Origin of the sequence: Vibrio sp. K4 (assembly GCF_051122595.1) — a bacterium.
Classification (GTDB): Bacteria; Pseudomonadota; Gammaproteobacteria; order Enterobacterales; family Vibrionaceae; genus Vibrio; species Vibrio owensii.
The window spans coordinates 2,132,922-2,248,264 of the sequence record NZ_CP178577.1 but is presented as its reverse complement, the minus strand read 5'-3'; the positions used below and the strand labels follow the sequence as shown (position 1 = coordinate 2,248,264).

Sequence of the window (115,343 nt, the reverse complement as noted above, 5' to 3'; positions counted from 1 at the left end):
CGGTAAGACGGTTGCTCTTGTTGGCCGTTCAGGTTCGGGTAAGAGTACCATTGCGAACTTATTCAACCGTTTCTACGATGTAAGCAGCGGTTCGATTACGCTTGATGGCCACGATATTCGCGATTACGAGCTGAAAAACTTACGCGAGCAGTTCGCGCTTGTTTCGCAAAACGTGCATTTGTTTAATGACACGATTGCAAACAACATTGCTTACGCAACAGAAGATCAATACACACGTGAAGACATAGAACGTGCCGCTAAACTTGCTCACGTCACTGAGTTCGTCAGCAAAATGGAAGACGGCCTTGATACGATGATTGGTGAGAATGGTGCGAGTTTATCTGGCGGTCAACGTCAACGTGTCGCCATTGCTCGTGCACTTCTTCGCGATGCCCCTGTTTTGGTCCTTGATGAAGCGACATCAGCTCTGGATACGGAATCTGAGCGTGCTATTCAATCGGCACTGGATGAACTGCAAAAAGATAAGACGGTACTAGTGATCGCTCACCGACTATCGACTATCGAGAATGCAGATGAAATTCTAGTGGTAGATGAAGGCTCTATCGTCGAACGTGGTAACCACGCTGAGCTGATTGCCAAGAAAGATGGCGCATACGCTCAACTTCATCGAATCCAGTTTGGTGCCTAAGAACTGTGGTTGAAAAAATCTGGTTCGAAAACCATCCTCTCAAATACCTGCTGTGGCCGCTTTTGTGGCCACTGAGTTTGTTGTTTGGTGCGATCAGTAAATCTAAGCGTCAACAATATCAATCAGGTAAAAAACAAGCTTACAAAGCGCCAGTGCCTGTAGTTGTGGTGGGTAATATCACGGCTGGGGGAAATGGTAAAACACCAGTTGTTGTGTGGCTGGTGGAGCAATTGCAACAGCTTGGTTTTAAACCGGGAGTGGTATCTCGAGGCTATGGTGCGAAAGCGCCGCACTATCCGCTTGTTTTGGATGACAATACACCGGCGAAACACTGTGGTGACGAGCCGAAGCTGATTTATCGCCGTACTGACGCGCCCGTCGCTGTAGATCCGGTTCGTGCCAATGCGGTGAAAGCATTGCTTGAAACTGGCGTTGACATCATTATTACTGACGATGGCCTCCAGCATTACGCTCTAGAGCGAGATATCGAGTTCGTTATCGTTGATGGTAATCGCCGCTTTGGCAATGAAAGCCTTATTCCACTTGGCCCGCTACGTGAAGGGGTAGAGCGTCTTGCTGAAGTCGACTTTATCATCACTAATGGTGGTCAAGCTCAGCAAGGCGAAATGCCAATGTCTTTAGCGCCATCAAAGGCGATAAACCTGAAGACAAAACAACAAATCGAGGTCAGTGAATTACGTGATCTCGTTGCGTTTGCGGGGATTGGGCATCCACCACGATTTTTTAATACACTTAACGCAATGAATGCGGATGTCAAAGTGACGAAAGGCTTTGCCGATCATCAAGACTTTGATCAGCAAGAATTACAAGCATTGGCTCAACAAGGAGCGAATGTGATTATGACAGAAAAGGATGCCGTCAAATGCGACAGTTATGCGCAAGACAATTGGTGGTATCTACCCGTTTCTGCTCAGTTTGAATCAAACGATGCAGAGCGAATTTTAAATCGAATTAAAGAGGTTAAAGCGACTTATGGATCACCGTCTGCTTGAGATTGTAGCTTGCCCTGTGTGCAAAGGTAAGCTGACGTACGACAAAGATAATCAAGAGTTGATCTGCAAACTGGATCGCCTTGCTTACCCAATCAAAGAGGGTATTCCTGTTCTGCTTGAGCCAGAAGCACGAACAATGAGCATGGACGAGGGACGCTAATGTCTTTTACGGTTGTCATTCCTGCGCGTTACGCGTCAAGCCGCTTACCGGGTAAACCGTTGGCAGACATTGGTGGTAAACCAATGATCCAATGGGTTTATGAGCAAGCTTTACAAGCGGGCGCTGAAGATGTGATTATCGCAACTGACGATGAGCGCGTATCGGCGGCGGCAGAGCAGTTTGGTGGCAAGGTCTGTATGACCTCGCCAAACCACGAATCTGGCACTGAGCGACTAGCAGAAGTGGTAGAAAAAATGGCAATCCCTGCAGACCACATCGTGGTGAACGTTCAGGGTGATGAACCATTGATTCCGCCGTCTATTATTCGCCAAGTCGCTGACAACCTAGCAGGTTGCGATGCGCCAATGGCAACACTTGCGGTTGAGATTGAATCGGAAGAGGAAGTCTTTAACCCGAATGCGGTGAAAGTGGTCGCGGACGAGCGTGGTTATGCCATGTACTTTAGTCGTGCAACGATTCCTTGGGATCGTGACAACTTTGCCAAGCAAGACAAAACCGTCGCGAATCCATTGATGCGTCACATCGGCATCTACGCTTACCGTGCTGGCTTCATCAATACTTATGTGAATTGGCAGCCAAGCGCACTTGAGCAAATCGAGTGTCTAGAGCAACTTCGTGTGCTTTGGTATGGTGAAAAAATTCATGTTGAAGTGGCAAAAGAAGCGCCAGCAGCAGGTGTGGATACACCAGAAGATTTAGAAGCAGTACGAGCCATTGTCGCTAGCCAAGCACAATAAGTGAGTATTGATTTTAGAATTAGAAAGGCTCCTCATTGAGGAGCCTTTTTGTATCTACGATAGCTCGGACGCTGTATCGGTTAGATATTGGTGTCGTACTGATTACGTTTCGGACAGGTTGAGAGAATTTCTCTGTGTCCGGTGTCTTTCACTTCTTCAAGAATCACATCAAAGCCCCATAGGCGGTAAACGTGTTTCAAGACTTCTTCATAACTGTTATCCAAAGGGATGCGATTATGAGGAACATACTGAAGCGTTAACGAACGATCGCCTCGCACATCCACGTTAAAGACTTGAATGTTCGGCTCTAGATTTGCCAAGTTATATTGCGCTGCTAAAGTTTCACGAATACGTCGGTAACCCATCTCATCATGAATCGCAGCTACTTCGACGAAGTTCTTACGATCATCATCGTTGATGGCAAACAACTTGAAATCACGCATTAGCTTCGGTGACAAGTATTGGCTAATAAAGCTCTCGTCTTTGAAGTTATGCATGGCAAAGTGAACCGCATCTAGCCAGTCTGTTCCTGCTAACTCAGGGAACCACTCTTTATCCTCATCGGTTGGCTCTTCACAGATACGTTTGATATCGCGGAACATCGCAAAGCCAAGCGCATACGGGTTAATGCCGCTAAAGTAAGGGCTGTTGTAAGGTGGTTGTGCAACCACGCTTGTGTGGCTGTGAAGAAACTCGAGAATGAATTTCTCAGACACTAACCCTTCATCGTAAAGGTGATTAAGGATGGTGTAGTGCCAGAAGGTTGCCCAGCCTTCGTTCATGACTTGAGTTTGCTTCTGTGGATAGAAGTATTGGCTTACCTTACGCACTATACGCACAATCTCGCGCTGCCATGGCTCAAGCAGAGGAGCATGTTTTTCAAAGAAGTAGAGCAGGTTCTCTTGTGGTTCGCTCGGGAAGCGCACTTTGATGTCTTCTTCTTTGGTTTTCGATTGTGGAACGGTTCGCCAAAGCTCATTTACTTGCGATTGCAGATAAGCTTCACGTTCTTCCTGACGGGCTTTCTCCTCATTGATGGAAATCTTCTCAGGGCGCTTGTAACGGTCCACGCCGAAGTTCATTAAAGCATGGCAAGAGTCGAGTAGTTGTTCGACTTCATGTACGCCATAACGCTCCTCACACTCAGCAATGTAGTTCTTCGCAAACAAGAGGTAGTCAATGATCGAGCTGGCGTCGGTCCAAGTTTGGAACAGATAATTGCCCTTGAAGAACGAGTTATGTCCATAACAGGCGTGAGCAATAACCAGCGCTTGCATGGTGATGGTGTTCTCTTCCATCAGGTAAGCGATACATGGGTTTGAGTTGATCACGATTTCGTAAGCCAAGCCCATTTGACCATGCTTATAGTTTTGCTCCGTTTGGATGAACTTTTTACCAAATGACCAGTGGTTGTAGTTGATGGGCATACCGATGCTTGAGTATGCATCCATCATTTGTTCTGAGGTAATGACCTCAATTTGGTTAGGGTAGGTGTCGAGACGATAATGCTCCGCCACACGCTTGATTTCTTTGTGGTAACGCTCCAGCAATTCAAATGTCCAATCTGGACCATCTGGAAGCATATTTTCTCTGCGCTTCTTCGAGGCTTCCCCCGAAAGGTTTGTCGTTGCGGTATTCATCGCTAGCCTCCTTACGCCGTTTCTTTTTGGAATAGTTCACGGAAGACTGGGAAGATATCCTCCACGGAGCGGATGTTTTTCATGGCGAAGTTTGGAAACGATTCGCTAAGTTTCTCATACTCGTGCCACAGTGTTTGATGTGAGCGACGCGTGATCTCAATGTATGAATAGTACTGGCAGTTAGGCAGTAGTTTATTGACGAGTAGCTCACGACAGCGAGGCGAGTCGTCAGCCCAGTTGTCACCATCGGATGCCTGTGCTGCGTAGATGTTCCATTGACCCACAGGGTAGCGGTCTTGGACGATTTCGTTCATCAACTTCAGCGCGCTCGAAACAATCGTGCCGCCCGTTTCTTGCGAATAGAAGAACTCATGTTCATCCACTTCTTTCGCTTGGGTATGGTGACGAATAAAGACCACTTCCACATTCTCGTAGGTACGCGTTAAGAACAGATAAAGCAGTACATAGAAGCGTTTTGCGATGTCTTTGGTGGCTTGGTCCATAGAACCAGATACATCCATCAGACAAAACATAACCGCTTGGCTTGAAGGCACTGGGCGCTTCTCATAGTTCTTGAAACGTAAGTCGAAAGTATCAATAAAGGGTACGCTTTCAATTTTCTTGCGTAGCTCTTCTATTTCCTTCTTGAGACGATTTTCTTCGAGCTGTTGAGCGGGCTCGATGTTTTTGATGCGAGTAAGTTCGTCCTCTAACTCGTTTAGAAGACGCTTCTTACCTGCTGTCATTGCGGTGCGTCGTGCCAAAGATTGCTGTAGCGAACGAACGACAGCAATGTTGGATGGAATACCCGCTGTTTGATAACCCGCACGGTGGGTTTTCCATTCTGTGATTTTGGCAATTTGGTTCTTCTCAAGATTCGGTAGCTCTAAATCTTCAAACAAGATATCGAGGTACTCATCTTTTGAAATTTGGAAAACGAACTCATCTTGGCCTTCACCGTCAGGGCTCGCATTGCCCTCACCAGCACCGCCACCTTGGCCGCCACCTTTCGGGCGTTCGATCTTATCACCAGTGATAAATTGGTCGTTGCCAGGGTGCACGCGGTCACGCACGCCCCCTTTACCCTGATGAAACATAGGTTCGTTGATGTCTTTGTGCGGTATAGCGACGTCTTCGCCCGTTTCCGTGTTCGTGATCGAGCGTCGATTCACTGCGTCAGCTACCGACTCTTTAATCTGCTCTTTATGGCGTTTCAAGAAGCGCTGTCGATTAACAGCGCTCTTGTTTTTGCCATTGAGCCTTCGGTCTATAAATTGCGCCATGAAATAGCCCTCTTCATGTTTCACAAGCGACCTAACTCAAACTGGTTAGGATGACTTACGTACTCGTAGGTACCACTCAGAAAGTAGGCGAACCTGTTTCTCGGTATAGCCTTTTTCCATCATGCGAGCGACAAAGTCGTCGTGTTTCTTCTGATCTTCAGAAGAGGTTTTCGCATTGAACGAGATAACCGGAAGTAGCTCTTCGGTATTGGAGAACATTTTCTTCTCGATTACCGTGCGCAGTTTTTCGTAGCTGGTCCAAACAGGGTTTTGACCATTGTTATTGGCTTTCGCACGAAGCACAAAGTTGACGATTTCGTTTCGGAAATCTTTCGGGTTAGAGATGCCTGCTGTTTTCTCGATCTTCTCTAGCTCAGCGTTGAGAGAAGCGCGGTCGAACAGTTGGCCTGTTTCTGGGTCACGATACTCTTGGTCTTGAATCCAGAAGTCTGCATATGTGACGTAGCGGTCGAAGATGTTTTGACCGTATTCAGAGTAGGACTCTAGGTACGCAGTCTGAACTTCTTTACCAATGAACTCGACGTAGCGAGGCACTAGGTAACCTTTCAAGAACTCAAGGTATTTTTCTGCCACTTCAGAAGGGAACTGTTCACGTTCCACTTGCTGTTCAATCACATAGAACAGGTGAACTGGGTTTGCAGCCACTTCGGTTTGGTCGAAGTTGAATACGCGAGACAGGATCTTGAACGCAAAACGTGTTGATAGGCCGTTCATGCCTTCATCAACGCCAGCGTAATCACGGTACTCTTGGTAACTCTTCGCTTTCGGATCGGTGTCTTTCAGGGTTTCACCGTCATACACTCGCATCTTCGAGAAAATGGACGAGTTTTCAGGCTCTTTGAGTCGTGAAAGAATACTGAATTGAGCCAGAGTTTCGAGTGTGCTTGGTGAACAAGGCGCTTTAGACAACTCACTGTTTTCAAGCAGTTTCTGGTAAATCTTCACTTCTTCCGATACGCGCAAACAGTATGGGACTTTCACGATGTATACACGGTCCAAGAACGCTTCGTTGTTCTTGTTGTTACGGAAGGTTTGCCACTCGGATTCGTTCGAGTGAGCCAAAATCATACCGTCGAATGGAATCGCCGATAGACCTTCAGTACCGTTAAAGTTACCTTCTTGAGTTGCCGTTAAGAGTGGGTGTAGCACCTTGATTGGCGCTTTAAACATCTCAACGAATTCCATCAAGCCTTGGTTCGCTTTACACAGTGCACCAGAGTAGCTATACGCGTCTGGGTCGTCTTGTGAGAAATGTTCAAGTTGGCGGATATCGACTTTACCAACGAGCGATGAAATATCTTGGTTGTTTTCATCACCTGGTTCAGTTTTCGCAATACCGACTTGATCTAAGATAGATGGACGAACTTTCAGCACTTTAAATTTGGTAATATCACCACCGAATTCGTGCAGACGCTTCGCAGCCCAAGGTGACATGATCGAGCGTAGGTAACGATGCTCAATACCGTACTCTTTCTTCAAGATCTCGCCATCTTCTGTCGGATTGAATAGACAGAATGGATGGTCGTTTACTGGGCTTCGTTCACCGTTTGCGCTCAATACATAAACGGGCATTTTTTCCATCAATGCTTTTAGCTTCTCGGCAAGCGATGATTTACCACCACCCACGGGGCCGAGTAAGTACAGAATTTGTTTGCGCTCTTCCAAACCTTGCGCAGCATGCTTGAGATAAGAAACAATCTGTTCGATCGCATCTTCCATACCATAGAAGTCTTTGAAGGTTTCATATCGTGAGATAACTCGGTTTGAGAAGATGCGGCTCAATCTTGGGTCTTGAGCAGTATCAATGACTTCCGGCTCTCCGATAGCCATCAGTAGTCGTTCTGCCGCGTTGGCATAAGCGCTTTTGTCATCCTTACACAGGGCCAAAAACTCCTGTAACGACATCTCTTCATCTTTTGCAGCTTCATATCTTGATTGATAGTGGTCGAAAATACTCATGTCGCTTTCCCCTTTAACTAGTCAGTCTACCGACGAACGTTGACGCAGGCTTATCCATCCTTGATATGCCCTTCGTTGTATGAACTTATACGTCCTGTTATCTCGTTTGGTTTGTACTGAATGCAAGCTAGACAACACCAAAGACTTTGCTTTATGGACATTTTTTCACTGCAACGGAGAACGATGGATAGGTACCTTTCAATCACTCCCTTTCTCATTCTAAGCCTAGTCGGGGATTTCCAATTTTGCTTAACAATTATGAATTTATTGCAAAAGTGACATTTGAATCACTGTTTGAAGAGAGAAAAATTTGTGCTGTGAATAGGAGGTTGAGAAATCAGATATTTGGCTTTGAATCACGGGAATGAGTGATTCGTACGTAAGCAAGGGGAAAGATAGGCAAAAGTGCGTTGGTAGGAATGAGGTTAATTGTGACAGGGCAAAAGAAAAAAGGAGAGCCTTTGCTCTCCTTTTCAAATACTTGCTGTGTTATGCACTAAAGATTTGCGCTAACTCGTTCGCACATAGATGGTACTGACGAGGGCAGTTGCGCCACGTTTTTAGCATGCGACGGTATTTCTCTAGCGTTGGCATTTGGCTGTTGAAGTGGTGGTCTGCTTTATCAAATTGAGGGTAAAGACCTTCTGAATCCACTAGGAAGCGCACGTAATGCACTTGCTGTGCTTCTGTTGCGATGTCGAAGCCAAGGAACTGAAGGCGACGCTGATCCACTTTGCTACGCTCTTCATCATCCAGCATTTTGTTGGACTCTTGCATCGCATGGTACATCTCCATGATGTCGATAATTTCACGACATTCTGTTTCAGTGATGCAGCCAAAATCTTTGTTCAACTCGCGCATTTGCAGCTCGTAACCACGTTCTACAATGGTTTGTAGACGCTTGTATTTTGCCGAGTTGCTAGGGTCAAGTTGAGACATTAGGTTGTACTGGTTTGATAGAATCAAACGTTGAGCGTTTGACATTTCCATGATGACCTCACTAAATAATCTAATACATTTTTAATGTGCTTAGGTTAACGTTTCGGACGAAGGTGAAACATGATCTCAACACATATTTAATATGAAAAATGGCAAGAATTGTCGAATTTAGCCAGTTTACAAACACCGTGTTAATGGGTGATGACAGCTTATTTATGGTAGTGATTGTATATATAGTCTCGGTCTGAAAATACTCGCAACCATTCTGGTTTGAATACGGTCAATACGGCTAGAGACATCCCATTGAGTAGGCCTTCAGGGAAGGCGAGTAGCGGAACGAAAACAAAGTAATTGTGTTGGATAGTTTGCCAGTCGTAGTGACCCACAGAAAGATGATAAAACGAGTTGATGAGTAAATGCAGGCTGCCGGTGAGTGCTCCATTGAAGAACCCTGCTACAAAAATGAAAACAAAAATGTTACGTGGAAGGTAACGGTAGCTGAGCAAAAAAATTAGGTAGCTGATGAGTATTGGCACTAGTGCTGAAAGCAACCATGCTGAAGGTAGCATCGACAGTGGAATACCATGCAGCAAATGGTTGACGAGCATAGCTGGGATACTAAGTAGAAACGCGATTCGCCAGCCATACATCATGGTCAGTGTTGTTAACGCAAGAAAGTGAATCTGAAGGCCATCTTTCACACCAGCCTGTGCAGACCATAAAATACACAGCAGGAAGAGTGTGGCGAAGACCAAGTGTTGGAAAGGTTTCTCTTGTGTCATCTTAGGCCACACGACTTTGCGCCAATCTGGCAAGCAATAAGCGATAAACACCCAACCAACGATGATGATCGAGACAAAATTAAACCAATCCATGTGTACTATCCCAACTCTGATTCCTGCGAGTTTACTTCTTGTTTACTACCTTGATATACGTCCGATACGGCTTTAACAGGGCATCGAAAGCGATAGTTTGTTTGGTGTATTAGGCAACGTATAGACAAAAAAATACCAGCGAGCTGCTGGTATCTTCAGAATATTCAATAGCCTAGCGAGGCTTAGTATTTCACATTTGAGTGGTATTGAGAAAGGATCGATTGGATTTCGTCCATGGTCTCTTTTGACGGAGGGTTAACGCCATCAAGCGGGTACTCAAGACCCAGCGCTTCCCATTTGTGTGCACCAAGTTTGTGGTAAGGAAGAAGCTCTACCTTCTCGATGTTGTCCATATCTTTGATGAACTCACCAAGCATGTGTGCAGCTTCTGGTTCATCAGTGTAACCAGGTACTACCACGTAACGAATCCAAGTCTTTTGACCAATCTTATGCAGGTAACGAGCAAAGTCTAAAACACGACGGTTAGACACACCAATGAAGTCTTGGTGGATTTCGTCTTTCATGTGTTTTAAGTCAAGCATGACTAGGTCAGTCGCATCCAACACTTCATCGATCACGTCAGTGTGTTTACGGATGTAGCCATTGGTGTCTAGGCAAGTGTGAATGCCTTCCGCTTGAGCAGCGCGGAAGAAGTCACGAACGAACTCAGGTTGAAGCATCGCTTCGCCGCCAGAACAGGTTACACCACCGCCAGATGCATTCATGAAGTGACGGTAAGTTTTTGCTTCTGCAATAATCTCTTCAACCGTAACTTCTTTGCCATCATGCGTGTCCCACGTATCGCGGTTATGGCAATACTTACAACGCATTAGGCAACCTTGCAAGAAGACGATAAAACGGATACCAGGTCCGTCTACGGTACCACATGACTCAAATGAGTGAATACGACCAGTTGTTGACATCTTTTGCTCTCATTTTTTAATAAATTCTGACCGTTATTTTATTACAAATTGCAGGGTTAAAACAGTCTAAGAGGGCTTTCGTTGGTGAGATAGTGAGCAAAGAAAGCGGCGAATGAAAACTCACACGCCGCATAGGGGCATTTAATTAGAAGAAGGCGAAGAAAGAAAGAGAGCCAGTGCCGTAAACATCGGTTTGTGCTTCTTTATAGTCCGGTGTTTTTACCGTGAAGGTTAAGCTTGCGCCATAATTTTGGTTGTACCAAGTCGCGCCAGCAACCGCACTTGCTTGCCAGTTTTGTAGCGTCACATCGTATTGGTCTGATGGTTCAGGAAGACCAGATCGATCGCCTTCGATAGTTATGTCGTTAAAGCGGTAGCGGCCTTCGAATCCGGTAAACAAGAACCAACTCGAAGTGCTTTTAGCCAGCATACTCGCGTGGAATGGACTCTCGACGCTGATGTTTGCCGCGCCAATACTGTTTGCTAAGTTGGTACCCCAACGGAACATCACGCCTTGTGAAACGTCACTACGGAAGTTACCTGCGTTGATGTCGTTTACGTTGGTGATTTCCCACTGTGTACTTTCGCCTTCGCTGCGCATCAGTTTGTTGAATGCACGGTAACCTACGCTGAATGCGATCTCATCATCAATTTGGTAGTCCCAGCCTTGGGGGTCGGTTGAACCCGTAATGCTATGAACTAATTCCTGTGCTTTTTCTGACAGCGAGCTCTCACCAGTCGCACCGATGGTGAAGTTGTAACGTACTGCTTGGTCAGGCGTCAGTGAGATATAGTTGATTTCGGTATGAAGGTAGCCGGCATAAGGGCGGTCGTTAACAAGAGGGTAGTCGGCTTCAATGTCACTAGGTGTGTACATCTTGTGGCCCAGTACCAACTCAATTTTATCTACGTTGCTTTGGCCGTTGCCGTTTAAGGTAAACCATTTCCACTCGGAGTCTTCACGCAATTTGTCGGTTGCGTAAGAAAGGAAAATACCGTTGGTGTAATCTTGGTCTACGCCGAAGATGCCATCGTTATCTAAAGTGAAAGAGACTGTGGATTTTGTGGTTGCAAGTGCCGCTGGAGACACCAAGGCAAGGACGATTAATTTACTAAGTTTCATATATGATGTTTGCAAGCTTTTTGCGCATCATACGGAAGATCGAGAACAAAATCTTAGGCAATGTCACAACTTTAGTTCAAGACACAAAAAAAGGCCGACGCTTTACAGCATCGGCCTCTGTTCTATCACTCAAAGTGCTAATTCAATCAGTCTTATAGAGACTCAGTGAATGTACGTGCGATTACGTCAGCTTGTTGCTCTGCAGTTAGAGAGTTGAAGCGTACAGCGTAACCAGATACACGGATTGTTAGCTGAGGGTATTTCTCTGGGTGCTTAACAGCGTCTTCTAGAGTTTCGCGGTTAAGAACGTTCACGTTTAGGTGTTGACCACCTTCAACGCCAGCTTCGTGGTGGAAGTAACCATCCATTAGGCCAGCAAGGTTAGCACGTTGTGAACCTTCATCTTTACCTAGAGCGTTAGGTACGATAGAGAACGTGTAAGAGATACCATCTTTAGCGTGAGCAAACGGTAGTTTACCTACAGACGTTAGAGATGCTACAGCACCTTTTTCGTCACGGCCGTGCATTGGGTTAGCACCTGGTGCGAAAGGAGCACCTGCGCGACGACCGTCAGGCGTGTTACCAGTCTTCTTACCGTATACCACGTTTGAAGTGATAGTTAGGATAGACTGAGTAGGGATTGCGTCACGGTAAGTCTTAAGCTGACGAATCTTGTTCATGAATACTTCAACAAGTTCACAAGCGATGTCATCTACGCGAGCATCGTTGTTACCAAATTTAGGGTAGTCGCCTTCGATTTCGAAGTCGATTGCTACGCCATCTTCGTCACGAACTGGTTTAACTTTCGCGAATTTGATTGCAGATAGTGAGTCAGCTGCAACAGATAGACCAGCGATACCACAAGCCATAGTACGACGAACGTCACGGTCATGTAGAGCCATTAGTGCAGCTTCGTAGCTGTACTTGTCGTGCATGAAGTGGATGCTGTTTAGTGCAGTCACGTACTGCTTAGCTAGCCAATCCATGAAGTGGTCTAGTTTGCCCCATACATCGTCGAAGTCTAGAACTTCGTCAGTGATCTTAGGCATTTGAGGACCAACTTGGATCTTCAGTTTCTCATCCACACCGCCGTTGATAACGTATAGAAGAGTCTTAGCTAGGTTAGCGCGAGCGCCGAAGAACTGCATGTGTTTACCAATGATCATTGGAGATACACAACATGCGATTGCGTAGTCATCAGACTCGAAGTCTGGACGCATTAGGTCATCGTTCTCGTACTGGATTGATGAAGTATCGATAGATACTTTCGCACAGAACTTCTTGAAGCCTTCAGGTAGTTGCTCAGACCAAAGAACAGTGATGTTTGGCTCTGGAGAAGGACCCATTGTGTATAGAGAGTTTAGGAAACGGAAGTTTGAACGCGTAACTAGCGTACGACCGTCAAGGCCCATACCACCCATAGACTCTGTTGCCCAGATTGGGTCGCCAGAGAATAGATCATCGTACTCAGGAGTACGTAGGAAACGAACCATACGTAGTTTCATTACGAAGTGGTCGATCATTTCCTGTGCGTCAACTTCAGTGATCTTACCTTCAGCGATATCACGCTCGATGTAGATATCTAGGAAAGTAGAAGTACGACCTAGAGACATAGCTGCGCCGTTTTGAGATTTAACAGCTGCTAGGTAACCGAAGTAAGTCCACTGGATAGCTTCTTGCGCAGTTTCAGCTGGACGAGAGATGTCACAGCCGTATTTCGCAGCCATAACTTTCATTTGACCAAGTGCACGGTGCTGCTCAGCGATCTCTTCGCGAAGCTGCATAGTCATCTGTAGATCTTCACCGTTCTCAAAACGCTCTTGTAGAGACTTGAATTGAGCTAGCTTGTCTTGCATTAGACGGTCGATACCGTATAGAGCAACACGACGGTAGTCACCGATGATACGACCACGGCCGTAAGCATCTGGAAGACCAGTTAGAACGCCTGATTTACGACATGCTAGGATATCTGGAGTGTAGATATCGAATACGCCAGCGTTGTGCGTTTTACGGTATTCTGTGAAGATTTTCTTAACTTGTGGATCAAGCTCGCGATCGTAAGCTTTGCAAGAACCTTCAACCATACGGATACCACCGTTAGGGATGATTGCACGCTTAAGAGGAGCTTCAGTTTGTAGACCTACGATAGTTTCTAGGTCTTTTTCGATGTAGCCTGCATCGTGAGCAGTGATGGTAGAGATAACTGAAGTATCGAAATCAACAGGAGCGTGAGTCGCGTTCTCTTGTTTGATACCTTCCATTACCTTAGCCCAAAGCTTGTTAGTCGCTTCAGTACCTTCAGAAACTAGGAAAGATTCGTCGCCTTCGTACGGAGTGTAGTTCTTCTGAATGAAATCACGAACGTTTACTTCGTTTTGCCAGTCGCCTGCAGCAAAACCTTCCCAAGCTTTAGCAAATTGCTCTGCCATGACATACCTACCTTTGTAGTAGAAAAAAATACGTACTGGTTCGCCGTTGAGCCAGCTATCTCCACTTTCAAATGGAGAACAGTACACTCTTAATGAATAACAATATTTATAGTCTTAAATAAGAAAGTTTGGTTCATAAAACTATAAATATTGTCACTGCTAACAATGTGGGTTCTTCCCAACCACAATTCAAGGCTACACTAAAAAAATTTTGCAAACCTTAAACTAAATCAATAAATACTAAAAAAACTCAATAAAAATTGGGTAGCGACAAGCGCTACCCACACAATTTTTGAACGAATGTCATTATAGCCAAGCTTTAATGCCATATTGTCCTTCTAGCATACCTACTGCAAGCATAGCGACTAAACAGATAACAAGTACACCTACAGGGATCACAATCTTGTCTACAAATGATAGGCGAGATGCACGCTCTTTATCACCAATTAGACCGTTGTTGTCTAGAAGCATCGTTAGTGCCCAAGCTAGAACTGGGTTAACAACTGCTGAACCAAAGATACAGATACCTGCTGCTTGAGAATCTTTCGAGTCTTTCACCATTTGCATACCCGCTTCAAGTAGAGGTAGAGATACACCTACAAGAAGAGCAACACGCATTACTGGTGGCCATACTGCGATATCCATTGGGAAACCAAGGATTGCGATGATCATTACTAGAAGACCAAGAAGGATAGCACCACCAGGGATAGGGCGTTTCGCGATCGCCGCTGGGATCATGTAAGTACCCCAAGATGAAGTGATGTTACCACCACCCACTGCTGTACCAACCATCTGACGGATAGAACACATAGTCATTGTGTCATCCACGTCCATTAGTACTTTTTCAGTCTTTCTAGGGTAGTTCAGTTCTTGGAAGATACGGTGACCTAGGAAGTCAGGAGACCACATCGCTACTGCTAGGATTGCAAACGGTAGTGATGCGATGAAGTGTTCCATGTTAGGAAGACCTAGCATCCAACCTTCTTCTGTGCTGCCCCACCAGTAAACTGGGTTTAGGTTAGGAAGACCTGTTTCAGTTACGAATTTAATATCGAAACCTGCACCTAGTACAAGCGCGATTGCAAGGCCTGTGAAAGCACATACTGGAATTGCTAGCCAACGCTTGTTCACTTTTGCAAGGAACGCGTATAGCGCGATAGTCACTGCAAGTACGATAAGACCAACGTAACCCATGCTGCCCGCTTCAACAGTAGAAGATTGTAGACCAACCGCCCATTCTTGAATCGAAGTAATTTGGCTCATGGTACCTGTTAAGCCCAAGAAGATAAGCAAGCCGCCGGCTGTACCTTCTGAGGTGAGGTTCACCAGTTTGGAGCCGCCTTTCAAGGCACTTAGTAGAAGACCGAATACACCGATTAGAATTGCCAATGCAAGAGGGTGGGCACCAGCTAGAGCGATGGTACCAATAAGAGGGATCATTGGACCGTGGTTACCTGCAAGGTTGGCTTTAGGGTTAACAAAACCAGAAGCAAGTACACAGAAAAGGAGTGCAGGGATAAGCATTTCTACACGAGCAACTTCGATAGCAAAATCTTTGCCTAAGTTAACGTGGTCCCATGCAGCAGTAAGACCTTCAGCCCAAGACATCATTACCGCAGAGTACATTGCGATAATACCGATAGTACCAGCAAGTGCTGGAACAAGGTCTTCAAGCTCAAAGCGGAAGTCACGACCTGGTAAGTTCAAACCATAGCGACGTGGCTTCATGATTTGTAGTTCGTGGTCTAGGTAGTCTGAACGGCTTGCGAACTCAGATGATGGACGGTGAAGCTCGCGGTAGCTTTTAGTCTCGATATCCGAATCAGAGTGCGCTTTATTCACTGCGTCTGACATAGATTCCTCATATATTTAAAAGTTATGAATTCTAAATTGAATTGTGTTTTTCCGCTTCCTGCGGCACTTCCTATGCTAGCTATTATTAGATTTTGTTGCACGAACAACTCGTGCCTAAGCATAGCTAATAACTTGTTGTGTTGAGGCACAAAAAATTCCTCATCATTGGGGCGGAGTCTAGCAAGATAGCCCTTTGGGGTGATTGATTTAGATCACTTTAAGAATAGATGTGAAAGAAAACTACAGAAAGTGTCTGGCATGCGAACAACATGGTTATTTCGTGTGTAATTCGATTACACAAGTTGCATAAAATTAGACTTTGTTTTGCAGAAATAGTGCTCAATAATATTTATTGATGTCATTCATAGGTTGTATAAAAAGCTGGCTTCATTCTTGCTTAGTACCGAGCAGAGACGATTTTTTGGCTAATCATTGCCGCTCAGTTTAGGAAGAAGACATGAAACAGCTTAAAGTACTGCCGCTAGTGGCAATTATTTCGGGATTAATGGTCGGTTGTGGCGGCGGCGGCGGCGGCGGTGGCGGTGCATCAAAAACAACCTTCACTATTGATTTTGCGATTCCGGCGACCTTATCTGAGAGTGATGCTAAAGCGCAAAACTGTACAGTTTATGATCGAGATACAGATTCGAATGGTGACGCTACCGTTCTAACATACAGCCAAGCATCGAAAGCTCAGGTTACTAATAACGTTATTGGTTACTACTCTGATGCTGACGGCAAAATGGTTGGTGACATAATTAAACCAACCAGTGATAACTTTAAGTTTGTTTTAGAGGACATTCCTGAAGACGGTTACATCACCATCCAAGCACTGGAATTCAATGGTAGAGAAGTGCGTGTAAACTCATTCTCTCGTGAGTTTTTGGAAGATAAACAATTACGTAATGCGACCTTTGCTCTAAACCGTGAATCATTGAATAAGTGTTTTACTGGCGGCAACTTGTCGGATAAAACGTTCAAAAACCTTTCATATCGTAACGCAGTGTCAGGTGGCGGCGATTATCATTTCGTATCGCAAAAGGAGGTTCTAGAGTCTCCTAACAGTGACATGACTTCAGATGAAGAGCTATTGGGTTTCAATGGCGAGCCAACCGTTTTATTCCAATATGAAATCGGCTTAGATAACAAATCACTGTACCAATATGGAATCGGTTCTTGGGGTACTGGCGATATTGATCTAGTCACGACTGATGTTGTCTCAAACATTTACTCATCATCAAACTACAAGTTTGACTCTCTAAATGTTGGTTTTGTAGCTAATGACTATTTATATGATGCCGTCGAGTTGAGTAATTCCGTTGATGAATATCGTCGACCAAGTGAAGCCAACAAAGAAGAGTGGGTTTACTTAGCGGTTGATGAGAATGCGACTAACGGATGGGATTCATTGCTAACTGGCACTATTGACTCTAGTTGGGATATTGATGTTGATCCAAGTGCTTACTTAAATATCAACAACTTGCAAAACTCAAAACCTAGCGTTATATCTCAGAGCGGGCGTGAGTCTGTGATTGATATTAATATGGGTTTCACTAGCACTACAGAAGGTTTTGTTCGCACTGCGTACTTTGCCGCTTCTGGTGATTACAAAGTAACGCACCGTATCTTCACTAAAAGCAATAGTGATTATGTAGTGGTACCTGAACTTGACTACTACAACTTCCCATCTTCAGCAGTAAATGGCTTGAAAGTATCTGAAACGGATAATTTTAACCGCTCTGCGATCATTCTTAATGACGAGAGCGACATTGACTCAGAAGTGTTTATGAGTTTCTTCTCTAACGGCGAAGCTTCTGAACCTGAATTGGAAGCCGATCTTGATGGTATTCTAACTTCTGAAAAAGATGGAATGGAAAGTGAAGTGACGCTACGCACTTCGAACTCTCTTGTTGTAACGCGTTTTAATTAACAGTCGACAAAGCAAGAGTTAATTAACAGTTTTGTATCTTATTTAGCCCCTCTCTTGAGGGGCTTTTTTATGTCAATTATTCAACAATAAAAGAATATAACGCTAAATATTGCATATTCATTTGATTGTTGTATCTATCTATTCGAGTTATTTAGGTTAATAATTTGTTGCAACTTCTCTGGGGTGGTGATAGTTTGTTCCAATTCAAAGAGGGCGGAGTCCCTTATTGCAGTGATTAAAACACAGGGAGTAAGGCGCAATGAATGACGTACCAGCGCTAGATATCAAAGACCTGCACAAAACATTTGGACAGAATGAAGTTCTTAAAGGCATTTCACTTGCCGCTCATAAAGGAGATGTTATCTCCATCATTGGCTCTTCCGGTTCTGGTAAGAGTACCTTCCTGAGATGTATTAACCTTCTTGAAACCCCAACTGCCGGTGAAATTTGGGTAAACGGCGAGCTTATCCAAATGAAAAATAACCGAGCAGGGGAGTCCGTTCCTGCCAACGAAAAACAAGTACAGCGTATTCGCTCTCGTTTAGCCATGGTATTTCAAGGCTTTAACCTTTGGTCACATCTAACCGTTCTAGAAAACGTGATTGAAGCACCGGTTCATGTTCTTGGCGTGCCGAAAGCACAAGCGATTGAAAACGCAGAGATGCTTTTGAAAAAAGTTGGACTATATGAACGCAAAGATTACTACCCAGGGCACCTTTCTGGTGGTCAGCAGCAACGTGCCGCTATTGCTCGTGCGCTTGCAGTAGACCCTGAAGTGATGTTGTTCGATGAGCCAACCTCCGCACTCGATCCTGAGCTAGTTGGTGAAGTGTTGGGGGTAATGCGAGACTTGGCAGATGAAGGCCGAACCATGTTGGTTGTGACTCATGAAATGGCTTTTGCGCGTGACGTATCTAACCATGTGATGTTTTTGCATCAAGGCTTAGTGGAAGAACAGGGAGATCCAGCTAAGCTATTTACAAACCCAGATTCGGAACGATTACAGCAATTTATCTCATCAATCTACTAATATTTCTTGGGTGGCAGTCTTTTGCCACCTATTAAGCACAACAATCAAAACCAAATAAAAGCAATCACAGGAGTATGGAAATGAAAAAGTGGTTATTAGCAGCAACGCTTGCTGCGACGGCAGTGTCTGGTATGGCTCAAGCGAAAGAATGGAAAACCGTTCGCTTTGGTATTGAGGGCGCTTACCCTCCGTTTAGCTGGACAGAAACCGATGGCTCAATCAAAGGCTTTGACGTAGACATGGCAAATGCACTTTGTGAAGAGATGCAAGTTAAGTGTCAGATCGTTGCTCAGGATTGGGATGGCATCATTCCTTCTCTACTTGCCCGTAAATACGATGCGATCATTGCGGCAATGTCGATCACTGAAGAACGTAAAAAGAAAGTCGACTTCACTGGTAAGTACGCTCAAATTCCAAACAAATTCATCGCTAAGAAAGGCGCAGGTTTAGATTTTGATAATCTTAAAGATGTGAAAGTTGGTGTTCAACGTGCGACGACACACGACAAGTACTTGACGGATAACTACGGTGACGATGTCGAAATCGTTCGCTACGGTTCATTCGACGAAGCGTACCTAGATCTTGCTAACGGTCGTATCGCTGCTGTATTGGGTGATGCGTCGGCACTAGAAGAAGGCGTACTCAACAAAGCCGGCGGTGAAGCGTATGAGTTTGTTGGTCCTTCTTTAACTGACCCTAAATGGTTTGGTGAAGGTATGGGGATTGCCGTTCGTAAACAAGATAAAGATTTGACGAAGAAGCTAGACGCAGCGATTAACGCGCTACGTGAAAAAGGTGTTTACCAAGAAATTGCTGGTAAATACTTCAACTACGATGTTTACGGCGACTAAGCCGTAGCTAAGCGACCGTTAGCTTGTTCCTAGAAGTCGCTAACGGTCGATTTTTGAGTTTTAGGGATTAGGAACTCACCTATGCTGGATCTACAAGGATATGAAGCCTCGATTTTAAAAGGGGCGCTAGTAACCATCGAAGTCGCCGTACTTTCTCTGATTTTAGCCGTTGTTCTTGGCATGCTTGGCGCCTTGGCAAAGCTTGCTCCTTACAAGTGGGCGAGAGCAATCGCGACGTTATACACCACCATCATTCGCGGTATCCCAGATTTGGTTCTGATGATGTTGATCTTCTTTGGTGGTCAAATTCTATTAAACAACAGCCTTTACTCTATCAATGAGACGCTCAATGAATGGTTTACCTCAAGTAACCCTGATCACGAGTGGGCGTCTTACTTGCCAGATTACATTGATGTCAGCCCGTTTATTGCCGGTGTATTGACCATTGGCTTTATCTTTGGCGCTTATATGGCGGAGACATTCCGCGGAGCAATCATGGCGGTAGACAAAGGCGAGTTGGAGGCGGCAAAAGCTTATGGCATGAGCCCCGTAATGTCTTTTCGAAGAATCCTCTTACCACAAATGATTCGTCATGCCTTACCCGGCTTTGGTAACAACTGGTTAGTGTTGCTCAAGACGACGGCTTTAGTTTCCATCATCGGTTTGGAAGACATGGTTCGTATGAGCTCATTAGCAGCAGGTACAACCAAAATGCCGTTCACCTTCTATATGGCCGTCGCGATCATCTTTTTGTTCTTTACCAGCGTTTCGACCGGTTTGCTTAAGCTGGTGGAACGTAAATTCAGTATTCACGCGAGGTAAGCCATGGATTTTTCATTGATAATTGAAAGTTTCCCGGTCTACCTAGATGGGCTTTGGACAACAGTATGGCTTGTCGCATTAGCGCTTGTGATTGGTCTATGTGTATCAATTCCATTAGCTATCGCACGTAACAGCACGAATTACGCGTTAAGTTTGCCGTCATGGGCGTTTATTTACTTTTTCCGTGGGACGCCGCTGTTGGTGCAGCTTTATCTCATTTACTACGGTATGGACCAATTCTTCCCAGTTAAAGACACACTTTGGGAACATGCTTGGTTCTGTGCCTTGGTGGCTTTCGTTCTTAATACTTCGGCTTACACGGCGGAAATCATTCGTGGTGCGATCAATGGTTTGCCAAAGGGCGAAGTAGAAGCCGCAAAAGCATACGGCATGAGCAAGTTTATGACTTACCGTCGTATCATCTTGCCAAGTGCGCTTCGCAGAGCGTTACCTGCTTATTCGAACGAAGTCATCTTTATGCTTCACGGCAGTGCGGTTGCAGGTATCATCACCATCATGGACCTAACTGGTGCCGCACGATTGGTGAACTCAAGATACTACGCTCCGTTTGAGTCCTTCTTGACGGCAGGCCTGTTCTATATGGCGTTGACATTTATTATTCTTTGGTGCTTTAAAATTGCCGAGAAACGTTTCTTGGCGTATCTAAGACCATTGAGCTAGTACATGCCTATTGTTCGGATACGTAAAAGAAAGAGCGCCAATTGGCGCTCTTTTTAGGTAGATGAAGGGCGAGTGAGTTTACCTATACAAATTGGAAATCACCGTCAAAGGCTGCGTCGGTATAAATGACGACTTCTTTACCACCTTTGGTAAAGGTGTAGGCTGTTAATACATCTGAGCCTGATAGGCCTAAGGAATCAATCATGCCTTGGTCTAGCTTGTAATCTGATGACGCCATAAGGTCCGCCACCGTCATAGTAACACCATCATCGGGATCGCCTTGAGTATCGCTTTCTAGGCTCCAACCATTGCTTTCATCGAGCTTGATATCTTCTACACCAAGTGCAAAGAATTCTGATTGGCCATCGTCTTTACTCTTGGTGTTATCGCTCGCTCCACCTTGGTGGTAGGCTTTGCCTAGAGTTAGGGTTACAGAGTCACTATCACTATTGGTACCAATGACAGCTTCAATGCCTTTAATATTGTCTCCGCCTTTAGACATGTCGATATCGATAGGGCCATCTTTATCGTTGGCGACAAGAACGTCGAATCCTTTACCTCCTCGGATTAACGTATCGTCCGCGTCGTAAGCAATAGTATCGTTGCCTTTGCCACCACGAACTTCGTCAGCACCACTACCGCCAATGATCACGTCATCGCCTTTGCCGCCTTTAAGCACATCGACACCGGCACCACCATCTAGCCAGTCGTCACCTCGGCCACCTTTCAGTAGTTCCGGTTCCGCAACTGTCGTGACATTATGCTCAACATCATTAAAGTCGTTATCATTACCTGATAAGTCAGTATTGTCGTTCCATTGGAACAAGGATGTTCCTTCACCGTTCGGAGATACTTGCGCATGAATCGGTAGACCCAGTTCGAACGCTACTTCATTAAGAGTCTGTAGATTTAGATCGAAGTCAGTTAGTTCGACAACGCCATCAACAATACCTTTATCTGCACCGTCTGGAACAATGAAGAAGCCCAGCTTACAGGCTTCGCCGCCCATCATTTCTTTTGAAATAGAAGTCGATGAGCTTTCGACGTTCTTAACGTCAGACCACAAGATGCCTACATTTACTACATCCCCATTGGAATCTGCAGTATAGAACCCAAGAGAATTGTTGAATCCAGCGTCTGATCCTATGAGTTCGACATCAAAAGTGCCATTAAACTCGCTGATGTCATACATGCCGTTTTCTGGCGTAGGCAAGGTTTCTAGGTTATCACCACCAAGTAGAACATCATCACCGCGTCCACCGTGTAGCTTATCTGTACCATCACCAGTGAGACCAACCGCTTCTACCGATGTAACGAAGAAATCACTCGCGTCCTGCCCATTGCCTTTGTCAAATTCAGGTCCAACAGCAGAAAACTGAATTTCATCAAAAGCTTTGAAGCCCGTGTCTTCAGGTGTTATTTCTAAGTAGCCGCTGTGGTTGTTGCCATCTTTCAAATCAGCAGCCGTGAAGTCTCCTTCAGCGACAAGAATACCTTCTCGGTAAGCTGCCCAATGACCAGTTTCATCAACGCCATCATTACCTTCATCGAGGTAGAGATTCGAAATGCCCACTTTGGCTGCCATCGTATGTTCTTCTAGACATACAGACAGAATCTCTGAGCCTATTGTGTCTGGTCCAGAACCGTCACTGTCGATGTACGAGTAGCCGATCTGTGAGTTAACACCGCTTTCCGAGTTGCCTTTTACACCGTATCCGGTTTCACCGTTCGCTGCTCCTTTGGTGACAAGCATGCCCTCTGAGCCATCAGGATTGTAAGCTGTCGCGTTATCAAGACCCAAACCGTCACCCTCTGGTGCCTCAGCGGAGTCTAAATCTAACTCAAACTCACCAGACTGCTCATTGAAAGAAAGGGCATCAAAATTGTCACCAATGAGTACGTCTGCGCCTTTGTTACCTCGGATTAAGTCATCACCGGGTTTCGAGCTTTCATCGATATTGTCTCCGTCTCTAGGAGTGCCATCACCAATCAATACATCGTTAGCTTGGTATTGGTGAAGAGCGACATTATCGAGTAGGGAACCAAGAGAATCTTCGTTACCATCGGCCATAAATGAAATGGTATGTTCGCCAGCGCCTAGATCTAGATCTAGATTGACCGTTTCCCAGCCATAGTTGTTGTATGTTCCGACAACTTCGCCATCAATGAGAACCTTCAGACCGTTTGTGTCTGCATTAGAGGTGCGGTTGGTGTGATCAAATGAGAGTTTGAATGTGCCTGCGGTATCAACCGTGAAGGTTTGACTGACGGTTGAGTTGGTTACGGTATTATCGCCATCTTTATGAGAATCAAGCTCTAATACGTTTTCTCTTGCTGGATCTTTGTTAGACCCATAGCCGCCATTGTTTTGGATTTCGATTAAACCTTCGGTTGCTTCCCATCCACCATAACTAGAGTAGGTTTGCCAGCCGCCATGATCGACGACAGGAGTATCGCCTACGCTATCATCAAAATCACCATTTGATAATAAGTTGTTATCATCCGTTTTAGCTCGACGATCACCATAAATAATGTCGTTGTTACCACCGCCTTCGACATAGTCGTTACCAGAGCCAGCAACAATGATGTCATCGACACACCCCACATGCTCTACATCCTTATCACGAGCTAAGTCGATGTTGGGATTTACGCCAGCTTCGTCTTTTGCATCAATACTGTGGTTCCATGATTCGATAACATCGTTACCGTCTCCGGATTTAATCGCTTCAGATCCTCGGCCTCCGGCAATAAAATCATCACCATCACCTGTCTTAACGATATCGTCACCTTTACCAGCGCGAACTTCTAGATCCGCGCCTGAATTGTCTTCAAGGTGATTATCCACATCCCTTGACACTCCATCTTGAGTTGGCCCGTCTAATAGATTGCCAACTTTTGCATTGGTGTCTGTTACAGAAACTTCTTCCGCCATTGCTTTGTCCTCATATATCGCAAGATACATAGAGGCAGCTCAGCCATCTCAATACCATTTGAGATCTGTAGCTTTCCGTCCCCACCTCGCAGTGGGTTTGGCTTTATCATCCTTTTGTTTATCAGTTAATTAGCCAGTAACGTCGAGGGATTATGATTTTTTGAATAAGTCTTACATCTCTCGCATCGCTTTATATGAAGCGACGGCGAGAGGGTTGAGCAAATAGTCCAACGGGGTTTGATCTTCTATTAGGATCATGACCTCTGCGGGCATTCCGGGGTACAAAGAGATCGACTCTCCGAGTTGATTTAACATGTCGGCATCGAGTGACACTCGCGCTAGATAAGCGGACGAACCTGTTGCTTGATCGCTAATCCGGTCGGCAGAAACGTGAATCAGCTTACCCTCAATTGGCGGTGTTTTCCGAAAACTAAAGGCGGTAAGGCGTACTTGTGTTGCCTGACCAATATGAAGGACTTCGATATCTTCTGGTTTTACAAGTGCCTCCACAATGAGCTCATCTTCTTGTGGCACGATTTCCATTAATGTGTCGCCAGGGGCGATAATCGCATGCTCACCCACAACATTCAGCCCAACAACAACACCACCTTGGGGCGCTCTGATCTCGACACGTTCTAAGACATCACTCGCATTCACCATCGCTTCTCGAGTCTCGTTTAGTTTACGTTCAAGTTCTTGAACTTCTTCACCGAGTGTTTTCGCGTAGTTAAAATCTGCGTTTGCTAGCTCCATTTTTGCCTCGGCAACAAAGCCTTTGGCTCGACCTATCTGAGCGCTAAGATCAGCAATTTGGCCTTCTAATTGAGAATGTTCGCGTTGTAAATCTAAGTACCGAGACTTAGATGTGTTGCCCGATGTCAGCAGCTTTTTGTGCATGGCAACTTGTTCAGAAAGATAACGAATACTCTCTTTTCCTGCTTGGTAGCGTTTTTGTAAACCCACCATATCGAGGCGAGCTTGCTCTATCTTCTCAATTAAAATATTGCTCTCACCAACGCGCAGTGAGCGTCGTTTTTCATATAAAGCTTGTTGTGTGCGAATGATAGATTGAATATCGGCAGAATCACTTCGAGAAAGCAAACGGCTATCGAATTGAATTTCAGGATGATCGGCAAGTTCCGATTGCAAGCGATTCAGACGTGCCAAATCGCTTTGCCATTGTGCTCTCAGTCGGTTGAGGTTCGCCTGAGCCTGAGTGGCACTTAACGTTATGAGCAAATCATCTTTGGTTACCCAATCCCCATCTTTGACGTGCACTTGCTCAATAATCCCGCCTTCTAAGTGTTGGACTGGTTTTCGCTTGGATTCCACAATCACCACACCGGGCGCAATAGCGGCCGAGCTAAGCGGCGAGAGACTGGCCCAGGCCATAAATCCACCCACCATGATAAATAGAACCAACATCGAGAAGAGAACCACAGGTTTGGTAGTGAAAGAGAGCTTACGTCCATCTTCGAATTCAATGCCGGAGCGTTGTAATGTCGTTTTACTCATTCGAAGCCTCCGACTTTGGTTGTGTTCGAGAACGTTCATCCATCATGGATCGTAAAACTTTGCTTGCTTCACCCGCTTTGGTGATTTGCCCTTGGTTGAGTTCGACTACCCAATCGACATGGCGTAGTAGGTGAGGTTGGTGCGTAATCATGACGACGGATGTGCCTTCTTCGCGGCAAGAAGCCAATAATGAGGTGAGGTATTCTTCTCCCTCTTTGTCCATGTGCGAGTTGGGCTCGTCTAAGACCAGCAACTTGGGTTTGAAACAAATAGCTCTTGCCAGAGCGAGTTTTTGTGCTTGCCCGCCAGATAGCTGGTGGCCGCCATCTCCGATGATGGTCTCGTAACTATTTGGTAATTGAAGAATGGTTTCATGGACACCAGCGCGCATGGCTGCTCTGATGATTTGCGAGTCGGTTACTTCAATATCGAAGTGAGCGATATTCTCTTTAACGGAGCCTTGTAAGAACTGGATGTTTTGCGGCAGGTAACCGACCGTGTGTTTGAACTGGTCTCGATCCCAGTGGGTAACGTCTAAACCATCAATGCACACTTTGCCCGAGGTTGGTTTATGTATGCCAGTAACGAGTTTACATAAGCTGGTTTTTCCTGAACCACTGGCCCCAATGATTGCAACACGATTTCCTGCCTCTAACCTGAGTTTAAGCTGTTTAAGAACAGGTTCACCTTTGTGGTGCTCTGGCGACCAAACCACTTGATCAAAACGAAGCTCTCCTGAAACTTCAGGTAACGTGATTCGTTCAGGCTCTGTTTGACTTTTGTTGACGACTTGCTTAATGCGATCGGCTGCAGCTAGTCCTGTTTTCCAGCCTTGAAATCCGGCGGTCAGTTGTTCAATCGGCTGAAGCGCGCGAGCCATTAGAATCGAGCCTGCGATCATGCCACCTGCACTCATTGCGTTCTCGATAACCAGAAAAGCCCCCGTGCCCATAATGCCAATTTGCAGGGTCATGCGAACGAGTTTTGCCAGCGAAGTTAGGTTGATAGATGCTAAGTCAATTTTGTTTCTGAACCAAAGTTTCTCAGCTAGTACCGATTGAAACTTATCAAACGTTCCTTTGTAAGATTGTTGAGAAAGCAGGGTTTCTTGTTTGTTGAACAACTCATCGACTTTTCTGTTTGTGGCTATTTGAGTCGCATAAGTCGCTTCAAAAGATGTCTTCTTGGCATAGAAGGAAACCAGCGCAACAAACAGCACGCAAATCACAGCAATCAAGCCGACTAGCCCAATGATAGGGTGGAGCATGAACATGACGAGTAAAAAGAGCGGAGTCCAAGGAAGGTCGAAGGCAACGAAAAAGCTCGGAGAGGTGAGGAGTGAGCGGATCTCGTTAATATCATTAAAAACATATCGAGCTTTTGCTTCCGACCTCGTCCCACAAATCTGATAGAGCCACTGTGAACTTTCTGATTCGAACTGAAGTGCTTTTCGTTGGGTGTACTTTTGTCGCAAAGTGTCGAGTAAGGCCTGTGAGATGAGTAAGAAAAGCGCGATTGCGGTGAGTAGGAACAGCGTGTCTGTACTTCTGCTCGATAACACGCGGTCGAAGAGTTGGAGGCTGTATATTGGAACCACTAACATTAGCGCATTAATCGCCGCGCTGACTAATGTCATGGGGCCTAATGCTTTAAATGTAAAAGGTGACAAGCTGTTCCAACTATTTTGAACCATACTTCCCTCTCTCCATGAACTAAAGAAGTAGTAATCAGTATAGAAAGTGAAAGCTTAAGAAGTGCCTCAAAAGTGAGACGTGGAGGGAAAGCGAGGTTTCGTTTTTGAGAGAGGAAGAGTAGAGCTAATCGCTGAATAAATGTGCTGCGATTAGCTCTTGTCATTATCTATTTGAAAGTAGACCAAATAGGGGCGTGATCCGACGGTTTTTCGATCCCACGTAGTTCGTAATCAATGTCGGATTCGATACATTTCTTTGCTAACGATGGCGTTGCTAAAATCACATCAATACGAAGGCCACGGTTGTCATCGAAGCCGCGAGAGCGGTAATCAAACCACGAGAAACGGTCGTCGACTTCTGGGTGCAAGTTACGGAAAGTATCTTCGAAACCCCAATCTAGAAGGGTTTGCAACCATTCGCGCTCTTCTGGTTGGAATGAACACTTGCCTGTTTTTAACCAACGTTTACGGTTTGGTTCACCAATGCCGATATCTGCGTCAATTGGACTGATGTTAATGTCGCCCATGACAATCAATTGTTCATCGTTAGAGTGGTGATCGTTCAGATAAGTCATCAAATCTTTGTAGAACTGACGTTTGTATGGGTACTTGGTTTCGTGAGCAATGTTGTCACCTTGAGGGAAGTAACCATTTAGAACCGTTACCTTCTCTCCGTTCTCATCTTCAAACGTCGCCATGATCATGCGCTTTTGATGCTCTTCATTGTCGGTTGGGAAACCTTTTTGAACGCTGATTGGCTCTTGTTTACATAGCATAGCCACGCCGTAGTGCGCTTTCTGGCCGTGAAAGTAAACTTTGTAACCCATCGCTTCGACATCTTCGATTGGAAAAGCTTCGTCGTGTACTTTGATTTCTTGAAGGCCAATAACGTCTGGTTGGTGCTTGTCGATAAGCGCTTGTAGTTGATGCAGACGCGCACGAAGTCCATTGATGTTAAAGCTAATTACTTTCATTTTTTATCCTTCTGAGAGGGCGTGTTTGAGCATGATGTTACCATCGCAAAGGCGAGCTGAAAACGGTTCTCATGTAATCAAATTGAGTTTAAAGAATTGTTAAATATGTAATTGCTATTGTGCCTGCGTATGGTTTAATGAGTCTCAAAAATGAGTTTGCTTGAATAAGGATGTTGTATGCGAACCCTATCTGTGCAGTGGAAAATCACGTTACTTTCCGGGCTTTGCCTGCTTGTTACTTCTTTATCTTTAATTGGCTTTTCAGTTTACAACGCGCTCAGCAACCAAAAATTGTTGCAACAAGAGAGCAGTGCGTCTGTTGTGGAAAAGTCGGAACAACTTTTACAAACCCGTGCGCTATTAAATGCGACGGAAGTGTCTGAGTACCTCAACGAAGCGACATATAGAGCCGAAATGTTGGCTGCGAACGCGTTATTCTTCAAATCTAACTCAGAGGAGAATTTTGGTGCGAGTGAAGATCTTCGGTCTGCTTTGAATGAAATGATTCGACAAGCAGTTTTGCGTTTTGATGCGATACAAGCTGCGTACTTGGTTTTTAATCCGGACATGCTAGATAGTGAAGACTCAAACTACAAAAGTGCCGACTATGTGGGTTCTAATGAAGCGGGTCGATTCGCAACTTATTGGTCAAAGGCAAACAACGGCGAAAATGTACTCGCCAAAACTCTCAGTGAGAAAGTGCTGAATCAGAATGAGAACGCTGAACGTTTTTATTGTCCTATCTCTTCTGGTCAAACGTGTATTGCTTCACCTCGATTGAACAGCAATGACACTGGCAGTTTCCTCACGACTTCCATTTCTATTCCTTTAATTGTGGAAGGCGTTCCTATCGGCTTCTTAGGGATCGAACTTCGTTTGGATCAGTTGGCGAAGATTGCGCTCAATTCTGACCAAAGTTTGTTTGCAGGAGCCGGAAGCGTATCAATGATCAGCCTTGATGGCACGTTACTCGCGTCGGATGATTCAGCGAATACCATTGGTCAACCTTTTGTCAGTTCAAACCTGTCCAACGATAAGCTAACCGATTTCTTGTTTGGAGGAGAGGCGGCATTAGAGTGGAACGCTTCAGGTGAGTGGATGACGGTTTTCTCTCCTATTCAGGTTGCCAACCAGACTTGGGGGGTGATCTTTGAAATGCCGCGTTCGGCCGTATTGTCTGATGCAGACACGCTAGATGCCTTGATCACGACGAACATGGAAGAGGGCATCATCATCGAGGTTAGTGTCGGTGTTGTTCTAGTGCTAATTGGGTTAGCCACGACAGCGTTATTGGCAAAAACCATTGTAAGGCCAATTCGAGAGGTCGTACTTCGCTTGGAAGACATTGCAACGGGAGAAGGGGATCTAACCCAACGTTTGGATGTGAAATCACAGGATGAAATTGGCCAGTTATCAAACGCATTTAACCAATTTTTAGCGCGATTACAGAGCACCATAAAAGAAGTGGTGGACATGTCACGACAAATGGCGGACAAAACCGAACATGCGAAGCTGGTGGTTGCGGCGACAAGAAGCAGTAGTGATGCACAATTCAAAGAAGTTGATCTCGTTGCCACTGCCGCTGAAGAGATGACGCAAACCGCAGCGCTGGTGGTGCAAAATGCGGAGGTCGCGGTGAATGCAGCTTCAGCAGCGAGCAAATCAGCCGAGAGAGGGCAGCAAGTGATTCAAGCGTCTGAGCAACAAATGCAAGCGCTTCTTTCTACTATGATGAAAGCCGTTCCTGTGGTTGAAGAGTTGGCAAATAACAATGCGAGCATTACAGAAATTCTGACAGTCATTGAGGGCATCTCTGAGCAAACTAATTTATTAGCGCTTAATGCTGCTATCGAAGCCGCAAGAGCAGGTGAGCAAGGTCGTGGTTTTGCCGTGGTTGCGGATGAGGTTCGAAATTTAGCAAGTCGTACTCAAAGCTCTGTAGGGGAAATTCGAGATGTGATCGCTAGTGTCCAAACGGGCACTCAGGCGGTAGTGGGAGCTATTACAGAGGGTAACCAAAAAGCACAATCTTCAGCTGAACAAGTCAATATGGCTGTAGCAGAGTTGCAAAGTATTTTTGAGTCTATCGCTGCGATCAATGACATGAACAGTCAGATCGTCAGAGCGGCCGAAGAGCAACAATCGGTATCAAATGAAGTGAATCAAAGCGTGGCGAATATCCGAGACCTTAGCAGCGAGATCCTCAATCAGGCTCAAACATCAGAGAGCGCGGGTTCAGAGATGGAATCGTTATCTGACCAACAACAGGCGTTGATGGCGCAGTTCAAAGTCTAATGACTTTTGAGCCACTCTTGTCCGCGTAATATAAAGGGGAGCATTAATGCTCCCCTTTATTGTGTTTAAGTGTTTGTTTCCCGATAGCGCTTTATTCAGCTTTGAGCTTATTTTCCAGATCGCTTTGCACAATCTTAATCGCTTTCAACGCGGTTTCTGGATCGATCTCATTGGTTTCTAGTAAGTAAATCAAATCCACAGCAAGTTTGATCTCTGCTGGTGCGTCATCTAAAGGAGAGTTTTGCTGTTCTGACATTACTGGTTCTTTTCCCTATGAGTAATTTGGTTTTCCAACTTCAGCAAAGCGGCTTCACAACGTTCTAGTCGTTGTTCTGTTGCCAACAGTACTTTTTGTGCTTCTGCGCGCGTAAAGCTCGGAGCCATCTCGACCGCTTTTTGCTTCTCTAATACCATTTCACGTAGGCGGCGCGCCCATTCTTGGTGCTGCGCTAACTCTTGATACATTACGTTGATCGGCTTTCTAAAGTGGCTGCTGTGCTTGATTTCACCCTTACGAATCTTCGTAGTGGATATCTCACGTTGAATTGCTGTGATTTGTGCCACTAGCCTTTCAGTTAAATACTCTGCACGTAAAGCGGTAAGTTTGTCTTCGTTTTGCTCACGTATGATTGCATCAAGTGTGGCTTTAGCTTCTTTTACACATGGCGTCAGTAAACGTGAGCGACAGTGAAATAAACGTTCATCAAATAGGTGGACATGGTGTTCACCACGTTGACGATCAAGCATCGCGGCTTGTTTCGACATCTGCTCTAAGTTTTCAGAAAGTTGCTTAATGTTCATGTTAATCCCGCAAACCACGCATCATAAGCAAGCTTAATTGCTAGCACGCTCACGACCGTTACAAACACTGGGCGAATAAATTTAGAGCCAAATCGAATCGCAGAATGGGCACCGACAAAGGCTCCTGCCATTAAACAAACCCCCATGGTTAAGCCTAGCACCCAGTTGATATGACCTAAAACAGCAAAAGTGATAAGAGAAGTGAAGTTGCTGGTGAAGTTCATGGCTTTGGCTAAGCCCGACGCCAATAAGATGTTGAGTCGATAAAGAGCCATCGAGCTTACTGTCCAAAACGCCCCTGTCCCAGGGCCAGCCAGTCCATCATAGAAGCCGATGGTGAAACCTTGCATGTATTGCTTTTTGTTTAGCATTGGGCAGGGTTCAGGAGTAGGGCTCTGATGCGTTGACTGAGGCGTTTTGTGGAACACTGTGTACATTGCAGCAGCAAGAATAATCAGAGGTAATACTTTTTCTAACCACTGTGTGCTGATGGCATCGACAAACAATGTTCCTAGTGTTGCGCCAATTAGGGTTGCAACAAATGCTCTCCCCCAACATTGAGGTTTAAATAGGCGCTTTTTGTAGTAGGTAAATGCCGCAGTAGAAGAAGCAAAAGAGGCAGCAAGTTTGTTTGTGCCCAATGCAATATGCGGTGGAAGCCCTAACGACAACAGTGCAGGCACGGTTAGCATGCCCCCGCCACCGGCAACGGCATCAATGAATCCAGCAACAAAAGCGACTAGCGCCAACACCAACAGCATGGTTGGCTCAATCATTTCCATAAATAGTTATTCTTCTAATATTCGATCTTGCGTTTAAACGGAGGAAGCGAATCAATTAATGATTGCCCGTAGCGTTTTGTTACCAAACGTCTATCAAGGATGGTCACTCTACCAGAATCCCGCTCTTTGCGCAGTAAACGACCGACACTTTGGATGAGCTTTTTACTCGCATCTGGCACGGTAATCTGCATAAACGGATTGCCACCTTTTTTCTCAATGTACTCTGAATGCGCTTGCTCTACTGGAGAGGTTGGCACACCAAATGGAATCTTGGTGATGACAAGGTTTTCTAGCAGCTCTCCTGGCAAATCAAGGCCTTCAGAGAAACTTCCTGTACCAAAAAGAACGCTGGTTTTTTGTTGATCTACGAGCTTTTTATGTTTTTTTAGAATTTCTGCACGTGAACTTTCGCCTTGTACCTGCAGTGCCCAGCCTCGTTTGATGAAATCTGAGCTTAATGCATCCGCCACTTGGTTCATTTGCCAATAAGAGGAGAATAATACCAAGTTCGCTTTGTTGTCTTCTAAATACTTAGGCAAAATTTCAATAAGATATTCGGTAAACTGCGGCGCTTGGGGTTCGTACTTCATTGCTGGGATTAAAAGCTCTGCTTGATTCTGATAGTCAAACGGAGAAGCCAAAGCCAAAAATTGAGTGCCGGACTCCGGTTTTGCATCGACCCCAACTTGGTGGCAGAAGTAGGTGAACGAGTTTAGCGCGCGCATCGTCGCTGAAACTAACACTGCTCCAATGCATCGGCTCCAGATTTGTTGGTCGAGTTGCCATCCAATTTCTAGCGGTGAAACACTAACAATGTAATCGCCTTCTCGATCTGGGTGTTTCTCTAACCATCGAGCTAAAGGTGCACCTTTGTCACGAGTAGGCTCTGCCATTAGGTTCCATACTTGCGCTAGGTTTTCCAAGCGCTGAATGTAAAAGCCTAATTCAGCTAAAGCAGGCTCCGCTAATCTTGACGATAATTCACCATCTTTAACGCGTTCAGCAATCAAATCGGCGATCTTAGCCACACTTTGATTCGCTTTCTTACTCAGTTGTTTTAGATCTTTAGACTGGTTTTCTAACCAAGTTGGCAGCTCGCCATGTTCAAAACGATAAACGTTCTCTTCAAACTGCGCAGGGTCAAACTGTTTAGTTAATTGGTTTAACGCAGGTATCAGTTCCTGTACCGACTCTTGTAGATCATTACGGAATCGGCCAACACGTTTTTCATCGGTTAATGAAGAAAACTTAGTGATGGATTGGTTGAGCTTTTCTAGCCATGCCGCAGCCCCTTTCAAGCTTGCTGAAGCAGAAGCATGGTCTCGCGCAACATGAGGCAGGTGATGAGCTTCATCAAATACGTAAATCGTGTTTTCAGGTTCTGGGAGAATGACTCCGCCACCTAAATCGGCATCCGCCATAACCAATGAGTGATTTGCAATGATGACATCATTTTTATCTAGCTCTGCACGGGCTTTTTGGAAAGGGCAGTTGCGGTGAGCGGGCAAGCTATTGTTACAGCTGTGCTTATCGCTGACTATCAATTGCCAAATGTGGTCATCGATCGGTTTTGGCCATGAATCTCTGTCTCCATCCCATTTACCTTGAGCAAGAGAGCGGTACATGGTTTCCAGAAGCTCGATGTCTTTCTTCTTTGGTTTAGTCTCGAACATGGCGAGTTGGCCACCATCAACGCCGCTCGCTGTTGCAAGTTTCTCTGCGCAGCAGTAGCGCTGACGACCTTTCGCCAGAATAAAAGAGAACTCTCGATCCGTAATTCGGCGGAAAAGAGGGAGGTCTTTATTCACTAACTGTTCTTGCAATGCCACGGTGGCTGTTGAAATCACCACTTTGCGATTGTTGTAAACCGCCACAGGAATCGCGGCCATCAGATAAGAAAGTGATTTACCGATGCCAGTACCTGCTTCGGCAACCAGCATACGATTTGATTTGTGGTATTGCCCGCATAGCGTTTTAGCGATCTCGGCGACGAGGTAGTTTTGTGCTCGTCTCGGAACAAAGTTATCCAGTTGAGCTTGCAAGTTTTGATAACTGGTTCGAATCGATTTTTGGATGTTACTGGTTAGCATACGGGCCTCAAATGCGTTGGTGGCGCATAGTAGCACACATCACTGGTTCTACAGTAGTTCACAAAACGGAATGCTTTTGTGCGGAATGTAGATCTTGTTCACAAAAAAATATTGAACCTAAACTAAATGAAAATAATTTCATTAGGTGAAAAATATAAAACTTCAAAAATACCACCTGAGTAGTTTTTTGTTCTAATCAACTTCTATTTTAATCAATTGAATGGTGTTTTCTATTTGTTATTAATGAATCACTAAATTACGAAAAATCAAGTTGCTAGTTTAGAACTTCATCGAATAATTTAAATATAAAATCTCAAGTGTATGTATTTTAAGGTTATTTTTATTTTTTGATGTTGTGGTTTAGAAAATTTGACAGGCAGAATAATCTTTTGCACTCTAGTGCCCAGATTTTGTAGACCAATCATTGTTACGTTTCGATAACAAGCGGTTTCAAAAATATAAAAAAAGGGAATCGGACAAGGATATCCCGAACTAAGAAAAGGCAGTGGATTAATTATGAAAAAGACTCTATTAGCACTAGCAGTTGCTGCAACAGCAACTACTGTGAATGCAGCTGAAGTATTCAAATCTGACGAAGGTTCTGTAGATTTCTACGGTCAGCTACGTCCAACTCTTCTATTCCTAGACAGCACAGACCACACTGCAGAGCTAAACACTAGCTCTTCTCGTATGGGTGTAAACGGTGTTTACGTTGTAAACGATAGCCTAAAAGTTCTAGGTGAAGTTGAAATCGGTGTAGCTCTAGGTGATAACTACGGCGCTGGTGCTGATTCAAGTGAGCGTACTGACGACACTGTGTTCGTTCGTCGCCACATCTTCGGTTTCGACATGGGCGAAATGGGTACTATCCGCTTCGGTAAAGAAGGTACTTTCGCTGATGACGTTTACGGCGCTGACTACTCATACTTCTTCGGTGGTTCTGCACTTCTTTACGGACACGAGTGGAACAACGATTCTCAAATTAAATACGCATTCGAAAACGATGCTTTCTGGCTAAAAGCGGGTTACGCTCTAGGCGAGAAAGACAAGAACGAAGAAGTTCGTGAAGTATTCGTAGGTAAGTCTTTCGGTGACCTATCTATGCACGCTGGTATCCTTTCTTCTGTAAACAAAATTGCAGTAAACAAGGTTGCTCACGACTCAGAAAACCTATCTTTCGAAGTAACTGGTGAATACGCTCTAGGTGAGCACACTCTAGGTGCAACATACTACTACAACGAAGACGAGAACAAGATCTCAGACGAGACTGTTGATTCTCACGGTATCTCTCTAGCAGGTATGTTTGCAGTAGCTCCTAAGACAACTCTTTACTCTGGTTACGAGCTAGTAATGTCTTCTTCTGACCAAGCTGGTACTGTAGACGGTGATGATTCACGTTTCTACGCTGGTGTTGAGTACAAGTTCTCTAAATGGGCTCGCGTATTCGTTGAAGGCGCATACGTATTTGAAGAAACTTCAACTGACAACGTGAAGACAGACAGCAAAACTGACTTCGGTGTTGGTGCACGTTTCTACTGGTAATCAAAACCCAGTTTGATATTGTAAGACCCAGCTCTATGCTGGGTCTTTTACTATTGGAGATAAGGATTTAATTTCTATGCAGTTATCATTAAAAGTGGCAATCACACTTTCTGTTCTAGCCAGTACAAACTTATATGCTGCAACGACCTTGGTGGTTCCTGAAGACGTAAAACTACTTGCGGTAAATATGGAGAAGCCAAAGTTGGAGGGTGGTTTGTTTTCGGATGAGAAAACAATAGAGATTCCTGACGGTACAAACCAAATTGTCTTCAAATACCAACCAGAATTTGAAATTGGCGATGATATCAAAGGGGTTTATGGCGACGCTATTATTGCTAAGTTCGATGTGAAGAATGAAGAACTAAAATTCGAGCTGCCAGAATTCAAAACTTACCGCCAAGCACAAACAAACATTTCCCCTCTAGAGTGGCAATTGCTTGACTCTAAAGGTCAGCCTATCGATCTTGTTGAAGACGTTCTTGAATCCGATGGCGTTCAAATTGGTCGTAACTACGCGCAGGAAGCTCGTAACTATAATATTGCTGGTGGGGTAGCTGGAGTTGCTGTGACAGTTGTGACAGTAAACCAACACAGCCAAGCGCTTACTGGCGTCGAGCCTAAAGTAGTTGCTACAACTGACGCACAGTCATCAACAGCACAAGACAGCCAAATGGTTGATCTACTTAAGACGATGTACCAAAAAGCGACACCACAAGAAAAAGAAACCTTTAAGAAGTGGGTTGCTCAACAATAATCGTTATTAGTGACGACAAAAACTAAAAAAGCAGGCCCAGACCTGCTTTTTATATTTTTTGAGGTGAGCATCTTTTGATGTTTAAAACGAGAGTTTGATATCTCGCCACTCTCCGGGCTTTAAATCGTCAAGCACAATACCGCCCATCGAGTAGCGAACCAAACGCAGTGTTGGGAAGCCGATGTGTGCGGTCATGCGTCGTACCTGACGGTTTCTTCCCTCTATAATAGTGATTGCCAACCAAGTTGTTGGAATGTTAGCTCGAAAGCGAACTGGTGGGGTTCTATCCCAGATCTCTGGCTCTGGCATTACTTCGACTTTTGCAGGTAATGTCATGCCATCTTTCAACTCAACGCCTTTACGTAGCTTCTCTAAGTCTTCTTTAGTCGGAGCACCGTCAACCTGTACCCAGTAAGTCTTCGGTGACTTTGATTGGGGCTGCGTTAACTTTGCCTGCAAGATGCCATCATTTGTTAGCACCATTAAACCTTCGCTGTCTCTATCTAATCGACCTGCTGCGTATACGTCTTTTACTGGGATGTAGTCAGCAAGCGTTTTACGGCCATCGCCATCGGTAAATTGGCTTAACGTGTCATAAGGCTTATTAAAAATGATCACTTTACGATCTTCTGGAGCAATACGAGGCTTAGTTGGCTTTGAAGATCGAGTAGGGCGACTAGGTCGATTTTTCGCTTGGCCATTTGAATGGTTTGGCTTACCGGAGCGTTTAAAATGGCTTGGTTTTGATTGGCTACTACGGCGACCTTTTTCATGACCCGTTCGAGATGACATGTTAACTACCTTGCAAAAATGTAAATGAACTGTGTTTGAAAGTTTTATGTTTTCTTCTAATCGGCTATCATTTGCGCGCCTAAAACTAACAAAAGCGCACAGAATAATAGACTATTTCGTGTTATTTGTTTAATGATATAGCCAAGTTGCTTTTAGTGCGGTGTTTTTGCAAAAGAATCACATGAAAGCAAACTTGGCACAAAGTGCACTCATGGATAGAGAGTCTAAGAGCTCCAAACTATAAAAAAGAGTGCAAACCGCATGTCGCGTTGGTGAGGAGGAATGCACTACTAACGTTAAGCAATGCGTAAATTCAACGAACTCAGTTGCTGAGTTGTTCAGCTTAGTTGAGTAAAAAATAGGGAAATTTCATGCCTACAGAAAAACCTACAATTATCTACACCATCACTGATGAAGCCCCGGCGTTAGCAACCTATTCATTACTACCAATCATTCAATCGTTTACTGCATCGTCTGGCATTAATGTAGATACACGTGATATTTCGTTAGCGGGTCGAATCATCGCTAACTTCCCAGAGCATTTAAAAGAAGAGCAGCGTATCGGTGACGCGCTAACAGAGTTAGGTGAATTGGCTAAGACGCCTGAAGCGAACATCATCAAGCTTCCGAATATTTCAGCGTCAATCCCGCAGCTAAAAGCAGCAATCAAAGAGCTACAAGCAAAAGGTTACGAGCTACCAAACTACCCAGAAGAGCCAAGCACTTACGAAGAAGATGCGATCAAAGCGACTTACGACAAAATCAAAGGCAGTGCGGTTAACCCAGTTCTGCGTGAAGGTAACTCAGACCGTCGTGCTCCACTTTCAGTGAAGAATTACGCGAAGAAAAATCCACACTCGATGGGCGCGTGGTCGGCAGATTCTCAATCTCATGTTTCAAGCATGGCCGACAATGATTTCTTCGGTAGTGAAAAATCGACAACCGTGTCTGGTGCAACCGAGGTTAAAATCGAATTTGCTGCTGCAGATGGTTCAGTGAAAGAGCTTAAAGCGGCATTCCCTCTACAAGATAAAGAAGTGATCGATTGTTCAGTAATGAACAAGAAGGCGCTAGTTGAGTTCTTCGAGCAAGAAATTGCAGAAGCAAAGCAACAAGACGTACTGCTTTCTCTGCATATGAAAGCGACCATGATGAAGGTATCGGATCCAGTTATCTTCGGTCACGCCGTTAAGGTTTACTACAAAGACGTGTTTGCGAAATACGGTAAGCTGTTTGAAGAGCTAGGCGTTGACGTAAACAACGGTATCGGTGATGTATATGCGAAGATTGAAGCGCTACCTGCAGAACAAAAAGCAGAAATCGAAGCAGCTATTCTTGCGGTATACGAAACACAGCCAGCACTAGCTATGGTTGATTCAGATCGCGGTATTACTAACCTACATGTACCAAGTGACATCATCGTTGATGCTTCGATGCCGGCAATGCTACGTGCTTCTGGCCAAATGTGGGGACCTGATGGCAAGCAGAAAGATACCAAAGCAATGATCCCAGATCGCAGCTATGCAGGTATTTACCAAGCGGTTATCGACTTCTGTAAAGAACACGGTGCATTTGATCCAACAACAATGGGTAGTGTGCCAAACGTGGGTCTAATGGCTCAAAAAGCGGAAGAGTACGGTTCACACGACAAGACGTTCATCCTAGATAAAGCGGGTACTGTACGTGTTGTAGATGCTTCTGGTGCGGTGCTTCTAGAGCAAGCAGTAGAAGAAGGCGATATCTTCCGTATGTGTCAGGTGAAAGACGCGCCAATCCAAGATTGGGTGAAACTTGCGGTTACTCGTGCTCGTGCGACAGGCGCTCCAGCCGTATTCTGGCTAGATGAAGCTCGTGCTCATGACGCAGAACTGATCAAGAAAGTTAACGCATACTTACCAGAGCATGATACGTCAGGCTTAGAGATTAAGATTCTTGCACCAATCGATGCATGTAAGTTCTCTCTAGAGCGTATTAAAGAAGGTCTAGATACCATTTCAGTAACTGGTAACGTACTTCGTGACTACCTAACTGACCTGTTCCCAATCCTAGAACTTGGTACTTCTGCGAAGATGCTATCTATTGTTCCACTAATGAACGGTGGCGGTCTATTTGAGACAGGTGCAGGTGGTTCAGCACCTAAACACGTTCAACAGGTAGAAAAAGAAAACCACCTGCGTTGGGATTCTTTGGGTGAATTCCTTGCACTAGCGGCATCGCTTGAGCACCTAAGCACCGTTGCTGGCAATGCAAAAGCACAAGTGCTTGCTGACGCACTTGATAAAGCGACGGGTGAGTTCTTAGACAACAACAAGTCGCCATCGCGAAAAGTTGGTGAATTGGATAACCGCGGTAGTCACTACTACCTAGCATCTTACTGGGCAAAAGCGCTAGCAGAGCAAACGGTAGATGCTGACCTAGCGGCTGAGTTTGCACCAGTGGCAAAAGCATTGGCAGAGCAAGAAGAGGCGATCGTTTCTGAGCTGAATTCTGCGCAAGGTGTGAAAGGGGAGCTAGGTGGTTACTACTCACTGGATGATGCGCTAGCGTCTACATTGATGCGCCCAAGTGCGACGTTGAACACCATTATTAACAAGTAATATATAGATGGTTCTCGCGCTACTTCAGTGGCGCGAATCTGAAACTGATAAAAACAATAAACCCGCTCTTTGGCGGGTTTATTTTTCTCTTTATAAAAGCAAAACTATGCAGTGCTTCTACAAGAGCAAATGTTTTGTCTTTCCGACAGCGCTCTAGTTATTTGGCTTGGCCTTCTACTGGCACGACGCTACTTGCGTGTGAACCTTTTGGACCTTTTTCAACCTCGTATGAGACTTGTTGGCCTGCTTTCAGTGTACGATAACCGTCCATTTGGATAGTTGAGTAGTGGGCGAAAATATCTCCTTCTTCTTCATCTGAACAGATAAACCCAAATCCTTTGGCATTGTTAAACCACTTTACTGTACCTGTAGCCATGCTTTTACATCCCTCATGCATTTTTTACTGATGTTGTTACTTCACCCAAGCTATACCTTTAACTTGGTCTCATTGTTAGCCGTTACTATTTTCGCGATTGCTAACACACGTCGAGTGAGCATATCCATATTCACCAGAATGTTAGAAAACCAACAAACCCAGAGTGAGGATTTATGCATCAACACTTTCCACTGTAGTCAATGAATCTCGACAGTCAATAGTGAAAGTCAACAATCAGAAACATATTTGAAAACAAATCACTTTTGAGATTAACATTTTTGCAAACTGTTTCTGGCGCATGCGATGGCATTTAGTCAAAAGGACTGCAAGGGTTTGATATCAAGGGAAGGGATACTAACCAAATTGCCTACATTAGAAGATTCTACTAAATGAATAAAAAGTGATGTTTTCTTGATATTTAGCTCTTTTTCCTCTGTAAGTGTGATCTTGGTGGGGTTGAGGGTTGTAATAACAGGGGGGGAAACAGAGAGCATTTAAATTGATAGTTCTAACAGCAAAAAAATCGGTTCTAAGTGATAAAAATCTTTTATTTGCGCGCCTGACAGAGGTGCATTAGTCTCTATGTAAGGAAGCAAAATTTATCTATCAAATTCGAATTAGGTGCCACATCTCACTACACCGCATGGCATGCTTATGGTAGATTGTTTTTATAGGTCGAAAACATCAACCCTTTGATACGATATCTTTGAATTGCCATGAGTAAAAATTTTGAATGGGTGACTCCAGACTCTGATCTTCTGGAGCGCGAAAGTACAAAAGTTCAGCCACCAAAGCTATACAACGTTGTACTCAACAATGATGACTATACACCTATGGATTTCGTCATAGAGGTGCTTGAGCGATTTTTTTCACATGATATTGATAAAGCAACGCAAATCATGCTCAAGATCCACTATGAAGGAAAGGCAATTTGTGGCACTTACAGTGCAGAAATTGCTGAAACAAAAGTAGCGCAAGTGACGATGTACTCAAGGGAAAATGAGCATCCGCTACTATGTACTATGGAGCAAGCGTAATAAGAAGACTTGCTCGAGCAACCAAAGTTGTTCTTTCGGGAGGTACTTATGCTAAATAAAGAACTAGAGTCAAGCCTTAACGGTGCATTCGCTCGTGCACGTGACAAACGCCACGAGTTCATGACTGTCGAACACCTCCTACTTGCATTGTTGGAAAATGATGCAGCTAAGGAAGCCCTTCTAGCCTGCAAAGCGGACCTTGATGCTTTGCGTAACGAACTCGATATATTTATCGACCAAACAACGCCGCTCATTCCTGAAAGCGATGAGACGCGCGAAACCCAGCCGACATTGAGTTTCCAGCGTGTATTACAACGCGCCGTCTTCCATGTTCAGTCGTCTGGTCGCAGTGAAGTGACTGGGGCAAATGTCCTTGTTGCGATTTTCAGCGAACAAGAATCTCACGCTGCTTACCTACTCAAGAAGAACGATATCTCTCGTTTGGACATCGTTAACTTTATCTCTCACGGCATTACTAAAGCCTCTGGCTCGAATGAAGACGCTTCTTCATCAGACTCTTTCGGCTCAGAAGCGCCAGAAGAAACCAATCCAGAAGAACGTTTGGAAAGCTTTGCAACCAATCTAAACCAAGTTGCGAAAGCGGGTAACATCGACCCACTTATCGGCCGAGACAAAGAACTAGAGCGTACAATCCAAGTACTTTGCCGTCGCCGTAAAAACAACCCATTACTTGTGGGTGAAGCGGGCGTTGGTAAAACCGCCATCGCTGAGGGTCTAGCGTGGAGAATCGTTGAAGGTCAAGTACCAGAAGTGATTCAAAACAGCGTGATTTACTCACTGGATATTGGCTCACTACTCGCAGGTACCAAATACCGTGGTGACTTCGAGAAGCGTTTCAAATCGGTTCTGAAGCAGCTTGAGAAAGAAGAAGACGCAATCCTATTTATCGATGAGATCCACACTATCATCGGTGCGGGTGCGGCTTCTGGTGGTCAAGTCGATGCGGCAAACCTGATCAAGCCTCTACTAAGTAGCGGTAAGTTGCGCTGTATTGGTTCGACAACGTACCAAGAGTACAGCAACATCTTTGAGAAAGAGCGTGCACTATCTCGCCGTTTCCAAAAGATCGATGTAGTAGAGCCGTCTCTCGACGATACGACTAAGATTTTGATTGGTCTGAAACCTAAGTACGAAGCTCATCACGAAGTGCGTTACACCAATAAAGCGTTGCGTGCGGCAGTAGAGCTATCGGCGAAATACATCAATGAGCGTCACTTGCCAGATAAAGCAATCGACGTTATTGATGAAGCGGGTGCGCGTAGCCGCTTAGCACCAGCAAGTCGCCGTAAGAAAACCGTCGGTGTTGCAGACATCGAAGCGATGGTCGCTAAGATGGCACGTATTCCAGAGAAATCAGTGTCGTCTTCAGACAAAGACATTCTGAAGAACCTTGATGACAAGATGAAGATGCTGGTCTTCGGTCAAGACAATGCGATTGACGCGCTGTCAGAGGCAATCAAACTGTCTCGTGCAGGTTTGGGTGTAGATAACAAGCCTGTTGGTTCATTCCTGTTTGCTGGCCCTACAGGGGTAGGTAAAACAGAGGTGACTGTTCAGCTTTCGAAACTACTTGGCATTGAACTTCTTCGTTTCGATATGTCTGAGTACGGTGAGCGTCATTCGGTAAGCCGTTTGATTGGTGCACCACCAGGTTATGTTGGTTACGATCAAGGTGGTTTACTAACCGACGCCGTGCTGAAACACCCGCATTCAGTGGTTCTGCTTGATGAAATTGAGAAAGCACACCCAGATATCTTTAACTTGCTACTACAAGTGATGGATAACGGTACGCTGACGGACAACAACGGGCGTAAAGCTGACTTCCGTAACGTGATCCTTGTGATGACAACCAACGCAGGTGTTGCTGAGACTGAGAAGAAATCGATCGGTCTTATCCAACAAGATAATAGTCATGATGCGATGGCGGAAATCAAGAAAGTGTTTACACCAGAGTTCCGTAACCGTCTAGACAATATCATTTGGTTCAACAGCCTAGATGAAGCGGTGATCCACCAAGTGGTTGATAAGTTCATCGTGGAACTACAAGTTCAACTGGACGCTCGTGGCGTATCAATGGAAGTATCACAAGATGCGCGTCATTGGTTAGCTCACAAAGGCTACGACAAAGCGATGGGTGCACGTCCTATGGGACGAGTGATTCAAGAGCAGCTTAAGAAACCTTTGGCGAATGAACTTCTATTCGGCTCTTTGGTAGATGGTGGTACTGTGAAAGTGACGCTAGTGAAAGACGAACTTAAGTTCGAATACCTAAGCGAGAAAGAAGCAGCACTTCACTAATTCTTTGTTGAAATCTACTTTAAAAGCGTGCGCCTAGGCGTGCGCTTTTTTGTGTTTGCAAGAATGGGACAAGTCAGTTGATTGTATTGAAACGCCCAAAAGCAAGCTTAGTATTGAGAGCAAAAGACAGGCAATAAAAAACGAAGCCATAAGCTTCGTTTTTTATTGTATTCGAAAATCAGAGATTAACGAGCACGGAAGACGATGCGGCCTTTAGATAGGTCGTATGGAGTCATCTCTACAGTTACTTTATCACCAGTAAGAATACGGATGTAGTTCTTACGCATCTTGCCAGAGATGTGTGCAGTCACAACGTGACCGTTTTCAAGTTCAACGCGGAACATAGTGTTTGGTAGAGTGTCAAGCACAGTGCCTTGCATCTCAATTACGTCTTCTTTAGCCATTTAATCCTCTTTAGAAATTAGGCGGTATTAGCGCGCTTATTTTGCCGCTAAACAGTAATTATGTAAAGTTGGGGCGTATTCTACCCTTGCCAACGCTGATTTACTAGCCTTTGGTGTCGTTGAAAGCGAGTTTTGTAGTTCATCGCTGGACATTCATCGATCTGATAGCCTAAATATAGCCAATGTTTGCTGTTCTGTTGGCAATATTCAAGTTGGAAAAGAACCCCTAAAGTCCCAAGAGATAAAGGATAATCGGGATCAAAGAAGGTATAAAAAGCACTCGCGCTGTTATCCATGATATCCGTAACCGCAACTGCGAGAAGTCGATCATTTTCATCATAGACATGCAGAAATCCGGTTGTTAACCATGTTGTTTGAGCAAATCGAGCGAACTCATCCTCACGAGGAGGGTACATGGTGCCATTTTTGTGCCGCGCAGTTATGTACCTGCTGTAAAGCTGGAACCAATCTTGGTCTAGCTCAGGCTTGAGCGTCCAACTCAGAGAATTGGCTTTATTCAACAGACGCTTTTGACTCTTGGATGGACGAAAGTCTGGCACCGCAATGCGGATTGGCTGACATGCATTGCACTGTTCACAATGAGGTTTATAGATGGTGTCGCCACTGCGACGAAAACCATTCGCCATCAATACTTGATAGTTTTGTTCTGTGTGCAAGTTGGCATCGAGAGCCACAGCCACTCGCTCTTCACGTTCAGGCAAATAACTGCATGGATGGTTATTGGTCAAGCCGATACGGATGTGTTGGAGATCTGTGCTCATGATACCGCGTCCTGCAAAATCTGTGGTTCAAACGTGCCCAAATCGGTGTTCTTACCTCTTAAAGATAGTAGTTTTTGTACGAAGTCGTCACGTTCAAGTTCAAATGCACCAAGTGAAGCTAAGTGTGGGTTCATTACCTGACAATCGATTAATTGACCGTGGTTTGACGCCAAATGGTCGCAGAGATACCACAATGCAATCTTAGATGCGTTGTCTTTAAGGCTAAACATCGACTCACCACAAAAAAGTTGGCCAACACTGATGCCGTATAAACCGCCAACGAGTTGATCCTCGTGCCATACTTCTACTGAGTGGCAATGACCGCGTTTGGCGAGTTCAATATAGGATGTTTGCATATCCTCATTGAGCCAAGTTTCTTCAGCAGGACGAGTCGAAGAACATAATTGAATTACGCGTTCGGTTGCATTGTTTAGCGTTACTTTATACTGTTGTTTACGCTGAAACTTTTTTAGGCTTTTTGAAGGCTTAAATGATAAAGGGTCAAAAACGGCTCTTGGAGAAGGACTCCACCAAAGAATGGGCTCACCAGGGCCATACCACGGAAAAATACCTTGGTGATAGCCCTTAAGAATGCGTTCAGGGTTGAGATCCCCACCAAAGGCCAGCAAACCGTTTGGGTCGCTCAGAGCTTCGTACGGCGATGGAAACGAATGCGAGTCATCAAGTTCAGTTAAATAGATTGTCATAAAGAAAACTTTACCAACATCAGAGCCTATAGGAGCTTATTATGAGCGGAGTAAGACTTAATATAAAACGATGGGCATGGATCATACTGTTTTTGCCATTTTTCGCCAATGCAGCCTATGAAAGAAATGTAGCAAAACCTGTAAATCAAGTGGTGTATGGCAAAGTCGATTCTGTGCGATACATTACGCAACAAGAGGTGAAACAATCACAAAGTAATGGCTGGGAAACACTATTGGGTGCGACGATCGGCGGTTTAGTGGGTAACCAATTTGGTGGTGGTACAGGTAAAGAAGTTGCGACCGCGGTTGGGGCGCTAGCTGGCGCAGCCGTAGTGAGAAACCGTAGCAACTACGAATACACGGTGGAATACAAGCTTGTCGAACTCTTGGTCAAAGTCGATGGCAACAAACTTATTAACGTAATTCAAGATGTTGACAATAGCATGCTGTTTAAGCGTGGAGACGATGTTCGCATCCTCTATTTTGATGACGGCGTTCGAGTGGATATCGCTTACTAAGCCAACGTTTGCACAGTAAAATCTAAGCTGACTAATTATTCAAAAATTAGCATGGATTTACTCTGGTTTTGTGATGGTTTTTTCGTTAGTCTGAATCCACGAAGAATTGTTTAGCTCTCAAAAAACGTGAAGTGAGAGCACAAAGGATTATCAACTTTTAATGGAAAGCCTAACGTTACAACCCATCAATAAAATTCACGGGGAAGTGAACCTTCCTGGATCAAAAAGCGTTTCCAACCGAGCTCTATTGCTTGCTGCTTTAGCAAAAGGCACTACTCGTTTGACAAACCTTCTCGACAGCGATGACATTCGTCATATGTTGAATGCACTGACAAAGCTTGGCGTTCAATATCAATTGTCGGAAGATAAAACCGAGTGTGTCGTTGAAGGTCTCGGTCGTCCATTTTCTGTCTCTGAGCCTGTAGAGCTATTTTTAGGTAATGCCGGCACCGCAATGCGTCCACTCGCTGCTGCACTGTGCTTAGGTGAAGGTGAATACGTGTTGACTGGCGAACCTCGTATGAAAGAGCGTCCGATCGGTCACCTAGTGACAGCCCTTCAAGCGGCTGGTGCAGACGTTACTTACCTAGAAAACGAAAACTACCCACCACTGAAAATCGTTGGTACTGGTCTTAAATCTGGTTCTGTATCGATTGATGGTTCGATTTCTAGCCAATTCTTAACGGCATTTTTAATGTCAGCGCCTTTGGCTGAGGGCGAAATTCGCATCAATATTGAAGGCGAATTGGTTTCAAAGCCTTACATCGATATCACTCTGCATATCATGAAGCAGTTTGGTGTAGAAGTGGTCAATAACGACTATCAAGAGTTTGTTATTCCTGCTGGCCAGCATTACATCGCTCCGGGTGATTTTTTGGTCGAAGGTGATGCGTCTTCAGCTTCTTACTTCTTGGCGGCGGCGGCCATCAAAGGTGGTGAAGTGAAAGTCACAGGTATTGGTAAAAATAGTATTCAGGGTGATATCCAATTCGCTGATGCACTCGAGAAAATGGGTGCAGAAATCGAATGGGGCGATGATTACGTGATTTCACGTGTTGGTCAGCTGAAAGGTATCGACATGGATTACAACCATATACCAGATGCGGCAATGACCATCGCAACGACAGCCCTGTTTGCAGAAGGCACAACAGCGATTCGTAATGTGTACAACTGGCGCGTGAAAGAGACTGACCGTCTATCTGCAATGGCGACTGAGCTTCGTAAAGTCGGCGCAGAAGTGGAAGAGGGTGAGGATTACATCATCGTTAAGCCTGTACCACAGCTTACGCACGCTGCGATTGATACTTATGATGATCACCGTATGGCGATGTGTTTCTCTCTGGTGGCGCTAAGCGATACACCTGTGACGATTAACGATCCTAAGTGTACGTCCAAGACATTTCCAGACTACTTCGATAAACTGAAAGCATTGAGCTGCTAATTCAGTTTATTGAAGCGAAAAAGCCAGAGTTAAGACTCTGGCTTTTTTATTGAATTTTGAAGCGCTTATTTGTTCAGCGTGAACTCTTTTGACAGGTGGTGCGCAAGGTACTTAAACATATTGAATACAGCTGTAGTATTGGTGGTCGGCAGACCTTTTTCATCTAAGAAGTACTCGCCTTTAAATACCAATACATCGTCTTTTTCTACTACGCTCGTTGCACGCATACCTTCAATGTAGTCATCGTGTTCTTGGATGATTTGGTTAGCGATCAAAAGAAGGTCGAACTCTTCAATGTGTTTTCTATCAGACATAACGTTCTCGTCATTCAATAAATCTTAAGTGGCAGCAGTATACCCACAAACATCATGGGTTTGCATACCTAAATCTCTGATTACGTGTTTTACCAGTATTGTTCCAAGAGGTTTTACTTCTTTATATAGAAGCAACATGGTAAGTGATTCTTATATGCAAATCGTCGCTATTTCAGCGTCGTAATCTAAGGTTAGGCTCTGATCGTGAAAGAAAAAATATTTTGTGATGAGAGACAAAATTTATTGAATTCGACTAGCGGGAGGAATCTTTGCCTGCTTAGTATATGCCGCTCAAGACCTTTTGCAGAACCCTGCCTCGTCAAATTAGAAAGGCGATGAATTGTCAACCAATCGGATCTGAATTTCAAAAAAGCAGTTGATCTTCTTTTCATCTCGCACAATAGTAAAAAAAGAAGCAATGAAATAGAACATTATGCGGGTAGCTTCCTTAGGGGGCAGTTGCCCGCATTATTATGAAGGACGTTAGAGTCAGTTATGGGTAAATCGCTCGTTATAGTGGAGTCACCAGCCAAGGCTAAGACGATAAATAAATACCTTGGTAAAGACTTTATTGTTAAGTCTAGTGTTGGTCACGTGCGTGATCTGCCTACGGCCGGTCAAAGCACTGGTGAGAAAAAAGCCGCTGCCATTTCTACTAAAGGAATGAGCCCGGAAGAGAAAGCGCGTGTCAAAAAAGAAAAAGACCGTAAAGCTCTAATCAAAAAAATGGGGATTAACCCATATCATGACTGGGATGCGAATTACCAAATCCTTCCAGGCAAAGAAAAAGTTGTTAGTGAACTGCAAAAATTAGCCAAAGACGCTGATTTCGTTTATCTCGCAACCGATTTGGACCGCGAGGGAGAAGCTATCGCATGGCACCTTCGTGAGATCATCGGTGGCGATGAAGAGCGATACAAACGTGTAGTTTTTAATGAGATTACTAAGAATGCAATCCAACAAGCTTTCCAGACACCTGGTGAGCTGAATATGGATGGTGTTAACGCACAGCAAGCACGTCGATTCATGGACCGCGTAGTAGGTTTCATGGTTTCTCCATTGCTATGGAAGAAAGTTGCACGTGGCTTGTCTGCGGGTCGTGTACAGTCAGTAGCGGTAAAACTATTGGTTGAGCGTGAGCGTGAAATCAACGCTTTCATTCCAGAAGAATTCTGGGACATCAACGCAAATACACATACCAAAGATAAGACAGCATTCAAACTGCTTGTTGCGCAAAAAGATGGCGTTGCGTTTAAGCCTGTCAACGAGACAGAGACCAAAGCAGCGCTTTCGGTATTGGAAAAAGCAAGCTACGAAGTTTGTAAGCGCGAAGACCGCCCAACGAAGAGTAAGCCGTCTGCTCCATACATTACCTCAACACTTCAGCAAGCGGCGAGTACTCGTCTAGGCTACGGTGTTAAGAAGACCATGATGCTGGCTCAGCGTCTGTATGAAGCGGGTTACATCACGTATATGCGTACTGACTCAACCAATTTGAGTGCAGAAGCGGTAGATGCAGTTCGTGGCTTCATCGGTTCAGAGTATGGCGATAAATACCTTCCTGCTAACCCGTTGAGATACGGTAGCAAAGAAGGTGCACAAGAAGCGCACGAAGCGATTCGTCCTTCCGATGTAGCAGTGAAAGCAGAAGACCTACAAGGTGTTGATGCTGACGCTCACAAGCTCTACTCATTGATTTGGAATCAATTCGTTGCGTGTCAAATGACACCAGCAGAATACGATTCAACCACTATCAGCGTTAAAGCTGCGGAATACACGCTGAAAGCGAAAGGTCGTATCCTTAAGTTTGATGGTTGGACTCGTGTGCAACGCCCAATGGGTAAAAACGAAGACACGATTCTTCCTGCAGTTCAGTTGGGCGATAAGCTAGACCTAGAATCGCTTGAGCCTAAGCAGCACTTTACTAAGCCACCTGCGCGCTTTACAGAGGCGGCATTGGTTAAAGAACTTGAGAAGCGTGGCATTGGCCGTCCTTCTACATACGCATCGATCATCTCTACGATCCAAGATCGTGGCTACGTGAAAGTAGATCAGCGTCGTTTCTACGCAGAGAAGATGGGTGAGATTGTTACTGACCGTCTAGATGACAGCTTTAACGATCTGATGAACTACGACTTCACGGCTCGTATGGAGCAGAAGCTTGACCAAATCGCTGAAGGTGACGTGATGTGGAAAGATGTCCTAGACAACTTCTTCACAGACTTTACGGGTGATCTTGAGAAAGCGGAACAAGACGAAAACGAAGGCGGCATGAAACTGAATCACATTGTGATGACAGATATTGAGTGTCCAACTTGTGGTCGTCCAATGGGTATTCGTACTGCGTCTACTGGTGTGTTCCTTGGCTGTTCTGGTTACGCACTGCCACCTAAAGAGCGTTGTAAGACAACCATCAACCTAGGTGACGAAGAAGGCATCATCAACGTTCTAGAAGAAGATGTGGAAACCGCGGCACTGCGTGCTAAGAAGCGTTGTCCTATCTGTGAAACAGCGATGGATGCGTACCTGATTGACGATAAACGCAAGATGCACGTTTGTGGTAACAACCCGAACTGTGAAGGCTACATCGTTGAGTATGGCGAGTTCAAAGTGAAAGGCTACGATGGCCCAGTTGTTGAGTGTGACAAGTGTGGCTCTGACATGGTTCTTAAGAACGGTCGTTTCGGTAAATACATGGATTGTACGAGTGAAACGTGTAAGAACACTCGTAAGATTCTGAAGAATGGCGAAGTTGCGCCACCGAAGGAAGACCCAGTTCATTTCCCTGAACTACCATGTGAAAACTCAGACGCTTACTTTGTTCTTCGTGACGGTGCTTCTGGCCTATTCATGGCGGCAAGCAACTTCCCTAAATCACGTGAGACGCGTGCGCCGTTGGTTTCTGAACTGGCTCGATTTGAAGAGCGTCTTCCAGAGAAGTTCAAATACCTAACGACAGCACCAGCGGCGGATCCAGATGGTCGCCCAGCAGTGGTTCGTTTTAGCCGTAAGAGCAAAGAGAACTACGTGCGTACTGAAGATGATGGCAAACCAAGTGGTTGGACTGCGCTATTCATTGACGGTAAGTGGGAAATCACAGACAAGCGCAAGAAACCGAAAGCGAAAGCTTAAGTGATAAATTAGAACGAATAAGGCAGCGAATACGCTGCCTTATTTTTTGCTTGTTATTCTATAAATTATTCACTTCGTCTATTGTTTACCATTCAAATTTTCTCCATTCTGTTTTCATAGAACGGTCATAGTTTCATCGTATCCTGTCGCAAAACTGCGCTTGTGTAGTTAATCGGTTTGTAAATTGTTTTCACAATGTAATCGTTTGCGTCTCATAGTGTGACCAAGATACCGTATTGAGTAAGCAACATCTGTATACAACACGGAATGGCATATTTTAAATTGTAATTTAGTTCCAGTTCGATAACTTATTACACAAATAATGCAACTGTATGCGGTTATTTAGCACCAAAAATAAAAAACAACGAAGGTGTGTGCGTACGAGGATGTGCAATAGCTTTTTTAGTTCGCGCTGTGAGGGTTCAAAGAAACTTATCAGTGCGGATGCAATAATGTATTCGCTTGACTCCCCGAGTTCTGCTCATTTCAAGTGAATACCAGTTCCAAGCTATAACTATATATGGAGAACAACGAATGGCTGGTGTTTTGGGAATGATTCTTGCTGGCGGTGAAGGCTCTCGCTTGAGACCTTTAACGGAATCCCGCAGTAAACCTTCGGTCCCTTTCGGCGGAAGTTACCGACTTATTGATTTCGCTCTGAATAACTTTGTAAATGCGGATTTAATGCGTATTTACGTCCTTACTCAATTCAAATCTCAATCTCTATTCCATCACTTGAAAAAGGGTTGGAACATCAATGGCATTACAGACCGTTTTATCGACCCAATTCCTGCGCAAATGCGTACTGGCAAGCGTTGGTATGAAGGTACTGCCGATGCTATCTACCAAAATTTACGTTTTATGGAGTTGGCGGAGCCGGATCAAGTATGTATCTTTGGTTCAGACCATATCTACAAAATGGACATTAAACAGATGCTTGCTTTCCACCAAGAAAAAGAAGCATCTTTGACTGTTTCGGCACTGCGCATGCCGCTATCGGAAGCCTCTCAATTTGGTGTTATCGAAGTGGACAGTGAAGGTCGAATGATTGGCTTTGAAGAAAAGCCTGCAAACCCAAAATCAATTCCTGGTGACCCAGAGCATGCGCTTGTCTCTATGGGCAACTACATCTTTGAAGCTCAAACGCTGTTCTCAGAATTGATTGAAGACGCTGATAATGAAGCCTCTACCCACGATTTTGGTAAAGACATCATTCCTAAGATGTTCCCTCGTGGCGATGTGTTTGTCTATGACTTCAGCATGAACCGCATTACAGGTGAGAAAGAAGAAGTTTACTGGCGCGATGTAGGTACAATCGATGCGTACTGGCAAGCACATATGGATCTGCTTGAGAAAGACGCACCATTCTCTCTCTACAACCGTAAATGGCCACTGCATACTTACTACCCACCATTGCCACCTGCAACCTTTACTGACTCTGTAAATGGTCGAGTTCAGATCATCGACAGCTTAGTGTGTAACGGCAGCTACGTACGTGGTTCTCGTATTGAAAAGTCGGTACTTGGTTTCCGCAGTAATATTGCTTCAGCGTGTGACATCAGCCAGTGTATTTTGCTCGGTGATGTGAAAGTCGGGGAAGGTTGTGTGCTTCGTCGCGTGATTGTAGATAAAGACGCAGATATTGCGCCGGGTACGCAAATTGGTGTAAATCTACAAGAAGATAAGAAACACTACCATGTGTCAGATGATGGCATTGTCGTAATTCCAAAAGGAGCACGTGTTGGCTACTAACAATTTGTCTGTTCTGTTTGTAGCGTCTGAAGTCGAAGGACTGATCAAAAGTGGTGGCTTGGCTGATGTAGCCAAGGCACTGCCGGAAGCCCTTCAAAACCTTCAGCAAGATGTACGAATTTCTATTCCTGCCTACACTGGTATTGAACAGTTGTCAGAAGCGGAAACGGTTCTGGAAACAGAGCTAACAAGTTGGCCTCATACTGCTTACCGTGTCCTTAAGTTAACGCTTGGGGATAATCCGGTTTATTTGATTGATTGCCCTCCTTATTTCAATCGTCCGTCTATGTACGCGGAAAACAACCAAGCCTACACGGATAACGGCGAGCGTTTCGCGTTTTTTAGTGCGGCTTGTTTAGACATGCTACCAAAGCTTGGCTTCCAGCCCGATATTGTTCATGCCAATGACTGGCACACAAGCTTGGTTCCCTTCCTGCTAAAACATCGTTACGGTCACGATGCTTTCTTTGCTAACACTCGCAGTGTTATTTCAATCCATAATGCGGTGTTCAAAGGTGTGTTTAGCTATGACGATGTTCAATGTCTGCCAGAATTCCATAGCCGAAATGTGCCAGACGCTGCAGTAAGTGCAACGCACATTACTATGCTGAAAGCAGGGGTAATGAACGCAGATAAAATCAATGCTGTTAGCCCTACATATGCCGAAGAACTGAAAACCGAGCTTGGAAGCCACGGTATGGCGTGGGAGTTTCAGCAACGTGCTAATGATTTGGTAGGCATCCTTAATGGATGTGATTACAGTGCGTGGAATCCAGAAACCGATTCAAACTTGCCGCTTAACTATAAAGCCAATCGTCAAAGTATGGTTCGTGGTAAGAACGCATGTAAAAAAGCAATGCAAGAAAAGCTGGGACTTGAAGCATCAGATTGCGCCATGTTTGGCATGGTGTGTCGCCTAACACAGCAAAAAGGCGTGCACTATCTATTGCCTGCGTTGGCAGACTTTCTAAAACACGATGTTCAGCTCGTTGTGGTTGGCACTGGAGATCCTATTCTCGCGGCGCAGTTACGAGATGTAGCGGCACAATTTGCGGACAAGTTTATCTTCGTTGAAGCGTACGATAACGAATTAGCACACTTGGTGGAGGCGGGATCGGATTTCTTCCTAATGCCTTCTGAATTCGAGCCGTGTGGTTTGAACCAAATCTACAGCATGGCCTATGGTACTTTGCCAATCGTTCGTGGAGTCGGTGGCTTGAAAGACAGCGTGAATGACTACGATGTGAATCCAGCCGATGCTACGGGATTCGTTTTCTATGAACCAACGCCGCAAGGTCTATTACTGACAATGTTGAGAGCACTTCTTCTTTACGCACAAAATGTGACAGAAGTGAGACGTGTACAACTTCATGCTATGCAAAAAGACTTTTGTTGGCGAAAAGCGGCAGAAGAGTATTTGCAACTGTATAGAGCTGCGTTAAATTGACGCAAAATCTTTAAAAAGTGTAACGAAAGGCACCGAATGAGGTGCCTTTATTATCTTACCCTTATGGAGTGTGGTAGCATTTATCCATTCCCTTTCACAAAAAGTGTTTTTCGTACTGATACATGACTCAGCCACTTCTTTTCCACAAAACCTATTTACACCCTACCAGTAATGAGTGGGTTGTTTTCGTACATGGTGCTGGTGGCAGTTCTTCGATCTGGTTTAAGCAAATCAAAGCGTATAAGCAGCATTTCAATTTGTTGCTCATCGATCTTCGAGGTCACGGAAAGTCCAATCAATTGTTGAAAGAGCTGATTACTAGTCGCTATACCTTTACCGCTGTTACTCAGGATATTTTAAAAGTGTTGGATCACCTTAAGATCCAATCAGCACACTTTGTCGGTATGTCCTTGGGTACTATTATTGTGCGTAACTTGGCTGAACTGGCTTCGGACCGTGTTCGCTCAATGGTGCTGGGTGGCGCAGTCACTCGTTTAAATACTCGCTCACAGATACTGGTGAAATTGGGGAACCTTGGTAAACACATCCTTCCTTACATGTGGTTGTACAAGTTGTTTGCTTATATCGTGATGCCGCAGAAGAACCAGCGTGAATCAAGGCACTTGTTTATTCGCGAAGCCAAGAAGCTATGCCAAAAAGAGTTTAAGCGTTGGTTTACTTTGGCAGCAGATGTGAACCCATTGATGAGATATTTCAAAGATCGTGAACTACCGATTCCGACATTGTATTTGATGGGTGACCGAGACTACATGTTCATCAAGCCAGTGAAAGAAATGGTCGCGGTGCATAAGTTGAGCGTACTGAGAGAAATACCAGATTGTGGCCATGTGTGTAATGTAGAAAGGCCCGATGACTTTAACCAACATTCCATCGAGTTCATTAAGCAGCAGAGTCTAGCGGCTTAACGCATTTATTGAAGAGAGCAAAAGAGTAGGGGAGCCGTTATGGCTCCCCTATTTGATATCCACATTGCCAACACGCACCAAACTGGCCTTCGTTCTGTTCTGAACACTGTGGGCACTGCCAGTCTTGATAAGTCAATTCCGCTTGTTGACGATAATCTTCAACAATGGCAGATGCTTTTAGTTTCTGCTCCGGATGTAAAAGCCAAACATATGGGTCTGTATCATCGCTAAACGGCAACTCACCCTTTAAGCCGAACATTCCCTCACCTCTGACTTCACAAGCTATCTGTTCGGTTTTGAGAAGCTCACAGACGATATGAGCTTCTGCTGGATTTTTAGCGATGTATATCTTCATTAAGCGTTTCCGTTTTGGACTTGGGCTGGGCGAACTTTATTCATAACCCATTTTGCGATGATTGGGAACAAGCCGAGCAGAGCAAACGATGCTAATACGGTTGGCGACACAATTCCCGAAAGACTGTCGATAGTAGCGAGCTGTGTACCTGCATTTAGGTAGACGGCAGTGCCTGGCAACATACCGATTTGACTAGTTAGGTAGAATCGTGCGACTGACATTGGTGTTAGCCCCATCAACAAGTTGATCAAGAAAAATGGAAATACCGGAATTAAACGTAGAGAGAAAAGGTAAAAAGCACCGTCTTTTTCTACACCTTGGTTAATGGCATTTAACTTATTACCGAACTTGCTTTGTACCCATTCACGCAACAGGTAACGGCTGCTTAAAAACGCAATGGTTGCACCGATTGTGCTGGCAAAAGACACTAAAAGTAAACTCGTCCAAAAACCAAACAAGGCAGCACCCAAAAGCGTTACAACCGCAGCTCCAGGAATAGAAAAGGCGGTGATAGCAATATAAGCGAAGAAATAGGTAGCGGCGGCAAACACGAAGTTTTGGTCAATGAAACTGTTTAACGCTTGTTGCTGTGCTTTTGCGTTTTCTAGCGTTAAATATTGACCAAAGTTGACACCTAAAAAGATGATGGTCGCGAGTAGGATCAGTCCTAAAATCAGTTTCTTATTCATATCAATGGCTCCGTTTGGCTTCTTAAATAATAAGACAGAATGGAGTAAGAAAAAATTTCAAAAAAAAACCGCAGTGTGAAAACTGCGGTTTTTACTCAATGTCATGCTGAAATGATTGCTCTACGAGAGAGCGCTCATCAACTCTTCCCGGCGAGACTGAGGTACGACGCTCCAATGTGTACCGTTGATAGCGCCTTCAAGCGCCCACAACAATTCAAGGCTTACCGTAGAGGCATGCGTATCTTGGATTGCTTTATAAGCGTTTAGGGCACCTTCTTCTTCTAGTTGCTCGACAGAGTCAATGCCTGCTTTCTTCAACATACGTTCAGTTGCAAGGCGTAGATTAGGAAGGTCTTTCAATCGGTTAGGTTTGGTGCTCGCTTGCTGTTTTTTCTCTTGCTTAGCAGTCTCTAAAGATTGCTTTGCAACTTCAATCAAGCGATCGGTCGAATCCCATAGATCATCAGAAATAGCATAGTATTTCGTAACAACTGGGAAACCACGTTTCTTGTAGACGTACGGTTTTAGTCCTTGAGTCTCGAAGTCAGATGAAGTTTGTTGGTCAGCTCGTATATGAAGTTGATTGTTCACAACTAGTGCAAACATCGTTTCATCGGCGAAGAGCCCAAAGCCGCCAAACATTGAGCGCGACTTGATATTACCAAGTGCCTCAAACAGCTTCATTGAGTCTTTGAGTATCGGTTTATCCATGATGTGTTATCTCGGTGTAATTAATATTACGCCACCAAAAATCAGGTCCGAGAGATTAGCAAATGCATGCAGACACAATGTCATTAAAGGGTAAACTCACTTAATGCATATTTGCCATCGGTAACCCCGCTACCTTCCATCTAATAAGATGGTTCAGGCCGGAGGCTTTGCGTCCCACCCTTTCGAATGGTTTGCCCTGTGCGTGACTCTTTGAGAATACTTCGTATATTGAATTAACATCACGTTTCAAATATAAAAGTGTGATCTTGGTTCAGTTAATAGCGTTAAATTGATGTGTTTTGTTTCATATTGTTGAGCATCTACTTGTCATACAAAAGCTTGATGTAGGAAATGGACTACACCTTAATTAAAACAGCAACTTATCGAAGTTTAAGGTTGTATTCTTGAGGTGAAATATTAGGGGAAAGTTATTTTTAGATATTAAAAAAGCGCCCATAAGAGCGCTTTATAAAATGAGTTCGCAGATGAGGTTAGTTTAGTTTCTTAACCGTGTTGCGAACAACGATCTCTGGTTGCATCTCGAACACTCGTTTTTCGTGTTCCTTGTCTTTGATGCGCTCCAAAAGGATCTCAAATGCGTTTTTACCCACACGACGTTTTGGTTGGTGGATAGTCGTTAGCGGTGGAGAAAAGTATTCTGCAAGCTCAATGTTGTCGTAACCGATCACGGATACATCATCCGGTACTTTGATACCGTTTTGCTGCAAGCGGCTCATTAAGCCTAGCGCCATTGTGTCGTTAAAGCAGAAGACAGCAGTTGGGCGTTTTTCCATTGCAGTGATGTTATCTGCCGCCAGTACAGCAGTATCACACTCAAAGTTACCTTCAAGAACCCAATCTTCGTTAACTGTTAGGTTTGCTTCCGCCATCGCTCGGCGGTAACCAGCGATACGCTCTTGGCACGCCGCTTTTTCAAAATGACCGCTCAAACATGCGATGTCAGTGTGACCGTTATCGATCAGGTATTTCGTCGCGATGTAGCCGCCTTCTTCCGAGTTATCGATGATCTTATCTGCCTGTGAGCTCTCAGGGCCCCAGTCCATCACAACTTTTGGAATGTCAGAATGGCGGTCTAGCATCTCTTTTAGCTCTTCCGTCAAGTCAGAACACATTACTAGGATGCCATCTACGCGTTTCTCAGCTAGCATGCGGATGTAGTCACGTTGCTTCTCGTAGATACCGCCCGTGTTACAAAGAATTAGAGTGTAACCTTGACGGTAACAGTAACTCTCAACACCATCGATGACTTCAGAGAAGAATAGGTTGGTTGATTGAGTAACTAACATACCGATAGTACGAGTAGAGTTGCACTTCAAGCTACGAGCAACGGCGCTTGGCGCGTAATTTAGTTCATCAACCGCTTTCATTACTTTTTCTTGGGTTGCTTCTGCAACAAAGCGAGTTTTGTTAATTACGTGCGAAACCGTTGTGGTAGAAACGCCGGCTAAGCGAGCAACGTCTTTAATAGTGGCCATAAATGATGTCCTGTATCGAGCTACTGAATACCGTGAGTGAAGACAACCATACGCTTAGGGTCTTGCACAAACCGAGCAACTGCAAGAAAGGGCATTGCTGAGATATTTGGCAGTGGTTGTTCCGAATCGGTATAAAAAGATTTGTAGCAACATTTGTTGCTGAGACTCATATTCCCTTCTTTTATAAGTGAGGAATTAGTCAGCAATCATGTTAAGAAAACACAAAAACCGCTATATTTCAGCGGTTTACATATAAATCATATTTAATCGTTTGCGCTCACATTTTAGACTGATGTGGGCAGGCTGGCAATATTTTCAGCGGTTGTTTTGTGCCCTTGAGGTCACATTTTCACGGCTAAATTGGTTGGGTTTCTTTAAGCCAGATTAAAACTAAACGAATAAAATAGGGAGCCTAAATAGCAGGCTCCCTAAAATAGGCGGTAATTATTCACCAAGAAGGTAGGTGCTGTCCAGTTTACAAAATGCAATTAATAGTTGCGCAACGCTAACATAGAAGCCAAATTCGTCGAACTGCTTACATTTAGCGGCAAACTGAGGTAGCCAAGTCAAAAGATGCTGTTGGATGAAATCGTTCTGCTTTTCGAACGCTTCTTCCATGTGCTTTTCTTGCTCTAGTTCGTTAGAGCGAATAATCATATTACCCAAGAAATCCAACTCTACCGCTAGGTGGTCAGCTGGCTCTTTCAGGTTTTCATCAACTTGCACGCCAAACTCTGCCATCAGTTTTTCCATCTCTTCTGCTGGTTTGTCGTTTAGCAGACCAGATTGACCGATGTACATAGAGGCGTAAGGCAGCGCACCGTGCTTTTCTGTCTTAAGGAAAAGCTCACAAAAGTCTGCAGCCAACTCAAGTTGCGCGTCTTCACGATCCTGTAGGCGGTTAAGTGCATCAACAAGGGTATCCACAGCTGGTTTTAATGACTCATTTTCACCAAGGCCAGCCAAAAAGCTTCGAATTTCAACACTGTGGTAGCTTTCTAGTTCTTTCTCTGTCAGTTCTTTTGCGAACAGGCTAGAAAACCACCAATAGATTTCTGCGCGTTTCTCGTTAAAAGCTTTCACTTCTTGCATTTTTTTGCTCCTAAATGGTTATCCCCTAAGTGTAAACAATTAAGATGAATAGCAGTAACTATAATTGTTATCCATTATGGGAAAATATGCGCGTTTATGAATGGCTGTAAATAAGCTTGCTTTGAATCAATAAAAACGCAAAATCTTGCTTTTTAATGTATCTATGACTAGAAATGTTACTAGTTATGAATAGAATACGTCTTGGAAAATAAAAAAGACAGAAAGTGGTGTAAATGAGCTATCACGTATTAGTCGTAGAAGATGATGTAGTAACTCGTAGTAAGCTTGCGGGCTATTTCCAAAATGAAGGCTACAAAGTTAGTGAAGCAGAGAGCGGAGCAGAAATGCGCGAAGTGCTTCAAAGTGGCGATGTAGACTTGATCATGTTGGATATTAACTTGCCTGGCGAAGATGGCCTTATGCTTACGCGTGAATTACGCAGCCAATCAGATATCGGCATCATATTAGTGACAGGACGCACGGATAGCATTGACAAAATCGTTGGCCTAGAAATGGGCGCAGACGATTATGTGACAAAGCCTTTTGAACTAAGGGAATTATTGGTTCGCGTTAAGAACTTGCTGTGGCGCATTTCGGCGGCACGTAGCGGTTCGCAAAAGACAGCGAACGACACTAATGAAGAACACATTGTGCGCTTCGGTGAGTGGACGTTTGATATTCAACGTCGTGCTTTGAGCCGTAACGGTGAGCCAGTGAAACTAACCAAAGCGGAATATGAGCTATTGGTGGCACTGTCTTCGTACCCAAATCAGGTATTAAGCCGCGAGCGTATTTTGAATATGATCAGCCACCGAGTGGATGCGCCAAACGATCGTACTATCGATGTACTGATTCGACGCATGCGCGCTAAGATGGAGTTTGATCCAAAGAACCCACAAATCTTTGTGACCGTTCACGGTGAAGGCTACATGTTTGCAGGTGACTAAATCATCGCAATAAAGAAAAAGGAGAGCATTGGCTCTCCTTTTTTGTGTCTGTGATTTCAGTTAAGGCAATCTAACGATAAGCTTTATCAGCGACAACGTTCTTGCTCGGCAGCAATTAAGGTTGTGCGACTTCAGGCTCTTCTATTTCAACCATTGGCGTTTGTCCTACGTTGTCACGCAGTTTCTGCCATAACCCGCCAAGGTACTCATGCCAGTACAATTCCGTTTGCTCTAAGTAACGAGCTTTCGGTGCGTACTTTTGCCATGGCTGTTCGATGTCATCAATCGCCATAAAGTTCGTTGGTGCGGGGATGGGTTTAATACCCGCTGCGTTGAACTCATACAAAGCACGTTTCATGTGGCTCGCCGAAGTCACGAGCACGATATCTTTTTGCTTAACAAACGCGGCTGCTTGGCGAGCTTCTTCCCACGTATCTTTAGCGTCTTCCAATAAAATAATATCGGATTTAGCAACGCCAAGAGAAAGCGCGACGTTTGCCATCATACGAGCATGGCTAATTTCAGAACCACCTGCATAACCAGACAGGATTAACTTCGCACCTGGGTACATGCGCAAAATACGAATGCCCTCGGTGAGTCGCATCAGTGCTGTGCGACTTAATTGAGAGGTCGGTGGGATCTCATCGTCCACCACATGGCCATTACCAAGAACCATGACATAGTCGACGGTACCAGAAACGGGTAAAAACGCTTTGTACTCGCGCTCTAGCGGCATCAGTAGCTTAGTTGAAACAGGTTGGAAGGCAACGAGAAAAATGCCGACAAAAGAGAATAGAACAACAAAGCAGCCAGTTTTACGTTTGGTGGTAAAACTAATGAGAGCAAGACCTAACAAGCCTATGATTAGCAATGCCGGAAGAGGCATCAACAAGGCTGACATAACTTTTTTCAGCTCAAACATACATAAATAGTCCGAAAAAACATCAATTGATAATAAAAATGAGGATAACCCTCTTTATTCCTGCTTTCCTTGTGACAGAATAGCGGCACAATCCGTTATGATAACTCAGCAGAAGTGACAGAAGACCGCAATTTCGACGATATCGCCCACAAATTTGCAAAAAATATTTACGGCTCCGATAAAGGGGAGATCCGCCAAATCATTGTGTGGGAAGATTTTCTACAGATTCTAAGTGAATTAGACGCCGACCATCAAGCCCTGCAAGTCCTTGATGCGGGTGGTGGGTTAGCACAATTGTCGCAAAAGCTTGCTAAGCTCGGACATCATGTCGCTTTATGTGATCTATCTTCGGAAATGCTGCAACTAGCAAAGCAGGATATTGAAAAAAACGGTTTGCTTGAGCAGTATCGCCTGATTCATTCACCTGTCCAATCCATTGGTGACCATATGGAAACGCAGGTGGACCTTGTCATGTTTCATGCCGTCATGGAGTGGTTGGTCGACCCGAAAACCGCACTCGAGACCGTTTTGGAACAGGTCAAGCCGGGGGGCATTGCTTCGGTTATGTTCTATAACCACCACGGCTTAGTCTATAAAAATGTGGTTTGTGGCAACATTCCTCATATTTTAGACGGCATGCCTCACCGGAAAAGATTTAAACTACAGCCACAGAAAGGCCTAAAACCCGAAGAGGTCTATCAATGGATAGAAGATTCAGGTTTTAGTATTTGTGGCAAATCTGGTATTCGTTCCTTCAGTGATTACATAGGCAATATGCAATACATGGGCGATTACGAGTTTGAAGATGTGTTGGCGCTAGAAAAACAACTTTGTCGACAAGAGCCATACCTCTCATTAGGCCGCTACATACACGTGTGGGCTAAGAAGAACGATAAACAGGAATAACGATGAGTGAGATGACTCTCAATGCTGCAGAGCAACCAATCGATGAGTTGGTTGGCTGGGTTAAGCAGCACGATTTCTCGTTGAACCTGACCACTGAGCGATTGGCATTTTTGATTGCCATCGCTGTACTAAGTAATGAAAGGTTCGATGAAGAATTGGGTGAAGGTGAATTGCACGACGCATTTGCCATCGTCACTCGACTTTTTGATGAGACCGGCGAAGCTTCGGCTTTCCGTGCGAACAATGCCATCAACGAGATGGTTAAGCAGCGTCTTATGAGCCGCTTTGTCAGTGAGATTACTGACGGAGCGAGCATTTACCGCTTGTCGCCATTAGCGATAGGAATTACCGACTACTACGTGCGTCATCGCGAGTTCTCAAAACTGCGTCTTTCTATCCAGCTATCGATGGTAGCGGATGAAATGGCAAAAGCGATTGAAGCGGCACAAAAGGGTGGCACTCCGGGTCACTGGAAGAAAAACGTTTACGGGATTTTGAAATATTCTGTAGGCGAGATCTTCGATCAAATCGACCTTAACCAACGTGTGATGGATGAGCAGCAACAGTCTGTAAAACAACAGATTGCTGATCTGCTTAACAAAGACTGGCGTGAAGCGATCAACAACTGTGAAGCGCTACTGTCAGAAACGTCGAGCACGTTGCGTGAACTTCAAGATACGCTGCAAGCTGCCAGTGATGAACTGCAAACTCAGATCCTAGATATTCAAGAAATTGTTTACGGTGATCCTGAGCTTGAGTTCATCGAAGAAGCCTTATTTGGTCTGCAAATGAAGCTGGACCGAATCACAAGCTGGGGCCAGCAAGCGATCGACCTTTGGATTGGTTACGACCGACACGTACACAAGTTTATCCGTACTGCCATTGATATGGATAAGAACCGTGCGTTTAGCTCGCGTCTGCGTCAATCCGTCAAAGATTACTTCGATGCGCCTTGGTATCTGACTTATGCAGATGCGGAAAGGCTTTCTGACCTTCGTGATGAAGCCCTAGTACTGCGTGATGACGAGGTAACGGGTCAAGTTCCGATGGAAGTAGAATACGAAGAGTTTCAACAAGTCAATGATGAGTTGGCTGAGCGAATTGGTGACATGCTGAAAGCGCATAAAGATCAAGGCACACCAATCGACTTGAGCGTGGTACTGCGAGATTACCTTGCACAACACCCATACACTCATCACTTTGATTTAGCTCGCATTGTCGTTGATCAGGCGGTACGTCTGGGTTACTCAGAATCCGACTACCAAGCTGTTCAGCCAGACTGGAAAGCAATCAACGAATTTGGGGCAAAGGTACAAGCGAATGTCATCGACCGATACTAATGAATACATGTCAGAAAATCTGGCAAAAGCAATTTCTAACCCTCTGTTCCCAGCGCTAGACAGTATGCTTCGAGCAGGGCGTCATATCTCAAGTGAAGATCTAGACAACCACGCGTTGCTGTCGGATTTCGAACTTGAGCTTTCTTCTTTCTACCAACGCTACAACACCGAATTGGTGAAAGCGCCAGAAGGTTTCTTCTACCTTCGTCCACGTTCAACATCTCTGATTGGTCGTAGTGTCCTTTCTGAACTGGACATGCTGGTGGGTAAGGTACTGTGTTTCCTTTACCTAAGCCCAGAGCGTCTTGCGCATGAAGGCATCTTCACTAACCAAGAGCTGTACGACGAACTGCTTGCTCTAGCAGATGAAAACAAGCTGATGAAGCTAGTGACGAACCGTGCTACCGGTTCTGACCTTGATAAAGAAAAGCTGTTTGAAAAAGTACGTACGTCACTTCGTCGTCTGCGTCGCCTAGGCATGATCATCAACATCGGTGAAACCGGTAAATTCAGCATCAGTGAAGCAGTATTCCGCTTTGGTGCCGATGTACGTATTGGCGATGATATGCGTGAAGCGCAACTGCGTCTGATCCGTGATGGTGAAGCGGTAGTGCACACCAAAGAGCCAAGCCAAGGCAGCCTATTGTCTGAAGAAGATCAAGACGACCAAGCCCAAGAAGAAACAACAGAAGAGGGTGAAGCATGAGCATGATTGAACGCGGTAAATACCAATCGCTGACCATGGTCAACTGGAACGGCTTCTTTGCCCGTACGTTTGACATCGATGGTCTGGTCACCACGCTATCAGGTGGTAACGGTGCAGGTAAATCAACCACAATGGCGGCGTTCATTACCGCATTGATTCCTGACCAAACGCTACTGCACTTCCGTAACACGACAGAAGCGGGCAGCAGCCAATCGTCTCGCGACAAAGGTCTGTACGGTAAGCTACAGCCGGGCGCGTGTTATGCGGCGCTAGACGTGGTGAACTCACGTAACCAACGCCTATTGTTCGCCGTAAAACTGCAGCAAGTTGCGGGTCGTGACAAGAAAGTAGACATCAAACCGTTTGTTATCCAAGGTCTTCCAAGCCATGTGAAACCAACGGATATCTTGATTGAAAGCGTATCAGCGACTCAAGCTCGTGTACGTCAAATCAACGAAGTAAAAGAATCGATCGCAGAGTTTGAAGGTGTTCAATTCAAAGCCTTCTCTTCTATCGTGGATTACCACGCGCAAATGTTTGAATTCGGTGTGATTCCGAAGAAACTGCGTAACTCCGGTGACCGCTCTAAATTCTACCGCTTGATCGAAGCATCGCTTTACGGTGGTATCTCAAGTGCGATTACACGCTCGCTACGTGATTACCTTCTGCCACAAAACGGCGGCGTGAAAAAAGCGTTCCAAGATATGGAATCGGCGCTGCGTGAAAACCGCATGACGCTAGAAGCGATCAAAACCACGCAAGCAGACCGTGACTTGTTCAAACACTTGATCACAGAGTCGACTAACTACGTGGCGGCGGACTACATGCGTCACGCGAACGATCGTCGTAACAAGCTGGATAAAACGCTGTCATTGCGTTCAGAGCTGTTCGGTTCTCGCGAAACTCTCGTTGAGCAAAACAACCTGCTTAACCGTGTTCAAGAAGAGCTGGAACTGCTGATCGAGTCGGAATCTGCGCTAGAGCAAGATTACCAAGCGGCTTCGGATCACTTGCAGTTGGTGCAAAACGCGCTGCGTCAGCAAGAGAAGATCGAACGCTACCAAGAAGATCTTGAAGAGCTAAGTGAGCGTCTTGAAGAACAGATGATGGTCGTGGAAGAAGCGCAAGAACGCGTGATGATGGTTGAAGAGCAAGCGACCGTTGCGGAAGAAGAGGTGGACAGCCTCAAGACGCAACTGGCTGACTACCAACAAGCACTCGACGTTCAGCAAACTCGCGCACTTCAATACCAACAAGCGGTTCAAGCGCTGGAAAAAGCGAAACAGCTACTTGGCGATGACAGCCTAACGGCAGAATCGGCACAAGCGCTTGTCTCTGAGCTTAAGAGCAAAGAATCAGAAAGCACCAACGCGTTGCTATCGGTTAAGCATAAACTGGACATGTCTTCTGCAGCAGCAGAGCAGTTCGAAACGGCGCTTAAACTGGTACAAAGCATCGTTGGTCAAGTTGAGCGTAAAGACGCGTCTGAACATGCGAAAACCGCAATAGCGAAAGCGCGTGAATCTCAGCAGGTTGCGCAAAACGAACAGCAATGGCGTGCACAGCACCGTGACCTTGAGCGTAGCCTTAACCAGCAACGTCAAGCGCGTGAGCTAGTCAACGAATACCAAAAGCAGTTCCATGTTGAACTGACTGACGAAATCACGTTTGAACAAGAACGTGAGCGTCACGCGATGCAAATTGACTCGCTTGAAATGACGCAGGAAGACGTGCGTGAGCAACGCAGCGAACAGCGTCGTCTAGAGCAAGGTGCAGCAGCGGAAATCAACAAGCTAGAAGCCATTGCTCCAACGTGGATTGCGGCGAACGATGCGCTAGAAAAACTGCGTGAGCAAAGTGGCGCTGAGCTAGAAGATAGCCAGTCAGTCATGAGCCAAATGCAAGTGGTGCTTGAGCAAGAGAAGACCCTTTCTTTGGCGAAAGACAAACTAGCAGAGCGTCGCAGCCAACTTGACTCTGAGATTGAGCGTCTTGCTTCTCCTGGTGGTTCAAACGACCCTCGTCTGAAAGGTTTGGCTGATACTCTAGGTGGCGTATTGCTGTCTGAGATCTACGATGACATCACGATTGATGACGCGCCTTACTTCAGTGCGATGTACGGCCCGGCTCGTCACGCTATCGTTGTTTCTGACCTGTCTGGTATCGAAGAGAAACTAGTAGAGCTAGACGACTGTCCAGAAGACTTGTACATCATTGAAGGTGACATCGATGCCTTTGATGACAGTTCATTCGATGCAGAAGAGTTAGAAGGCGCGGTATGCGTTCGTATGAACGATCGCCAAATGCGTTACTCTCGCTTGCCTGAAATCCCACTGTTTGGTCGTGCGGCACGTGAGCAGCGTTTAGAGCTACTACGTAACGAACGTGAAGAAGTGGTTGAGAAGCACGCGAAAGCGGCATTCGATTCGCAAAAAATGCAGCGTCTGTACCAAGCGTTCAACCAGTTTGTGGCAAGCCACATTCAAGTAGCATTCGAAGCTGACCCAGAGCAAGCGCTGACAACCATTCGCGACAAGCGTAACCAAATCGCTCGTGTACTGGCTGATCTGGATGCGAAAGAGCAGCAGCAACGTTCTCAGCTTCAAACCAGCAAGCAAGCGTTGTCTTCTCTAGACAAGCTAGCACCAAACATGGCGTTGATTGAAGATGAATCGCTGCAAGCGCGCTTTGACGAGTTGGAAGAGAAAATCGCCCAGCTTTCAGAAGCAAAAGCTTTCCTAAATAACCATGCGAAAGCAGTGGCGGAACTGGAAAAAGTCGCAGTTGCCCTAGATGCTGACCCAGAGCAATTCGACGCGCTAGAAGCAGAATACAAAGCGGCAGACGAACAGCTACAAAATCTTAAGAAGCAAATCTTTGCACTCTCAGATCTCGTTGAGCGTCGCCACTACTTCGCTTACTCAGATTCAGTAGACCTACTGAACAAGAGCAGCGAACTGAGCGAGCAGCTAAAAGCAAAACTGGTTCAAGCTGAACAAATGCGTACACGCTCTCGTGAAGAGCTGAAACAGTCGCAAGGCCAAATGAACCAATACAACCAAGTATTGGCATCATTGAAGAGCTCACACCAAGCGAAACTGGAAACGGTTCAAGAGTTCAAACAAGAACTTCAAGAGTTTGGCGTGAACGCGGACGAAGGTGCTGAAGAACGTGCAATGCGTCGTCGTGATGAATTGCATGAGCGTCTACACACGTCTCGCAGCCGTAAGAGCGAATACGAGCGTACAATCACCTCTACTGAACTAGAGATGAAAGGCTTGGCGAAACGTCTGAAGAAAGTTCAGAAAGAATACGTTGAGCTACGTACGTTCGTGGTTGCAGCGAAAGCTGGCTGGTGTTCAGTACTTCGTCTGGCGCGCGAGAACGATGTTGAACGTCGTCTACACAAGCGTGAACTGGCTTACATGTCGGCGGACGAACTGCGTTCAATGTCGGATAAATCATTGGGTGCGCTGCGTCTAGCGGTTGCGAACAATGACGACCTGCGTGATGCGCTGCGTCTATCAGAAGACAACGCACGTCCAGAGCGCAAAGTTCTGTTCTACATCGCGGTTTACCAACATCTTCGTGAGCGCATTCGTCAGGATATCATCCGTACTGATGATCCAGTTGAAGCAATCGAAGAGATGGAAGTGGAGCTAGCGCGTCTAACGGAAGAGCTAACGCAACGTGAAAACCGCCTAGCGATCAGCTCTGAGTCGGTAGCGAGCATTATCAAGAAGACGATTCAGCGTGAGCAAAACCGTATTCGTATGCTGAACCAAGGTTTGTCGAACATCTCGTTTGGTCAGGTGAAGGGCGTACGTCTAAACGTGAAAATCCGCGAAAGTCACGAAGTGCTACTGAACGGTCTAGCGACACAACAAGAGCAGCATAAAGATCTGTTTGAATCGACTCGCTTTACCTTCTCTGAAGCAATGGCGAAGCTGTTCCAACGCGTGAACCCACACATCGATATGGGTCAACGTTCTCCTCAGGTACTGGGTGAAGAGCTACTGGATTACCGTAACTACCTAGAGCTAAGTGTAGAAGTGAACCGTGGTACAGATGGTTGGCTACAAGCAGAGTCTGGCGCACTATCAACAGGTGAAGCGATCGGTACCGGTCAGTCAATCCTACTGATGGTAGTGCAAAGCTGGGAAGAAGAGTCTCGTCGTCTACGCAGCAAAGACATTGTGCCTTGTCGTCTGCTCTTCTTGGATGAAGCTGCGCGTCTGGATGCGAAATCGATCGCGACATTGTTCGAATTATGTGACCGTTTGGATATGCAGCTGCTTATCGCGGCACCAGAAAACATCAGCCCAGAGAAAGGTACGACCTACAAACTGGTGCGTAAGGTTTTTAAAAACCACGAGCACGTACATGTAGTGGGTCTACGTGGTTTTGGTCAAACGGATAAGCCTAAGACTGAAGCGCAAGAGATGATTGAAGAGTTTGAATCGTAAACTCCGAATCTAATAAAACGCCCGCAATGAATGCGGGCGTTTTTGTATCTGTTGCATCAAAGCTTAAGTTGTAAGATTGGCTTCTTGACGATATTGCTTTGGTGAGTTGCCGCTCCATTTACGGAAAGCATGACGGAAGTTAGCACTGTCTGAGAAACCAATGCGTTCCGAGATCTCTTCGACGCTCATTTGTGTTGATGCAAGGTAATGACGAGCCAAGTGGAAGCGAACATGATCAAGGATTTGCTGATAGCTGGTTTCTTCCGATTTAAGATGACGTCTCAATGTTCTTGAAGACATACCTAGCTCAGCAGATAGGGCTTCTATTGAAGGGTAGCTGCCTGGTCTTTCGACGAACATCTGGGTGATCTTTTCTTTCAAACTAGCATTGCCACTCACTTTTGCTAGCATTTCATCGCATGACTTTAAGCACATCTGCAATGTCATGGTATTGGCTGCGGGCAACGGTTCAAACAAGCTGGTGGCATCGAACTGCCATTCTAATTGATTACTGTTGAACTCAATTTTGCAGTGAAACACTTGTTCATACAGCTCGCTGTACTCAGGTTCTGGATAAGGGAAACGGATAACAGTTGAAGGGAAGGGCTTCTGCATGACTTCTTCACAAAGATTCTGAATGGCCGCAAACCAGTATTCACAACAAAACGGTAAGAGCGATTGTAGGTCTATCAGTTGCTCTGCGCGAAAGTAACCAGAATTATCTTCCACCCACATCTTCTTCTTTAGTACAGGGCCAGCAAGTCTTAGGTACTTAAAACCCATCATGAGGGCATCGAGTAGGGTATTGCTACTGAACACCGCATAACCTAGCACCCCAAAGTCACTGAACCTTGCTTGTTGTCCCACTTTTAACCCAAGTCCGGGCTCGTCTGATTGAGCCAAAGCATTGCTAAATACCGCCAGTTTTTGCGCGAGGGTAATGTGGGTATCGGGAGCATAAAGCTGAGGCGCATTGATGCCACTGCCCGAGAGTAGGGCCTCAATACTCACACTAGGCTCTAGATAGCGATTGAGTAACTGCAAATCCAAAACACCACAAGCTTGGGTATCTGGCTCATAAACAGCGGTGTATTCCATGCGTTTCCCCTCTACATTCGGATCAATCCTAGCGGGTATTGGGATGTTATTCCGTCATGCTTGTCGCAAAGCTGTCCGAATATCACCGTTTATTGTCTTTTTGTAACCTGTGCGACATGTTATCAAAATGTTGTAATTGAATAAATTGCACAGTTGGAGAGAAACATGAATGTACTGGCAAAGCAAGATAAGGAAGTGCTACGCGATCAAGGAATGATAGCGACTAATGACCCAACAGTAAGTGAACTCGAAAAGTGGTTTGATGAATTGAAATCGGCATATCAAGCTGAGCCTTTATCAAGTTACGCGGTGAGAAAGCATCGTTTATTAGCCTTAAAAAAGCAGCTTTCCCGATATCAAGATGTACTAGCAGAGGCCATGAGCCAAGACTTTGGGGGGCGAAGCCATACCGAATCTATCATGGCAGATGTATTGGCTCCGATTCTCGATATTAACCATGTAGTCAAACACCTAAAAGGTTGGATGAAACCAAGCCGTAGACCTACTGAATGGTTGTTCAAAGGCAATAAGCTGGAAGTGCGTTATCAACCTAAAGGGGTGGTAGGCATCATTTGTCCTTGGAACTTCCCTTTGTATCTTTCTATTGGCCCTATGATCACCGCGCTAGCTGCGGGCAACCGCTGCATGATCAAGATGCCCCCAAATTGCCCAGAAACCACCCGTCAACTGCGCCGTATGCTCGGAGAAATTTACCCAGAGAACTTAGTGCGTATTGTCGAAGGCAATCATCCTGAAGCGATGGAAATCTCTCATCTACCTTTTGATCATTTGGTGTTCACCGGATCGCCGGCAAGCGGAAAGATCATCATGGCAAATGCGGCTGCGAACCTTACGCCTGTGACCCTTGAGTTAGGGGGGAAATCACCTGTGGTAGTATTTGACGATTACGATGTCACCAAAGCCGCAGAACGTATTGCTCATGGTAAGGGCTTTAACTCTGGCCAAATCTGTATCGCGCCCGATTACGCCTTTGTACCAGAAGGTAAGCAAGAGGCTTTTGTCGAGGCGTTAAAGCTTGCTCATCAAACTATGTATGGCGAAATCAAAGCCAATCAGGATTACACCGCACTGGTGGATGAGGCACAGCACAAACGCTTCCATGACTTACTCAATGATGCACGCGAGAAAGGGGCGACCATTACCCAATGTCTTGATTATGGCGAAGGGCGAAAAACACCGTTGTACATCGCTACCAACCTGACACCCGAAATGCGTATCTGCCAAGAAGAGATCTTTGGGCCTCTTTTGCCAGTGCATACCTATCGTTCAATCGACGAAGTGATTCAGTACATCGTCCAAAGACCTCGACCATTGGCTTGCTACCTGTTTAGCAACAACTCAGAACAACGTGAAACCTTGCTTACTCAAACCCACAGCGGTGGGGTCACCATTAACGACTGGGGATGGCATGTGCTCAATCATTCGGTGCCTTTTGGCGGTGTAGGTAACTCCGGTATTGGTAACTACCACGGCGAAGAAGGTTTCCGTGAACTCAGCCATGCACGCACGGTACTTAAAATGCGCGATTGGTTCCCAATTCAGTTGTTTGCACCGCCATACGGAAACGTGGTGCAAAAACTGGTGTTACGTGTGTTCGCGGGCAAACCCGACCCAGATTTAAACAAGCTCTCGTAACTCTCAATTCTTACCTCTCTACATAAAGAATCTTCGGCAGTCGACACTCGCTGACTGCTTTTCGAAACAAAGGAGATCATGGATGCACAACCTTGCTGTCAATCTGGAGCGCAGTGCTGCGCTCTTTCCCTCTAAAGCTGCGCTCAGGATGGGCGATGATGAAATCAGTTACGCACTACTCGACAAATTCGCAGGTAACATCGCTGCCAACTTGAAGCGACTGGGACTTGAAGCCGGAGATAAAGTCGCGCTGTCTTGTCCAAACATCACTTATTTCCCCATGGTGTATTACGGCATTTTAAAAGCTGGTTGCGTGGTTGTGCCTTTGAATGTGTTGTTTAAAGGGCGAGAGATCGCTTATCACCTCAATGATTCTGATGCTAAAGCGTATTTCTGTTTTGAAGGAGGCGAAGAACTGCCAATGGGAAGCTATGGCAGACAAGGTTTTTCTCAGGCCGAGCAGTGCGAATATTTTATCTCGCTCTCTGCTCAATGTGAGGAAGGGGAGCATGCAATAGACGCTTGGCTTGCCGAAGAACTCGAGTCTTTTGAATCGGTGACAAGACAAGGCGACGACACCGCGGTGATTCTTTATACCTCAGGTACCACAGGCCAGCCGAAAGGTGCTGAACTATCTCACACGAATATGCTGACCAATGCCATGTCCTCTCAATATCTGATGCGCTTGGAATACAGTGACACGACCATGGCAACCTTGCCGTTGTTCCACAGTTTTGGTCAAACCGTCATGATGAATGCCAGCGTGTTGACAGGCTCTACCATGGTGTTGATCCCACGCTTTGAACCGAAGTTCGTCATTGAACAAATCATCCAACATAAAGTCAGCGTATTTGCTGGTGTGCCAACCATGTATATCGCACTGCTTAGAGCGGGCGAACAATCTCCAGAGCATTCTGAACTGGTGAAACATAGCCTTCGGTTAGGTGTTTCTGGTGGTGCCTCTATGCCGGTAGAAGTGATTCGCCAGTTTGAGCACCGCTTTGAGCTGCCAGTACTGGAAGGTTATGGATTGTCAGAAACTGCACCAGTGGCCACGTTTAATCATATTGATGGTGACCGACTGCCTGGTAGTGTCGGGCAACCATTGTGTGGCTACGTGATTAAGATTGCCGATGTAAAAGGTCACGCCCGACCAATCGGGGAGCTAGGTGAAGTTTGTATAAAAAGCCCAAGTGTAATGAAAGGCTATTACGGACGACCAGAAGCAACCCACGATGCGTTACGTGATGGTTGGTTCTTAACTGGTGATATTGGACGTGTGGATGAGCACGGTAATTTGTTTATCGTCGATCGTGTCAAAGACATGATTATCCGCGGTGGCTACAACGTGTATCCGCGTGAGATTGAAGAAGTCTTGATGTGCCACCCCGATGTAGAGATGGTGGCTGTTGTTGGTGAGCATGATGACCGCCTAGGTGAAGAAGTTCATGCCCATGTCGTGCTTCACCAAGATGCGCATTGTAGCCCCGACACTTTAATTACTTGGTGCCGTGAACAACTTGCTGACTATAAATACCCACGCCGTGTTTTCATTCGTAAAGCACTGCCTATGACCGCCACAGGCAAGATTTTAAAGCGAGAGCTTCACCCTTTAGATGTCGCGGAGGTAGATGATGGACAGTTATGATTTTATTGTTGTGGGCGGTGGTTCAGCCGGATGTGTTTTAGCGTCTCGACTCACTGAGGATCCTAATGTCACCGTATGCTTGTTGGAAGCGGGCGGGCCGGATTCAAGCCCATTTATTCATACGCCAGTTGGTGTGGTAGCGATGATGCCAACCAAAATAAACAACTGGGGTTTTGAAACGGTTCCTCAATCGGGCTTGAATGGTCGCAAGGGTTATCAACCAAGGGGCAAGACGTTAGGTGGCTCGAGTTCTATCAATGCGATGATGTATGCCAGAGGACACCGATACGACTACGATCTTTGGGCAAGCCTTGGCAATGAAGGGTGGGGCTATCAAGATTGCCTGCCTTACTTCAAGAAAGCCGAAAATAACGAAGTCCATCATGATGAATTTCATGGGCAAGGTGGGCCACTTAATGTCGCTAACCTACGTTCACCGAGTGGCGTTGTAGAGCGCTTCTTAGATGCGTGTGAATCGATCGGTGTACCTCGTAATCCAGATATAAATGGTGCAGATCAGCTGGGCGCCATGCAAACGCAAGTCACGCAAATCAATGGTGAGCGATGCAGTGCCGCCAAAGCTTATCTGACTCCTAATTTACACCGGCCGAATCTGACCGTTATCACTAAGGCGACTACGCACAAAGTGTTGTTTGAAGGCAAACGAGCGGTTGGCGTGGAATATGGCTTGAAAGGGCATAGCTTTCAGATCAAGTGCAACAAAGAGGTGATTCTCTCTGCGGGAGCATTCGGCTCGCCACAAATCCTGATGCTATCTGGTGTTGGAGCCAAACAAGACTTACAAGCGCACGGGATAGAGCAAGTTCATGAACTGCCGGGCGTTGGCGAAAACCTGCAAGACCACATTGACCTAGTGCATACCTATCGATGCACAGCGAAGCGCGATACCTTCGGTGTTTCGCTGCAAATGGCAACAGAGATGACCAAAGCTTTGCCACAATGGATGAAAGCACGCAGTGGAAAAATGAGCAGTAACTTTGCCGAGGGCATTGGATTTCTTTGCTCCGATGACGAGGTAAAAGTGCCGGATTTGGAATTCGTCTTCGTTGTTGCGGTTGTCGATGACCATGCGCGCAAAATGCACATGAGCCATGGTTTTAGCTCTCACGTCACTTTACTAAGACCAAAGAGCATTGGCACCGTTAAACTCAATAGTACCAACCCTTATGATGAACCGCGTATCGACCCTGCATTTTTCAGCCACCCACAAGACATGGAGATCATGATCAAAGGCTGGAAGAGGCAGCACCAGATGCTAGAGAGTGACGCGTTCGCGGATATTCGCGGCGAGAATTTCTATCCAGTTGATGCTTCCGATGACAAAGCGATTGAACAGGACATTCGTAATCGCGCTGACACGCAATATCATCCAATCGGCACTTGTAAAATGGGGACTAAGAGCGACCCTCTGGCGGTGGTTGATAACGAGCTTAAGGTTTATGGTTTGGATGCATTGAGAGTTGTCGATGCCTCTATCATGCCGACGCTGGTGGGCGGGAATACCAATGCGCCAACCATCATGATTGCAGAGAAAGTGGCGGATACCATCAAAGCAAATTATCGTCTAGATGAGAGCATTGAAGAGCCAGCTAACGCTTTGATATAAACACCCCCCTTCAAAAATGAAATAAGCCGAGCTGTAGGGCAACAGTCTCGGCTTTTTTAGCAGGCGCTTAAATGTGAAAAGGTAAGTCCTATTCTTCTGAAAGGTCGTTGCCTTTTTCGATCATTTCAGCAAGCTCATCAAGTGCTTGGACAGAGATTTCCGACAAACGTTGTAAGTGCTGGTCAAAGTTCTCTTGTTCAACAAGCGGAGTATCATTGTTATTAGTTTCTTTTGTTAGCATCGCCCAACCTCTTGAGTTGAGTAAGGGGGAGAAAATATAAAATCAAAAATCAGCAGAAAAAAGAAACGATCGATGTGTATTTTGTTAGCTGGATCATCGATTGCAGTGATAAAAACGATGAATTACTTAGGAAGAGAGCGATAGTGCTCAAATATGAAAAGAAAGCTAGCAACCACGAGAATGGCTGCTAGCGATTAGATTAGAACTGAGATTTTACGCCAAATTGTTCTGCTGCGTACGCAACACGCTCTTTTGGTTTTGGATATTCAGCAGGAGTGCCAAGGTTCTCAATGTGTTTCAAGCGAGGCAGCAAACCTGCGCCGTTTGCGATCTGAATCGCTAGTCCAGGACGTGCATTCAGTTCAAGCACCATTGGACCTTCTTCTTTGTCCAATACCATGTCAGTACCCATGTAGCCCAAGCCGGTCATTTCCCAAGCACTAGAGGCCAGCTCTAACAAACGCTCCCAATGAGGCACTTGCAGCGTAGACAAGTCTTTACCTGTATCTGGGTGATGAGTGACGGGTTGGTCGAACTGCACCGCACGAATCGCTTTACCGGTGGCAATGTCGATACCAACGCCAACTGCACCTTGGTGAAGGTTAGCCTTACCGTCAGATGCCGCAGTAGAACAACGCATCATCGCCATTACAGGGTAGCCCTTAAATACAATGATACGTACGTCTGGCACACCTTCGTAACTGAAACCGTCGAAACAGTCGTCAAACTTAATCAAGTTTTCAACCACGGCCACATCGTTCTTACCACCAAGAGAGAAGAGACCCGCTAATGCGTTACTGATGTGACGCTCAACTTCTTCTTTATTACAAGTTGCACCCGATGGCTTAGTGTAGACACCGTCTTTGTGCGAAGTGATAACCAAGATACCTTTACCGCCACTTCCTTGCGCTGGCTTAATCACAAAGCCTGGCCACTTTTCGACCATCTTGTGAATCTTTTTAACTTCAGCTTGGCTGGCAATCACGCCGATAAGAGCAGGCACAGTTGCGCCTGCTGCTTCAGCAATGATTTTGGTTTTTAGCTTGTCATCCACCAAAGGGTATTTAGAGCGATCATTGTAGCGACCAATGTAACTATGGTTACGCTTGTTCATGCCCATAATGCCTTTATGGCGAAGTTTTGCTGGCGAAGTAAAACGTTCAAACATCGTTTAGTCCTCCGCTAGTGGTTTAAAGCGACGTAGCTCAGTTAGACGGTAACCCGTGTATGTACCTAGTAGTAGAATACCTGCCAGTACAATGAGCTGTAGGCCGATAAAGTTAAACGTTAGGTGCTGGATGTAGGTATTAGTCATTGCTAAGTAAACCAGTACCGCTGTCAGTAGTGAACCACCACCTTGAAGCGCAACTTCTTTCGCGCCTTCCTCTTCCCATAGAATCGACATACGTTCGATAGTCCATGACAAGATGATCATTGGGAAGAAGGTAATCGTTAGACCTTCAGTCAGACCAATTTTGAATGCTACCACTGTGAACACAGAGATGATCATGATTACGGTGATGATAACCGCGGATATCCTCGCGACCAGAAGTAAGTTAAGCCTCGAGAGGTAACTTCGAATTATCAGACCTGTACCGACAATCAATAGGAAGCCCACAATACCCGTAACAAGCTGGGTTTGAACAAAGGCAACCGCAATCAGAACTGGCATGAAGGTACCAGACGTTTTAAGACCGATAATCACGCGCAAGAACACAACAATCAGAGCACCAATTGGGATCAACATGATGGTCTTGAACATGGCTTGCTCTTCAAGAGGCAGGCTATGAATCGATAGGTTTAAAAGACCGTCAGCTTCAACTTTATTGTCCGTTGCTTCTTGTGGTGTCAGCTCTTGCTTAATCATCGAGAAGTGGACTTGGCTGTTCTTACCACCCACTAGGTCAAGTAGAGAGACGTTGGATTCATCCCAAACCAGAAGGTTAGGCTGTGCAGCTGCTTGCTCTGAATTAGGAGAGAAGAGAACCCACTTATCACCAGACCACACCTGAACCATTGGTTGAATCGTTTGACGACGGCGACCATCTTCTAATTCGATAACCCCAACTGTTTTGCTTTGCACTCCTGCAGTAAGCAAGATCTTTTGCAATGCATCAGTACGGTCAAAGTCGTTCAAGATAAGCGCTGCGTTTTGGCTATCTGGATCGTTAAGCGTTTTGATCAGCTCACGGGCAAACGTCTCGTTGTCTGCCGAACGGCTCATTGCGCGCTCAATTAGAGCATTTGCTGCCGCTTGTTGTGGTGCCGATAGGGTAGGCTTGGTGATTTCGCCTGTTGGTGGTTGTTCATCCACTTTTGCTTGTGGATCAACCAAGAATTGGGCTTTGTAGTAAATGGTTTGTGCGCCAGTTGCTTGGCGGATAGACCATTCAGCACGACGACCTGAATCAGAGTTTACGTAAGAAACACCGTAACCTGGAGAGGACGCAGACTCACCAATCAAGGTGTAGCCTTTTTGCGTGTGAGGAGCGGCTAAAGAAGCTTTTACTTCACCGCCATTCGCATTGAATTCAATACGAGCTTCAACATCCCAAACCTGACGCGTTTCACCTGGAGTCCATGGAACGCCGTAATTCTGATGTCTGAAAACACTCAAAGCGATGCCTGCAACCACCAAAAGGATGATTGACAGGTAAAACGGTATTCTTGACGTCATAATCTACCTTATTATTTTTTCTCTTCTTCCGTTTGAATATATTTACGGCTCACATCGACGAGTGCGATGTCGCGCATAAATTCTCTTCCTAGTAAAACAGGATGGTTCATTTGAGAGCGATCTGCCAACGTAAATTGCGCTTTTTCATGAATTTTTCCAACGCGCACCCAAAGTTCGACTACAGCGCGACGCTCTAATTCTTCATTGGTTGCTTGGCGGATTTTTACATAGCGAATGATTGGCGCTTCAATCCAAATGTCTTTCTCTTCATCTGACTTGGTATTGTCAGCAAGGTGGAAACGCACCCAGTTTTTGCCATTTCTTTCGAATTCTTCAATATCGACTGCGTTCAGTGAAGAAGTTGCAGCGCCAGTATCTACGCGAGCGTCGAAAGTTTGCTTAATGGAATCGATTGTCACACGCTCAATGGAGCCAAGGACAATGTCATGAGTAGGAGTTGCTTGAACGGGAGCAGGAGCTTGAACGATGATAGGTTCTTTTGGCTTTCTCACTTCATCCATTGCTTCTTTGCGGAAAGTATTGAGTTCGCCGTTTAACTTATCCACTTGGCCTTCCAGACTCTCGATGTAATCCGACTGGTTACTAAGTTGAAGCTCTAAGTTGGTAACGCGAGTATTGAAATTCGTTTCTGAAGCCTGAATAGCAGCTAACGTTTCTTGGTGGTACTGTTCGCCTTTGGTTAAAGTACAACCAGATAGTAAGGCGATGGCAACAACCGGAGTCAATCGTATAAACATTGAAAACCTTGGGATTGGATTAAGTTGTTTGTTTTTTAGGAGTTTAGCGTTATCGACAAGCCCTCACAAGCAAGAATCTGCGACAGTCTCTTACAGAATGAGGAATAGTGACGAAACGCCAAAAAATTAAGGACGCAAAATGCATCCTTAATTAGATTCGAAGAGAGGTTAATGTCTTAAAGGCGGGAGTGAGTTAAGACAATGTCAGAAATCTCAGTTAATTATGGCTTAGTCGCCACAAGTATCGCGCGACGTGGCGCAGGATAGCCTTCAACCGTTTTGCTTGGGTCGTTAGGATCAAGGTAATCTGGTAGAGAGTTATGTGTCATCCAGTCTGTGGTGCGTTGCTCTCCAACCGAAGTCACGTTTTCATCTACGATACGAACATCTTTAAAGCCAACCAACTCTAGCCATACTTTCAGTGCTTTCGCTGACGGGAAAAAGTACACATTACGCATTTGTGCGTAGCGAGACGTAGGAACCAATACCGCGTTCTCATCGCCTTCGATGACGAGTGTTTCCAGAACAAGCTCACCGCCTGATACCAACTGGTCTTTTAGCTGCACCAAGTGATCCAGTGGAGAGCGACGGTGGTAAAGCACGCCCATACTAAATACAGTGTCGAACGCTTCTAACTTTGGTAGTTGTTCAATACCCAATGGAAGAAGGTGAGCACGTTGGTCATCGCCCATTAACTTACGAATCGCTTCGAACTGAATTAGGAACAGGTGAGAAGGGTCGATACCAACCGTTAGGCGTGCACCTTCACCCAGCATGCGCCACATGTGGTAGCCGTTGCCACAACCAACATCGAGCACGCTGCGGTTTTTTAGTGGCGAGATGTGCGGAAGAACGCGATCCCATTTCCAGTCACTGCGCCATTCGGTATCGATATGAATACCGTGCACTGTGTATGGACCTTTGCGCCATGGGTGGAATGTACGCAGTAGGCTTTCTAGCTTTTTCAGCTCACCTTCATGGAAAGGCGTATCGTTGCTGATGGTCACCGAGTTTTTGATGTCCACTTGGTTTGGTGCGCCTTGTGGGATCTTGTTCAGCGCTTTCAGCCAGCGACCAAAGTCACCGTGCTCAGCATTTTGCCAATCTGTTAACTGTTGAGGTAATACGTTTAGCCACGGCTGAAGACGAGTGTCTTGAGCGATTAACTGATAAAAATTAGCAAAATTAAACATAGTTTTTCACTGAGTAATAAATTAAAAAATTGACACTAAATGCGAAACGTTAAGACTTTCTCGCTTCTCGCTTCTCGCTTCTCGCTTCTCGCTTCTCGCTTCTCGCTTCTCGCTTCTCGCTTCTCGCTTCTCGCTTCTCGCTTCTCGCTTCTCGCTTCTCGCTTCTCGCTTCTCGCTTCTCGCTTCTCGCTTCTCGCTTCTCGCTTCTCGCTATTTAATCGCAAACATCGAGCCGAAGTTAAAACACTGGAACCAAACGTCGTAGCTTGAGAAACCAATTTCTGCGAAACGCTCTTTATGATCTTTCTTCGAATCAGGGCGCATCACGTTTTCAATTGCGCTGCGCTTTTGGCTGATCTCAAGTTCGCTATAGCCATTTGCACGTTTAAAGTCGTGGTGAAGGTCAATCAACAATTCGTTAGATACTTCATCTTCAAACACGAACTTTTCAGACAGAATCAAAATGCCGCCTGGGCGCAGACCCGCGTAGATTTTCTCTAGTAGAGCATAGCGGTCTTCTGGAGAAAGGAACTGCAGAGTGAAGTTCAATACCACAACGGATGCGTTTTCGATTTCGATATTACGAATGTCCGCTTCTACGACATCAACTGGCGTATCACTGCGGTACGCGTTGACGTGAAGCTTACAGCGTTCAACCATCGCAGGAGAGTTGTCCACGGCGATGATTTGGCAACCTTCTTGTTTGATATGACGACGCATAGACAGCGTAGCAGCACCCAAAGAACAACCCAGGTCGTAGATGTTTGAGTGAGGCTTAACAAAACGCTCTGCCAACATACCAATTGCAGAAATGATGTTGCTGTAACCCGGCACCGATCGTTGAATCATGTCAGGGAAAACTTCCGCTACGCGTTCATCGAACGTGAAATCCCCAATTTTATCGATTGGAGCCGAAAAAATAGTATCTGGATTGCTCTTAGGGTTCATAACCAAATCTCTGCATACAAGCCGCCTGAAACGTCAGGCATCAAAAAAGGCGCGTATTTTATGGGAAATTCGCGCCTCTGTCATTTGCTTAATTATAAGCTTACCTAAAACATTTGTATTTGCGAGTTGCCATCGTTGGCAGGAAATACAGACAAGTTCGGCAGTGAGAGCCTAAGTTGTAGCTGCTTATACAGCTTTTCAGCCAGTTCTGGTGCTAAGACGTTATCTGGCGTGTGAATCATCAAGTACGGTTGAATGCCTTGTTCAATCCACATCGGTAGCTTGCTCAACCAAGGTTCGAAAAAGCGCAGGTTATCGTCCATATCTGGATGGCCAATAAAACGAATCATCGGGTGCTTGGCGGTTGCAATTGCATGCACCGGAACGCGAGGCTTTTTCTGATGGGCATCGATTACCGCTTCAGTAGTCGGCTGCGCGGCGAATACAGGGCGGCTGTCCATAATAATACGGTCGATGCCGCTCTCTAACAGCCACTGATTCAACGCACGTTCTTCTTCACCTTTGGAGAAAAACGCCATATGACGAACTTCAACTCCAAGGGGGAAATTCGGCGGAAAGCTGGCACAGAACTTCTTCAATCTATCGAGGTGTTCTGGACCAAATGCAGCAGGGAGCTGAATCGTCCATTGCCCAACGCGTTCATGAAGTGGTTCCATGATCGTCATAAAGTCACGTAACTGCTCATCGCAACCTCTGAGCATCTGCTCGTGAGTAATGGCTTTTGGCAACTTAAAGGTGAATTTGAAATCGTCGTGAGTCGCAGCTTTCCAGTTTTGCACCGTGTTGAGCGTCGGTGTGGCGTAAAAGGTGGTGTTGCCTTCTACGGTGTGGAACACCTGCGCGTACTTTTCGAGTCGCTCTGCAGGTTTGGTGCCACTGCCATAAAAGCTTTGTTGCCACTGGTTGTGCGACCACATGGTCAATCCAAGTCGAAGGGGTAAATTATCCATATCTTTGCTTTACGTTTTTTCCTGAGCCCACTTTACGAGAGTTTTGCTGAAATGGGTAATTTCACGCTATAATCCCCACCAATTTTTTCGCTTTGGTGCGCTTTTGAACATTTGTTGTACTAAAAACCACCAATGAATGATAAAACACACTTAATTGTATGTTGAGTAGTCGATTTTCATAGGCTTTCAGCGTATAAATGGATCTTTACTCTGCTCGGCAATGAGGCTGACAGAGCGTAGTTAACAATATTTGAGAGATTGGGAATTTCATTATGCGTACCCATTACTGTGGTCACCTGAACAAGTCCCTTGCAGGACAAACTGTAGAACTTTGCGGCTGGGTTAACCGTCGTCGTGATTTAGGCGGTCTTATTTTTATCGATATGCGAGATCGCGAAGGTATCGTTCAGGTAGTTGTTGATCCAGATATGGCAGATGCGTATGAAGTGGCTAACACACTTCGTAATGAATTCTGTATCAAGCTAACTGGTGAAGTTCGCGTTCGTCCAGAAAGCCAAGTAAACAAAGACATGGCAACTGGTGAAGTTGAGATCCTTGCAAAAGGTCTTGAAATCATCAACCGTTCTGACGTTCTGCCTCTAGACTTCAACCAAAAGAACTCTGAAGAGCAACGTCTGAAGTACCGTTACCTAGATCTACGTCGTCCAGAAATGAGCGACCGCATCAAGCTACGTGCTAAAGCGTCTAGCTTTGTTCGTCGTTTCCTAGATGACAACGGCTTCCTAGACATCGAAACACCAGTACTAACAAAAGCGACACCAGAAGGCGCTCGTGACTACCTAGTACCTAGCCGTGTTCACAAAGGCAGCTTCTACGCGCTTCCTCAGTCTCCACAGCTATTCAAACAGCTTCTAATGATGTCTGGTTTTGACCGTTACTACCAAATCGTTAAGTGTTTCCGTGATGAAGACTTGCGTGCTGACCGTCAACCAGAATTCACTCAGATCGATATCGAAACGTCATTCATGACGGCTGACCAAGTTCGTGCAACGACTGAGAAAATGGTTCGTGAAATGTGGCAAGAGCTACTGAACGTTGACCTAGGTGAATTCCCAGTAATGCCGTTCAGCGAAGCGATTCGTCGTTTCGGTTCTGATAAGCCAGACCTACGTAACCCACTAGAACTAGTAGACGTTGCTGACCTAGTGAAAGACGTTGAGTTCAAAGTATTCTCTGGTCCAGCAAACGACGAGAAAGGTCGCGTTGCAGTTATCCGTGTACCAGGTGGTGCTGAGCTTACTCGTAAGCAAATCGACGGTTACGCAGAATTCGTAGGTATCTACGGTGCGAAAGGTCTAGCATGGATGAAGGTTAACGACCGTGCAGCAGGCATGGAAGGAATCCAATCTCCAGTAGCTAAATTCCTAAGCGAAGACGTGATCAACGGTATCCTAGATCGCACTCAAGCGGAATCTGGCGACATCATCCTATTTGGCGCAGACAAAGCTAACATCGTTGCTGAAGCACTAGGTGCACTTCGTCTTAAACTTGGTAAAGACCTAGAGCTAACGAAAGAAGGCACTTGGGCTCCACTATGGGTTGTTGACTTCCCAATGTTCGAAGAAGACGACGAAGGCAACCTACACGCAATGCACCACCCATTCACATCACCTCTAGGTGTGACTGCGGAAGAGCTAAAAGCGAACCCAGCAGTAGCGAACTCAAACGCATACGACATGGTTCTAAACGGCTACGAAGTTGGCGGTGGTTCTGTGCGTATCCATAACGCAGAAATGCAAGCAGCAGTATTCGATATCCTAGGTATCAATGCAGAAGAGCAACAACTGAAATTCGGCTTCCTACTGGACGCTCTAAAATTCGGTACGCCTCCACACGCTGGCCTTGCATTCGGTCTAGACCGTCTAGTGATGCTGCTATGTGGTACAGAGAACATCCGTGACGTTATCGCGTTCCCTAAAACAACTGCGGCGGCGTGTCTACTAACAGACGCTCCAAGCCTTGCAAACCCAGCGGCTCTAGAAGAGCTAGCGATTGCAGTGACAGTTGCGAAAGAAAAAGACGCAGAATAAGCGCACAACAATTAAAGAAAAAACTCCCGCAACTGCGGGAGTTTTTGTTTTAATGACATATATTCTAATACTTACAGTGAGTTATTGATTAGGACTCTTCATGTCAATTATTTTGGGCATTGACCCAGGCTCTCGTATTACCGGTTATGGCGTGATTCGCCAGCAAGGTCGTCATTTGCAATACCTAGGCAGCGGATGTATTCGCACTTCAGAAAAAGAGCTGCCAGGTCGTCTCAAGCAAATCTACGCAGGCGTGACGGAAATCATCACCCAGTTTCAACCGGATGTATTTGCCATCGAACAAGTGTTTATGGCGAAGAATGCCGATTCTGCACTAAAGCTAGGGCAGGCGCGTGGTAGCGCAATTGTGGCGGCTGTGAATGCGGATCTTCCGGTGCATGAGTACGCGGCTCGTCTTATTAAACAAGCGGTAACGGGCACAGGTGGTGCAGACAAAGTTCAGGTTCAACATATGGTTCAACACATGCTTAAATTGCCCGCTAAACCTCAAGCCGATGCTGCCGATGCGTTGGGTGTTGCTATTTGTCACGCTAACACGAATAAGACACTTGTGGCGCTCGCAGGCAAAGCAACCAGTGCAAGAAAAGGTCGTTACCGTTAGGCGTGTTTTCGTATTAAAAATGAGACATCTCAGACAGATTTAAGGATTAAATTTGTTGAGAAAATGTTACAAGCTATAGTGGTCAGAGGTCTAATAAGAAATCAATCAAGGAAGATTGAACATGAATCCAGCCACGCTGTGGCGCAGTGCATTTATGCCGCGCCAAACTCAATGGACAAGAACACAACAACGTCAAGCAGACATCCTCTCTCTATTTACCTTCATCGCTTTTCTCGTCGGGATCTACAGCCTGATCAAATGGTCCAAACATGGGCATGAAAGCTTAATTTTTACTTCAGTACTGTTAATCGCACTCGAACTGATATCCGCCTTTAGCCTGAGATGGTTCAAACAACCAGCATTGTCGCTCAATCTGGGGTTTGTAGGCATGTCAGTGCATGCACTCAACATCATTTATCAAAGTGGTGGCGTGGTCGATTCTACCCAAACTTACTGGGTGCCTTTGTTAGTTGTCGCTTTCTTTTTATCTGGCACTCGTATCATGGCGATCTCTTGGAGCGCGTTAGTGATAGTGCTCTCTGCAGTAATGACGTATCAGCATGTATCTGGTTTTGGTTTTCCCCAACTCGTGTTGTCTGAATCTGCGCAGCGTGTGGAGATATGGTCAGGCACTGTGTTACCGCTGGTGGTGATTTGTATTGCACAAGCTTTTACCGCCAAGCAGCGAGACATCGCGATTGAAAGTGCAGAGAAAGCCAAGGCAGAAAGTGAGTTGGTGGCGCAAAAGGCCACAGAAGGGGAGCTGCATTTGGCGGAGGTGCTTGAGCAAGCTAATCAAAACTCAAGTGAGTTGAAACAAGTCTCGCAAGTGCTGGATGAGCAATCATCGCAATTGGATGCTCAGGTGAATGCCCTTAATGTAAACAGTGAATCTCAAGCCAGCGCAGCCGAGCAAATGAGTCAGCAAGTGCATCACATGGCGACGGGGATTGAAGAGTCCAGCAAGTTTGTCGAAGAGCTGCGTGAGAAGAGTGAAGACGTCCATCAACAAGCTGAGAAAAGCTCTGAGTTGTTGGAGGACTCTACCCAAGCGATCAGCCAGATCATTACCAGCCATGAAGACATCATGAAAGTGGCGGACTTCATTACGTCGGTTGCGGAGCAAACCAACTTGTTGGCACTGAATGCCGCAATTGAAGCGGCGCGAGCGGGTGAGCAGGGCAGAGGCTTTGCGGTCGTTGCGGACCAAGTGCGAGAGCTCTCGGCTAAGAGCAGTCAGTCGGCGGTAGAAATTCGTAACTTGCTTGATCGCAGTGAGCAAGAAGTGAAGCATGGTCAAAGCGTTGTGACGTCGAGTACAGAGCGAATGAACACCATTATTCAGCAAGTCACCACTATATCTCATGATGTGCAGAGTCTGTCTGGCATCATGGCAACGCAAATGACGGCATTGAAAGAGTTAGATGAAGCCAGCAGTGAAGTTGCTAACGGTGTAGTGAACACCAAAACCATTGCCGAAACTGTCGCGCAATACGGCAACGAGCTGAACGGGCAAGTGGTCGCGGTGCGCAATCTGACTCAACAGCTTGATCAAGTTGTCTCAAAAATCTAACCTCACCGCATAAAGAACTGGATGTCTATCCAGTTCTTTATTATCCTGTCGCAAATTCATTTCCAAAGAGTATTTACAGTGATTGGACGTCTTCGCGGCACTCTGCTTGAAAAGCAACCACCTGAAGTTTTAATTGAAGTTAATGGCATTGGCTATGAAGTTCAAATGCCAATGAGCTGTTTCTACGAACTGCCAAATGTCGGCGAAGAAGCCATTATTTATACTCACTTTGTTGTGCGTGAAGACGCGCAATTGCTTTACGGTTTCAACACAGTCAAAGAGCGTGCGCTTTTCCGTGAAGTGATTAAAGCGAACGGCGTTGGTCCTAAGCTAGGCCTAGGTATCCTTTCTGGCATGACGGCGAGCCAATTCGTTTCTTGCGTTGAGCGTGAAGACATTTCAACGCTTGTGAAGCTACCGGGTGTTGGTAAGAAGACTGCTGAACGCCTAGTTGTAGAAATGAAAGACCGTCTGAAAGGTTGGGGTGCTGGCGATCTATTTACGCCGTTTACCGATGCTGCTCCTGCGGATTCTGGTGCGACATCCAGCAATGCGGAAGAAGAGGCAATCAGTGCGCTTCTAGCTCTAGGTTACAAGCCGACTCAAGCGTCGAAAGTGGTTTCTCAGATCGCTAAACCGGATATGACCAGTGAGCAACTGATCCGTGAAGCACTAAAATCAATGGTGTAACGGAAAGCCCAAGGGAACAATATGATTGAAGCCGATCGTTTAATCGCGCCAGAGAATCCTTCGTTTCGTGATGAAGATGTTATTGACCGTGCGATTCGTCCTAAGAAACTGGCGGATTACCAAGGTCAGGATCACGTGCGTGATCAGATGGAGATTTTCATCAAAGCCGCTCAATTGCGAAATGAAGCGCTCGACCACCTTTTGATATTTGGTCCTCCAGGCCTGGGTAAAACCACGCTTGCGAACATCGTTGCCAATGAGATGGAAGTGAACATTCGCACCACTTCAGGCCCAGTGCTGGAGAAAGCAGGGGACTTGGCGGCGCTGCTGACTAACTTAGAAGAAAACGATGTGTTGTTCATTGACGAGATTCACCGCTTAAGCCCAATGGTTGAAGAGGTGTTGTATCCAGCGATGGAAGACTACCAGTTGGACATCATGATTGGTGAAGGCCCTGCTGCTCGTTCTATCAAGATCGATCTGCCTCCTTTTACTCTGATCGGTGCAACAACGCGTGCAGGTTCTTTGACTTCGCCACTTCGTGACCGTTTCGGTATTACGCAGCGTCTTGAATACTACAAAGTGAAAGACCTACAAGACATCGTTCAGCGCAGTGCAGATTGTTTAGGCTTGTCGATGGAAGCGGAAGGCGCATTAGAAGTTGCTCGCCGTGCCCGTGGTACGCCGCGTATTGCTAACCGACTGCTACGCCGTGTTCGTGACTATGCCGAAGTAAAGGGTAATGGACACATCTGCGCAGAAGTGGCAGACAAAGCGCTGAATATGCTCGATGTCGACGCTAAAGGTTTTGACTACATGGACCGCAAACTGCTTCTTGCGATCATGGAGAAGTTTGGTGGTGGCCCGGTAGGGTTGGACAACATGGCGGCAGCGATTGGTGAAGAGAAGGACACTATAGAAGACGTCCTTGAGCCATATCTTATCCAACAAGGCTATTTACAGCGCACGCCTCGTGGTAGAATTGCCACTGATCGCGCTTATTTGCATTTCGGAATTGAAAAGTAAGATTCCATCGCTGAGCGCTTGGCGCTCAGCGTTTCCCCAATGTTGACCAACCTCTCATTTATTTAATTTGCTCTAATACTAAATAGGTAAGAAAAACTTATAGATTGTTAACTCTATGTTCCTGCCTAACTGATTATTTTCTCTCCTGATTACTCTCTCTTAACATACTCTTCCAATATCGATTGATCTGGATCAATGTGATGGATTTTTGTTCAAATTCAGCGCACAAACATTGATATACATCAAAGCGGTTTCCCGCCATAAACCTTTTGAAACAAACTGTTTTTAGCAGTAATATTAGGCCCAGCTATATTAGCTGATGCTTAACAATTAACTAACCAATGAAGCACATTTTTGCAACAAAGAGTTGTGATAATTCAACATTTTTCAAGTGTAAATAACACTTGTGTATGGATTGCAATATGTAGAGAGTGTCATTCAGCCGACACATAGGAGTTACCATGATTGACGTAGTTGATCTGTCGCGGTTGCAGTTTGCACTGACAGCGATGTATCACTTCCTATTCGTACCATTGACCCTTGGTATGGCCTTCCTTTTGGCCATTATGGAATCGATGTACGTAATGACGAACAAGCAAATCTACAAGGACATGACCAAGTTCTGGGGTAAGCTGTTCGGTATTAACTTTGCACTTGGTGTGGCTACCGGCCTTACCATGGAGTTCCAGTTTGGTACGAACTGGTCTTACTACTCCCACTATGTAGGTGACATCTTCGGTGCACCACTGGCGATCGAAGCACTGGTTGCTTTCTTCCTGGAGTCAACTTTTGTTGGTCTATTCTTCTTCGGGTGGGATCGTCTATCAAAACGTCAACACTTAGCGGTAACCTGGTTGGTTGCTCTGGGGTCTAACTTCTCTGCACTTTGGATTCTTATCGCGAACGGCTGGATGCAAAACCCAGTGGGCGCTGAATTCAACTTCGAAACCATGCGTATGGAAATGGTGAGCTTCGCAGACGTTGTACTAAACCCTGTAGCGCAAGCTAAATTTGTACACACAGTAGCATCTGGTTACACGTGTGGTGCAATGTTCGTTCTAGGCATCAGTTCTTACTACCTATTGAAAGGTCGTGATGTGGCGTTCGCTCGTCGTTCGTTTGCTATCGCAGCTTCTTTCGGTATGGCAGCAATCCTGTCTACAATCGTGCTAGGTGATGAATCTGGTTACGAGCTTGGTGAAGTTCAAAAAGTGAAGCTAGCAGCGGTAGAAGCTGAATGGCACACAGAACCAGCACCAGCGGCGTTCACACTGTTCGGTTTACCAAACCAAGAAACAATGAACACCGATTACGCAATCAAGATCCCTTACGTTATGGGTATCATCGCGACACGTTCATTTGACGAGCAAGTAACAGGTCTACACGATCTACGTGAAGAGCACGTTGACCGTATCCGTACTGGTATGTACGCGTACGAATTGCTTGAAAAACTGCGTGCAGGCGACAAGTCTGAAGCAAACATGACTGCGTTTGATGAAGTGAAAGGTGACCTAGGTTACGGCCTACTTCTAAAACGTTACACAGACAACGTTGTTGATGCGACTGAAGACCAAATCCAAGCTGCTGCGGATGACTCAATCCCAACAGTATGGCCGCTATTCTGGTCGTTCCGTATCATGGTTGCGTGTGGCTTCATCATGCTATTCGTATTTGGTGCGTCATTCATCCAAACATGTCGTCAGAAGATCGAACAGAAACCTTGGATTCTTAAAGCTGCACTATTCAGCATTCCACTTCCATGGATTGCGATCGAAGCAGGTTGGTTCGTTGCTGAATACGGTCGTCAACCGTGGGCTGTAGGTGAAATCCTACCGGTACACGTTGCTGCATCAGCACTAACAGCAGGTGAAATCTGGACTTCACTATTTGCAATCCTAGCGCTATACACTGCATTCCTAATTGCAGAAGTATACCTAATGGTGAAATTCGCTCGTAAAGGTCCAAGCAGCCTGAAAACTGGTCGCTACCACTTCGAGCAAAACGCTGACTCTGTTGAAGACAAAGTTAGTCGCCAAGTAGAAGCGTAAGACAAGGAGACAACAAGATGTTTGATTACGAAATCTTGCGATTCATCTGGTGGGTACTGATCGGTGTTCTACTAGTTGGTTTTGCAATTACAGACGGTTTCGATATGGGTGTGGGCGCGCTTGTACCTATTATCGGTAAAAACGACACGCAACGTCGTGTGATGATTAACTCGATCGCACCTCACTGGGATGGTAACCAAGTATGGCTTATCACTGCTGGTGGTGCATTGTTCGCAGCATGGCCTTTGGTTTACGCGACATCGTTCTCTGGTTTCTACCTAGCGATGATCCTAACCCTAGCGGCACTTTGGCTACGTCCAATCGGTCTTGATTACCGTTCAAAGATTGAAGATAAAAAATGGCGTAACACTTGGGATATCTGTATCTCAATCAGTGGCTTCGTTCCACCAATCATCTTTGGTGTAGCGTTTGGTAACCTTCTACAAGGTGTTCCATTCCAATTGAACGAATTCCTAATGCCAACGTACCACGGTTCATTCTTTGGTCTACTAAACCCATTTGCTCTGCTATGTGGTCTAGTAAGCTTGTTCATGATCCTGATGCAAGGTGCAACATGGCTTCAAATGAAGACAACTGGCGAAGTACATACTCGTGCTCGTAACGTAGCTCAGCTTACTGGTCTACTAACAGTGGTTGCATTTGTGCTTGCTGGTTTCTGGATCCAAAGCATCGAAGGTTACGTTATCGTAGGTGGTATCGACACTGCAGCGGCTTCTAACCCTCTAAACAAAGAGGTTATCCGTGAAGCTGGTGCGTGGATGAACAACTTCGAAGCTTACCCACTACTATGGGCTGCACCTGTACTGGGTGTTGCTATGCCGCTTCTAGCTGTATTGGCATCTCGTCTTGAGAAGTGTGGTATCGCGTTCCTAACGTCAAGCCTAGGTAATGCTGGTGTTATCTTTACTGCTGGTATTGCAATGTTCCCATTCGTAATGCCTTCAGACCTAATGCCAAGCCAAAGTCTGACAATGTGGGATGCAACTTCATCTGAGCTGACTCTGAACCTAATGACAGGCGTAGCGTTTGTTATGGTTCCAATCATCCTGGCTTACACGTCTTGGACTTACTACAAGATGTTTGGCCGCTTGGATGACCAGTTCATCGAAGAAAACAAAAACTCACTATACTAAGGAGCTATTACTATGTGGTATTTCGCATGGATTCTAGGTGTACTACTTGCTTGTGCATTCGGTATCATCAACGCTCTTTGGTTAGAGCACTCAGAAATGATGGATAAAGACAGTGAGTAATCTCGCTGACAAGGTAGCGAAACTTCACGCACCTATGGACAAGACTCTCCTAAGAGTCTTGGCCTTAATCCTTGGCTTTATGCATGTAGGATTGGTGATGTGGGATCCGAACGCATACCATCGAGAAATTGGTGGCTTTAATGCGTTTATCGCACCAGCGCTTATTTGGGCAGTGTGCTCAAGCATGGTATATGGTGTGGGCTTCAAGCCAAGAAATTGGTACTGGCAGGTGCTGTTCAGTCCTTATTTCTCGCTCGCTATCTTAATTTATCTAACTGCACTGTATTTCATGTAAGCGTTACACTCTGAAATAAAGTCGGTTACTAAATCATCGAATAAAAGCCAGACGTATTGTCTGGCTTTTATTTTTTCTACAAATTTCAAAAATATTCCCTTACCTCAGTACCAATTACTGCCGCTTCAGTTATAGTAATTGCTTTAAAGAATTGAATATATTGGTACTCCCTTGCAAGGCACATCAAATCCCTTTCGCTGGCCGATCACTGTGTATTACGAAGACACAGATGCGGGTGGCGTTGTATATCACTCAAATTATTTAAAATTCTTTGAACGCGCGCGCACTGAGATGTTGCGTGCAAAAGGCGTTTCTCAACACGTGTTACTGGAACAAAACATTGGCTTTGTTGTCCGACACATGGATATCGATTTCAACCAAGGGGCAAGGCTGGACGAGCATTTGACCGTTCTAACCCGAGTGTCAGAAATAAAACGTGCTTCTTTGCAATTCTGTCAAGAGTTAGTCAATGATGAAGGCAGAACATTGTGCAAGGCAATGGTTAAGGTAGCATGTATCGATAATAAGAAAATGAAGCCAATTGCGATTCCATCATTTATCAATTCGGAGCTAACAAATAGTGACTGCTGATATTTCCATTTTAGATCTCTTTCTTCAGGCCAGTCTGTTGGTAAAGCTTGTGATGTTGACACTGCTCGGCATGTCAATCGCATCATGGGCTATGATCATTAAGCGCAGCAAAGTCTTATCTCAAGCATCAAAAGATGCGGAGTCATTCGAAGACAAATTCTGGTCGGGTACTGATCTTTCTCAGCTTTACCAGAAAGTGAAAGGTCGTAAAGACGACATCACAGGTACAGAAGAAATCTTCTACGCAGGTTTTACCGAGTTTGCTCGTCTACGTAAGAGCAACGCAAACTCGCCAGCTTACATCATGGAAGGCACCGGCCGTGCAATGCGCGTTGCTGTTGCTCGTGAAGTTGATGAACTGGAAACCAGCTTACCATTCCTTGCAACGGTCGGTTCTATCAGCCCATACATTGGTCTGTTTGGTACGGTTTGGGGCATCATGCATGCGTTCATCGCTTTAGGTGAAGTAAAGCAAGCAACGCTTTCAATGGTAGCGCCAGGTATCGCTGAAGCCCTGATTGCAACTGCAATGGGTCTATTTGCTGCAATTCCTGCCGTAATGGCATACAACCGTCTTAGCAACAAAGTAAGTAAGCTAGAGCACACTTACGCGACTTTCTCTGAAGAATTCCACAGCATCCTGCACCGTCAAGCGATGGCGGGTCGAGACAGCGCAAGTAAGGAATAGAGCATGGCGGGTTACCAACCTAAAAAGCGTAAAATGACTGCAGAGATCAACGTCGTACCATACATCGACGTGATGCTCGTTCTGCTGATCATTTTTATGGCGACCGCTCCATTTGTCACTCAAGGTGTGGATGTGGATCTTCCACAGACATCAACGGCTGAATCTATGCAAGACTTGGCTGGTGATACAGACAGCAGTTTCATCATCATTGAAATCGATCGTGACGGCAATTTAGGCTTAAGCGTGAATGATGAAGAGGTTCAACGCGGTCTATCACTACAAGACGTGATTGTTCGCGTGAAAGCCGAGCGTGAGATCAAACCTGATTCACCTGTTGCGGTAGGTGGTGATGCAGCGACGCCATACGCCGACGTTGTACTTTTGCTTGACGAGTTAAGTCGTGCAGGCATCCCAAAAGTGGGTCTGATGACCGATATCAGGGAATAGACATCGAACATCTATGAAAGATAACAAGAAAAAATCCAAAGAGTACACCAAGCCGATAGCAATATCGGTTGGTTTGCACGCGCTATTAGTCGTGGCTCTACTTTGGGGGACGGACTTCACTATGTCGAAACCAGAGCCGACAGGCCAGATGGTTCAGGCTGTGGTGATTGATCCAAAACTTGTTCAGAAACAAGCGAACGAGATTCGTCAGCAACGCGAAAAAGCCGCGAAGAAAGAGCAAGATCGTCTAGATAAATTGAGACGTGAAGCTGAGCAGCTTGAGAAAAACCGCAAAGCTGAAGAAGAACAGATTCGTAAGCTAAAAGAGCAGCAGGCAAAAGACGCCAAAGCCGCTCGTGAAGCCGAAGCTGCTCGCAAGAAGAAAGAACAAGAACGCAAAGTTGAGGAAGAGCGTGTTCGCAAAGAGAAAGAGCGAGCAGCGAAAGCCGAACAAGAGCGTAAAGCCAAAGAAGAAGCGGCCGCAAAAGCGGAACAAGAACGTGTAGCGCGAGAGAAAGCAGCGAAAGAAGCTGAAGAAAAAGCGAAACGTGAACGTGAAGCCGCTGCGAAAGCCGAGCAAGAACGCATCGCGAAAGAAAAGGCTGCTAAAGAGGCTGCAGAAAAGGCACGCCAAGAGAAAGAGCGTCTTGAGCGATTAGAGCGTGAGCGTAAAGAGCAAGAAGCTGCACTGGATGATATTTTTGCAGGCCTTGAAAGCGAGGCAAGCCAAAACAGTGCGGCTCGTAACCAATTCATTGACGATGAACTTTCTCGTATGTCATCCATCTATACTCAGAACATTCAGCAAAGGCTGATTAAGGATGATTACCTGCTGGGAAAGGAGTGTAGGGTAAACATCAAACTGATCCCAACAGGGACAGACATGATGGTTGCTGGCGTGACCATATTAGACGGCGACGCCCGAGTATGTGCGGCTGCGAAGAGTGCGATTGCGCAGGTAGGGACTTTCCCTAAATCGTCAGAAGAAGCGGTCAACGAAAAATTGAAAGACATCAACTTAACTGTTGCTTTGGACTAAAAGGAACTGAGACGTGATTAAACGCCTTTTACTAGGAATGTTTGTACTGCTTGGCAGTCTAACAAGTGTGGCTCACGCTGCATTAGAGCTAGTCATTACCGATGGTATTGACTCAGCACGACCAATTGCTGTTGTTCCATTTAAATGGGAAGGCAGTGAACCTCTTCCAACTGATATCTCTGCTGTGATTGCTTCAGACTTGCAACGCAGTGGTAAGTTCAGCCCGGTACCGACCAGCAAGATGCCACAAACACCATTCAACGAATCAGAGGTTAACTTTGATGCGTGGACAGGCCTTGGGGTTGATGCGCTGCTTACTGGTTCAATCAAAAAGAACGAACAGGGCAACTATGTTGTGAACTACCAATTGGTTGACGTTGTTCGTGGTCAATTGACTGGCGGCAATAGCAAAGCACTTGGTGGCGACGGCGAGCTGGTACTTTCTAAAGATCATGTTCTGTTCAACAAAGTGGCTACGGTTGAAGGCCCACGCATGCGTGAGTACGCGCACCGTATCTCTGACCTTGTCTACGAGCAATTAACGGGTGAGCGTGGTGCGTTTATGACACGTATCGCTTATGTGGTGGTGAACGATAAAGATAACTTCCCTTACCAACTTCGCGTTGCGGATTATGATGGCTACAACGAGCGCCTAGTGCTTCAGTCTAAGCAACCGCTTATGTCTCCGGCATGGTCTCCAGATGGTCAGAAACTGGCTTACGTAAGTTTCCAGAATGGTCAGGCTGAGATCTTCATCATGAACATCTACACCGGTGAACGCGAGAAGGTAACGTCATACCCTCGTCACAATGGTGCGCCAAGATTCTCGCCGGACGGCAGCCAGTTAGCCCTTGTGCTTTCTAAGACTGGTTCGCTTCAGGTTTACACTTTGGATCTAAAAACACGCAAATTGACACAAATTACGCGTGGCAGATCAAATAATACAGAACCATACTGGCACCCTGATGGCAAATCGCTGATTTTCACATCTGACAGGGGTGGTAAACCTCAGATTTATAAAGTAGATTTGGGCAGCGGTTCGACTAATCGCTTGACTTGGCAAGGCAGTCAAAACTTGGGTGGTCAAATCACTCCTGACGGCCGATTCCTAGTCATGGTGAATCGCAGTGATTCGGGTTTCAACTTGGCCAAACAAGATTTGGAAACAGGTGCTCTTCAGGTGCTAACAAAAACGTTGCTTGATGAGTCTCCGAGCATTGCCCCAAATGGTGGCATGGTTATCTACAGCTCGATTTACAACAAGAAAAACGTACTATCGATGGTGTCAATTGATGGTCGATTTAAAGCTAGATTACCGGCAACTAATGGGCGTGTAAGAGCTCCCGCGTGGTCACCGTTTTTGTAGTAAGAAAAATTGATTAATAAAGGAAAATAAGATGCAACTGAACAAGGTTCTAAAAGGGCTACTAATCGCGATTCCTGTGATGGCTATGACAGCATGTAGCTCAAGCGATGACGCTGCTTCTAACACGGGTGCTGAGACAAACACTGGTGCTGCAGAAACAACAGTCGTTACTCCGATCGATCCAAACAGCCAGCTAACAGAGCAAGAGCTAAAAGAGCAAGCGCTACGTGAAACTCAAACAATCTACTTCGCATTTGATAACTCAACAATTGCTGGTGATTACGAAGAGATGCTAGCAGCTCACGCTTCTTACCTAAGCAAGAACCCTGCTCTTAAAGTAACGATCGAAGGTCACGCAGATGAGCGCGGTACTCCTGAGTACAACATCGCTCTAGGTGAGCGTCGTGCAGAAGCAGTATCAAACTACCTACAAGCACTAGGTGTTCAAGCTGATCAAATCTCTATCGTTAGCTACGGTGAAGAGAAGCCACTTCTTCTAGGTCAATCTGAAGATGTTTACGCTAAGAACCGTCGTGCGGTTCTAGTATACTAATTCGAGGTAAACCTCATGTTCAGTAACACTAAGCGCGCTGTTACGCTTACGTTACTGGCAAGTGCAGCGAACTTCGCGTTCGCTGCACCAGCTCCAGTATCAGATCTCAACAGCACATCATCAGTATCTACTCGATCTTCTTCCGAAAGCGACATCGAGCGTTTAGAGCGCTTGTTGCAAAACCGCAACCGCGTTCAGCTTCAAATGCAAGAACAAGTTGACCAAATGGCACAAGAGATCAGTGATCTACGTGGTCAATTAGAGCGCAACAACTACGAGATGCAGCAAATGCTTAAGCGTCAACGTGAGTTGTTTGTGGAGCTTGATCGAGTGCGTGGCGAAATGAAAGCCGCACCTGTTAAAGAAACCAAACCAGCGGAAACTGGCGGTAAGTACACATCGAATGCCGATGAACAAACGGCTTACCAAGACGCGGTGGATTTAATCCTTAAAAAACGCGACTACACCGGTGCTATCGCTGCCTTCCAACAGTTCCAAAAGGACTATCCTGATTCAACATATTCAGCGAACTCACATTACTGGCTAGGTCAGTTGTACTTCGCGAAGAAGCAGGACAAAGATGCAGTGAAGAGCTTTGCTGCCGTGGTTTCTTACAAAGATTCCAACAAGCGTGCAGATGCGTTGGTTAAACTAGGTGATATCGCTGAGCGTAACAACAACGACGCACAAGCGAAGAAATACTATCAGCAAGTAGTAGACGAGTACCCAGGCAGCGCCTCGGCGAAAGTTGCAAGCTCTAAGCTGAAGTAACGACACCAAAGTAATATCAAGATGATTAAAAAGGGAGCCTCGGTTCCCTTTTTCTTTGCATTGGCTTTACGACTTTAAAAGAAGAATGATTCATGCAACGAATGTTCATGAGCAACAATTAGAATTGTTACTTACAACAAAGATATACGGCTAGACTGCTATAAATTCCGGTTACGGGTTGGTTTTTGAAAATCAACAAGGTTACAATACTCGGATTAAAGGAAGTTGCGTAGAGCAAGAGCAATGAGCCACATATTAGATAAAATCGACACAGTTTACCCATTCCCACCAAAACCAACCCCATTAAGCCAAGAAGAAAAAGCCGATTACATCGAGCGAATCAAAAAGCTGCTTAAAGAAAAAGACGCGGTACTTATCGCTCACTACTATACCGATCCTGAGATCCAAGCTTTGGCTGAAGAGACCGGCGGTTTTGTTGGTGATTCGCTAGAAATGGCAAAGTTTGGTAACCGTCATCCAGCAAGTACGCTGATCATTGGTGGTGTTCGCTTTATGGGTGAGTCTGCGAAGATCCTGACACCAGAAAAGCGCATTCTAATGCCAACGCTAGAAGCAGAATGTTCACTTGATCTTGGTTGTCCTGCGGATAAGTTCAGCGAGTTCTGTGATGCGCACCCAGACCACACGGTTGTGGTTTACGCAAACACATCTGCAGCGGTAAAAGCGCGCGCAGATTGGGTGGTGACTTCTAGTATCGCTCTAGAGATTGTTGAACACCTAGACGCAGAAGATAAGCCAATCATCTGGGGCCCTGACCGTCACTTAGGTTCTTACATCGCAAACAAAACTGGCGCAGACATGTTGCTATGGCAAGGTGAGTGTGTGGTTCACGATGAGTTCTCTGCAGATGCGCTACGCAAGATGAAGAGTGTCTACCCAGACGCGGCAATCCTAGTGCACCCAGAGTCTCCAGCGAGTGTGGTTGAACTAGCCGATGCGGTTGGTTCTACGAGTCAGCTAATTAAGGCAGCGAAAGAGCTTCCTCATCAACAAATGATCGTTGCGACTGACAAAGGTATCTTCTTCAAGATGCAGCAGCTAGTGCCAGAGAAAGAATTGATTGAAGCACCAACGGCGGGCGCGGGCGCGACATGTCGCAGCTGTGCACACTGTCCTTGGATGGCGATGAACGGCCTTAAAGCGATTGAAAAAGCATTGAATGAAGGTGGTGCAGAGCACGAAATCTTCGTTGATGAAGCACTACGTGTGAAATCACTTATCCCACTGAACCGCATGCTAGATTTTGCTGAGCAGTTGAACATGCAGGTGAAAGGTAACGCTTAGTCATTCCGTTATTTAAACTGCGGTTTGTTAAGACAAATCTCAAAAACCAGCCGAATATGGCTGGTTTTTTTGTTTCTTACAATCAATAGGTTAGTATTTAGTTATAGCAATCAGAAAGGAATCGGACACTTATGGCTGTATGGCTAGTACTGAAAAAGTGGTTTAGTGCTCACCTTTTCAAATTGAGCAACCGAAACCTACTCGTTATTAGTGGCGCATACATTGCCATCTCATGGTCGTTGCTAACTCTCGCCGGAGAGCATGCTCTGACTGATAACCTCTCAAACTTCATTTACTACCTCATGGTGACCGCATCAACGGTTGGTTATGGCGACTTATCACCCTCAAGTGATATGGGTAAGTGGGTTGTGGTGTTGTTTATTATCCCGGGTGGTTTGAGTTTATTTGCTGCCATTTTGGGACGAGTGGCGGGCGGTGCTATTGATTATTGGCGAGCAGGCATACTAGGGAAACGGAGAGTAAGAGTGGAAAACCATATCGTATTACTGGGTTGGAATGGCGCACGTACCATGCATCTGATCCGTATGTTGCAACATGAAGAGCACGGCAAACGTCCAATCGTTTTGTGTAGCCGTTCAGACATTGAAAACCCATTACCGGGTGAGATTGGTTTTATCAAGGTGAACAGTTACACCGACGCGCAAGAGATGAAGAACGCCAATATCATTGGAGCCAACTGTATCATTGTTGATAATCTCACCGATGATATTACCCTCTCAGCCGCCTTGTATTGTGCCTCTGTGAATCCTGATGCACACTTGCTTGCCTATTTTAAAGATGATGCTTTGGGTCGCTTACTTAGTCAGCACTGTCCGAAAGCGGAGTGTATTCCTGCAGTCGGTGCCGAGATGCTTGCTAAAGCGGCAGTGGATCCGGGTTCCAGTGCATTGCACCAAGAGTTACTCGCTTCGACACGCGGTATGACTCAGTACTCTGTGATTTACCCTGACGATCAACCAACCACGAATGTTGAAACGATCTTTGGTTTTATTAAGAAGCATCATCAAGCGACGTTGATCGCCTTCGATCTTGGCAGTGGTATTGAGCTAAACCCTGAACTTAGCGCTCAAGTGCCGCCAAACACCAAACTGTTTTATATTGCCGACGAGCGAATTGATGATTTCGCTTGGACAGACATGAACAAGGACAAATAATGCATATGATTGCCGACCTGTTGGCAGGTTTCCCTAACTTTCTTCTCTATTTTTCGGTGTCGATTATTTTCGTACTGGCGTTCAAATTCATCTACGTCAAACTGACTCCATACGATGAGTGGCATTTGATCAAAGAAGAAAAGAACACTGCCGCTGCCGTTGCATTAAGCGGTGCTTTTCTAGGCTACTGCCTTGCGATTGCAGGTGCTGCGACTAACTCAGTTAACATCGTCGATTTTATGGTGTGGGGCGTTGTAGCCATGCTTGCGCAGATCATCGCATTCGGTATTGTGCGCTTCATTCTTTTACCAAAAGTCTCAGAGCGTATTGAGAACGATGAAGTACCAGCCGGCATTGTTCTGGCTGCAGTTTCGGTATCTGTCGGCGTGCTGAACGCGGCTTGTATGACGTATTAGGAGGAGCGATGAAACGCAGTTCTAACGTCAAACGTTCTTCAATGGACAAAAGCTTTAAAGTCGGACGAATCATCCCATTTGTCGCTTTTGGCGGTATCTTTTTTCTGGCAACGCATGAGTCGAAAACCGAAGGTTATATCTATGCCGATGCGGATGAATGTAAATCGGACGCGCCAGAGTTCAGCGAGCAATGTGAAATCGCTTACCAAGAAGCGATGGCTAGAGCGGAAGAAAACGCACCGCGCTATAACAATGAGTTCGAATGTGAAGACGATTTCTATGAAGACGATTGTTATTACAGCTCACGCCATCGTTCTTACGTACCGTTTGTGGGTGGGTACTTTTTCAGCCGTGCAGTGAGTGGTTTGAGTGGATACAACAAAAGCTATTACTCAGAGCCGATGTATCGCTACAAGTCTAAGTATTACAACGGTGCAGGGCAGTTCTACGGTTCTTACCGTAATCAATCCACCAAAGTCGCGACAAGTAACCTAAACAAGCGAGGCGGCGGTACGATTGGCCGTGCTATGTCCCGAGGCGGATTTGGTAAAGCGGTGTCTGTGAGTCGTGGCGGTTAACAACGATGTTTCGACGAGAAATACAAGAAAGAGAAAACTGGCGTGAATTGGCACGCCAGTTTGGTTTTGGCTTTCATTCAATGTATGACCAACCCTACTGGGATGAAAGTGCTTACTATCAGTTTTCCCTTTCGCAAATAGAGCAAGATATTGAAGCGCCAACCGAGGAGCTTCATCAAATGTGCCTAGAAATCGTGGATCAAGTGGTCAGAAGTGAGCGATTACTGACTCAATGCGCCATTCCTGAGGCCATGTGGTCACAAGTTGCTTCTTCTTGGCAGCGAAGAGAGCCTTCTCTCTATTCGAGAATGGACTTTGCGTACAACGGTTCCTCTCCAGCAAAGCTATTAGAAAACAATGCAGATACGCCAACGTCATTGTTTGAGACTGGCTTTTGGCAGTGGGTGTGGCTAGAAGATATCGTCAACAAAGGCCGCATCCACCAAAGTGCGGATCAGTTTAATATTCTGCAAGATTTCCTTATTGAGCGCTTTGCTGAGATCGCCAAACTGCAACCGGGACAAACTCTGCACTTTAGTTGCTGTAAATACACCGAAGAAGACAAGGGCACAGTGCAATATCTGGAGGATTGCGCACGTGAGGCAGGGCTAGCAACCGCATTTGTTTTTGTTGAAGACATTGGCGTAACAGAAGACGGACAGTTTGTGGATGCTGATGACCGAGCGATTCGCTGGATGTTTAAACTCTATCCTTGGGAATTTATGTTCGAAGAGGAATACAGCAAGTATTTAGCAACATCCAGCGTAAACTGGTTAGAGCCGATGTGGAAATCAATTCTGTCCAACAAAGCTCTATTGCCGCTACTTTGGGAGCGTTTTCCAAATCATCCTAATCTCCTGCCTGCGTATTTTGCCAACGATCCAAAAGCGAGCAGTCTGAAAGACTATGTCATTAAGCCACTGTTTTCTCGCGAAGGCGCGAACATAGAGATCGTTAAAAATGGACAGCGTTTAGTGAAAACTCCTGGGCCGTACGAATCGAGTCAAAACATCGTTCAGCAATATCATCCGCTACCCAAATTTGGCCAAAGCCATACGCTCATTGGCAGTTGGCTCGTGAATGACAAAGCTGCGGGGATTTCGATTCGAGAAGACAGCAGTTTAGTGACTCAAGATATGGCGCGCTACATTCCTCACGTTATTCTTGATTGATCAAAAAAGCTCTCCGGTTTGGAGAGCTTTTTCATTGTATGTCGCCTGTTTTACTGAGCAGAGCGTTTACTCTTCTTCTGCTAGCATAACACCGCGTTGAGTCAGGCCGCCGAGCATCATCGGCATTGCATTGAAGATTTCTTCAAACTGCTCAAGACCTTCCATACCTTGTTCTGCAAGTGTTGCGATCGTCGTTTCTGGATCGTAAAGCATAGTGAGAGAAAGCAGAACACCACCTAGTAGAGCACTGTCTTCGCTATCTGCAGGCATTAAGTTTTCCCAATCATCACGAGTAATTTGCCAGCCTTGAAGTACACCTTCACAGAAATCGCGAGTGTTTGCTGACACGATATCTTGATCATCCAACTCACAACCTTCAGGCCATTGCCACGCACCTTCTAGAAGTGCAGGGCGAGTTTGGTTCCACATTTGAACGATTTCATCGATGTACTGTTCTAGTTGCTCACCATCAGAGAAAGGTGCAGTTTCTTCACCGCCCCATAGGAATGGCAGCCACTCTTGAGGATTCAACACGTTTGGCGCACACGCCATAGACGTTACAAAGCCTTGAGTTTTCGCTAGGTTTAGTAGTTTTCCATCAAGTTCTGGAAGAGAAAGGATGTCTTGTAGTTTCAAAATAGAATACCATTTGTTAATGGGCTGGTTGGTTGCGCTCATATTACCAATCAATTATTGATAAATCGATATTAGGGAATGATTCGTCTACATCTATGGAAATTCGTTCGTCACTCAGAAAAAAAAGCATTCTCGCCCTAACGCTTTATTTGTGCTTTTTCATCGCGACCATTGGTTCTGTTGTGTACCTTGTGGTCGAGCCTCCAGTGCGCGAAAAACTCGAACGTAATCTGGATCTGCGTACCCAATTGCTTGCCTCGCAGATAGAAGGGCCTCTGACGAGTTCGGTTGGACTCTTAAATAGCTTAGTGGGGTTAGGGCAGACGCCAACACCAAGTATTTCACTTCAAGATACCATCCCACAATTACTCGCAGTCAGTGACGACATCATTGTGAGTGGTGGTTTATGGCCAAAACCGATACTTAAAGATGAACGCTGGCAATACACGAGCTTGTTTTTCAATAAGAATGAAAACGGCAGTCTTGATCAAATTCACTCCTACAACAATCCAGAATCCGGAGGCTACGATAATGAGCCTTGGTACCAATCTGTAGTAAACCAGCCTGCAGGTTCAGTCAGTTGGTCTGGCGTGTATATCGATACCTTCACTCAGGTACAGATGATCACCGCTTCAGCGCCTTATTATAAAGATGGCGTTTTTGCTGGTGTCGCAACCGTAGATTTATCTTTAGAGGCGTTATTCCAGTTCATCCGTGAGCATACTAACCAATACTCATTGGGCGTTGTGATTCGTGATGCTGATGACCAAGTTGTTATTGAGCATAACTTCCACCTCACCAAAGACATTTACATTAGTCAGTTAGGCTTTGGTGGTTTTGATTGGCGCATGGACGTGGTCAACGCGAAAGTCAAAGTATCTGATCAAGTCTTCAATCAGGTAATGAGTGTCGAGACCGGCATCATCCCATTTTTGCTACTGTGTGTTCTGGTGGGTTACTACCTGTTAAACCGATACATCGTTGAGCCCATCGTACGTATTGCTCAGAAGGTGGATGACTCCAAAACTGGGGGCATCATCGATATTGCCTATGACAGCGAAGACGAGATTGGCCATCTGATCACCAAGTTCAACGAGAAAACCATTTACCTTGAGCGTGAGAGAGTAAAAGCCCAAGCGTCCACCAATGCGAAAACGGCTTTCCTAGCAACTTTGTCTCATGAAATTCGAACACCGATGAATGGCGTGTTGGGAACCGCCCAAATCTTGTTGAAGACCCAACTGACGGATGAACAAAGAAAGCATCTCAACACCTTGTATGATTCAGGCGATCATATGATGACATTGCTCAATGAGATCCTTGATTATTCGAAGATTGAGCAGGGGCACATTGAGCTGGATAACACACCTTTCCCAATTGAATCGATTCTCGGCAGTATCAACAGTGTTTATCACACCTTATGCGCTGAAAAAGGTCTGCAATTCCGCATTATTTCAAATGTGCCGGAAGGTCGTTGGTACAACAATGACAAAGCACGTTTGCGCCAAGTGTTATTTAACTTGCTCAACAACGCTGTGAAATTCACAGACCGAGGCTTTGTCGAAGTTGAGTTGGCAGAGCATGTAAAAAATGACAAAACCAAGCTGACCATCAGTGTGAAAGATACCGGTATCGGCATCAATCCAGACGCGCAAAAGCGCATTTTCAGACCGTTTGAACAAGCAGAGTCCTCTACAACTAGACGTTTTGGCGGCACAGGTTTGGGGCTTGCGATTGTGAAGCAAATTTCTGAACACATGGGCGGAGGGATTACAGTACAAAGCCAAGAGTGCATTGGCACCAAGTTTGTTGTCGAACTGGAACTTAATCCGTGTGAAGCGGGTGTTTTGGAATCAACCAATACACATAAACTCGATTGCCAAGGGTTACGCGCACTTATCGTAGAAGATAACCGCACCAATACCATCATTATGGAGACCTTCTTACGTTCGAAAGGCTTTGTGTGTGTTTGTGTCGAGAACGGGCAGCAAGCGGTGGAGCAGGTAACGAAGCAAGAGTTCGATTTGGTCTTAATGGATAACCACATGCCAGTGCTCGACGGAGTGGGAGCCATTGCAGTGATTCGCTCTATGGATACGCCAGCAAGTTCTGTGCTGATCTTTGGCTGTACTGCCGATGTATTCAAAGAGACACAAGAGCGCATGCTTGACGTGGGGGCCAACCATATTATTGCTAAGCCTATTGTTGAATCTGAGCTTGATGATGCGTTGTACCGATACGCTTCAATGCTTTATCAGTATCAAGATAAGAAGGGTGCCGAGCAGCCCAAGCCACAAAACGCAGAGGCACTACTGCTGAACTTCTATATGGCGCTAGATGACGACAATTTGGAACAGGCAATGTCAACGCTCTCTCATATTTTTGAGAGTGTACAGCCAACAGTCTCAGACGAGCTAAACAAGGTTATCCAGCGTATCGAGGGTTATTTAAGTAAAGCGCTCGCTCCTGAACAAGAAGATATCGACAAACTGACTATGTTGCTCGCAGATCAATAGTCTATTCATTTCGACAAAGTGGTGCGGGCGTTTGCCTGCACTACTTTTAGCTTCTTTCCATCTTCCTAACTCTACAAACTTTGCGTTTACTCTGAATTTACTCTCCCAAGTAGCATAAGCTGATCTTTTTGAAATTCACTTACCAGATATTCCTCTGGTTTTTTGTGTTTTTGCGCGAGCCAAGTCGTTTATTGGTAAATAAATTACGTTTTTAAACTTCATTTTAGGTCGATTTAAGGCGGTTTTCACTGATTATGGTGAAAGCTGCTACTTTTAATCTTAAAGTTGGTTATTAATTTACAACTGATAATTAAAAACGGAATCATAAACTGAAAATCTTATGGTCTAATAGCGCCATTGACTGCTATGTGGTTTTAAATGCAGTAAATGATTTTATAGATGTCGTTTTTATTGGTATTTGATTTTAGAGGTTGTAAATGAAGTCTCGTGGACCATTTTGTATTCGCAATGCCGCAGCGGATACTTTTGCTATGGTGGTTTTTTGTTTTATCACAGGGATGATTATCGAGATCTTGATTTCGGGTATGACGTTTGAGCAGTCTTTAGCATCACGCACATTGTCTATCCCGGTAAACATCGCGATTGCATGGCCTTACGGTATGTTCCGTGATTGGGTATTGCGCCAAGGTAACAAACTGTCACCTTCTTCGTTTATGAAGAACGTGTCTGACTTGGTGGCGTACGTATTGTTCCAATCTCCAGTCTACGCGGGCATTTTGTTAGCTGTAGGCGCGTCTACTGACCAAATCATCACGGCAGTAGCGAGTAACGCAGTTGTGTCTTGTGGTATGGGTGTACTTTACGGTTACTTCCTCGATCAGTGCCGCCGCTGGTTCCGCGTTCCTGGTTACTATCAAGAAGCATAATTGCCCCTGTTTTATGCAATTTAGCTAGATAGTGAGCAAACAAACGCAAAAGGGCGCTTTTTTTCGTGTTTAGCCTTGACCATCAGGCACATAATCATTAAATTAGCGCCTCGTTAGCCAATGATGCTAACCACAATTTGATTCGGTGAGTTGTCCGAGTGGCTGAAGGAGCACGCCTGGAAAGTGTGTATACGGCAACGTATCGAGAGTTCGAATCTCTCACTCACCGCCACATTCTAAGAGGTCTGATTTATCAGGCCTTTTTTCGTTTTTAAGGCTTATTGAGGTAACGCTAGCCCACACTGGAGCTAACACATGTTATCGAATCAAAGGCTATCTTCTAGAAAATCACTTTACCTTATTACCAGTAGGACGGGCGTTTTTGCGTTCCGCTGGAATCTCAGAGTTAATGGTAAGCACCACCAGCCAACATTGAGTCTGAAAACAAGGGACTACCTCCAAGCGGTTAAGCTCGCGTCAGAAATAGCAATTCGCATACAGCAAATTACCCAACCAACTTTAGAAGATATCAAGTCAATCTACAGTGATTTCAAAGGCTCGGAGTCAAAGAAAATTCTACTGCTTCATAGCATTGATATCTCAAATCATCTAACAGACCTCAGTATCAAAAGCCAAACAGAATACAGAAATTGTTGGAATAGTTTTGTTAACTCTCTCAGCCAATCAACGACATTAGCTAGTGTCAGACAGTCACACATTGACCTATGGAAGAAAACCCAAACTTGTAGCCTTACTACTATGAAGAAGAAGCTTAGATTGCTGTCTAGTTGTTTCGGGAGAGTTGGTCATAAAGTAGAACAAGATTGGTTTAAAGTAGCAGTCGAAAAGACACCAGTTAGACCTAAGCGAGCTATAACCAAGCAAGAGCTTGGAAAGCTACTGAAAGCCACACAGTGCTATAAAAAGAGCAAAGATGAGTGGAAGTATTATCTTCCTCGCATAGCGGCTCTAACAGGCTGTAGGCTCAATGAGATAGCGCAGTTGAGGGTATGTGATGTTCAGTTAGGAGGTGAACCAACATTGAGCATAAATGATGATAATGATGATAAAAAACTAAAGAACTCATCGAGTAAGCGAGTCTTGCCCATTACCACTCCTTTACTGAATTTATTAAATGAGTTGGTAGCAGGTAAAGGAAAGAATGAACATCTATTCACTCTTCCATACAGTAAACAGAATGGTTATGCAGGAAAGCCTAGCAAGTACTTCTCAGTGCTTCTAAAGTCTTTAGATATCAGAGAGGTATCATTTCACTCTCTACGTCACTACGTGATTACAGAGCTATTCAATGAAGGAGTGAAAGAGGAGTTGATAGGTTCACTGATGGGGCATAGTGTAGGTAAGTTAACTACAGGTAAAACATATTTGTCCGGATTCTCGTACCAAAATAGATTAATGGCTTTGCGCATGCTGGACGTAGGTTTATCCTGATTTTTTTGAGGACTATTGCTGAATAACATTGATGAGTTTACATTCGCCCATGCGTTAAAATCATGAGGACATTTAAATTGAAATCAACGTTATCAAAGACGGGAAGTGCTCCTTCTCTAAAGGTAGGCTTTGAGACAAACTTAACTAAGTGGTGGAAGCTAGTAGCATTCATCACCGCGGCTATTTTGATGGTCGTTGGTTTTAAATTTGTACAGAAAATTTCCTTTTTGCTTCTCAACGATGGCTCAGGAGATTGGATGCTAAGCCAAGGTAGTGTTGGTATAGCTCAAGCCATTTATTGTATTTTTTGTATAGTTCAGGTTTCTGACCGTGTTTATGGTGCTAAGAACCCAGAGCGTATAGAAAATGAATTCTGGAAGTACGTATATTTATCTGTTCAAAACATAGCACTTATACAGGTGACGTTCACAATTGGCGCTCTTCTTGTAATGTGGTTATGGAGCTGACTTGTGGGCAAAATTAAGTCTTTGGTCTTCATTGTTGTGTTAGTGTTTTCAGTGCAACTCAGAGCGCAATCTGATGTGTTCATTGAGTCAGTCGGAAAGTATACAAAACAAGTCGAAATGTATGTATCTGACCCTTGGATTTCGATGGCGGCTAAATGCGCTGGGGCCGAAGCTCTTTTACCAGAGAGCTACGGTTACTATGACCTACTTATAACCAAAATTGAGGGTAAGAGAAAAGAATTAGGCTTTAATGACGTTAGTGCACAATTAGCTCTTTTTTACTCTATAGGTTTTGGTGACGGGGTCATTGGTGGTCTCGCAAATGTTAGTGGAGAGAAACGTTCAGGATATGCACTAAAAGTGCTGGGTAGTAAAATGTGCCAAGGTATCAAGTAAGTGAAAGTTGAACTTTAATGTATATATGGATAGAGGATTTGTCCGTTTACCATGCTTATCCACTGAGAGGATAAGGATTCACTGAAAGGGGGAAGTCGATATTTATTTTTTCAATCTATCACTTTTTTCAGTGTCTCACTTAAGTATTTAGTGTGATAAATAGTAGGATAGATAGTATGTTCCTTAGTATGTTTGTGTTGCCCGAGCATACAGTGAGACAACTTCCATTATACAGGGTTAGAGCTCTCAGCAAACAGGGATGTTTCTTCTCCAAACAAGGGTAAAAGAAAGCCTCCGAAGAGGCTATCTTAGAACGGTGATTCATCCACTTCCAATTCTCCTTGCACAAAATCATCCCACCAATCGCTGGTGGCTTGAGGTTGCTCTCTTGGTGGCTGGACTGCATTAGTAGTAGAGCCAGTTAGAGTATGAGAACCTTCAGCCTCTGATTCATCCGTTTGCGATTCCGAACTCACAGTATCACCTTGCTCATTTGTAGGGCTAAGTTCTTCTGTTTCTTCTTCCTCAAGTTTTGGAACCCCAAGCCACGTGTAGAGTTTAGATGTATTTGTACCTCTATAAGAACTACGAATAAAACCAAGTCCCTCAAGTTTTCGAAGCGCATTGTTTACTGTTGAACGGGTGCATCCAACTTGTTCTGCAATAAGCTCTTGACTTGGATAACAGCTGTAGACGTTACTGTGGTTTCTAGTACCAAAGTAACTGGAAAGCGTCACTAAAACGCTTTTGTCAGTAACAGTTAAACCATGTGACTTTTTTAGATTGGCTTCAATGATTTGTTTTGTAATAGAAAATTGATTTCTAGGCATAACTATAGCTCCTTATGATTAAGGAAACTATGGACTGCTCCAAACATCTTCAGCATGCATCTATGTGTATCCACAATTCCATATGTGAAAGACAGCACCATCCAGACATTTGCTAGGATGGAGTAGAGAGTCTAGGTTAAAGTGGGCTTAAAAAAGTCAGCACAATGTATGTTTTTGCGATAAAATGAGCCCACACAACTACATACACTAACATGCTAGTCTTGTTTTCTCAGTGCAGATAAGTCATTGACCTATATACGGCACATCGCCGTTAGGTGATGGTGAAAGCGTAGCTTTACGTATCGAGAGTTCGAATCTCTCACTCACCGCCACATTCTAAAGCCCCAGCAGAAATGCTGGGGCTTTTTCGTTTCTGAGTTTCTTCTATCCTGATGCCTTTACAAATACTTCATTAGTTCGTCTGCGTTTCCAAGCACGATTTGCTGGCCGCGTGGATTAGACTTTTGTGTATGAATATCAATATTGTAGGCGTCGAGCACATATCTAACCAAAGATGCATTGGTTGGGATCTTTAATACGCCATCGCTCATCGCATAGTCTTTCTCGATAACTGCTTTCTGCTTTTCACTAAACCTCTGGTCTGCTACCAATTCAACATTAACGTTCTTATTCCACAAAGGGTCACTTTGCTTTTTGAAGCTAGCACTATCATTTAAATCAGGTATCCCTTGAATGCGACTCAATACGAAATCTCGATAGTCTCCGGCATGCTCACAATAGGCTCTTACATGCCAACGAATAGGTGTACACACTAGAGTGTGGGGAGAGATTATTCTCTCAACTTCTTCGCCATCCTTTAAAGGTGTGTAGCAAATATCGACACGTTTTTTCTCTCGGATTGCTTGAACGAGTGGACGCAATACTTGCGGCGAGATATTACGTGTAACAGGGCGAATCATAGCGACATTCTCAAAGCCCATATCAAGCTCATCAAATGTAACAGTAATATCTTCACTCCGTGCAAGAATGTGCAAATATTCATCAGCATGACCGCTCGTCAATTGTGGGACAAAGCTATCACTGGGTTTGTAGCCTTTTAATTGCTTGTCATAAATAAGGTTGTTGGGTGCCACATCGGCTAAGTAGGTATTAATGTCCTTTGAAGCTTGTTGTCGGCCTATCCCAAAACTCTGCATTAGATGGCCTGTGTTTAACCGCCCTTCCCAGAGTGCAACGATCTCGATCATTCTGTATCGAGCTAAAAGATCCCACCTAAATGGCCACTTACTCATTTGTGAATTCCTGTCGAATAATGCTACGTGTATATGTAATCAGTGTTTACCTGTCGTTGATGGCGTCACATTATGACTGTCATTGAATATGATCAAGAAAGTAACAAAAAGCTAGCTTTAAATGGACAAGCTTATGAATTACATAAACAGCGAAAATAAAAATAGTCTGTGGGAACTGGATATTAAAGGGATAGAATGGCCAATATTAGCTAGTGATTTTCTAGCTTCGTATGGTTCAACTCCTGATGAAATTCGAACTGTAGCCATCAAAAGACAGATCGTACTTCATAACTTTGAAGGCCTAGATTTTATTCAATGCGGTTACTGTGGATTACCAGTAAAGTACCGAGCACGAAGTGCAGGAGGTAGAGCTGCTTTTTACCACAAGTACGTACCTGAACTAGAAGAAATTAATTGTCCTTTTCATAGCGAATACAAAGGAGAGTTTACGTTTTCCGAAGTAGCGTTGCATGAAACACAGTGGCATTTTCGTACAAAGCACTTCATTGCTGGAGCCCTAAAGGAATTAGAGTCGATTAACCCAAATTCCATAAAAGTGGAAAAGTATATTTTTAGTGAGCAACGTCAGTCTAGTGGCAAAAGGAGACCTGACATCTATTTTGAAGATGTTTCAGGCGGGCGGTTTGCGATAGAGCTCATTCAAGGATGGTTAGATCCCGAGACAATTCATGCTAGAGATAAGTTCTTCCGAGATGAAGGTATCAGCCTAATTTGGTTGTTTAGTGAAAACTGGAGCGATTCTATATTCTATTATGTAATGTATGGTTCACTCTTCGATTTTAGCCCTGAAAATATAAATATTGACGAATTTGAACAAAAAATAGCTGGTGCGCAGTGTAACGCTTTTGTTTTTTCAGAGGAATCAAAAGAACAGAGTCTTAAGTCAGGTCAACTTTACATTGATGTTCACTTTCCAGAATTTAAGCTGAAACATAAAGAGTTAGAGGTTGAAATGAGTTATGGGAGTCAACTTGTGACTCTAAATGATTTAGTTTTTTCTAACGGAAAAGCCGCTTACGCAGTTGATATTCAAAGCAAATTAACAGAAACGAGACACAACCTTTTAGTTCAGATTCAAGAGAAAGCTCAACGTGAGTCTCATGGGGCGCTCAAGCGTGTTCATTCCCTGATTCAAACGATCCAAGAAAGATCACGGCTGGAAACGCTCTCAGAGATGGATCTTACAATGTACTCTGACGACATAGCCGATTGTTTTGAGTATATCTTGCAAGATAATGATGAAAGAGAGCAGCTTCTTGATACGGTCAACCAAACAATCGTTTTAGCAAGTAATAAGATTCAACAGACGCGTGAGAAAGCTATTCGCCAATCCCACGCCAAAGAGCTTCGAGGGCTGAGGCATCAATTTAAGCTCGTTCGAAGAGCAATAAATGAATCCAACACAATTTACGAGTTAACGGTTCTAAAAGAGCACCTAGTTAATATAAATAAAGATTACGAAAGTGTGATTTTAAATGCTCTCTCATCTGATGTTTGGGGTCGTTATCGGAACATGCTCTTTATGAGAGTTGAAGAACAGATTAGCCTTCAGGCAAAGGACGTACCTAAACCAAGGCCGCTGTGGCGTATTATGAATGATATTCTTAGTTATTCACTTGATGAACGCGTTCAACTACTCGAAGCTCGAAGTCTGAAAGCAAAGGAAGTATCACAACAATATTCAGCCTTCATAATTCATCAGTCCCCAGAAGAGACAAGAGCGTTTGAAGAGAAACTCAACAAAATAAAAAATGATACTCTTATGGTACTTATGAATACGAGCTGGTCCCCTTTATTGAAAGAATGGACTCCCCAATATTCCTATCAAGAAGTTTTAAAAAGGGCAGGGTTGCTGCTTAGTATTGATGCTCCTTCAGATTTTATAGCAGCCGAGCAAGATAGAGTAGAAGAGTTGTTGACTACATTTGTTAGCAGGCTAGGAGCAATGATCCTCACGTGTCATGAAGATATCTTTGTAAATTTTTCCAAACAAGTAAACCATGATGCTTTGACTAAGCTAGTCACATTGTGGGTCTGGCTAGAAGAAAATGGGTTCGTTTTCGAACAACCTGAAGCGTCGGATAGAGCGATCGAGTTAAATAAATATTTGTTGTGTCGTGGTATTTAGAAAAAAGATACAGCCAATTGGGATGTTGTTCTGTATAATGAATGCTATTACAATATTAGTCAGCGAAGTGTTTCTAATTTCGGCAGAATTTGAGTATCCCCATTACTAAAGGCTAAATACAACGTGTTCAGTTCTTTGTTGGGTTCTTAAATCGGAATGACAGTGCTAAATAGTAGCTCTGCTTTGGCCGTCAAATACTTCTTAACCGTATTATCTGAGGTAACAGTGAGCCGACAAAGAAGTCTAATTGGCTGGATAGATTTTTCATCCACAGAGCGAGAGCGTGTATCTCAAGTGTTATCCATGTTACAAGAGAAAGGTACACTTGATGAGTTGGGTATAGGACAAATCAGGGATGCCTTTGCCGATCAGCTTTTTCCAGGCTTTTCTACTATCCAAACCCGCGCTAAGTACTTTGTCACTATTCCATATATCTTTCATGACTACCGTAAGCTAGAGCCTAATGAGCGGCCTCTTCTGGCTGAATACATTAGCCAGCAAGAAGATAAATTAGCTAGGTGTTTAGTCGAAAACCATCGACATGATATGCCTGATGGGATCATTGGAAAAGAAAGCCTAGAGAAAGGAGTGGCTCGCAAGCCTTCTTCCGTCTACTGGAATGGGCTACGCCAGTTATCCATCGCTAAAACAGAACTGTCTTTAAGAGAGTTTGTTAACCAGTACCAAGAGTTAGCAAACAATAAGAACGAAACTCATATCGATGACGATGGGCAGCATTCTGATATTGCACATCTGATGACGAACCCCGACGGTTACAGTGAATCTTGGTTAAACCAAGTATCAATAAAGCTTACACGTAAAGAAGCTGATTACCTCAAAAATAAACTACAGCTATCGAGTAAGATTGAACATAGTGTCCCCGCTCAGTTATTCAAGCACAACCTTGTTGGTGAAGCTTTGCAAGTGGTTGATATGGCTGTCCATAATGGATGGCAGGCCGAAGCCCTTTATGAAAAGTTAAAAGACTCGCCTATTTCCGATCAAACGAAAGCTTGTTTTGAAAACGCGCTGGAATTTAGTTTTGTTCTTGAAGGCGCGCATATTCGTTACAACATCCTCATAGCCCAACGGGCCAAGAATATCGAACAGATTGAACAGTTGAATGAAGAGTTTGATGTTTGGTTGAACCAAGCCCATAAACAGCCGACGAGCTTTGAACAGCAGAGCATCGATAACTGGTATGAGTTTGCTTTCGGAGCACATAAAAGCTCAAACAATCGTACACGTCAGTTTATCGAAAACTGGTGTAGCTTGATTCGCGAGAATGCCCCTGTAGATAAGTTGGATGCATGTGTTAAGCAGCAAGCGATAGCAAATAAAGGGGCAAGGTGTTTGCTGAAAAAAGCCCTCAGTGAAAATCAAAAGTGGGTTGGAATGCGCAAACTGGAGTTTCGTTGGCCTTCTGCCAGAGTCATTTTACAAGATATCCAGGAGGGGCTAGATGTTAGTGCCGGATAAAAATCGCTTAGATTATGGCGAACAGCTTATTGCTCCCGAAGGTTATGAGCTTACTCATGCTATCGCTACGACTTATAGCTTGGATCTAAATACCTTGTTGACGGTGCCAATTGCCATGTGTTTTGGCCATACCTTAGAAGGTTCGGTTGAGCACATGAGAATTGCGCTGTTGGAAGCGTTAGGAATGTTGGGAGATAAACTCACGGTTTTCTACCAACAAGGCAATATTAAGTTACCAGATAAGTACAACAGCCTATTTGGCTTGTTGGAAAGCAGTCTTATTCCAGTAGTTCCAAACGCAGGAGAGTCAAATTCAGCGTTTTCGTCGTTTCATCCGAAATTATGGTTACTGCGATTCGAAAGCCCAGATGAAACTAAAAATGTAAAATACCGCTTGATAGTGTTGTCACGTAACTTAACGTTTGACCGCAGTTGGGATCTCAGCGCTGTCATTAATGGAGAATCAAGAGGGAAGCGCAAGCCAGCCAATCGTCCATTGATTAAATTTTTTGATGAAGTTTACCGCGGCTCATCAACGCATTCGTTTGGTGATGTAATTGATCCAGAAGAGCTAGTTAGGGTGCATTGGGATAAACCAGATAACATCACTGAACTTGGTTTTCTCTCTACTGTTTTTGATGATGACAATAAACGAAAGCGTCCAATTCGTTTAGAGCATGGTAATCAAGCCATGCTTGCCGTATCACCTTTTATTCGAGGAGGTGGCAAAGTCGGTGCTTTAGACTGGCTTAGTACCTTTGCTCCTGATGACCAACGTTACTTATTTAGCCGCAAAGAAGAGCTTGATATGGCGGGCGAGAAAGCGTTGGAAGGTTGGCACTGTTACGCACTTAACGAACACCTCGTCGATGCGGAAGAAAATGAGGAAATGGACCAGTCCCCATTTGTAGAAAACGACCTCAACTTGCATGCAAAGTTATTAGTTGTTGACGAAACTGATTCCACTTCCAGCTGGCATCTGGGTTCGGCAAATACAACTCAAGCAGCGATGGGAGACGCCTCCAATAGTCCGAGAAATAGTGAATTCATGCTTCGTTTAGCGGGTTCCAAAGATCACATTGGTGTTCATTCACTGATCAAGCAATGGGTTAATGAGCATGGCACAGGCTTATTTACAAAACATGAGTTCAGTGAATTAGAAGAAACTGAAGGTGAAGACTCTGATCGAACACTTCGTCTATTAGAGTTCAGCCTAATTAGTACAGATTGGAAGCTTGAAGTTGATTTATGTGGTGATGACGAATATCAACTGACCTTAAATGGGGATCTGGTTGAGACTCCCGAGAGTTTTGAGGTTAAGGTTTCGATATTGAGTGCGTCACAGCCTCGAGCCCTAGCTCAGGAGGTTGTTTGGGATTGCCTTAAACCCTCCCAAATTAGTGCGCTAATCCACTTCGAAATATCTGAAAAGGATTCAGTGGTTAAAAATTTAGTCGTTCAAGCTGAAATAATATTTAACTGTAAATTGGACCGTGGAAAGGCAATAACCAATGAATTGCTCGAGAATCGCTCACAGTTTATGAGTTATATCGCGATGCTGTTACATATCGACCCAAGTAAGCAAGATTTGATGAACAGTGCGAGCAAGGGAGACGGTGAGGGGGCTGGTGGCGTGTTCTTCACCAAAGATAGTGTGATCTACGAAAAATTGATGCGAGCAGCTGCGTTAAGTCCGGATTTGTTAGAAAGAATTGATCGTTTACAGGCGCAAGTCGATGAAACGATCATTCCAGATGAATTCAAGATGTTATGGGGCGTCTTCTCGTCATTTGTACCATCCAAGTAGTAGTTAATAAATAGTTGTAAAAATAAGAAGAACACGAAGTAATGACACAAGCCATCCTAGAGCAACTAAACGGTGTATTGACTGGCCTTAAAGATTTTCAAAAGGCAACGGTAGACCTAGTTATAGATAAGTATCAAATACCCGAACATAGCCACAGAATACTTGTAGCTGATGAAGTGGGGTTAGGAAAAACTATCGTCGCGAAAGGTGTCATCGCTCAATTACTGAAAAGACATGTAGGGTCCAATACGACTACACCGATGCGTGTCATCTATATCTGTTCCAACCTTGCATTGGCAGATGAGAATCGCCAGAAGCTAGCGCTATTTAATGGTGAAGATGCAAAGCGATGGGTGAAACCATCAACATTTGGGCGCTTGGTTGAACTGGCTCTAAAGCCGAAAAAATCTGAAATAAACGATGAGCACGTCATTGAAGTTTGTACGTTAACCCCTTCGACTTCTTTTACGTTGACTGCTGGA

The 115,343-nt window shown here is 45.1% G+C and carries 99 protein-coding genes, 1 tRNA gene and 2 riboswitches (2 of these 102 cut by a window edge); of the genes, 60 read left to right on the top strand and 40 right to left on the bottom strand.

Translation table 11 applies throughout. The annotated features are described in order from the left end of the window. The 4 genes in view from msbA to kdsB are tightly spaced (at most 5 nt apart) and all read left to right on the top strand, a layout consistent with a single transcriptional unit that may run on beyond the window. A protein-coding gene (gene msbA / locus ACLIIY_RS10030; protein ID WP_270051751.1) for a lipid A ABC transporter ATP-binding protein/permease MsbA crosses the window boundary here: on the top strand, positions 1-649 show its 3' end. The gene continues 1,103 nt to the left of window position 1, outside the view; only the last 649 of its 1,752 coding nucleotides appear in the window; its start codon lies beyond the left edge, outside the window; the stop codon is at positions 647-649. Between the two features lie 5 nt (positions 650-654). Continuing rightward, positions 655-1,662 (top strand): tetraacyldisaccharide 4'-kinase, encoded by a 1,008-nt coding sequence (lpxK, locus tag ACLIIY_RS10025; protein ID WP_270051750.1) that lies wholly within the window; start codon positions 655-657, stop codon positions 1,660-1,662. Then, positions 1,643-1,822 carry a Trm112 family protein gene (locus ACLIIY_RS10020; protein WP_005378451.1) on the top strand — a complete coding sequence of 60 codons (180 nt, stop codon included), beginning with the start codon at positions 1,643-1,645 and terminating at the stop codon, positions 1,820-1,822. Before lpxK ends, ACLIIY_RS10020 begins: the two co-directional genes overlap by 20 nt. Beyond that, positions 1,822-2,580 (top strand): 3-deoxy-manno-octulosonate cytidylyltransferase, encoded by a 759-nt coding sequence (gene kdsB, locus ACLIIY_RS10015; RefSeq protein ID WP_009707121.1) that lies wholly within the window; start codon positions 1,822-1,824, stop codon positions 2,578-2,580. Before ACLIIY_RS10020 ends, kdsB begins: the two co-directional genes overlap by 1 nt. 80 nt (positions 2,581-2,660) lie before the next feature. Here the strand turns inward: kdsB and ACLIIY_RS10010 are convergent, their stop codons facing one another. The 9 genes from ACLIIY_RS10010 to ACLIIY_RS09970 all read right to left on the bottom strand — a co-directional run bounded on the left by ACLIIY_RS10010 (position 2,661) and on the right by ACLIIY_RS09970 (position 15,626). Beyond that, on the bottom strand, positions 2,661-4,220 hold the full coding sequence (locus tag ACLIIY_RS10010; RefSeq protein WP_005437485.1) for a SpoVR family protein: 1,560 nt from the start codon (positions 4,218-4,220) through the stop codon (positions 2,661-2,663). A gap of 11 nt (positions 4,221-4,231) precedes the next feature. Next, a complete protein-coding gene (locus ACLIIY_RS10005) occupies positions 4,232-5,503 on the bottom strand; it encodes a YeaH/YhbH family protein (RefSeq protein WP_009707120.1) in 1,272 nt (423 codons plus the stop codon). Positions 5,504-5,548: 45 nt separating this feature from the next. Continuing rightward, a complete protein-coding gene (locus ACLIIY_RS10000; RefSeq protein WP_005437480.1) occupies positions 5,549-7,483 on the bottom strand; it encodes a PrkA family serine protein kinase in 1,935 nt (644 codons plus the stop codon). Between the two features lie 489 nt (positions 7,484-7,972). Then, positions 7,973-8,473 carry a YfbU family protein gene (locus tag ACLIIY_RS09995; RefSeq protein ID WP_033005555.1) on the bottom strand — a complete coding sequence of 167 codons (501 nt, stop codon included), beginning with the start codon at positions 8,471-8,473 and terminating at the stop codon, positions 7,973-7,975. A gap of 158 nt (positions 8,474-8,631) precedes the next feature. Then, positions 8,632-9,297, bottom strand: a complete 666-nt coding sequence (locus tag ACLIIY_RS09990; RefSeq protein ID WP_334541685.1) for an energy-coupling factor ABC transporter permease — start codon at positions 9,295-9,297, stop codon at positions 8,632-8,634. 182 nt (positions 9,298-9,479) lie between these two features. After that, positions 9,480-10,220: a pyruvate formate lyase 1-activating protein gene (pflA, locus tag ACLIIY_RS09985; RefSeq protein ID WP_005437470.1), complete on the bottom strand. Its 741-nt coding sequence runs from the start codon at positions 10,218-10,220 to the stop codon at positions 9,480-9,482. A gap of 145 nt (positions 10,221-10,365) precedes the next feature. Then, positions 10,366-11,343, bottom strand: coding sequence for a lipid A deacylase LpxR family protein (locus tag ACLIIY_RS09980; RefSeq protein ID WP_005437468.1), 978 nt, complete (start codon positions 11,341-11,343; stop codon positions 10,366-10,368). 152 nt (positions 11,344-11,495) lie between these two features. Beyond that, positions 11,496-13,772 (bottom strand): formate C-acetyltransferase, encoded by a 2,277-nt coding sequence (gene pflB / locus ACLIIY_RS09975; protein ID WP_009707116.1) that lies wholly within the window; start codon positions 13,770-13,772, stop codon positions 11,496-11,498. 306 nt (positions 13,773-14,078) lie between these two features. Further along, the gene (locus ACLIIY_RS09970) at positions 14,079-15,626 is read right to left on the bottom strand and encodes a DUF3360 family protein (protein ID WP_005437465.1); all 1,548 of its coding nucleotides are present in this window, start codon (positions 15,624-15,626) and stop codon (positions 14,079-14,081) included. Positions 15,627-16,083: 457 nt separating this feature from the next. On the opposite strand from ACLIIY_RS09970, the gene ACLIIY_RS09965 reads away from it, so the two are divergent. The 5 genes from ACLIIY_RS09965 (at position 16,084) to ACLIIY_RS09945 (ending at position 20,940) form a co-directional block, all read left to right on the top strand. Next, entirely contained in the window at positions 16,084-17,556 is a 1,473-nt protein-coding gene (locus ACLIIY_RS09965) for a hypothetical protein (protein ID WP_045412829.1), read from the top strand. Between the two features lie 259 nt (positions 17,557-17,815). Beyond that, positions 17,816-18,586 carry an ABC transporter ATP-binding protein gene (locus ACLIIY_RS09960; RefSeq protein WP_434527546.1) on the top strand — a complete coding sequence of 257 codons (771 nt, stop codon included), beginning with the start codon at positions 17,816-17,818 and terminating at the stop codon, positions 18,584-18,586. Between the two features lie 80 nt (positions 18,587-18,666). Beyond that, complete coding sequence (locus ACLIIY_RS09955) at positions 18,667-19,437, top strand: ABC transporter substrate-binding protein (protein WP_009707114.1); 771 nt, start codon at positions 18,667-18,669, stop codon at positions 19,435-19,437. Between the two features lie 81 nt (positions 19,438-19,518). Next, positions 19,519-20,259: an ABC transporter permease gene (locus tag ACLIIY_RS09950; protein WP_434527545.1), complete on the top strand. Its 741-nt coding sequence runs from the start codon at positions 19,519-19,521 to the stop codon at positions 20,257-20,259. A gap of 3 nt (positions 20,260-20,262) precedes the next feature. After that, complete coding sequence (locus ACLIIY_RS09945; RefSeq protein ID WP_005437460.1) at positions 20,263-20,940, top strand: ABC transporter permease; 678 nt, start codon at positions 20,263-20,265, stop codon at positions 20,938-20,940. 82 nt (positions 20,941-21,022) lie between these two features. Here ACLIIY_RS09945 and ACLIIY_RS09940 read toward each other — a convergent pair whose 3' ends face one another. The 4 genes from ACLIIY_RS09940 to xthA all read right to left on the bottom strand — a co-directional run bounded on the left by ACLIIY_RS09940 (position 21,023) and on the right by xthA (position 28,054). Then, positions 21,023-23,872, bottom strand: a complete 2,850-nt coding sequence (locus ACLIIY_RS09940) for a hypothetical protein (protein WP_434527544.1) — start codon at positions 23,870-23,872, stop codon at positions 21,023-21,025. A 30-nt stretch (positions 23,873-23,902) separates the two neighbouring features. Further along, positions 23,903-23,984, bottom strand: a riboswitch (cyclic di-GMP riboswitch). A gap of 59 nt (positions 23,985-24,043) precedes the next feature. Then, the gene (locus ACLIIY_RS09935) at positions 24,044-25,387 is read right to left on the bottom strand and encodes an HlyD family type I secretion periplasmic adaptor subunit (protein WP_434527543.1); all 1,344 of its coding nucleotides are present in this window, start codon (positions 25,385-25,387) and stop codon (positions 24,044-24,046) included. Then, positions 25,380-27,023 carry a type I secretion system permease/ATPase gene (locus tag ACLIIY_RS09930; protein WP_434527542.1) on the bottom strand — a complete coding sequence of 548 codons (1,644 nt, stop codon included), beginning with the start codon at positions 27,021-27,023 and terminating at the stop codon, positions 25,380-25,382. The genes ACLIIY_RS09935 and ACLIIY_RS09930 overlap by 8 nt, the downstream gene beginning before the upstream one ends. Positions 27,024-27,247: 224 nt before the next feature. Further along, positions 27,248-28,054, bottom strand: a complete 807-nt coding sequence (gene xthA, locus ACLIIY_RS09925; protein ID WP_020195019.1) for an exodeoxyribonuclease III — start codon at positions 28,052-28,054, stop codon at positions 27,248-27,250. Positions 28,055-28,231: 177 nt separating this feature from the next. Between xthA and ACLIIY_RS09920 the strand changes: the two genes are divergently transcribed. Beyond that, a complete protein-coding gene (locus ACLIIY_RS09920; protein ID WP_434527541.1) occupies positions 28,232-30,349 on the top strand; it encodes a methyl-accepting chemotaxis protein in 2,118 nt (705 codons plus the stop codon). Positions 30,350-30,440: 91 nt separating this feature from the next. Here the strand turns inward: ACLIIY_RS09920 and rsmS are convergent, their stop codons facing one another. The 4 genes from rsmS to dinG are packed head-to-tail and all read right to left on the bottom strand — an operon-like array spanning position 30,441 to position 34,022. Beyond that, positions 30,441-30,605, bottom strand: a complete 165-nt coding sequence (gene rsmS / locus ACLIIY_RS09915; RefSeq protein ID WP_009707110.1) for a pleiotropic regulatory protein RsmS — start codon at positions 30,603-30,605, stop codon at positions 30,441-30,443. Then, positions 30,605-31,150, bottom strand: coding sequence for a primosomal replication protein (locus ACLIIY_RS09910; protein WP_434527540.1), 546 nt, complete (start codon positions 31,148-31,150; stop codon positions 30,605-30,607). Before ACLIIY_RS09910 ends, rsmS begins: the two co-directional genes overlap by 1 nt. After that, positions 31,147-31,932 carry a sulfite exporter TauE/SafE family protein gene (locus tag ACLIIY_RS09905; protein WP_434527539.1) on the bottom strand — a complete coding sequence of 262 codons (786 nt, stop codon included), beginning with the start codon at positions 31,930-31,932 and terminating at the stop codon, positions 31,147-31,149. Before ACLIIY_RS09905 ends, ACLIIY_RS09910 begins: the two co-directional genes overlap by 4 nt. A 14-nt stretch (positions 31,933-31,946) precedes the next feature. Next, positions 31,947-34,022 carry an ATP-dependent DNA helicase DinG gene (gene dinG / locus ACLIIY_RS09900; RefSeq protein ID WP_038896301.1) on the bottom strand — a complete coding sequence of 692 codons (2,076 nt, stop codon included), beginning with the start codon at positions 34,020-34,022 and terminating at the stop codon, positions 31,947-31,949. Between the two features lie 516 nt (positions 34,023-34,538). Here dinG and ACLIIY_RS09895 point away from each other — a divergent pair. Beyond that, entirely contained in the window at positions 34,539-35,564 is a 1,026-nt protein-coding gene (locus ACLIIY_RS09895; protein ID WP_020195015.1) for a porin, read from the top strand. Positions 35,565-35,640: 76 nt separating this feature from the next. Further along, a complete protein-coding gene (locus tag ACLIIY_RS09890) occupies positions 35,641-36,318 on the top strand; it encodes a DUF2057 family protein (RefSeq protein ID WP_434527538.1) in 678 nt (225 codons plus the stop codon). 81 nt (positions 36,319-36,399) lie between these two features. Here the strand turns inward: ACLIIY_RS09890 and ACLIIY_RS09885 are convergent, their stop codons facing one another. Next, positions 36,400-37,110: a pseudouridine synthase gene (locus tag ACLIIY_RS09885; RefSeq protein WP_434527537.1), complete on the bottom strand. Its 711-nt coding sequence runs from the start codon at positions 37,108-37,110 to the stop codon at positions 36,400-36,402. A gap of 371 nt (positions 37,111-37,481) precedes the next feature. Between ACLIIY_RS09885 and ACLIIY_RS09880 the strand changes: the two genes are divergently transcribed. Further along, positions 37,482-39,707 (top strand): NADP-dependent isocitrate dehydrogenase, encoded by a 2,226-nt coding sequence (locus tag ACLIIY_RS09880; RefSeq protein ID WP_434527536.1) that lies wholly within the window; start codon positions 37,482-37,484, stop codon positions 39,705-39,707. A 157-nt stretch (positions 39,708-39,864) separates the two neighbouring features. Here the strand turns inward: ACLIIY_RS09880 and cspD are convergent, their stop codons facing one another. Continuing rightward, positions 39,865-40,083: a cold shock domain-containing protein CspD gene (cspD, locus tag ACLIIY_RS09875; RefSeq protein ID WP_005437446.1), complete on the bottom strand. Its 219-nt coding sequence runs from the start codon at positions 40,081-40,083 to the stop codon at positions 39,865-39,867. A 716-nt stretch (positions 40,084-40,799) separates the two neighbouring features. Between cspD and clpS the strand changes: the two genes are divergently transcribed. Together clpS and clpA are read left to right on the top strand one after the other, a co-directional pair. Then, positions 40,800-41,120 carry an ATP-dependent Clp protease adapter ClpS gene (gene clpS / locus ACLIIY_RS09870; RefSeq protein WP_005427554.1) on the top strand — a complete coding sequence of 107 codons (321 nt, stop codon included), beginning with the start codon at positions 40,800-40,802 and terminating at the stop codon, positions 41,118-41,120. 48 nt (positions 41,121-41,168) lie between these two features. Beyond that, positions 41,169-43,439, top strand: a complete 2,271-nt coding sequence (gene clpA, locus ACLIIY_RS09865; protein WP_434527535.1) for an ATP-dependent Clp protease ATP-binding subunit ClpA — start codon at positions 41,169-41,171, stop codon at positions 43,437-43,439. Positions 43,440-43,624: 185 nt separating this feature from the next. On the opposite strand, the gene infA is transcribed toward clpA, so the two are convergent. The 3 genes from infA to aat form a co-directional block, all read right to left on the bottom strand. Continuing rightward, positions 43,625-43,843, bottom strand: a complete 219-nt coding sequence (gene infA / locus ACLIIY_RS09860) for a translation initiation factor IF-1 (protein WP_001040192.1) — start codon at positions 43,841-43,843, stop codon at positions 43,625-43,627. Positions 43,844-43,923: 80 nt separating this feature from the next. After that, complete coding sequence (locus tag ACLIIY_RS09855) at positions 43,924-44,625, bottom strand: arginyltransferase (RefSeq protein ID WP_041054871.1); 702 nt, start codon at positions 44,623-44,625, stop codon at positions 43,924-43,926. Continuing rightward, a complete protein-coding gene (aat, locus tag ACLIIY_RS09850; protein ID WP_434527534.1) occupies positions 44,622-45,332 on the bottom strand; it encodes a leucyl/phenylalanyl-tRNA--protein transferase in 711 nt (236 codons plus the stop codon). Before aat ends, ACLIIY_RS09855 begins: the two co-directional genes overlap by 4 nt. Positions 45,333-45,373: 41 nt before the next feature. Between aat and ACLIIY_RS09845 the strand changes: the two genes are divergently transcribed. Both ACLIIY_RS09845 and aroA read left to right on the top strand, forming a co-directional pair. Next, positions 45,374-45,850, top strand: coding sequence for a glycine zipper 2TM domain-containing protein (locus ACLIIY_RS09845; protein WP_020195009.1), 477 nt, complete (start codon positions 45,374-45,376; stop codon positions 45,848-45,850). A gap of 160 nt (positions 45,851-46,010) precedes the next feature. Continuing rightward, on the top strand, positions 46,011-47,291 hold the full coding sequence (aroA, locus tag ACLIIY_RS09840; protein WP_005441645.1) for a 3-phosphoshikimate 1-carboxyvinyltransferase: 1,281 nt from the start codon (positions 46,011-46,013) through the stop codon (positions 47,289-47,291). A gap of 65 nt (positions 47,292-47,356) precedes the next feature. On the opposite strand, the gene ACLIIY_RS09835 is transcribed toward aroA, so the two are convergent. Next, positions 47,357-47,605, bottom strand: a complete 249-nt coding sequence (locus tag ACLIIY_RS09835) for a YciN family protein (protein ID WP_005441647.1) — start codon at positions 47,603-47,605, stop codon at positions 47,357-47,359. A 495-nt stretch (positions 47,606-48,100) separates the two neighbouring features. Here ACLIIY_RS09835 and topA point away from each other — a divergent pair, with 495 nt between their 5' ends. The 4 genes from topA (at position 48,101) to ACLIIY_RS09815 (ending at position 54,862) form a co-directional block, all read left to right on the top strand. Beyond that, positions 48,101-50,737 carry a type I DNA topoisomerase gene (gene topA, locus ACLIIY_RS09830; RefSeq protein ID WP_009707099.1) on the top strand — a complete coding sequence of 879 codons (2,637 nt, stop codon included), beginning with the start codon at positions 48,101-48,103 and terminating at the stop codon, positions 50,735-50,737. Positions 50,738-51,271: 534 nt separating this feature from the next. After that, positions 51,272-52,489 (top strand): glucose-1-phosphate adenylyltransferase, encoded by a 1,218-nt coding sequence (gene glgC / locus ACLIIY_RS09825; RefSeq protein WP_005441655.1) that lies wholly within the window; start codon positions 51,272-51,274, stop codon positions 52,487-52,489. Then, on the top strand, positions 52,479-53,936 hold the full coding sequence (gene glgA, locus ACLIIY_RS09820; protein WP_434527533.1) for a glycogen synthase GlgA: 1,458 nt from the start codon (positions 52,479-52,481) through the stop codon (positions 53,934-53,936). Before glgC ends, glgA begins: the two co-directional genes overlap by 11 nt. 122 nt (positions 53,937-54,058) lie before the next feature. Next, positions 54,059-54,862 (top strand): alpha/beta fold hydrolase, encoded by an 804-nt coding sequence (locus ACLIIY_RS09815; RefSeq protein ID WP_005441659.1) that lies wholly within the window; start codon positions 54,059-54,061, stop codon positions 54,860-54,862. Between the two features lie 37 nt (positions 54,863-54,899). Here ACLIIY_RS09815 and ACLIIY_RS09810 read toward each other — a convergent pair whose 3' ends face one another. The 5 genes from ACLIIY_RS09810 to torD all read right to left on the bottom strand — a co-directional run bounded on the left by ACLIIY_RS09810 (position 54,900) and on the right by torD (position 59,205). Then, positions 54,900-55,217 carry a putative signal transducing protein gene (locus ACLIIY_RS09810; RefSeq protein ID WP_020195004.1) on the bottom strand — a complete coding sequence of 106 codons (318 nt, stop codon included), beginning with the start codon at positions 55,215-55,217 and terminating at the stop codon, positions 54,900-54,902. Then, complete coding sequence (locus tag ACLIIY_RS09805) at positions 55,217-55,906, bottom strand: TVP38/TMEM64 family protein (RefSeq protein WP_005441662.1); 690 nt, start codon at positions 55,904-55,906, stop codon at positions 55,217-55,219. Before ACLIIY_RS09805 ends, ACLIIY_RS09810 begins: the two co-directional genes overlap by 1 nt. Before the next feature lie 120 nt (positions 55,907-56,026). After that, on the bottom strand, positions 56,027-56,617 hold the full coding sequence (locus tag ACLIIY_RS09800; RefSeq protein WP_005441664.1) for a TfoX/Sxy family DNA transformation protein: 591 nt from the start codon (positions 56,615-56,617) through the stop codon (positions 56,027-56,029). Positions 56,618-56,733: 116 nt separating this feature from the next. Further along, positions 56,734-56,823: riboswitch (cyclic di-GMP riboswitch) on the bottom strand. A gap of 285 nt (positions 56,824-57,108) precedes the next feature. Continuing rightward, on the bottom strand, positions 57,109-58,113 hold the full coding sequence (gene purR / locus ACLIIY_RS09795; protein WP_005441667.1) for an HTH-type transcriptional repressor PurR: 1,005 nt from the start codon (positions 58,111-58,113) through the stop codon (positions 57,109-57,111). A gap of 444 nt (positions 58,114-58,557) precedes the next feature. Continuing rightward, positions 58,558-59,205: a molecular chaperone TorD gene (gene torD / locus ACLIIY_RS09790; RefSeq protein WP_009707097.1), complete on the bottom strand. Its 648-nt coding sequence runs from the start codon at positions 59,203-59,205 to the stop codon at positions 58,558-58,560. Positions 59,206-59,438: 233 nt separating this feature from the next. On the opposite strand from torD, the gene torR reads away from it, so the two are divergent. After that, positions 59,439-60,152, top strand: coding sequence for a two-component system response regulator TorR (gene torR, locus ACLIIY_RS09785; protein ID WP_009707096.1), 714 nt, complete (start codon positions 59,439-59,441; stop codon positions 60,150-60,152). A gap of 115 nt (positions 60,153-60,267) precedes the next feature. On the opposite strand, the gene elyC is transcribed toward torR, so the two are convergent. Further along, complete coding sequence (gene elyC, locus ACLIIY_RS09780; RefSeq protein ID WP_038896317.1) at positions 60,268-61,074, bottom strand: envelope biogenesis factor ElyC; 807 nt, start codon at positions 61,072-61,074, stop codon at positions 60,268-60,270. Between the two features lie 114 nt (positions 61,075-61,188). Between elyC and cmoM the strand changes: the two genes are divergently transcribed. From cmoM to mukB, 4 genes are read left to right on the top strand one after another with little or no spacing between them, the layout of a single operon-like run. Further along, positions 61,189-61,980: a tRNA uridine 5-oxyacetic acid(34) methyltransferase CmoM gene (gene cmoM / locus ACLIIY_RS09775; protein WP_005441671.1), complete on the top strand. Its 792-nt coding sequence runs from the start codon at positions 61,189-61,191 to the stop codon at positions 61,978-61,980. A gap of 2 nt (positions 61,981-61,982) precedes the next feature. Next, entirely contained in the window at positions 61,983-63,320 is a 1,338-nt protein-coding gene (gene mukF, locus ACLIIY_RS09770) for a chromosome partition protein MukF (protein ID WP_009707095.1), read from the top strand. Then, positions 63,301-64,026 carry a chromosome partition protein MukE gene (mukE, locus tag ACLIIY_RS09765; RefSeq protein ID WP_005378379.1) on the top strand — a complete coding sequence of 242 codons (726 nt, stop codon included), beginning with the start codon at positions 63,301-63,303 and terminating at the stop codon, positions 64,024-64,026. The genes mukF and mukE overlap by 20 nt, the downstream gene beginning before the upstream one ends. 2 nt (positions 64,027-64,028) lie before the next feature. Beyond that, entirely contained in the window at positions 64,029-68,492 is a 4,464-nt protein-coding gene (mukB, locus tag ACLIIY_RS09760; RefSeq protein WP_434528546.1) for a chromosome partition protein MukB, read from the top strand. Positions 68,493-68,555: 63 nt separating this feature from the next. Here mukB and ACLIIY_RS09755 read toward each other — a convergent pair whose 3' ends face one another. Next, positions 68,556-69,590 carry an AraC family transcriptional regulator gene (locus tag ACLIIY_RS09755; protein ID WP_434527532.1) on the bottom strand — a complete coding sequence of 345 codons (1,035 nt, stop codon included), beginning with the start codon at positions 69,588-69,590 and terminating at the stop codon, positions 68,556-68,558. Between the two features lie 165 nt (positions 69,591-69,755). Between ACLIIY_RS09755 and ACLIIY_RS09750 the strand changes: the two genes are divergently transcribed. The 3 genes from ACLIIY_RS09750 to ACLIIY_RS09740 all read left to right on the top strand — a co-directional run bounded on the left by ACLIIY_RS09750 (position 69,756) and on the right by ACLIIY_RS09740 (position 74,521). Continuing rightward, positions 69,756-71,246, top strand: a complete 1,491-nt coding sequence (locus ACLIIY_RS09750; protein WP_122067880.1) for a coniferyl aldehyde dehydrogenase — start codon at positions 69,756-69,758, stop codon at positions 71,244-71,246. Positions 71,247-71,328: 82 nt separating this feature from the next. Continuing rightward, positions 71,329-72,894 (top strand): long-chain-fatty-acid--CoA ligase, encoded by a 1,566-nt coding sequence (locus tag ACLIIY_RS09745; protein WP_408697381.1) that lies wholly within the window; start codon positions 71,329-71,331, stop codon positions 72,892-72,894. Then, the gene (locus tag ACLIIY_RS09740; protein ID WP_408698155.1) at positions 72,881-74,521 is read left to right on the top strand and encodes a GMC family oxidoreductase; all 1,641 of its coding nucleotides are present in this window, start codon (positions 72,881-72,883) and stop codon (positions 74,519-74,521) included. The genes ACLIIY_RS09745 and ACLIIY_RS09740 overlap by 14 nt, the downstream gene beginning before the upstream one ends. Before the next feature lie 88 nt (positions 74,522-74,609). On the opposite strand, the gene ACLIIY_RS09735 is transcribed toward ACLIIY_RS09740, so the two are convergent. The 7 genes from ACLIIY_RS09735 to ACLIIY_RS09705 form a co-directional block, all read right to left on the bottom strand. Continuing rightward, complete coding sequence (locus tag ACLIIY_RS09735; RefSeq protein WP_009707089.1) at positions 74,610-74,762, bottom strand: hypothetical protein; 153 nt, start codon at positions 74,760-74,762, stop codon at positions 74,610-74,612. 199 nt (positions 74,763-74,961) lie between these two features. Further along, positions 74,962-75,930, bottom strand: coding sequence for an alpha-L-glutamate ligase-like protein (locus tag ACLIIY_RS09730; protein WP_005441682.1), 969 nt, complete (start codon positions 75,928-75,930; stop codon positions 74,962-74,964). A gap of 3 nt (positions 75,931-75,933) precedes the next feature. After that, a complete protein-coding gene (locus tag ACLIIY_RS09725; protein WP_005441683.1) occupies positions 75,934-77,439 on the bottom strand; it encodes an inactive transglutaminase family protein in 1,506 nt (501 codons plus the stop codon). An 11-nt stretch (positions 77,440-77,450) separates the two neighbouring features. Continuing rightward, the gene (locus ACLIIY_RS09720) at positions 77,451-78,197 is read right to left on the bottom strand and encodes an ATP-dependent zinc protease family protein (RefSeq protein ID WP_005441684.1); all 747 of its coding nucleotides are present in this window, start codon (positions 78,195-78,197) and stop codon (positions 77,451-77,453) included. Positions 78,198-78,418: 221 nt separating this feature from the next. Further along, on the bottom strand, positions 78,419-79,390 hold the full coding sequence (cmoB, locus tag ACLIIY_RS09715; RefSeq protein WP_009707086.1) for a tRNA 5-methoxyuridine(34)/uridine 5-oxyacetic acid(34) synthase CmoB: 972 nt from the start codon (positions 79,388-79,390) through the stop codon (positions 78,419-78,421). 210 nt (positions 79,391-79,600) lie between these two features. Next, positions 79,601-80,338 carry a carboxy-S-adenosyl-L-methionine synthase CmoA gene (gene cmoA, locus ACLIIY_RS09710; protein WP_005426299.1) on the bottom strand — a complete coding sequence of 246 codons (738 nt, stop codon included), beginning with the start codon at positions 80,336-80,338 and terminating at the stop codon, positions 79,601-79,603. A gap of 104 nt (positions 80,339-80,442) precedes the next feature. Further along, positions 80,443-81,309: a DUF72 domain-containing protein gene (locus tag ACLIIY_RS09705; RefSeq protein WP_434527531.1), complete on the bottom strand. Its 867-nt coding sequence runs from the start codon at positions 81,307-81,309 to the stop codon at positions 80,443-80,445. 272 nt (positions 81,310-81,581) lie between these two features. Between ACLIIY_RS09705 and aspS the strand changes: the two genes are divergently transcribed. The 21 genes from aspS (at position 81,582) to ACLIIY_RS09600 (ending at position 100,989) form a co-directional block, all read left to right on the top strand. Continuing rightward, the gene (gene aspS / locus ACLIIY_RS09700; protein WP_045412871.1) at positions 81,582-83,360 is read left to right on the top strand and encodes an aspartate--tRNA ligase; all 1,779 of its coding nucleotides are present in this window, start codon (positions 81,582-81,584) and stop codon (positions 83,358-83,360) included. A gap of 100 nt (positions 83,361-83,460) precedes the next feature. After that, a complete protein-coding gene (ruvC, locus tag ACLIIY_RS09695) occupies positions 83,461-83,982 on the top strand; it encodes a crossover junction endodeoxyribonuclease RuvC (RefSeq protein WP_005426231.1) in 522 nt (173 codons plus the stop codon). Between the two features lie 121 nt (positions 83,983-84,103). Then, a complete protein-coding gene (locus ACLIIY_RS09690; RefSeq protein WP_434527530.1) occupies positions 84,104-85,555 on the top strand; it encodes a methyl-accepting chemotaxis protein in 1,452 nt (483 codons plus the stop codon). Positions 85,556-85,633: 78 nt separating this feature from the next. Next, positions 85,634-86,245, top strand: coding sequence for a Holliday junction branch migration protein RuvA (gene ruvA / locus ACLIIY_RS09685; RefSeq protein ID WP_042605428.1), 612 nt, complete (start codon positions 85,634-85,636; stop codon positions 86,243-86,245). Between the two features lie 21 nt (positions 86,246-86,266). Beyond that, a complete protein-coding gene (ruvB, locus tag ACLIIY_RS09680; RefSeq protein WP_005441695.1) occupies positions 86,267-87,271 on the top strand; it encodes a Holliday junction branch migration DNA helicase RuvB in 1,005 nt (334 codons plus the stop codon). A gap of 461 nt (positions 87,272-87,732) precedes the next feature. Further along, the gene (gene cydA, locus ACLIIY_RS09675; protein WP_434527529.1) at positions 87,733-89,319 is read left to right on the top strand and encodes a cytochrome ubiquinol oxidase subunit I; all 1,587 of its coding nucleotides are present in this window, start codon (positions 87,733-87,735) and stop codon (positions 89,317-89,319) included. Between the two features lie 17 nt (positions 89,320-89,336). Beyond that, positions 89,337-90,473: a cytochrome d ubiquinol oxidase subunit II gene (gene cydB, locus ACLIIY_RS09670; RefSeq protein ID WP_039986504.1), complete on the top strand. Its 1,137-nt coding sequence runs from the start codon at positions 89,337-89,339 to the stop codon at positions 90,471-90,473. Positions 90,474-90,485: 12 nt separating this feature from the next. Beyond that, positions 90,486-90,593 (top strand): cytochrome bd-I oxidase subunit CydX, encoded by a 108-nt coding sequence (gene cydX, locus ACLIIY_RS09665; RefSeq protein WP_000270284.1) that lies wholly within the window; start codon positions 90,486-90,488, stop codon positions 90,591-90,593. Further along, positions 90,586-90,888: a cyd operon protein YbgE gene (ybgE, locus tag ACLIIY_RS09660; protein WP_017188312.1), complete on the top strand. Its 303-nt coding sequence runs from the start codon at positions 90,586-90,588 to the stop codon at positions 90,886-90,888. The genes cydX and ybgE overlap by 8 nt, the downstream gene beginning before the upstream one ends. Positions 90,889-91,059: 171 nt before the next feature. Continuing rightward, positions 91,060-91,479 carry a tol-pal system-associated acyl-CoA thioesterase gene (ybgC, locus tag ACLIIY_RS09655; protein ID WP_005426200.1) on the top strand — a complete coding sequence of 140 codons (420 nt, stop codon included), beginning with the start codon at positions 91,060-91,062 and terminating at the stop codon, positions 91,477-91,479. Then, positions 91,469-92,167 carry a protein TolQ gene (gene tolQ / locus ACLIIY_RS09650; RefSeq protein WP_005426224.1) on the top strand — a complete coding sequence of 233 codons (699 nt, stop codon included), beginning with the start codon at positions 91,469-91,471 and terminating at the stop codon, positions 92,165-92,167. Before ybgC ends, tolQ begins: the two co-directional genes overlap by 11 nt. Before the next feature lie 3 nt (positions 92,168-92,170). Further along, positions 92,171-92,614 (top strand): protein TolR, encoded by a 444-nt coding sequence (gene tolR, locus ACLIIY_RS09645; protein ID WP_005441707.1) that lies wholly within the window; start codon positions 92,171-92,173, stop codon positions 92,612-92,614. Positions 92,615-92,627: 13 nt separating this feature from the next. Then, positions 92,628-93,653 carry a cell envelope integrity protein TolA gene (gene tolA / locus ACLIIY_RS09640; protein ID WP_038896330.1) on the top strand — a complete coding sequence of 342 codons (1,026 nt, stop codon included), beginning with the start codon at positions 92,628-92,630 and terminating at the stop codon, positions 93,651-93,653. A gap of 13 nt (positions 93,654-93,666) precedes the next feature. Beyond that, entirely contained in the window at positions 93,667-95,019 is a 1,353-nt protein-coding gene (gene tolB / locus ACLIIY_RS09635; protein WP_005441711.1) for a Tol-Pal system beta propeller repeat protein TolB, read from the top strand. Positions 95,020-95,050: 31 nt separating this feature from the next. Beyond that, the gene (pal, locus tag ACLIIY_RS09630; RefSeq protein WP_005441714.1) at positions 95,051-95,572 is read left to right on the top strand and encodes a peptidoglycan-associated lipoprotein Pal; all 522 of its coding nucleotides are present in this window, start codon (positions 95,051-95,053) and stop codon (positions 95,570-95,572) included. A gap of 15 nt (positions 95,573-95,587) precedes the next feature. Continuing rightward, the gene (ybgF, locus tag ACLIIY_RS09625) at positions 95,588-96,343 is read left to right on the top strand and encodes a tol-pal system protein YbgF (protein WP_020195628.1); all 756 of its coding nucleotides are present in this window, start codon (positions 95,588-95,590) and stop codon (positions 96,341-96,343) included. 243 nt (positions 96,344-96,586) lie between these two features. Beyond that, entirely contained in the window at positions 96,587-97,648 is a 1,062-nt protein-coding gene (nadA, locus tag ACLIIY_RS09620; protein WP_434527528.1) for a quinolinate synthase NadA, read from the top strand. Between the two features lie 131 nt (positions 97,649-97,779). After that, complete coding sequence (locus ACLIIY_RS09615; protein ID WP_434527527.1) at positions 97,780-98,823, top strand: potassium channel family protein; 1,044 nt, start codon at positions 97,780-97,782, stop codon at positions 98,821-98,823. After that, positions 98,823-99,239, top strand: coding sequence for a DUF350 domain-containing protein (locus ACLIIY_RS09610; protein WP_005441732.1), 417 nt, complete (start codon positions 98,823-98,825; stop codon positions 99,237-99,239). The genes ACLIIY_RS09615 and ACLIIY_RS09610 overlap by 1 nt, the downstream gene beginning before the upstream one ends. 8 nt (positions 99,240-99,247) lie before the next feature. Next, complete coding sequence (locus ACLIIY_RS09605; protein WP_009707073.1) at positions 99,248-99,817, top strand: DUF1190 domain-containing protein; 570 nt, start codon at positions 99,248-99,250, stop codon at positions 99,815-99,817. Between the two features lie 5 nt (positions 99,818-99,822). Then, on the top strand, positions 99,823-100,989 hold the full coding sequence (locus ACLIIY_RS09600; RefSeq protein WP_434527526.1) for a glutathionylspermidine synthase family protein: 1,167 nt from the start codon (positions 99,823-99,825) through the stop codon (positions 100,987-100,989). 66 nt (positions 100,990-101,055) lie between these two features. Here ACLIIY_RS09600 and ACLIIY_RS09595 read toward each other — a convergent pair whose 3' ends face one another. Beyond that, positions 101,056-101,667: a YecA family protein gene (locus tag ACLIIY_RS09595; protein WP_020195632.1), complete on the bottom strand. Its 612-nt coding sequence runs from the start codon at positions 101,665-101,667 to the stop codon at positions 101,056-101,058. A 53-nt stretch (positions 101,668-101,720) separates the two neighbouring features. On the opposite strand from ACLIIY_RS09595, the gene ACLIIY_RS09590 reads away from it, so the two are divergent. The 6 genes from ACLIIY_RS09590 to ACLIIY_RS09565 all read left to right on the top strand — a co-directional run bounded on the left by ACLIIY_RS09590 (position 101,721) and on the right by ACLIIY_RS09565 (position 107,343). Continuing rightward, on the top strand, positions 101,721-104,141 hold the full coding sequence (locus ACLIIY_RS09590) for an ATP-binding protein (protein ID WP_434527525.1): 2,421 nt from the start codon (positions 101,721-101,723) through the stop codon (positions 104,139-104,141). Between the two features lie 437 nt (positions 104,142-104,578). Continuing rightward, positions 104,579-105,028: an L-alanine exporter AlaE gene (locus ACLIIY_RS09585; protein ID WP_005441741.1), complete on the top strand. Its 450-nt coding sequence runs from the start codon at positions 104,579-104,581 to the stop codon at positions 105,026-105,028. Positions 105,029-105,172: 144 nt separating this feature from the next. Then, positions 105,173-105,260 (top strand) — tRNA-Ser (locus ACLIIY_RS09580). Between the two features lie 83 nt (positions 105,261-105,343). Beyond that, complete coding sequence (locus ACLIIY_RS09575) at positions 105,344-106,480, top strand: tyrosine-type recombinase/integrase (RefSeq protein WP_434527524.1); 1,137 nt, start codon at positions 105,344-105,346, stop codon at positions 106,478-106,480. A 77-nt stretch (positions 106,481-106,557) separates the two neighbouring features. After that, a complete protein-coding gene (locus ACLIIY_RS09570; protein WP_434527523.1) occupies positions 106,558-106,947 on the top strand; it encodes a hypothetical protein in 390 nt (129 codons plus the stop codon). 3 nt (positions 106,948-106,950) lie between these two features. Next, a complete protein-coding gene (locus ACLIIY_RS09565; protein WP_434527522.1) occupies positions 106,951-107,343 on the top strand; it encodes a hypothetical protein in 393 nt (130 codons plus the stop codon). Positions 107,344-107,651: 308 nt separating this feature from the next. On the opposite strand, the gene ACLIIY_RS09560 is transcribed toward ACLIIY_RS09565, so the two are convergent. Then, on the bottom strand, positions 107,652-108,173 hold the full coding sequence (locus tag ACLIIY_RS09560; protein ID WP_434527521.1) for a helix-turn-helix domain-containing protein: 522 nt from the start codon (positions 108,171-108,173) through the stop codon (positions 107,652-107,654). Between the two features lie 398 nt (positions 108,174-108,571). Beyond that, on the bottom strand, positions 108,572-109,426 hold the full coding sequence (locus ACLIIY_RS09555; RefSeq protein WP_408697389.1) for a helix-turn-helix transcriptional regulator: 855 nt from the start codon (positions 109,424-109,426) through the stop codon (positions 108,572-108,574). A gap of 133 nt (positions 109,427-109,559) precedes the next feature. Between ACLIIY_RS09555 and ACLIIY_RS09550 the strand changes: the two genes are divergently transcribed. From ACLIIY_RS09550 to ACLIIY_RS09535, 4 genes are all read left to right on the top strand, one after another. Beyond that, entirely contained in the window at positions 109,560-111,575 is a 2,016-nt protein-coding gene (locus ACLIIY_RS09550; protein WP_409593472.1) for a hypothetical protein, read from the top strand. 162 nt (positions 111,576-111,737) lie between these two features. Continuing rightward, positions 111,738-113,054, top strand: coding sequence for a DUF6361 family protein (locus tag ACLIIY_RS09545; protein ID WP_434527520.1), 1,317 nt, complete (start codon positions 111,738-111,740; stop codon positions 113,052-113,054). Beyond that, positions 113,038-114,861 (top strand): phospholipase D family protein, encoded by a 1,824-nt coding sequence (locus tag ACLIIY_RS09540; protein ID WP_409593474.1) that lies wholly within the window; start codon positions 113,038-113,040, stop codon positions 114,859-114,861. The genes ACLIIY_RS09545 and ACLIIY_RS09540 overlap by 17 nt, the downstream gene beginning before the upstream one ends. Before the next feature lie 41 nt (positions 114,862-114,902). Continuing rightward, a protein-coding gene (locus ACLIIY_RS09535; RefSeq protein WP_434527519.1) for a DEAD/DEAH box helicase crosses the window boundary here: on the top strand, positions 114,903-115,343 show its 5' portion. Its footprint extends 2,802 nt past the window's final position; only the first 441 of its 3,243 coding nucleotides appear in the window; the start codon lies at positions 114,903-114,905; the stop codon falls past the right edge of the window.

Excerpts from the sequence above, each read along its gene's own strand:
- ACLIIY_RS10020 (WP_005378451.1), top strand. The coding sequence starts at position 1,643 with ATGGATCACCGTCTGCTTGAGATTGTAGCTTGCCCTGTGTGCAAAGGT.
- kdsB (WP_009707121.1), top strand. The coding sequence starts at position 1,822 with ATGTCTTTTACGGTTGTCATTCCTGCGCGTTACGCGTCAAGCCGCTTA.
- ACLIIY_RS10010 (WP_005437485.1), bottom strand. The coding sequence starts at position 4,220 with ATGAATACCGCAACGACAAACCTTTCGGGGGAAGCCTCGAAGAAGCGC.
- ACLIIY_RS10005 (WP_009707120.1), bottom strand. The coding sequence starts at position 5,503 with ATGGCGCAATTTATAGACCGAAGGCTCAATGGCAAAAACAAGAGCGCT.
- ACLIIY_RS10000 (WP_005437480.1), bottom strand. The coding sequence starts at position 7,483 with ATGAGTATTTTCGACCACTATCAATCAAGATATGAAGCTGCAAAAGAT.
- ACLIIY_RS09995 (WP_033005555.1), bottom strand. The coding sequence starts at position 8,473 with ATGGAAATGTCAAACGCTCAACGTTTGATTCTATCAAACCAGTACAAC.
- ACLIIY_RS09990 (WP_334541685.1), bottom strand. The coding sequence starts at position 9,297 with ATGGATTGGTTTAATTTTGTCTCGATCATCATCGTTGGTTGGGTGTTT.
- pflA (WP_005437470.1), bottom strand. The coding sequence starts at position 10,220 with ATGTCAACAACTGGTCGTATTCACTCATTTGAGTCATGTGGTACCGTA.
- ACLIIY_RS09980 (WP_005437468.1), bottom strand. The coding sequence starts at position 11,343 with ATGAAACTTAGTAAATTAATCGTCCTTGCCTTGGTGTCTCCAGCGGCA.
- pflB (WP_009707116.1), bottom strand. The coding sequence starts at position 13,772 with ATGGCAGAGCAATTTGCTAAAGCTTGGGAAGGTTTTGCTGCAGGCGAC.
- ACLIIY_RS09970 (WP_005437465.1), bottom strand. The coding sequence starts at position 15,626 with ATGTCAGACGCAGTGAATAAAGCGCACTCTGATTCGGATATCGAGACT.
- ACLIIY_RS09965 (WP_045412829.1), top strand. The coding sequence starts at position 16,084 with ATGAAACAGCTTAAAGTACTGCCGCTAGTGGCAATTATTTCGGGATTA.
- ACLIIY_RS09960 (WP_434527546.1), top strand. The coding sequence starts at position 17,816 with ATGAATGACGTACCAGCGCTAGATATCAAAGACCTGCACAAAACATTT.
- ACLIIY_RS09955 (WP_009707114.1), top strand. The coding sequence starts at position 18,667 with ATGAAAAAGTGGTTATTAGCAGCAACGCTTGCTGCGACGGCAGTGTCT.
- ACLIIY_RS09950 (WP_434527545.1), top strand. The coding sequence starts at position 19,519 with ATGCTGGATCTACAAGGATATGAAGCCTCGATTTTAAAAGGGGCGCTA.
- ACLIIY_RS09945 (WP_005437460.1), top strand. The coding sequence starts at position 20,263 with ATGGATTTTTCATTGATAATTGAAAGTTTCCCGGTCTACCTAGATGGG.
- ACLIIY_RS09940 (WP_434527544.1), bottom strand. The coding sequence starts at position 23,872 with ATGGCGGAAGAAGTTTCTGTAACAGACACCAATGCAAAAGTTGGCAAT.
- ACLIIY_RS09935 (WP_434527543.1), bottom strand. The coding sequence starts at position 25,387 with ATGAGTAAAACGACATTACAACGCTCCGGCATTGAATTCGAAGATGGA.
- ACLIIY_RS09930 (WP_434527542.1), bottom strand. The coding sequence starts at position 27,023 with ATGACATTAGTCAGCGCGGCGATTAATGCGCTAATGTTAGTGGTTCCA.
- xthA (WP_020195019.1), bottom strand. The coding sequence starts at position 28,054 with ATGAAAGTAATTAGCTTTAACATCAATGGACTTCGTGCGCGTCTGCAT.
- ACLIIY_RS09920 (WP_434527541.1), top strand. The coding sequence starts at position 28,232 with ATGCGAACCCTATCTGTGCAGTGGAAAATCACGTTACTTTCCGGGCTT.
- rsmS (WP_009707110.1), bottom strand. The coding sequence starts at position 30,605 with ATGTCAGAACAGCAAAACTCTCCTTTAGATGACGCACCAGCAGAGATC.
- ACLIIY_RS09910 (WP_434527540.1), bottom strand. The coding sequence starts at position 31,150 with ATGAACATTAAGCAACTTTCTGAAAACTTAGAGCAGATGTCGAAACAA.
- ACLIIY_RS09905 (WP_434527539.1), bottom strand. The coding sequence starts at position 31,932 with ATGGAAATGATTGAGCCAACCATGCTGTTGGTGTTGGCGCTAGTCGCT.
- dinG (WP_038896301.1), bottom strand. The coding sequence starts at position 34,022 with ATGCTAACCAGTAACATCCAAAAATCGATTCGAACCAGTTATCAAAAC.
- ACLIIY_RS09895 (WP_020195015.1), top strand. The coding sequence starts at position 34,539 with ATGAAAAAGACTCTATTAGCACTAGCAGTTGCTGCAACAGCAACTACT.
- ACLIIY_RS09890 (WP_434527538.1), top strand. The coding sequence starts at position 35,641 with ATGCAGTTATCATTAAAAGTGGCAATCACACTTTCTGTTCTAGCCAGT.
- ACLIIY_RS09885 (WP_434527537.1), bottom strand. The coding sequence starts at position 37,110 with ATGTCATCTCGAACGGGTCATGAAAAAGGTCGCCGTAGTAGCCAATCA.
- ACLIIY_RS09880 (WP_434527536.1), top strand. The coding sequence starts at position 37,482 with ATGCCTACAGAAAAACCTACAATTATCTACACCATCACTGATGAAGCC.
- cspD (WP_005437446.1), bottom strand. The coding sequence starts at position 40,083 with ATGGCTACAGGTACAGTAAAGTGGTTTAACAATGCCAAAGGATTTGGG.
- clpS (WP_005427554.1), top strand. The coding sequence starts at position 40,800 with ATGAGTAAAAATTTTGAATGGGTGACTCCAGACTCTGATCTTCTGGAG.
- clpA (WP_434527535.1), top strand. The coding sequence starts at position 41,169 with ATGCTAAATAAAGAACTAGAGTCAAGCCTTAACGGTGCATTCGCTCGT.
- infA (WP_001040192.1), bottom strand. The coding sequence starts at position 43,843 with ATGGCTAAAGAAGACGTAATTGAGATGCAAGGCACTGTGCTTGACACT.
- ACLIIY_RS09855 (WP_041054871.1), bottom strand. The coding sequence starts at position 44,625 with ATGAGCACAGATCTCCAACACATCCGTATCGGCTTGACCAATAACCAT.
- aat (WP_434527534.1), bottom strand. The coding sequence starts at position 45,332 with ATGACAATCTATTTAACTGAACTTGATGACTCGCATTCGTTTCCATCG.
- ACLIIY_RS09845 (WP_020195009.1), top strand. The coding sequence starts at position 45,374 with ATGAGCGGAGTAAGACTTAATATAAAACGATGGGCATGGATCATACTG.
- aroA (WP_005441645.1), top strand. The coding sequence starts at position 46,011 with ATGGAAAGCCTAACGTTACAACCCATCAATAAAATTCACGGGGAAGTG.
- ACLIIY_RS09835 (WP_005441647.1), bottom strand. The coding sequence starts at position 47,605 with ATGTCTGATAGAAAACACATTGAAGAGTTCGACCTTCTTTTGATCGCT.
- topA (WP_009707099.1), top strand. The coding sequence starts at position 48,101 with ATGGGTAAATCGCTCGTTATAGTGGAGTCACCAGCCAAGGCTAAGACG.
- glgC (WP_005441655.1), top strand. The coding sequence starts at position 51,272 with ATGGCTGGTGTTTTGGGAATGATTCTTGCTGGCGGTGAAGGCTCTCGC.
- ACLIIY_RS09815 (WP_005441659.1), top strand. The coding sequence starts at position 54,059 with ATGACTCAGCCACTTCTTTTCCACAAAACCTATTTACACCCTACCAGT.
- ACLIIY_RS09810 (WP_020195004.1), bottom strand. The coding sequence starts at position 55,217 with ATGAAGATATACATCGCTAAAAATCCAGCAGAAGCTCATATCGTCTGT.
- ACLIIY_RS09805 (WP_005441662.1), bottom strand. The coding sequence starts at position 55,906 with ATGAATAAGAAACTGATTTTAGGACTGATCCTACTCGCGACCATCATC.
- ACLIIY_RS09800 (WP_005441664.1), bottom strand. The coding sequence starts at position 56,617 with ATGGATAAACCGATACTCAAAGACTCAATGAAGCTGTTTGAGGCACTT.
- purR (WP_005441667.1), bottom strand. The coding sequence starts at position 58,113 with ATGGCCACTATTAAAGACGTTGCTCGCTTAGCCGGCGTTTCTACCACA.
- torD (WP_009707097.1), bottom strand. The coding sequence starts at position 59,205 with ATGCAAGAAGTGAAAGCTTTTAACGAGAAACGCGCAGAAATCTATTGG.
- torR (WP_009707096.1), top strand. The coding sequence starts at position 59,439 with ATGAGCTATCACGTATTAGTCGTAGAAGATGATGTAGTAACTCGTAGT.
- elyC (WP_038896317.1), bottom strand. The coding sequence starts at position 61,074 with ATGTTTGAGCTGAAAAAAGTTATGTCAGCCTTGTTGATGCCTCTTCCG.
- mukF (WP_009707095.1), top strand. The coding sequence starts at position 61,983 with ATGAGTGAGATGACTCTCAATGCTGCAGAGCAACCAATCGATGAGTTG.
- mukE (WP_005378379.1), top strand. The coding sequence starts at position 63,301 with ATGTCATCGACCGATACTAATGAATACATGTCAGAAAATCTGGCAAAA.
- mukB (WP_434528546.1), top strand. The coding sequence starts at position 64,029 with ATGATTGAACGCGGTAAATACCAATCGCTGACCATGGTCAACTGGAAC.
- ACLIIY_RS09755 (WP_434527532.1), bottom strand. The coding sequence starts at position 69,590 with ATGGAATACACCGCTGTTTATGAGCCAGATACCCAAGCTTGTGGTGTT.
- ACLIIY_RS09750 (WP_122067880.1), top strand. The coding sequence starts at position 69,756 with ATGAATGTACTGGCAAAGCAAGATAAGGAAGTGCTACGCGATCAAGGA.
- ACLIIY_RS09745 (WP_408697381.1), top strand. The coding sequence starts at position 71,329 with ATGCACAACCTTGCTGTCAATCTGGAGCGCAGTGCTGCGCTCTTTCCC.
- ACLIIY_RS09740 (WP_408698155.1), top strand. The coding sequence starts at position 72,881 with ATGGACAGTTATGATTTTATTGTTGTGGGCGGTGGTTCAGCCGGATGT.
- ACLIIY_RS09735 (WP_009707089.1), bottom strand. The coding sequence starts at position 74,762 with ATGCTAACAAAAGAAACTAATAACAATGATACTCCGCTTGTTGAACAA.
- ACLIIY_RS09730 (WP_005441682.1), bottom strand. The coding sequence starts at position 75,930 with ATGTTTGAACGTTTTACTTCGCCAGCAAAACTTCGCCATAAAGGCATT.
- ACLIIY_RS09725 (WP_005441683.1), bottom strand. The coding sequence starts at position 77,439 with ATGACGTCAAGAATACCGTTTTACCTGTCAATCATCCTTTTGGTGGTT.
- ACLIIY_RS09720 (WP_005441684.1), bottom strand. The coding sequence starts at position 78,197 with ATGTTTATACGATTGACTCCGGTTGTTGCCATCGCCTTACTATCTGGT.
- cmoB (WP_009707086.1), bottom strand. The coding sequence starts at position 79,390 with ATGTTTAATTTTGCTAATTTTTATCAGTTAATCGCTCAAGACACTCGT.
- cmoA (WP_005426299.1), bottom strand. The coding sequence starts at position 80,338 with ATGAACCCTAAGAGCAATCCAGATACTATTTTTTCGGCTCCAATCGAT.
- ACLIIY_RS09705 (WP_434527531.1), bottom strand. The coding sequence starts at position 81,309 with ATGGATAATTTACCCCTTCGACTTGGATTGACCATGTGGTCGCACAAC.
- aspS (WP_045412871.1), top strand. The coding sequence starts at position 81,582 with ATGCGTACCCATTACTGTGGTCACCTGAACAAGTCCCTTGCAGGACAA.
- ruvC (WP_005426231.1), top strand. The coding sequence starts at position 83,461 with ATGTCAATTATTTTGGGCATTGACCCAGGCTCTCGTATTACCGGTTAT.
- ACLIIY_RS09690 (WP_434527530.1), top strand. The coding sequence starts at position 84,104 with ATGAATCCAGCCACGCTGTGGCGCAGTGCATTTATGCCGCGCCAAACT.
- ruvB (WP_005441695.1), top strand. The coding sequence starts at position 86,267 with ATGATTGAAGCCGATCGTTTAATCGCGCCAGAGAATCCTTCGTTTCGT.
- cydA (WP_434527529.1), top strand. The coding sequence starts at position 87,733 with ATGATTGACGTAGTTGATCTGTCGCGGTTGCAGTTTGCACTGACAGCG.
- cydB (WP_039986504.1), top strand. The coding sequence starts at position 89,337 with ATGTTTGATTACGAAATCTTGCGATTCATCTGGTGGGTACTGATCGGT.
- cydX (WP_000270284.1), top strand. The coding sequence starts at position 90,486 with ATGTGGTATTTCGCATGGATTCTAGGTGTACTACTTGCTTGTGCATTC.
- tolR (WP_005441707.1), top strand. The coding sequence starts at position 92,171 with ATGGCGGGTTACCAACCTAAAAAGCGTAAAATGACTGCAGAGATCAAC.
- tolA (WP_038896330.1), top strand. The coding sequence starts at position 92,628 with ATGAAAGATAACAAGAAAAAATCCAAAGAGTACACCAAGCCGATAGCA.
- pal (WP_005441714.1), top strand. The coding sequence starts at position 95,051 with ATGCAACTGAACAAGGTTCTAAAAGGGCTACTAATCGCGATTCCTGTG.
- ybgF (WP_020195628.1), top strand. The coding sequence starts at position 95,588 with ATGTTCAGTAACACTAAGCGCGCTGTTACGCTTACGTTACTGGCAAGT.
- nadA (WP_434527528.1), top strand. The coding sequence starts at position 96,587 with ATGAGCCACATATTAGATAAAATCGACACAGTTTACCCATTCCCACCA.
- ACLIIY_RS09615 (WP_434527527.1), top strand. The coding sequence starts at position 97,780 with ATGGCTGTATGGCTAGTACTGAAAAAGTGGTTTAGTGCTCACCTTTTC.
- ACLIIY_RS09610 (WP_005441732.1), top strand. The coding sequence starts at position 98,823 with ATGCATATGATTGCCGACCTGTTGGCAGGTTTCCCTAACTTTCTTCTC.
- ACLIIY_RS09605 (WP_009707073.1), top strand. The coding sequence starts at position 99,248 with ATGAAACGCAGTTCTAACGTCAAACGTTCTTCAATGGACAAAAGCTTT.
- ACLIIY_RS09600 (WP_434527526.1), top strand. The coding sequence starts at position 99,823 with ATGTTTCGACGAGAAATACAAGAAAGAGAAAACTGGCGTGAATTGGCA.
- ACLIIY_RS09595 (WP_020195632.1), bottom strand. The coding sequence starts at position 101,667 with ATGAGCGCAACCAACCAGCCCATTAACAAATGGTATTCTATTTTGAAA.
- ACLIIY_RS09590 (WP_434527525.1), top strand. The coding sequence starts at position 101,721 with ATGGAAATTCGTTCGTCACTCAGAAAAAAAAGCATTCTCGCCCTAACG.
- ACLIIY_RS09585 (WP_005441741.1), top strand. The coding sequence starts at position 104,579 with ATGAAGTCTCGTGGACCATTTTGTATTCGCAATGCCGCAGCGGATACT.
- ACLIIY_RS09575 (WP_434527524.1), top strand. The coding sequence starts at position 105,344 with ATGTTATCGAATCAAAGGCTATCTTCTAGAAAATCACTTTACCTTATT.
- ACLIIY_RS09560 (WP_434527521.1), bottom strand. The coding sequence starts at position 108,173 with ATGCCTAGAAATCAATTTTCTATTACAAAACAAATCATTGAAGCCAAT.
- ACLIIY_RS09555 (WP_408697389.1), bottom strand. The coding sequence starts at position 109,426 with ATGAGTAAGTGGCCATTTAGGTGGGATCTTTTAGCTCGATACAGAATG.
- ACLIIY_RS09550 (WP_409593472.1), top strand. The coding sequence starts at position 109,560 with ATGAATTACATAAACAGCGAAAATAAAAATAGTCTGTGGGAACTGGAT.
- ACLIIY_RS09540 (WP_409593474.1), top strand. The coding sequence starts at position 113,038 with ATGTTAGTGCCGGATAAAAATCGCTTAGATTATGGCGAACAGCTTATT.